The sequence below is a fragment of the Azospirillum sp. BE72 genome, from assembly GCF_031455875.1.
GTDB lineage: Bacteria > Pseudomonadota > Alphaproteobacteria > Azospirillales > Azospirillaceae > Azospirillum.
The window spans coordinates 1,010,911-1,122,867 of sequence record NZ_JAVDTO010000002.1 but is presented as its reverse complement, the minus strand read 5'-3'; the positions used below and the strand labels follow the sequence as shown (position 1 = coordinate 1,122,867).

Below are 111,957 nucleotides of genomic sequence, written 5' to 3'. Positions count from 1 at the left end.
ACGCTGCCGATCGTTCCGGGCCAGGACCCGGTCGCCATCGCCAAGCGCGCCATCGAGACCGGCCGTCTCGAAGGCTACGACGTCGTCATGCTCGACACCGCCGGCCGCCTCGCCATCGACGAGGAGCTGATGGCGGAGGTCGCGGCCGTCCGCGACGCGACCAAGCCGGCGGAAACGCTGCTGGTCGCCGATGCGATGACCGGCCAGGACGCCGTCACCGTCGCCACCAATTTCAACGACAAGGTCGGCATCACCGGCATCGTGCTGACCCGCGTCGACGGCGACGCGCGCGGCGGTGCGGCCCTGTCGATGCGCCAGATCACCGGCAAGCCGATCAAGCTGCTGGGCGTCGGCGAGAAGATCGACGCGCTGGAGCCCTTCCACCCCGACCGGATCGCCGGCCGAATCCTCGGCATGGGCGACGTGGTGTCGCTGGTGGAGAAGGCCGTCGAGACCATCGACAAGGACGAGGCCGAAAAGCTCGCCCGCAAGATGGAGAAGGGCCAGGGCTTCGACCTCGACGACATGGCGATGCAGCTGAAGCAGCTCCGCAAGATGGGCGGCATGTCCGGCCTGATGGGAATGCTGCCGGGCATCGGCAAGATCAAGGACCAGCTGAAGGACGCCAACGTCGACGACGGGATGATCAAGCGCCAGGAGGCGATCATCTCCTCGATGACCAAGGCGGAACGCAAGAACCCCGACATCATCAAGGCTTCGCGTCGCAAGCGCATCGCCGCCGGTTCCGGCACCTCGGTGCAGGAGGTCAACAAGCTGCTGAAGCAGTTCGAGACCATGCGCGGAATGATGAAGCAGGTGCAGAAGCTTGGGAAGAAGGGGATGCTGCGCGGCGGCCTGGGCAATTTGCTGCCGAAGGGACTCGGCGGCTTTGGCGGGAAGGGTCCCTTCGGGTGACCTGACCGCCTTTCGAAATCACCTGATACCTGCTTTGACTTGAGAAGAGAAAGTTTCGACCAATGGCTCTGAAGATTCGTCTGGCTCGCGGTGGTGCGAAGAAGCGTCCGTTCTACTCGATCGTCATCGCGGACGCCCGCAGCCCGCGCGACGGCCGCTTCATCGAGAAGATCGGCACCTACAACCCGATGCTGCCGCGCGAGCATGAGCAGCGCATCATCCTGAACGCCGAGCGCGCCAAGCATTGGCTGTCGGTCGGCGCCCAGCCGACGGACCGCGTGGTGCACTTCCTGGCCAATGCCGGCCTGGTCGAGAAGCCCGCCGTCCGCGAGACCCCGAAGAAGTCGGCTCCGAAGGCCAAGGCGCAGGAGCGCCTGAAGGCCGAGGCCGCCGCTGCCGCGGCTGCCGCCGAGGGCTGACAAGAGTGAGGGTGGGCCTGATGGCCCGCAAGGTTGAGGTCGTGACGACGTGCCGGGTGCTCCTACGATGACCGCCAAGATCTGTGTCGGCCAGTTCGCGGGATCGCACGGCGTGCGGGGGCTGGTGAAGCTGCGCAGCTTCACCGCCGAACCCGCCGACATCATGGCCTATGGCCCGCTGTCGGATGAAGCCGGCGCCCGCCGCTTCACGGTGACGCTCCAAGGCATGGTCAAGGACAACTTCCTGGCCAAGGTCGACGGGGTGACGAGCCGGGAACAGGCGCAGGCGCTGGCCGGTGTGCGGCTCTACGTGGACCGCAACGCCCTGCCGTCGACGGAGGACGAGGACGAGTTCTACCACGCCGACCTGATCGGCCTGCGTGTGGAGCTCACCGACGGAACCGTCTACGGCACGGTGAAGGCGATCTACGATTTCGGAGCCGGCGACGTGCTCGAAGTCAGGACCGCCGGCGGGCCGCTGGAGATGCTTCCCTTCTCCAAGGCCTGCGTGCCGGTGGTGGATGTCCGGGGCGGACGCATCGTCGTCGATCTTCCGGCCGTGATCGAAGCCCGCGAGGGCTCCGAGGACGAGACGGAGGACGGGGGTGAAGACGAAAGCGGGAGCGGGGCGCCGTGAATCACGGTGCCGAAGGCCCGCGGGTCTGGACCGCCAAGGTTCTGACGCTGTTCCCGGAAATGTTTCCGGGGCCGCTCGGCCACTCGCTGGCCGGCAAGGCGCTGGAAAATGGAGTCTGGGCGCTGGAATCGGTGGACATTCGCTCGTTCGCGCGCGATAAACACCGCTCCGTCGACGACACCCCCTTCGGCGGAGGGGCCGGCATGGTCATGCGGCCCGACGTGCTGGACGCGGCTTTGACTGCGACGGCGGGACCTGTGGGGGCACCGGGACGCGGCCGGGCGATCTATCTGTCGCCTCGCGGACGGGTGCTGAACCAGGAACTGGTCAAGGAGCTGGCGGCCACTCCGGTGGTGACGCTGCTCTGCGGCCGGTACGAAGGGGTGGACCAGCGGGTCCTCGATGCGCACGGCCTCGAAGAGGTCAGCCTCGGGGATTTCGTGCTGTCCGGCGGTGAACTCGCCGCGCTGGGCCTGATGGATGCCGTGGTGCGCTTGCTCCCCGGCGTCATGGGCAACGTGGAGACGGCGGGGGAAGAGAGTTTCGAACGGGGGTTGCTCGAATACCCCCACTACACCCGGCCGGCGGTCTGGACCGACGGACAGGGTGTGGAGCGCGCGGTGCCGGAGGTTCTGCTCTCCGGTCACCACGGAAAGGTCAAGGCCTGGCGGCTGGCCGAGGCGGAGAAGATCACGGAGGCCCGACGGCCGGACCTGTGGTCGCTCTACCAGGCAAGCCGCCCGGCAGTAACTGTTACGAACAAGGGTCGGCGGCAGGCTCGCCGGCGCGACCCGAAACCGGAGTGACGGTCCGCCGCGAGGCGCGCCGATAGAAAAGGGGTAGTGCTATGAACCTGTTGCAGCAGCTCGAGCAGGAGCAGATCGAGAAGGCCCTCGGCGGCAAGACGATCCCGGAGTTCTCCTCGGGCGATACCGTCCGCGTGAACGTGAAGGTCGTCGAAGGCACGCGCGAGCGCGTCCAGGCCTATGAGGGTGTCGTCATCGCCCGCAAGAACGCCGGCGTGAACAGCTCCTTCACCGTTCGCAAGATCAGCTACGGCGAGGGCGTGGAGCGCGTGTTCCCGCTGTACTCCCCGCGCATCGACTCGATCGAGCTGGTCCGCAAGGGCGCCGTCCGTCGCGCCAAGCTGTACTATCTGCGCGATCTGCGCGGCAAGGCCGCCCGCATCGCCGAGCGCACCACCGGCCGCGGCATGGTCAACGGCCGCCGGGCTGCCGAGTAAGGCGCCTTCCGGTTCGTTCCAGGTTCATAGGTTCGGCGCCCGGCCATGCGGCTGGGCGTCTTCGTCCCGTCACCATCAGCAAAGCTTAAGGAGTAGGCGCCATGAAGCGCACGTTCCAGCCCTCCAAAATCGTGCGTAAGCGTCGCCACGGCTTCCGCCACCGCATGTCGACCGTCGGCGGCCGCAAGGTCATCGCCCGCCGCCGCGCCCGCGGCCGCAAGGTCCTGAGCGCCTGATCCCCGCGATGGCGGCGCCGGACCATAAGGTCGGGCGCCTGATGCGGCGGCCGGAATTTCTGGCCGTGGCCGGGACACGGCGCAAGCATGTGGCTCCCGGCCTGATCCTCCAGGTGCGCCGGCACGACGACAAGCAGCGGCCCGCCGATGGCGGTCCGCCGATCCGTCTCGGACTGACGGCGAGCCGCAAGGTCGGCAACGCGGTGGTGCGCAATCGCGCCCGCCGCCGTTTGCGTGAGGCCGCGCGGCAGATACTGCCCATCCACGCCGCACCGGGCCACGACTTCGTCCTGGTCGCGCGCGGCGACACGGCCGAGCGGCCGTGGACCGACCTGCTCGGCGACCTGACGGCCGGGCTGAAACGCCTCGGCCTGTGGCGCGAGGCGGAAGGCTAGGGGGCCCGCGACGTCATGTTTCGCATCGCCGGCCTCAGCCCACTCGCGCATCTTCTCCGCGCGCTCGTCTATCTCTATCGCTGGACCTTGTCGCCCTTCGTGGGCTGGCATTGCCGTTTCCAGCCGACCTGCTCCTGCTACGCCATCGAATCGCTGGAAAAGCACGGCGCCATCCGGGGGGGATGGCTGACGGTGCGCCGGCTTGGGCGTTGCCATCCCTGGGGCGGGTCCGGCTGGGATCCCGTGCCCGATCCCATGCCGCCGGGGGCATCGCCGCCCCATCGCTGCGGCTTGCCGGAAAAAGGGCATGCGGCGGTTGCCCAGCCCGGCGAAAACCCGTAACAAGGCCGCGCACACGCCGACCTTCTTCAAAGGCCCCACGGCAACCGGGACGCCATGACCGACCAACGCAACCTCATCATCGCGATTGCCCTGTCGATCGCCATCCTTCTGGGCTTCCAGTATTTCTACGAAAAGCCGCGGGTGGAGCAGCAGAAGCAACTCGCCGCCCAGCAGGCCGCCCAGACGGAGCAGTCAGTGCCGGTGCCGGCCCCCGGCGTGCCCGCCCAGCAGCCCCCCGCCATGGCTGAGGTCGCGAAGGAGCGCCCCGTCCTGCTCGCCGAGCAGCTGGCGGCCGGCACCCGCGTGAAGATCGACACGCCGGCCCTGCACGGCTCCGTCAACCTCGTCGGCGGCCGCATCGACGACCTGACGCTGGCCCAGTACCACGAGACCCCGGACCCCAAGAGCCCGGAGATCGTGCTGCTGGCCCCGGCCGGCACGCCCGCCGCCTATTATGCCGAATTCGGCTGGGTTCCGCAGGGCGCCGGCATCGCCGCGCCGACCGCGACGACCCGCTGGACCGCCGACGGCACCGCGCTGACCCCGGAGAAGCCGCTGACCCTGACCTGGGACAACGGCCAGGGCCTGGTGTTCGAGCGCAAGATCGCCGTCGACCCGGACTTCATGTTCACGGTGACGCAGACGGTCCGCAACACCGGCGCCAACCCGGTCACCCTGCTGCCCTACAGCCTGGTGTCGCGCACCGGCACGCCGCAGACCTCGGGCTACTACATCCTGCATGAAGGCCCGCTGGGCGTCTTCAACGGCACGCTGACCGAGCGGTCCTACGACGACCTGCGCAAGAAGGGCACCGAGCCGATCGAGACCACCGGCGGCTGGCTCGGCATCACCGACAAGTACTGGCTGGTGTCGGTGATCCCCGACCCGGCGCAGAAGGTCACCGCGCGCTTCGTCCACAGCACCGTCGCCAATGCCGACCGTTATCAGGCCGACTTCATGGGCGACGCGGTCACCGTGGCGCCTGGCGCCTCGGCCGAGACCACCGGCCGCCTGTTCGCCGGTGCCAAGCAGGTGAAGCTGCTGGACGCTTACTCCGAGAAACTGAACATCAAGAATTTCGATCTGGCGATCGACTTCGGCTGGTTCTACTTCCTGACCAAGCCCTTCTTCTACGCGCTCGACTTCTTCGGGCAGGTGCTGGGCAACTTCGGCCTCGCCATCCTGCTGCTGACCGTCTGCGTCAAGGCCGTCTTCTTCCCGCTCGCCAACAAGTCCTATCAGGCGATGAGCAAGATGAAGGCCCTGCAGCCGAAGATGCAGGAGCTGCGTGAGAAGTTCAGCGACGATCAGGCGCGCATGAACCAGGAACTGATGGCCATGTACAAGCGCGAGAAGGTCTCGCCTGTGTCGGGCTGTCTGCCGATCCTGATCCAGATCCCGGTGTTCTTCGCGCTCTACAAGGTCCTGTTCGTGACCATCGAGATGCGGCACGCGCCCTTCTTCGGCTGGATCCACGACCTGTCCTCGCCCGATCCGACGACCATCTTCAACCTGTTCGGCCTGATCCCCTGGGATCCTCCCGCCATGCTGCATCTCGGTGCCTGGCCGCTGATCATGGGCGTCACCATGTGGCTGCAGCAGAAGATGAACCCGGCCCCGCCGGACCCGATCCAGCAGAAGGTGTTCCAGTTCCTGCCCATCGTCTTCACCTTCATGCTTGCCGGCTTCCCGGCCGGTCTGGTGATCTACTGGGCCTGGAACAACCTGCTGTCCGTCGCCCAGCAGTGGACCATCATGCGCCGCATGGGCGTGAAGGTCTGATCATCGGATCTTCGTCCCCTCTGCCTATCGTCTGAGACCTGCCGCCGGCAAAGACCCTTGACGGGACTTTGCCGGCGGTATGTTTTTGAGCCCGTACCAACGAAAGCGCCCGCCATGACCACCCCCGACACGCCGACCCCCAACACCCCCAGCATCGTTTCCGGCTTCGACGAGGCCGCGCTGGAGGCAGGGCGGCTGCTGTTCGCCAAGGAGTGCGACTTCGTCTGGGGCGCCAACGCGCTGAACCAGCTGCCGGAGGCCGATCTGCCGGAGGTCGCCTTCGCCGGGCGGTCGAATGTCGGCAAGTCGAGCCTGGTGAACGCGCTGACCGGGCGCAAGACGCTGGCCCGCACCTCCAACACGCCGGGGCGCACGCAGCAGCTCAACTTCTTCAACCTCGGCAACCGGCTGAAGCTGGTGGACATGCCCGGTTACGGCTATGCCAAGGAATCGAAGGAGAAGGTGGAGGCGTGGAACGACATGGTCCGCCGCTTCCTGCGCGGGCGGGTGACGCTGCGCCGGGCGCTGGTGCTGATCGATTCGCGCCATGGGCTGAAGCCCAACGACCACGAGATCATGGAGATGCTGGACCGCACGGCGGTGCCCTATGTCGTCGTGCTGACCAAGGCGGACAAGGTGAAGCCGGCGGAGTTGGACAAGATCCGTCGCGACACCCAGGCGGGGCTGAAGAAGCACCCCGCCGCCTTCCCCGACCTCCACGTCACCAGTTCCGAGAAGGGCACCGGCATCGCCGAACTGCGCGCCAGCCTCGCCGCGCTCGCCCTGGCCGTGGACTGAGGGGCGGCGGCGATGGGTGGCTTTTCCCCCGCGCTGCTCTTCCTGATGCAGGCCCTGCTGCTGATCGCGGGGCCGTTCCTGCTGTGGCGGCTCGGCGGCGGGCGCCACGTCGCCCCGATGGTGGTGATCCAGATCCTGTTCGGCGTGGCTCTGGGTCCGTCGCTGCTCGGCCAACTGGTGCCGGAGCTATGGGGCGTGCTGTTCGCGCCGGCCGCCCTGGCGCCGCTGTCGGGCCTCGCGCTGATGGCCGTCGTCTTTTTTGCCTTCCTGACCGGGCTGCACCTCGACCCTGCTGATTTCCGCGGGCGGGGCGGCGCCTTCGCCACGGTGGCGCTGTCCAGCATGATCGTGCCGACACTGATGGGCGGGGCGCTGGGTTGGTGGCTGGCCGGCGCCTTTCCCGAGATGACCGGACCACACGCCACGCCGGGCCTGTTCGCCGCCGGCTTCGGCATCTGCGTCGGCGTCACCGCCTTGCCGGTGCTGGGCGCAATCCTGCGCGAGATGGATTTGCTGGGCGATCGGGTCGGGCGGCTGGCGCTGGGCTATGCGGCGGTGAACGATGCGCTGCTGTGGCTGCTGATCACCGCGGTGCTGGCCTGGGCCTCGGCGGACGGTGCGTCGGCGGGTGCGCCGGGCGGCGGTGGCTGGGCGGTCGCCTGGGTGGGAATGCTGGGCTTCGCCTATGTCGGGGTGACCGTTCTGGTCGTGCGTCCGCTGTTGGACCGCCTGCTGGAGCGGGTGGCGCCCGATGGGCGGATGGGAGACACGGCGGTGGTGGTGACCTGCGCGGCACTGCTCTCCTCGGCCGCGGTGACCGAGCTGATCGGGCTGCATTACATCCTGGGCGCCTTCGTCGCCGGAACCGCCATGCCGCGCCGCTACGCCGCCGCAATCCTCGACCGGCTGGAGCATTTCTCGACACTGATCCTGCTGCCCTTCTTCTTCACGCTGACCGGACTGAAGGTGACCCTGACGCTGGACGATCCGGCGCAGTGGACGGTCTTCGCACTTGCGACCCTGGCGACGCTCGTCGGCAAGATGGCCGGCACGACCTTGCCCGCGCGCCTGACCGGGGAGAGTTGGCCGGACGCCCTTCGGCTGGGCACGCTGATGCCCTGCAAGGGGCTGATGGAGGTGATCGTGCTGACCGTCCTGCTGGAGGCGGGGGTGCTGTCCGGCGCCTGCTTCTCGGCCATGGTGCTGATGGCGGTGGCGGTGACCGCGCTGACCCAGCCGATGACCCGGCTGGCCGGATGGTGGCGCCCGGCCGGCGCGGCATCGGCCGCAGCCGCAGGCGGCCGGCACGGGGGTATGTGACCGTTAAATTGACCCCTAGGCAACTGGCCGGCCTTTCCGTTAAAGAAGCCCAACCGTCCACCCCGACAAAGGGCATCCTCCCGTGCAGACTCCCACCCGTGACGAGTGGCTCGCCAAGGCCCGTACCCTGTCCGAAGCGCTGCCCTACATGCGACGCTATGCCGGGAGCACCTTCGTCATCAAGTACGGCGGCCACGCCATGGGCGACGCCAGCCTGGCGGAGCTGTTCGCGCGCGACATCGTCCTGTTGAAGCAGGTCGGCATCAACCCGGTGGTCGTCCACGGCGGCGGCCCGCAGATCGGCCAGATGCTGGAGCGTCTGAAGATCAAGTCCAGCTTCATCGACGGCCTGCGCGTCACCGACAAGGAGACGGTCGAAGTGGTCGAGATGGTGCTGGCCGGCTCCATCAACAAGCAGATCGTCGCCGCCATCAACGGCGCCGGCGGCCGCGCCGTCGGCCTGTCGGGCAAGGACAGCAACCTGATCACCGCCCGCCGGCTGGAGCGGGTGCAGCGCGACCCCGACAGCAACATCGAGCGGGTGCTGGACCTCGGCTTCGTCGGCGAGCCGTACAAGGTCAACCCGCAGATCCTGCACGCGCTCGCCCAGTCGGACATCATCCCGGTGATCGCGCCGGTCGGTTTCGACGTCAATGGCGACACCTACAACATCAACGCCGACACCGCGGCCGGTGCGGTCGCGGCGGCGGTGAAGGCGGCACGCTTCTTCCTGCTGACCGACGTCGCCGGCGTCCTCGACAAGGAGAAGAAGCTGATCGAGAAGATGTCGCTGGAGGATGCCCACAAGGCCATCGCCGACGGCACCGCGTCCGGCGGCATGATCCCGAAGATCGAAACCTGCATCGGCGCGGTGGAGCAGGGCGTCGACGCCGCTGTTATCCTGGATGGCCGCGTGCCGCATGCGCTGCTGCTGGAAATCTTCACCGAAGGCGGCGCCGGCACCCTGATCGGCAAGGCCTGACGCTGCAATAGGGGGGCCGATGACCGACCTGCGCAAGGACCTGCTCCGCCAGATGAAGGCCATCCGCGACCGGATGGACCCGAAGCTGGTGGAGCGCGCCAAGTTGGCGGCGTTGGGCAAGGTCCCCTACGACAGCGACGCCGCCAAGGAAGCGGTCGGCCATTTCCTGGATGCCAAGCGGGATGGCGGTGCCTTCCGCCGCAAGCTGGAACAGGCGCTGAAGGCGGAGGGGGAGACGCTGGACCTCGACACCGAGGGGAAGGCGCCGCCGCCCATGAAGCCGCGGCGCGGCGGCCGGATGACGTAAGCGCTCCACCTGCCGTCTCGAACCCACGCAAGGAGCACAGCCTTGCTGCATGTCTTCGTCAATGACGGTGGTCTGCTGCGCTGGGCCAGGGAGGCCGCGGACGAGGTGGGGCCGCTGCCCGAGGCCACCGTCTGGCTGGATCTGATCAACCCGACCGCCGAGGACTTGGCGCGGGCGGAGTCGCTGATCGGCACCAGCCTGCCCACCCGCGAGCAGATGGCGGAGATCGAGGAGTCGAGCCGCCTGCGCGTCGCCGGTGGCGCCCTGACCATGACCGTCACCGCCCTGGTCTGGGCCGACACCGACGAGCCGCGCATCGCCACCGTCAGCTTCGTGCTGGCCGGGCGCCGGCTGGTCACCATCCACGACATCGATCCGCAGGCCCTGCTGGCCTTCCGCCGCCGCGCCACCCATGGGCAGGTGTCCGCCTCCCGAGGCGAACTGGTTCTGGCGGCGCTGGTGGACGGGATGGTCGACCGCACCTCCGCCGTGCTGCGGCGGACCGGGGTAGAGTTGGACGTGCTCAACCGCCGCTTCTTCCGCGGACGCAAGCTGCGCTCGCGCGGCGAAACGCTGGACGATGCCCAGACGCTGAAGCGCATCGGCCATGCCGGGCATCTGATCGGCAAGGCGCGCATCAGCCTGGCCAGCCTGTCGCGCATGACCGATTTCCTGGCGCGCGGCGACGGCTGGAACCCTGGCAAGGCGACGCGGCGCTGGGCCAAGACGACGCTGCAGGATCTGCGCGGGCTCGACCAGTATGCCCGTTTCCTGTCGGGAAAGGTCGCTCTGGCGCTGGACACGGCGCTGGGACAAATCAACGTGGAGCAGAACGAGATCGTCAAAATCGTCTCGGTCCTGACCGTCCTGCTGTTTCCGCCGACCCTGGTCGCCAGCATCGGCGGCATGAACTTCGAAGAGATGCCGGGGACCGACTCGCTTTTCGGCTATCCCAGCGCCCTGGGGCTGATGCTGCTGTCGGCGCTGCTGCCGATGATCTATGTCCGTCTGAAACGCTGGATGTGACGCGGCATCCAGACAGTACGACTTGCGGATCGTCCGCGGTTCTTTCCTTTTGACAGGGTCCGTCCGTCCCGGCAGGATGGGCGCATTCCAGGGGGGTCCCGACAGGGGGCTGAGATACCAACGGCCGGACGGCGCCAAGCGTCTTCGGCAGCGTGGTGACCCTTCGAACCTGATCCGGGTCATACCGGCGAAGGGAGGGACCTCGTGACGGGCCGCAAAGGCCCGTCCGGCCGTAGCGACGCCCGCCATATCAGGGAACGGCCCGCACGAAGACACCGAACCTCCGTCCGCAGTCCCGGGTTTGTCCGCCCAACTCCGACGGAGAAACCCAATGCCTAAGGACTTCAACGAAGCCGCCATCCGCATTTCGACCGGCCCGCTGCCGTCGTCGCGGAAAATCCATCTGCCGGGCACGCGCTTTCCCGACCTGCGCGTCGCCATGCGCGAGATCGCGCTGTCGGGCGGCGAACCGCCGCTGACCGTCTATGATTCCTCCGGCCCCTACACCGACGAGGCCGTGGCGATCGATGTGCGGGCCGGTCTGGCCAAGCACCGCCGCGACTGGATCCTGGCCCGCGGCGATGTGGAGACCACGGACAACGGCGTGCTGCGCGCCAAGGGCGGCGGTGCCGTCACGCAAATGGCCTATGCCCGCGCCGGCATCGTCACCGCCGAGATGGAATACATCGCCGTCCGCGAGAATATCGGCCGCGCCGGGGCGCTGGACTCAGTTCGCGACGGCGAGGATTTCGGGGCCGGGATTCCCGACTTCATCACCCCGGAATTCGTCCGTGACGAAGTGGCGCGCGGGCGGGCGATCATCCCCTCCAACGTCAACCACCCCGAATCGGAGCCGATGATCATCGGCCGGAACTTCCTGACCAAGATCAACGCCAACATCGGCAACTCCGCCGTGACCTCCTCGATCGAGGAGGAGGTGGAGAAGATGGTCTGGTCGATCCGCTGGGGGGCCGACACCGTGATGGATCTCTCCACCGGTGCCGACATCCACCAGACCCGCGAATGGATCCTGCGCAACTCCCCGGTGCCCATCGGAACGGTGCCGATCTATCAGGCGCTGGAAAAGGTGAAGGGCAGGGCCGAGGACCTGACCTGGGAATTGTTCCGCGACACGTTGATCGAACAGGCGGAGCAGGGCGTCGATTACTTCACCATCCATGCCGGCCTGCGGCTGGCCCATATTCCGCTGACCGCCAAGCGGGTGACCGGCATCGTTTCGCGCGGCGGCTCGATCATCGCCAAATGGTGTCTGGCGCATCACCGCGAGAGCTTCCTCTACGACCATTTCGCCGACATCGTCGAGATCTGCCGCGCCTATGACGTGGCGCTGTCGATGGGCGACGGGTTGCGGCCGGGTAGCCAGGCCGACGCCAACGACGCCGCCCAGTTCGCCGAGTTGGAGACATTGGGTGAGCTGACGAAGATCGCCTGGGCGCGCGACGTGCAGGTGATGATCGAAGGGCCGGGCCATGTGCCGATGCACAAGATCAAGCACAATGTGGAGAAGCAGTTGGCCCTGTGCGGCGAGGCGCCCTTCTACACGCTGGGGCCGTTGGTGACCGACATCGCGCCGGGATACGACCACATCACCAGCGCCATCGGTGCGGCGATGATCGGCTGGTTCGGGACGGCGATGCTCTGCTACGTCACGCCGAAGGAGCATCTGGGTCTGCCCGACCGGGACGACGTGAAGGCCGGCGTCATCGCCTACAAGATCGCCGCCCATGCCGCCGATCTCGCCAAGGGTCATCCGGCGGCCCGGCTGCGCGACGACGCCATGTCGCGCGCTCGCTTCTCGTTCCGTTGGCGCGACCAGTTCGCCCTGTCGCTCGATCCCGAGACGGCGATGGCCTACCATGACGAGACCCTGCCGGCCGAAGGGGCCAAGACCGCGCATTTCTGTTCGATGTGCGGGCCGAAATTCTGTTCGATGAAGATCACGCAGGAAATCCGCGATGCTGCGGAGTCCGGCATGGCCGAGATGTCGCAGAAGTTCCGCGAGTCGGGCGGGGAGATTTATCAGCCCGCGGCGGAGTGAGGGAGTGGAGGGGGCGGGTCGCCCCCTCCGTCACCCCGCGTACCTGATCTCCAGCACCTCCACCTGCTCCATCCCCGCCGGTGTGCGCACGTCCACCAGATCGCCTTCCCGCGCCTTCAGCAGCGCGCGGGCGATGGGGGAGATCCAGCTGACATGGCCGCGGTCGGGATCGACCTCGTCGGCGCCGACTATGGTGATGGTGTTCTCGGATCCGTCCTCGCGGGCATAGGTGACGGTGGCGCCGAAGAAGACCTGTTCGCGGTTCTTCTGGTCTTGCGGATTGACCACCACCGCCGATTCCAACCGCTTGTTCAGGAAACGGATGCGACGGTCGAGCTCGCGCAGGCGTTTCTTGCCATAGAGATAATCGCCGTTCTCCGACCGGTCGCCGTTGCCGGCGGCCCAGGAAACCACCTCCACCACTTTCGGCCGCTCCACCCGCAGCAGGTGGCGCAGTTCCTCCTGCATGCGCTGGAAGCCGGGCGGCGTCATGTAGTTCTTGAAGCCCTGCGGCAGCGGTGCCGGGTCGTCGAGTTCGTCGTCGTCCGGCGTGTCGTTCTCGCGGGTGAAGGCTTTGCTCATGGTCCGACCTGTCCTGTGGCAGGAAGATAACGTCCGGGAAAAGGAAAAGGCGCCTTGCGGCGCCTTTTCCCGTTCCAGAGGTTTCAACGGGCCGTTCGGCTTACCGCTTCCACCAGCCGCGGCGCGGCTTGCCGGAGGCATCGCCGTTGTCGCCGGCCGCAGCAGGAGCCGCAGCAGGTTCCGAAACGGCTGCCGGAGCGGCGGCGGGAGCGGCTTCGGCCGGAGCTTCGGCCGCGGCCTTGCGCTTGCGCGACGCCTTCTTGGCCGGAGCCGTGTCGGTCGCGACCTCAGCCGGTGCTTCCGCAGCGGCGGCCTTGCGCTTGCGGCCCTTGGCCGGCGCTTCGGCGACCGCAGGCGCGGCAGCGGGAGCGGCCTCCACCGGAGCCTCGGCAGCGGCCTTGCGCTTGCGCGACGCCTTCTTGGCCGGTGCTTCGACGACCACCGGAGCGGCTTCGGCCGGTGCTTCGGCAGCGGCCTTGCGCTTGCGGGACGCCTTCTTGGCCGGTGCTTCGGCAACCGCCGGAGCGGCTTCGGCCGGAGCTTCGGCAGCGGCCTTGCGCTTGCGGGACGCCTTCTTGGCCGGAGCCTTCCCGGCGGCGGCTTCGGCCGGGGCCGGAGCGGTCACCGGCGGCTCGGTCGCAGGCACCGGAACCGGAGCCTCTTCCGCGACCTGTGCGGGAGCGCTCTCGCCGGCCAGGATCCAGTCGAGGTCGGACGACTCGGCCGGAGCCTGGACAGGAGCGGCTTCGGCCGGAGCGGCAGCCGACTGGTCGGCAGCGGTCTCCTCGCCGCCCTCCAGCCCTTCCGCACCTTCGCGGCGGGACCGGCGGCGACCACCGCGCTTGCCGCGGCGACGCTTCTTGCGGCCATCGGCGTTGCGATCGCCGGCGTCGGCGCCGGCCTCCTCGTCGCCCTCGCCCTCGCCCTCTCCGTCGCCCTCGCCCTCGTCCTCATCCGAGTCGTCGTCTTCGGTCGGCTCGGAGATGGCAGCGCCGGGGATGGCCTCGGCGGCAACCGGCAGGCCGGTCTCGGCGGCCTCGTCGCCCGTCTCGTCGGACTCCTCGGCATCTTCGCCCGCACCGGTGGTGTCGCCTTCGACGCGGCCTTCCTCGCGGTCACGGCCACGGCCACGGCGGCGGCGGCGGCGGCGGCGGCGATCCTCGCCATTGCCGTCGCCATTGGCTCCGTTGGTCTCGGCGCGCTCGCCGGTCTCCTCGGCCTGGGCGGTCTCGACGTCGGCCTCCTCCTCGACCGGCTCGACGACCGGCTCGGCGGCGAGCGCACGATCGGTCTCGGCCATGACGCGGTCGGCGCTGACCAGCGGACCGTCTTCGTCGGGCAGGCGGGCCTTGTTGCGCTCCAGACGGTGGTCCGGGGCGATCAGGCCGTCGTCGGCCTGGACCATGACGTGGAAGCTGTGACGCTCCTCGATCTTGGCCAGCTCACCGCGCTTCTGGTTGAGGATGTAGAGCGCGATGGAGGTCGGGACGTAGATGGTGATCTCCGCCGACCGCTTGCGGATGCCCTCTTCCTCGATGGCACGCAGGACGTGCAGTGAGGCGGATTCGACCGAACGGACGACGCCGGTGCCCGAGCAGTGCGGGCAGCGCTCGAAGTTGGTCTCCAGCAACGACGGGCGCAGACGCTGGCGCGACAGCTCCAGGAGGCCGAAGGCGGAGATGCGGCCGAGCTGGATGCGTGCCCGGTCGTTCTTCATCGCCTCCTTCATGCGGCGCTCGACGGCGGCGTTGTTCCGCGGCTCCTCCATGTCGATGAAGTCGATGACGATCAGGCCGGCCAGATCGCGCAGACGCAGCTGGCGCGCCACCTCGTCGGCGGCCTCCAGGTTGGTCTTGTAGGCGGTTTCCTCGATGTTGCGCTCGCGGGTCGACTTGCCGGAGTTGACGTCGATGGAGACCAGCGCCTCGGTCGGGTTGATGACGATGTAGCCGCCGGAGCGCAGCTGCACCACCGGGCTGTGGATGGCGTCGATCTGGGTTTCCACCTGATAGCGGTGGAACAACGGGATCTGGCTGTCGCGGTACAGCTGGACGCGCTGGGAATGGCCCGGCATCAGCATGTCCATGAACTCGCGCGCCGTGCGGAAGCCGGCCTCGCCCTCGACCCAGATCTCGTCGATGTCGTTGGAGTACAGATCGCGGATCGACCGCTTGATCAGGTTCGCCTCTTCATAGATGAGGCAGGGCGCCGACGACTTCAGCGTCTGTTCGCGGATGTCGTCCCACAGGCGCAGCAGATATTCCAGGTCGCGCTTGATCTCGGGCTTGGAACGCTCCAGACCGGCGGTGCGCAGGATGACCGCCATGCCGTCGGGAATGTCCAGGTCGGACAGGATTTCCTTCAGGCGCTTGCGATCGGCCGGGTTGGTGATCTTGCGGGAAATCCCGCCGCCGCGGCCGGTGTTGGGCATCAGGACGCAGTAGCGGCCGGGCAGCGACAGGTAGGTGGTCAGGGCGGCGCCCTTGTTGCCGCGCTCCTCCTTCGTCACCTGCACCAGCATGACCTGCCGGCGCTTCACCACTTCCTGGATCTTGTAGGAGCGCAGCGGGCGCGAGCGGCGGCGCTGGGTCTCGACCTCTTCATCCTCGTCGCCGCCGACCATGTCGGGGGCGTCGGCGGACTGGGCGGCGTCCTGGGCGGCGGCCTCGGACGGAGCGGCCTGCTCCTCGCCGCCATTGCCTTCGTCCTCGCCGTCCTCACCGTCGTCGCCGGCATCCTCGTCGGACGCCTCCGGCGCGATGGGGGAGGGCATCGGCGACCATTCCTCGACCACCTGTTCGGGGCGGATCGGCTCGCCCATCACGGCACCGTCGGCGGCGGCCTCGGCGCGGGCTTCCGCCTGCTCCTCCAGCCGGCGCTCTTCGGCCAGCAGGGCTTCGCGGTCGGCGACGGGGATGCGGTAATAGTCGGGGTGGATTTCGGAGAAGGCGAGGAAGCCGTGGCGGTTGCCGCCATATTCCACGAAGGCAGCCTGGAGCGAAGGCTCGACCCGCGTCACTTTCGCGAGGTAGATGTTGCCCTTCAGCTGCTTGCGGCTGGCAATCTCGAAGTCGAGTTCTTCCAGCCGGTTACCATTGACCACGGCGACCCGGGTTTCCTCCGGGTGCGTGGCGTCCACCAGCATGCGCTTGGCCATATACGGTCCTCAACGGCGCGACCCAGGGAACCCGCGCGACCGGTCGGGCCGCCTGGACGCAGCGTCTGTTGTGGGCGAAGCATACGGCACGACGGACCGGAACCGCCGAACGGCGCTGACGAGAGCAGCCAGGACGGCCCGGTCGACACGCGCCGGGCTGCCGCCTTGCGGCCACAGCCAGCTTCGAGGTTTCGTCCTCTCACCGCCAATCCGAACGCGCCACCCCGCGACGTCCCTCCGGCGCAAATGGCCGGACAGGCGGTGTCGGAGGCGACGCCGCAGCCCCTTGGACGGCCCCGTGACCGGCGATCGGCTGACCTCCGGATCGATGGAATCGAGTACCGGGGATCAGCGAATCGGCGCTCACCTTGGGAGTCCGACCCGAATCTGGCGAATTGCGGTCTGTCGCAAAGATACCATAGACAAGCGATCCCTCTTGCACAACGCGGAAATGCGCCGATTCGGCGAACAACTTCGCCCTGGGGAAGCGTAAGCGTGACTTTCTCCCGGAACTGCGAGTCGGGCTGCTGTCGGGGTGGCCGCGGCGGCCGGGCCGCGGGGCACTGTTGCAGGAACGGCACCCCGGTCCGGAATTGGGAGCGGCTGTGACGTTCCGCGTTGAGGGCGTTGAATTGGCTGGGCTATAGCTGATCGTCCGCCCGCCGTCCGCCACCGGGGAGACACGATGCAACGGCCGCCCAGCCTGCCGCCCGCCGCCATGCCCGACCGCCTGCCGGCTGCCGCCCATCCCAAGTGCGGGGGCGGGCGCGGCGCCGTGACGCGGGGGCTTGCGCGTGCGCTGGGCGTGGTGCTGCCGGTCCTGCTGGCCCTGCTGCTTCTCACCGGTCTTCCCGCCGTGGCGCAGACCACGGCGGCGCTGCCGTCCCCGCCGCCGCGCACCGCGGTGGTCGATGCCCGGCTGGGCATCCATCCCGACAAGACCCGTTTCGTGCTGGAGGTGAGCGACCCGGTGTCCTTCAGCGTGTCGCTGGCCACCGACCCCTACCGCATCATCGTCGACTTGCCCGATCTGGTCTGGCCGGGCGGATCGCTGCCGGTGGAGGGCAAGGGGGTGGTCGCGCGCTACCATCATTCGGCAGGCGGACCGCGCGGCACGCGCCTGACCTTCGAGACCGTCGGTCCGGCCAAGCTGCGGGAGGGCTACATGATCCCGCCGCGCGACGGCCGTCAGCCGCGCCTCGTCCTCGACCTGGAAAAGACGACGGTGGCGGAGTTCCGGCAACTCGCGGCGGCATCTGGTGCCAAGACGGGCGCGGGCATGGCGTCGGGCAAGGGTCAGCTGACGATGGGTGCGGTGGTGGCGTCGGCGATGGCCGTTCCGATGCCTGTTCCTGCTCCGGCGCCATCCCCTCAGGACGATCCGCCCGCCAGCGGAATCGTTTCCACCGCGCCGCCCTTCGTGCCGCTGCCGCCGATCCCGCCGGCGCAGCTGATTCCGGCCGCGTTGCCGTCCGCCCCGCCGCTGCCGGACGGCAAGCCGTCCACCGTGGCGGAAAAGCCGCTGATCGTGCTCGACCCCGGCCATGGCGGCCAGGATCCTGGCGCCGTCGGCGTCGGCGGCATCTATGAGAAGGACATCACGCTCGCCGCCGCCAGGGAGGTGAAGCGCCAACTGGAGGCGACCGGCCGGTACCGTGTCAGGCTGACCCGCGACGCCGACGTGTTCATCCGCCTGCGCGACCGCGTCGCCATCGGGCGCGAGGCCGGGGCCGACCTGTTCATCTCGCTGCATGCCGACAGCATCAGCAGCGGCGACATGCGGGGCCTGTCGATCTACACCCTGTCGGACAAGGCGTCGGACCGCGAGGCGGAGATGCTGGCCGCCAAGGAAAACCGGGCCGATGCGCTGGTCGGGCTCGACCTGACGGGCGAGAACCCGCTGGTCGCCAACATCCTGATCGATCTGGCCCAACGCGATACGAAGAACCATTCCAAGCGTTTCGCGACGCTGGCCCTGCAGAGTCTGGGACGCGAGGTGCCGCTGATTCCCAGCAAGCCGCACCGGCAGGCCGGCTTCGCCGTGCTGACGGCGCCCGACGTGCCGTCGGTGCTGGTCGAGATGGGCTATCTGTCGAACCGCAAGGATGCCGGACTGCTGGCCTCCGCCGCGCACCGCGAACGGCTGGGCCGCGGGCTGGCCCGCACCATCGACGCCTATTTCCGCTGGCTGCACGGCGCCCAGCGGAGCTGAGCTTGCGGGGCCGAGCTTGCGGGGCTGGGGCTTGGCCGGGCGGCTTACCCCCTCCGCGCGGGCGCTTTTTCGCGGGTGCCCTCTGCGCGTCACATTTTCCTGACATGACGGGAACGGGGGCGGCACTTCGCATCGCGGCGGTGTAGGATGCGCCGCCCAGTCAGACGCGCCTTGCGCTCCGCATCCCGGAAACGGGACGGTGCCAGTCGCGCCGTTCGTCGTATCTTGCAGGATCGGTCATGCGCCTTCTTCTGTCCTTGCTGATGGCCTTCGTGATGCTGGCTCTTGCCGGTGCCGGGGGGCTGGTCTTCCTGTTGGACCACTACGACCAGGACCTGCCCGACTACACCAAGCTGGCCAACTACGAGCCGCCGGTGACCACGCGCATCTATGCGGGCGACGGGCGGCTGATGGCGGAATTCGCGTCGGAACGCCGCATCTTCGTGCCGATCGACGCCATGCCGCGCCAGGTCATCAACGCCTTCATGGCGGCCGAGGACAAGAATTTCTACGCCCACCAGGGCGTCGACCCGCTCGGCATCCTGCGCGCGATCCTGACCAACATCGAGAATTTCGGCCGCGACCGCCGCCCGGTCGGCGCCAGCACGATCACGCAGCAGGTCGCCAAGAACATGCTGCTGACCAACGAGGTGTCCTTCGCCCGCAAGATCAAGGAGGCGATCCTGGCGGTCCGCATCGAGCGGGCCTTCACCAAGGACCGCATCATGGAGCTGTACCTCAACGAGATCTTCCTGGGGAACCGCTCCTACGGCGTGGCGGCGGCGGCGCTGAACTATTTCAACAAGGCGCTGGACGAGCTGAGCATCGAGGAGGTCGCCTTCCTGGCGGCCTTGCCGAAGGCGCCCTCCAACTACAATCCCGACCGCCAGCACGATGCTGCCGTCGCCCGCCGCAACTGGGTGATCGGCCGCATGTCGGAGGACGGCTACGTCACGCCGGACGAGGCGAAGGCTGCCCAGTCCCGGCCGCTGCTGACCCGCAAGCGCGACGAGCAGGAGGTGGTGACCGCCGAGTATTTCGCCGAGGAGATCCGGCGCGAGCTGGTGAAGCTCTATGGCGAGCAGGCGCTGTATGAGGGCGGCCTGTCGGTGCGCGCCTCGATGAACCCGCAGCTGCAGGCGGCGGCGACCAAGTCGCTGCGCGACGGGCTGGTCGCCTATGACCGCCGCCATGGCTGGCGCGGGCCGGTGGCGAAGATGGAGAGTTTCGACAACTGGCCGAAGAAGCTGACCGCCATGCCGCCGCCCGCGGGCTCCGAGGGCTGGAAACTTGCCGTCGTGCTGAAGGACGATCAGGCGGACGGGCTGGACATCGGTCTGGCCGACGGCAGCCGCGGCCGCATCCCGCTGTCGGAACTGCGCTGGGCCCGCGCGGCGAAGGAGGGCGAGGCCGTGGGGCCGGCGATCCGCAAGCCGTCGGACGTCGCCAAGCTGGGCGACATCCTGCTGGTCGAGGCGATCAGCGGCCCGGCGCCCAAGGACGAGGACGAGAAGCCGGCCAAGAAGGGGGCCCAGGCGGCGGCGAAGGAACTGCCGCCGGGCAGCTTCGCCCTGCGCCAGATCCCGCAGGTGCAGGGCGGCCTCGTTGCGCTCGATCCCCACACCGGGCGCGTGCTGGCGATGGTCGGCGGCTTCTCTCCCGCCATGAGCGTGTTCAACCGCGCAACCCAGGCGCTGCGCCAGCCCGGTTCCTCCTTCAAGCCCTTCGTCTATCTGACGGCGCTGAACCAGGGCTTCACCCCGTCGTCGCTGGTGATGGACGCGCCCTTCGCCTTCGATCCGGGCGGTGGGCAGCCGGTCTGGCGGCCGGAGAACTACAGCCACGAATTCTACGGCCCGACTCCCTTGCGCGTCGGCATCGAGAAGTCGCGCAACGTCATGACCGTCCGCCTCGCCCAGCAGATCGGCATGGACAAGGTCAAGGCCCTGGTCGAGAAGTTCGGCATCGTCGACAACCTGCAGCCCTACCTGCCGATGTCGCTGGGCGCCGGCGAAACCACGGTCCTGCGGCTCGCCACCGCCTACGCCATGCTGGACAATGGCGGCAAGCGGGTGGTGCCGACCTTCATCGACCGCGTCCAGGACCGCAACGGCAAGACCGTGTTCCGCCACGACAACCGTGCCTGCGAAGGCTGCACCAACGTTGCCTGGAAGGAAGGCATGGCCGTCCCCGCGGTGCCAGACACCCGCGAGCAGGTGAACGACCCGCGCACCACCTACCAGATCGTCTCGATCTTGGAAGGCGTGGTCCAGCGCGGCACGGCCGCGTCGCTGAAGTCGCTGGGCAAGCCGCTGGCCGGCAAGACCGGCACCACCAACGACAGCCACGATGCTTGGTTCGTCGGCTTCTCGCCCGATCTGGTGGTCGGCACCTATATCGGCTTCGACCAGCCGCGCTCGCTGGGCAGCCGCGAGACCGGCGGCTCCGCTGCGGTCCCGGTGTTCAAGGAGGTCATGCAGGTGGCGTTGAAGGACAAGCCGGCGACACCCTTCCGCGTCCCGCCCGGCCTGCGCCTCGTCCGCGTGAACCCGGCCAACGGCCAGCTGGCTCAGCCCGGCGACAGCCGCGCCATCTGGGAAGCTTTCCTCCCCGGCACCGAACCCAATCCGGACCAGCCGCAGCTGGTGCTGGACGGTTCGGTCCAGGGGGCCGGCGCGATGATGGGGGATCCGAACGCGGGCTTCGACGGCGCCCAGCCGGGCGTCCAGGCGCCGCCGGCCGCGGCGACGCTGGGGACCGGCGGGCTTTACTGAGCGAAAAGGAAAGGGGGGGCGTCCTTGCGGGCGCCCCCCTTCGTCAATGGGTGGAGGCCGCTCCCGCCACCGTCCCTACCACCGTCCCCGCCGCCGTCAGCGAGGCGATGGCGTCCACCGGACAGCTGCCGAGCGGGCGCAATTCCGGTTCCAGCGCCGCGAACATCGCGCGCACGCCGTCCTCGTTGACGTGCAGGGCGTCCATGAACAGCTCGTCCTTGTCCACCGCGCGGCGGGCGTCGATCACGGTCACGCCGGACGGCAGGCGGCTCTTCATCTCGGCGAAGAAAGCATCGAAATTCTTCAGCTTGCCGGCATAAGTCGGGAAGTAGGGGGTGATGACCACCGCCACCCGGGTGCCCTGCGCCTGGGCGCTACGGATGATGCGGTCCAGTGCCTGCCAGTTGGCGTCGGCGGCGGTCATCACCTCTTCCGGCGCGGCGGCGAGCTGGGCCTTCATCGGTTCGGGGATGGCGCCGACCAGCGTGCGGTCGGCGGCGGGCTTCAGCAGGCCGGCGATCAGCCGCATGGTCTGGTTGTTGTTGAAGGTCATCAGGTTGAAGGCGTGGTTGGCCATCCACAGTTCCCGGTTTTCCTGCCGGACGAAGGCGTCGATGCGCGGCGAGTAGTAGGCCAGCAGCGGCAGGTCGGCGAGGTCGTGCGGATTGTCGACCAGACCGGTCGGCTCCAGGATCAGCAGGCGCGGTGCGCCGTGCCGCTCAACGTAATCCTCCCACAGCAGGGCCGACAGCACGGTCGGCGCACCGCCCATGCCCAGGTTCAGCGCCCGGCCGCAGGTCATGTCCTGCAGGGTGGAGACCGGGAAATGGTTGTCCGCCCGCGAGTTGCCCAGCACCAGCACGTCGGCCGACCCGCGGGTGGGGCGGGCGGCCTGACCGGGGGCGGAGGCGAGGGCCGCCTTGACCATCAGGGCGCCCGGCGTCTCGTCCGTCGGCCCGTCCGGCTGCCTGTCGGGCTTGGCCGCCGGCAAATCCTGCGGCTCGACCGGACGGTAGATCGCCATGAAGCGGTCGCTGGAGCGTAGAAGCAGGTCGCCCAACGCCGAAGCCAGGACCCGGTCCATCGCCGTGACGGTGGCGAGGATCAGCGCGATGCAAGCCAGAAGGCGGTACATGGGAGGGTCTCCGTCCGGTCTTTAGAACTGGAAGTAGATGAAGGCGTGGTTGGCGAAGCTGCCGAACAGCAGCATCACCAGGATCAGGGCGGAGCAGGCCATCGACCGCGCCACCACGTTGGTCCCGGCATAGCGGCGGCCCGCGCCGCGTTCGATCAGCGCATCGACCATCAGCACGATCAGGCCGGCGACGGCGACGCGCAGCAGCGAACTGGCCTGGAGGTTGCCCTGCTGCAGCCCGAAATCGCCGTGGGCGATGATGCCGAGGATGGTCCAGACCGTCTGCAGACTGTCCGCACGGAAGGGCAGCCAGGTCAGGGTCACCACGATGAAGACGAGCCCGATCATCACCAGCCGCCCGGCGGCCAGCATCGGACCGCTGAGGCGCACCGGGCTGGCGGCGGCCAGCCGGCGCGCGCCGTCCTCCACCAGCATCAGCCCGCCATGCAGCGCCCCCCACAGGACGAAGGTCCAGTTGGCGCCGTGCCACAGGCCGGAGATCAGCATGGTGATGACGACGTTGCGGATGCGCAGCCAGCGCGTGCGGCTGCCGCCCATCGGCACATAGACGTAGTCGCGGAACCAGGTGGACAACGAGATGTGCCAGCGCCGCCAGAAGTCGCGCATCCCGGTGGCGAAGTAGGGCCGGGCGAAATTCTGGCACATGGTGTAGCCGAAGATCTGCGCCAGACCGATGGCGATCAGCGAATAGCCGGCGAAGTCGCCGTAGATCTGCAGCGAGAAGCAGAACAGGCCGATCACATGCTGGAGCGCGTTGAAGAACTCCGGCTGGTGGAAGCGGGCATCGACCACCACCGCCGCATTGTCGGCCAGCCCGATCTTCAGGAAATAGCCCCAGATCACCTTTTCCAGGCCGGCGAAGCGCTCCTCGAACGGGATGTCGCGCGGGCGCTGCTGGATTTGCGGCAGCAGGTCGCGCGCGCGGACGATCGGGCCGGCCACCAGCTGCGGGAAGAAGGCGACGAAGGTGGCATAGCGCATCAGCGACCGTTCCGGCTGCTTCACCTCGCCGGTGTAGAGATCGATGCCGTAGCTGAGATTCTGGAAGGTGTAGAAGGAGATGCCGACCGGAAGCAGGATGTCGAGCGTCCGCCGTCCGACGTCGATGCCAAGTGACGCGAGCGCGATCTCCGCGCTGTCCGCGAAGAAGTTGTAGTATTTGAAAAAGAACAGCATGCCCAGGTTGGCGCCCAGGCTGATGAACAGGTACAGCTTCTTGGTCTGGCGGTCGGGCGAATCGGCGATCTTCAAACCGCAGTAGAAGTCGATGAAGGTGCTGAGCGCCAGCAGCGCGCAGAACCGGTAATCCCAATAGCCGTAGAAGATGTAACTGGCCACCAGCAGGAAGGGCGTGAAGGCGCGCGTGCGCGCCAGCGCCATGAAACCGGCGCTGAACACGGTGATGAACAGCAGGAAGTTCAGGCTGGTGAAGCTCATCGTGCCCCCGGCAGAGATGCTCGCGCGTCCGCGCAACCGCGCAAGAAAGGCGAAGTTCGGAGCCGAAGATAACCACGATTTCGGGGATTTCCCGCCGCCGCGGTAGGGTTGTGCCCCCGGATATGGGACGTACTCTGAAATGAGCCGGGCGGATGATTCCAAACGGTTAGGACCGCCAAGCCGGGACTGGGCCATACACGAAAGTGGCAAGCCCTCGCCGATGGCGGAGCCCGGTTGGGACTATCCCCGCCTGCTTCGCGGTCATTAAGGGGGTGCAAGCCGGGGAACGAGCCGCTACATATGCAGCCGACAAACCCTTCAACTCTGGCTGACGAGGAGGCACCGCCATGCGGGCCGAGATCGAAGCGGCCGCCGGCGAGATCAGAGAATCGCTGGCGCTGCTGAGGAGGCATCTTTGACTGGGACAATGCACTGCGGCGTCTCGACGAACTGAACAACCTCGCCGAGGACCCCAAGCTTTGGGACGATCCCTCGCGAGCCCAGACCATCATGCGCGAGCGTACCCAGCTGGAGGCTTCGGTTTCCGGCTACCGGTCGCTGGAGCGCGACCTGTCCGACAGCCTGGAACTGATCGAGATGGGCGAGGCGGAGGGTGACGCCACCGTCGTCGCCGATGCGGAGGCACAGCTCTACGGTCTGCGCGACCGCGCCAACAAACTGCAGATCGAAAGTCTGCTGTCGGGCGAGGCCGATGCCAACGACTGCTTCGTCGAGGTGAATGCCGGTGCCGGCGGCACGGAGGCCCAGGACTGGGCGCTGATGCTGATGCGCATGTACACCCGCTGGGCGGAACAGCACGGCTACAAGGCCGAATGGCTGGACGAGACGCCGGGCGAAGAGGCCGGGATCAAGTCCGCCACCGTGCAGATCAAGGGTCACAACGCCTATGGTTGGCTGAAGACCGAGGCCGGCGTGCACCGTCTGGTGCGCATCAGCCCGTTCGACAGTCAGGCGCGGCGCCAGACCAGCTTCGCCGCCGTCTCGGTGTCTCCGGTGATCGACGACAAGATCGACATCGAGATCAACGAGAAGGACTGCCGCATCGACACCTACCGTGCGTCGGGCGCCGGCGGCCAGCACATCAACAAGACCGACTCGGCGGTGCGCATCACGCACATCCCGACGAACATCGTGGTGAGCTGCCAGCAGGAGCGCTCGCAGCACAAGAACCGCGCCAAGGCGTGGGACATGCTGCGTGCCCGCCTGTACGAGCGGGAGTTGAAGATCCGCGAGGATGCCGCGGCTGCGCTGGAAGCGACCAAGACCGACATCGGCTGGGGCCACCAGATCCGCTCCTATGTCCTGCATCCCTACCAGATGGTGAAGGATCTGCGGACGGACGTGGAGACCTCGCAGAGCCAAGCGGTGCTGGACGGTGCGCTCGATCCCTTCCTGGAGGCGGCGCTCGCCTCCCGGATCAAGGGGCAGAGCGACGACGCGCACGCCGCAGGCGGCTGACGGGATGGAACGCAGGAAAGGGCGGTCGCTTGCGGCCGCCCTTTTCGATTCGGTGCCTTTTCGGAATTGCCGATCTGGAATGGAAGGCTAGGCTCGGCTGTTTCAACAGGCAGCCACTCCAACGATCAGGAGCACCCGATCCATGACCAGACGTCTTCTCCCGGCGCTCGGCAGCGCCATACTGTGCGGCACCCTGCTGCTGGCGACCCCGGCCTTTGCCGCCTGCGAAACGGACAATCTGCCGGACGAGATGCGTCTGGCCTTCATCTCCGGCGCGCAGGAGGCGCTGAACGAGCACGGCTTCAATGCCGGGCCGGTTGACGGCAAGATGGGATCGCGCACCCGCACGGCGATCCGCTCCTACCAGCGTGCCGCGAAGCTGCCGGTGGACGGCTGCGCCACCCAGGGGCTTCTCGATCACCTGAACTTCAGCCAGCCGAAGATCTACGGTCCGAACAAGCCTCGCTGACCTGGCTTTATGACTTCAGGCCAGCATGTCGAGCAGCCGCCGGCTGTTCTCCTGCGTCGCTTGCAGGACCTTTGCGTTCGCGGCGAAATCCACCTGGGCGGAGGTCAGGTCGAGGACCACCGCCGGGTCAAGGTTGCCTGCGGCGATCTGCGCCGAGGCCGCTTCGGTGCGGGCCTGGGCGTCCTGCACGCCGTCGAGCGCGCTGGCCTGTGGCCGGTAGGGCGTGGCGGAGGTGGCCGATCCGATATCCATGGCAGGCTGTCCGGCTGGTTGAGCGGGCAGGATAGGGCAGCGGGGGTTTAGGGTTGGTGAATGGGCAAAAGGCATTGCAAAGTTAGACCCCCACCTATCCTCCCCCGCTGAGCGGGGGAGGATAGGTGGGCGCAATACCATTTCAGATATCACCCCTCCGCAAGCCAGTCCGCCAGCCGCCCCAGAAAGGCCGCGGCCTCCACCGGATCGCGCAGGCTCCAGGTCGCCGCGGTCTCGGCCGCGCCGTCCATCACCCGGATGCCGATCCCGCGCCCTGCCAGCGCGCGGAAGGCGTCCTCGTCGGTCTCGTCGTCGCCGAGATAGATCGGCACGGTGCCGTCCCCCTCCAGCCCGAGCGTCTCCAGCAGGGCGAGGACGGCGCGGCCCTTGTCCCAGGGAAGGTTGGGGCGAAGCTCGAACAGCTCCTTGCCGCCGGTCACGCGCAGCCGCGCCTGCTCCTGCGCCACGGCGCGGACGGTGCCCGCCACCACGGGCTTTTCGGGCGGAGCGACCTGGCGGGTGTGGATGGCGATGGCGAAGCGCTTGCGCTCCACCAGTGCGCCGGAGATCCCGCCCAGGCGGTCGTGCAGAATCCGTTCGGCGGCGTCGAGGTCGGGGACATACTCGACCCCGACCTGCCGGCGCAGGGCCGGTCCGCGCAGGTCGAAACCGTGGCTGCCCGCATAGACCAGATCGTCCAGGGCCACCATCGCCGCCAGATCGTCCAGGTCGCGGCCGCTGACGAAGGCGACCGGGCACAGGGCCGACAGCCGCCGCACCACCGCGCGCGCCTCCTCCGGCATCACCGCCAGTTCCGGCCGTGGCGCGATGGCGGCGAGCGTGCCGTCGTAATCGAGGAACAGGGCTGGGATGCGGTCGCCGATGGCCGCGGTGAAGGCGTCGAATTCCGAGAATGCTGAGGGTGGGACGTGGGTCAAGGGACAAACCTCGCGCCGCTGCCTGAGGGATGCGGCGGCAGACCAGGGGCCGGCGCGCCACTGCTGTGGTAACGGCCGGAACCGATGAGTGGCTTGTGCTCCGGCAAAAGGACCGGCTGAATGTGGCCGATCTGCAACACGCCCCTCTAAAAGCTTCGGCCCCGCGCAGGGGCCGGCTTTGGGGGTTGCGGTGCCCCCGGGTTCTGTTAGTGTTGCAGTGCAGCAAGCGATTGCTGCTTCGCCCTTCTTGGGCGTTTCCTCCCTAAACTCAAGGCCGCTGTATTCAGCGGCCTTTTTCTTGCCAGAAAGCCCCCTGGTAAGGCAACCCCTGACAAAAGTCATAGCGCTGCGATTTGCTTGGGAAATCGACCGGCGAATGGTGGGTGTCATGGGCTTTTTTGAAGCGCAGGGTGAACTCCTGCCTCCCACCGCTTTATCGTGCGGGACATCGCTGGGCTCCAGAAAACCATTTGAACGCAATGCATTGCAGAATGCGGCGCCCGTGCATGCGATGATGGAGACACCGGCGTCCAAGGGCGCGGCGGGTTGGGAGAGGGGCCGAAGCGGCACCGCGGGACGTTGCCGGGGCTGAGAATTTTCCCTGCTTTTTTCTGCAGGTTGCCGTCTTTGCTGCGGTACGGGGGGTGAAAAACCGCCGCAGGCGCACGGAAGCACTGCACCCGCGTCGCGAACTGTCGTATAGAATTTGACGACACGCCCATCCGCCGCAATCCACAGGAGCCGTTCCCATGGACATCGCCATCATGGTCCTCGCCGTCGTCTTTTTCTTCTGGCAGACCATTTCCGACTGAGTCGGCTTCGACGCGACCGGCTGAACAGCTCGGCGAGCGAAAAGTCGGCAATCGAAAAAAGGGCGGTCCCGGCGGGCCGCCTTTTTTCATGTGGCTCGGAAAAATGGGTTCGAACCCGACTGCCGCCTCAGTCAGCGGCGATGGGCGGCTCCAGCCGGGAATGGGCCGAGGCGATCAGTTGCAGCGTCTCCATGATCGAGCCGATGGCCTCATGCAGATCGGCCTGCTCGTCGCCGGGCAGCGTGGCAAGCACCGCCTCCAACTCCACCGCTGCGTCCTGCAGGCTGGCGCAGGCATGTTCCAGGTGGCGGCTGGTGCCCTGGCCAACGCCGGGATCATTTGCAAAATGCAAACGCGCCGCCGGTTTCCCGGCCCGCGTCGCGTTCCGGTTTGCAAAATGCAAATGGACGCCGTTCCCCGTGGCCCGCGTCCCCAATTTCTTCCGCATCATGGGCGTATCCCCGTTCGGTCTGAACGGGGAATGCGCAAGTCCCGTGCCACTGCGTGACCGTTGGTTGCGGCCAATCTCGCAAAAATGGCCCCGCAAAAATGGCCCCGCAAAAATGGAGAGTCCTATTCCGGCCACAGGCGGGCAGCGCCGCGCATGCCGCTTTCCCCGCCATGGCGGGCGACGGCCATCCGGGTCCGCGGCGCAGCGGCCAATGCCCAGCTGCCCCAGCGCCGCGTCACCGATCCGCACAGGCCGGGCAGGGCGGACAGGCCGCCGCCGACCACCACCATGTCGGGATCCAGCAGGTTCAGAACCGGGGCCAGCGCGCGGGCCAGCGCATCGGCATGGCGTGTCAGCGTCGCGGCTGCGGCCGGATCACCCGCCAGGGCGCGGGCGGCGATCTCTTGTGGGTCCGCCGCATTGCCGGTGCCATCGTCCCCGGTCAGATGCCGGTGCAGGCGCGATAGTCCGGCTCCGCACAGCACGGTCTCCAGGCATCCGGTCTTGCCGCAGCCGCAGGGCACCGGCGGGCCGTCGGCCTCCTCGCGCCAGGGTAGGGGGGCATGGCCCCATTCGCCGGCCAGCCCGTTGGCGCCCGGCAGGATGCGCCCATCCACCACGATGCCGCCGCCGACGCCGGTGCCCAGGATGACCCCGAATACCACCGCCGACCCGACCGCGGCGCCGTCCGTCGCCTCCGACAGGGTGAAGCAGTTGGCGTCGTTGGCGATCCGCACCGGGCGGCCGATCCGCCGCGCGGCGTCTTCGGCGAAGGGACGGCCGGCGAGCCAGGGCAGGTTCACCGCGCGCACCATGCCGGCGGCGGGATCGACGATGCCGGGCAGGCTGATGCCGACGCCGCCCGTGCCGAACGGGTCGAGTGCCGCCACAGTCTCCGCCAGGGCGTCGAGCGTGGCGTCGTAATCGCGGGGGGTGGGGCGGCGGTGGCGGGCCAGTTCCGCGCCGTCCGCGCCGAGCGCCACTGCGGCGATCTTGGTGCCGCCCAAATCGATTCCGACTCGCATGCCTGTCGCCGTCCAGATGGGGATTCAGCCGAGGATTTCGGGGGCAACCCTATACCCCTCCCCCGTCCGGCGGACCAGCGGCGCGTTCGTGCCGGAAGGGTCAGTCCACCCACCCCGGAAGAGAGGGGGCTACCGCCCTTTGCTCTGTCGGGGCTTGGGGGGCGCATCACTAGAGTCACACAAGCGCTTCCTTCACTGATCGGCGTCTTGAGATGTCCATGGACCGTTCTGCCCCGAAACACACTTCGCGCGCCCGGCGCGCCGCTCCGGGCCACCACGATCCCGTTCACGATTCCGCCGGTGCCGCGGCATCGGCTGCCGAAATCCGTGATGGACTGGTATTGGCCTTCCTGGCCCGCAAGAGGCTTCTGGTGCTGGTCGGCGATGCCGGGTCGGGCCGTCCCGCCCTGTTCCGGCAACTGGTGGAGCATGTGGAGGCCGATGGCGCCATGGCGCTGCCGGTCACGGCCTCGGTCGGTGCCGAGGTGGAGGATCTGGTCGCCGCCGCCGGCGCCGGGGCGCTGCCCGATCTGGCGCCGGGCGGGGATGGCGAGGGCGATTTCGACGCGCTGATCGCCGCGCTGGAAGAGCGGCTGGAATTGGCCGGATCCGGCTTGCTGGCGGTCGACAACGCCACCGTGCTCGCCCCGCCGGTGCTGGCCGATCTGGTCGACCTGACGCGGGCCGAGACGCCGGCCGGCCGATTCCTCCAGGTTCTCCTCTGTGGAACGCCCGAGCTGGAAGGGACGCTGGCGCGCGCCGGGCTGGCCGATGAGCTGCGCGACATGGGCGTGATCTACCGGATGGCGCCGGGCGGCGGTCTGCCCGACGAGTTGCCGTCGATGTCCGCTGTGCAGACCGCGCCGCGTCCGGCGCCGATGCTGGCGGTTCCGCCCCAGGTGCAGGAGGCCGATCCGGGCTGGGTGGATCGCCGCAGCCCGCATCAGGCCCCGCAGCCGGCCCCGGCCCAGCCCGCCGCCACGCCGGCGAACGATTGGCCGAGGGACGGTTGGGCGGGAGACGGCAATTCGGGAGACTATGACTGGAGCGACCGCGGTCCCGACCCGATGGCCGCAAGGGGAATGCAGGCCGGAGCCATACCGGCGGACGCCATGCCCGTCGGGGCCATGCGGGCGCCGCGCCGGACCGGGCTTTATGCCGGTGCGGCACTGACCACGCTGGTGCTGCTGGGTGCCGCCGGTGCGGCCATCGCCACCGCCGTTCCCGGCGCCTCCCCCGACCGCGCTCTGGCGATGATCGAGGAGGGCTGGAGCCGGGCGCGCGATGCGGTGGAGCGTACGGTGCAGGGGCTGATCGGCAACGATGTTCCGCCTGCCGGCGGTCAGCATGCTGCCGCAGACCTGCCGCCGGTTGCACCATCCGCGCCGCCGCCGTCCGCCCAGCCGTCCGCCCAGCCGTCCGTGGCGCCCGGTGTCCAGGCCGGGCAAGGCAATGCCGCGCTCCCGGCCGCACCGCCGCCGGCCGGCACCCTGACGGTGACGAAGCAGGCCGCAGCCCAGCCGTCGCCGTCCGCTCCGGCTCAAACCGCTCCGGTGCAGACGGCAGCCTTGCCGCCGGCCCAATCCCAGGTGCCGGCCGCCGCACCCGTCGCTGCCGCCCCGGCAGTGCCCGCCGCGGGCAATGCAGAAGCGGCACCGGGTGCCGCCTCGCTGCCGCCGCTGGAAGAGCCTTCCGCCACGCCGATTCCACCGGTGCCGCAGTCGGCTGTCCCCGATGCGGAGATCGCGCAGCGCGTGCGCATGATGGTCGATCAGGCCCGCCGCCAGATCGCCGGCAAGCGCCTGACCACCCCGCCCGGCGACAATGCCTATGAGACGGTTCAGCGCATCCGCCAGATCGCACCGGCGTCGCCGGAGGCGACCGAACTGCTGACCACCATGGAGGACACCTATCGCCGCTGGGCGATGTTGGCCGAGCGGGACGGCGACTGGTCGGAAACCAAGCGCTTCTACGAACGGGCGCAGATGCTTTCGCCCAACAGCCCGGACCTTGTGGAACGGATCCGGGCGGCGAGCGAGCAGCGCGCCTATACCGGTCCGGCCATGGGCGGTTCCGGAACGGCGGGCGGAAGCACGGCTGTGCCGGTGAAGGCCACACCGGGCCTGCAGGATCGCGAATCGGTGCTGGCCCTGCTGCGCAATCCGGCGGAGCTGTCGCGCACGCTGCAGGGCGGCGCCAGCCCCGACAGCCGGCTCGACAGCGGCAAGACCCTGCTGATGGTCGCGGCCGAACAGGGACTGACCGACGCGGTGCGCGTTCTGCTGGACCGGCGCGCCCGCAGCGACCTGCGCACCTCCGATGGGGCCACCGCCGTGATGTATGCCGCCTGGGGCGGCCATGACGCGGTCGTCCGGGCGCTGGCCGACGGCGGGGCGGACCTCGACACCACCAACAGCGACGGCAAGACGGCGTTGATGGCCGCCGCCGCCCGTGGTCACCAGGAGGTGGCGCGCACGCTGATCCAGCGCGGGGTGATGGTGGACCGCACCACCGCCTATGGCTGGTCGGCGCTGATGTATGCCGCCAACAACGGGCACGAGGCGGTGGCCAAGCTGCTGCTCGACCACGGCGCCAACCCGTACCGCATGGATGCCAACGGCAACTCCGCCCTGACGCTGGGCGCGCTGCAGGGACATGTCCAGGTGGTGGAGGCCCTCAAGCCGCGCTGATCAATTTCGCTCACACATGACACGGTCACTGGTCGAGGCGGACGGAGCCGCGCCACATCCCGGCGCTCTGTCCGCCATTGGCATACTGGAACACGCCAGGCCCATCCGGCTGGCCGTTGCTGAAACGCCCGGCGAAGCGGCTGCCGTCGGTGAAGGTCATCACGCCATAGCCGGACATCAGGTCGCCGGACCATTCGCCTTCATAGGTTTGTCCGTTGGCGAAGTGATAGACGCCCGCCCCTTGGCGGATCGGCCGCCCGAGACCCGATCCCGATGACGGCTGCGCCCACGTCCCCTCATAGCGGTCGCCGGCCGAGAAGCCATAGCTCCAATAGCGGCTGTCGGGTCGGCTGCGCGCCCGCTCCGCCGCCGTGCGGGCATCGCCCAGCGCGCGCATCGCCTGCTGCTGCGCCGCCACGGCCGGGCCGTCGGGTTCCGCGGATGCGGTGCCGGGCGGGGGAGTGGGGAAGCTGCGCGTCTCTTCCGTCCGGATCGGATCGGAACTGCCGGTGGCCGGCGGCTCGGCGGCGGGATCGCCCAAGGACGGGCCGGCCTCCACGGTCCCGCGGGAACGGGCGGCCAGCGGCGACGGGTCGGCCCAGCGGGCGGCCAGGGTCCCGGCGGTGACGTAGCCGTTCCGCCCGGCCGAATCCCGCACGCGCAGCCAACTGCCTTCCGGCACCGCTTCCAGCACCGTCACCACGGTGCCGGCCGGCAGCTGCGCGATGCCGCGGGCACCCACCGCCGGGCGGTCGAACAGCACGCCGGACTTGGCCATCTCATACTCGCCCGGCGGCAGGCTGGGGGTGGTCACCGCCGGAAGCTCTTTTGGCGGCGGTTCCTTCTTCGCCTGGGTGGACTGATCCTGGGGCGGCGCGTCGGGAAATGGGGCGGCCGGCGGTTTCGGCGCTGCTGCAACGGCCGGCACCAGGACCAGCGTGGTGCCCAGCCGGTCCTGCAGCCAGGGCAGCTGGCGACCTTCGCTGCGTTCGGCGACGGAGCGCGCCACCTCGGCCAGCGAATCGCGGAAGGTGACGCCGGGCTTGGTCATCTCGCGGGCCAGCGCGGTGGTGAAGGGGGCCGCCCCCCTGGCAGATTGAGCCGGCACCGGCGGCACACCGGGACGGTGGGCATAGACGACGAAAAGGCCGTCCGCTTCCATCGGCGTTCCCAGCGCGCCGCCGCCGACCCGCTGGGCCAGCGCGTCGGCCGTGCCCGGGTCGATCACCACCACCGCCTTGCGCCCGCTGTCCCGCAGGTCACCCAGCACCGTGTCGAGGTCCAGCGCCGTGCGCGGCAAATCCTCCGCCCCCGCAGGCGCGGCGTCGGCGGGCAGCAGATATTCCCGCTCCCCGAGCCCGACGGCGAGGCCGGTGTAGTAGACGAAGCCCAGATCGGCGCCGGACAATGCCTCGCGGAATCGCTCCAGTGCCGACTCCATCGCCACCCGCCCGACATTTTCGGCCCGGGTCACCGCAAAGCCGGCCTTGCGCAGCGCGGACACCATTGCCCCCGCATTGGCGGCGGCCTGTTCCGACCGGCTGTCGAGCCCGCTGTAGCGTCCGTTGTCGATGACCAGCGCCACCCGCTTTCCGCTGTCGGCCGCGGTCGCGCCGAAGGGCAGGGCAGCCAGCAGCGCCGCGGTGAGGACGGTCCCCGCAAGGGTCCGTCTCCATGGCCGGGTGGTGGGGAATGCGGCGCTGCGCGGCCGGGCAATCATGGTCAAGGCGTTCCGTCCTCCGTCTTCGCGGCGGCCTCCCGCAGGGCACGACCATTTGTGCCGCCGCCCTGCCGGGCTGCGTACCGCCGCCGGGAGCATAGCCTTTTCCGCCGCTCCGGGGCCCCGCTCTTTCGGGGCGTCGGGCGATGGCCGCATTACCCCGCGCGGAGGACTGCCCCGTGCCTCGGCGGCGTTGCGGGTCCTGATGCAACTCGCCGGACAAGCTCGCCGCAGGCGCGAGGTATCGCTTTCCCTTCGCCGCGAAGCCGCCTATATGACGCTCCTTCGCAGACAACGAGGTTCGCCATGCCGCCCGCAAAGCCGTCCGCCGTCCGGATGTCCGACACCGAAATCGCCCGCGTGCAGATGTACCTGCGCAAGACGCTGGGCAATCAGAAGATCGTGATCGAGCCGCCGGCCAAGGCCGGTCAGTCGGCCGAGGTGACGGTGGATGGCGAGTTCTTCGGCACGCTGAACCGTGACGAGGACGAGGGCGAGATCTCCTATGCCCTGAACGTCGTCATCCTGGAAGAGGATCTGCCGGAGCCGCCGGCCATCCCGCGCCGCTGATCGCCGGCCTCTTCCCCGACGTTCTCCTGACGCCCTAGCGGCTGTGAGCGCGAAGCTCCGCCGCCAGGGCGGCCAGCAGGGTCTGCCCGCCCGACAAGGTCAGCCCGCGCACCAGCACGATCGCCTTGTGCCCGCCGCGCCGGTGCATGACCAGCCGCACGTTGCGGCTGCCGGCGGCCTTGAGCTCGGCCTTGACCGCGTCGTTGGGCGCCACGTCGCCGGCGACCAGCTTCAATTCCGCCTTGTGCCCGTAATCGTGCGCCGGATCGATCCAGGCGACGAACAGCGGCTTGCCGCCGACCATCGGATAGAGCGCCAGATCCCGGATCGTCTCATGCGGATGGATGCGGGCACCGTCCACCGTCAGTCCGCGCGCCGTCACGCCCAGCCGCACCGCGCGACGCTGCACCGTCTCCGTCAGCGTCACCACCCACAGCAGTAGCACCGGCGCCGCACAGAAGACGGCAAGCCACTGCAGCATGTCGGACAACTGCTCCGGCGCTAACCCGGCTCCGGCGACGAAGCCCGTCGCCAGCAGCCCGGCGATCAGCAGATAGCGTGTGCGGATCACCGGGGTCAGCACCGGTCTCGCCACGAAGACGGCACCGGCCGCGCCGTCCTCGCGGGTGATTTCCAGGCTGGGCGGTGGCTTGGCGGCTGGCATATCGGCTGGATCGGAGCAGGGAAAGGGGCGTGATCCTGTTCCGGCGGCATGTCGGCCGTCCAGTTCTTTCGCGTATCGTCCGGATCGGGTGTGTACCCGTGGAGCGTGCCGAAGGCGGGGTTGCTGTTCGCCGCTGCCTTGAAAATGGCGGGGGGCATGGTACTCTCTGGGACAGGAGGTGACGCGAGCCGCTTTCCTGAATGGCGGGACCGGTTTCCCGGCCCCGCCACGTCTGGCCTTTACCGATCCTGGTCCGTGTTGAAGCCCGCTTGGAACTCGAACTTCAGCTTGAACCAGAAGCGGCCGAGCCACTTCAGGAATTTTCTCACTCGCGTCACCTCCTCTCGGTTGCCGGCTGCGCATGGCGCGCGTCCGGTGGCGCGAGAATTCAGGGCATGCAATCGCATGCCAATCGCGGATCCTTGGCGAACTTGTCGTCAGGTTGCGGTTCGGCTCTGCTGCCTTAGCCACGCTCGGTTCAGCGCCGCTGGTGCTGCAACCGGGGCGGTGGTAGCGTGCACGTAGGCGTTTCCAGACCGACCCGCTCAGCCTGACCTGCCGCGAAGGATCGTCGTCCGTGACCTTCCCAAATCCGCTCGATGCCCAGGAGAAAGCCGCTCTCCTGCAAGGCTCGGAAATGTCCGTCGCGCCTGTGGTGGTGGAGGCGCGCAAGCTGTCGCTGGTCTATCCCACCGCCGACAAGCCGGTCATGGCATTGAGCGAGGTCGACCTGACCATCGCCAAAGGTGATTTCGTCTCGCTGATCGGTCCCAGCGGCTGCGGCAAGACCACGTTGCTGCGCGTGATCGCCGATCTGGAGCGGCCGACCTCCGGCCATATCGCCATCGAAGGCATGACGCCGGAGCAGGCGCGGCTGAAGCGGCTCTACGGCTATGTCTTCCAGGCCCCGGCGCTGTACCCGTGGCGCACGGTGGAGCGCAACGTGATGCTGCCGCTGGAAATCATGGGACTGTCCAAGGCCGAGCGGCAGCAGCGCGCCCGTGAACAGTTGGAGCGCGTTGGTCTGTCGGGGTTCGAGCGCAAGTTCCCCTGGCAGCTGTCCGGCGGCATGCAGCAGCGCGTCTCCATCGCCCGCGCTTTGGCCCTGCAGCCCGACCTGCTGCTGATGGACGAGCCGTTCGGTGCGCTGGACGAGATCACGCGCGACCATCTGAACCTGCATCTGACCCAGCTGTGGCGGGCGACCGGCAAGACCTGCGTCTTCGTCACCCATTCGATTGCCGAGGCGGTGTTCCTGTCCACCCGCATCGTGGTGATGAGCCCGCGGCCCGGCCGTATCCTGGACGTCATCGACTGCAACACCCTGCCGCGCGAGCGGACGCTGGACATCCGCGAGTCGCCGGAATTCGCCGCCATCGCCCACCGCGTGCGAGAGGGGCTGAAGGAAGGGCACAGCTACGATGATTAGCCGCGTGCTTCCCGTGACCGTGATGACGCTGCTCTTGCTGGCGGCGTGGTACATCGGGGCGGCGTGGCTGAACTGGCCGCAGGCGGCGGAGACGCTGGCCCGTGCCGGCAAGCCCGCCGGTTTCGTGGACGTGCTGACCCAGGCCTATGCGATGAAGCGGCCGATCCTGCCCACCCCCGATCAGGTGGCGGTGGAGTTGTGGACTTCCCTGACCGGCTATGCGCCGACCAGCCCGCGCAACCTGCTGTTCCACACCTGGGTGACGGCGGAAGCGGCGCTGACCGGGCTGGCGATGGGGCTGCTGCTGGGCATCCTGCTGGCCGCCGGAATCGTCTATACCCGGACGCTGGAGGCCAGCCTGCTGCCCTGGGTGATCGCATCGCAGACCATCCCGATCCTGGCCATCGCACCGATGATCGTCGTCATCCTCGGCAACATCGGGCTGACCGGGCTGCTGCCGAAGGCGGTGATCTGCATGTATCTGTGCTTCTTCCCGATCACGGTCGGCATGGTGAAGGGGCTGCGGTCGGCCGATCCGCTGTGGCTCGACCTGATGCGGACCTATTCGGCGAGCGGGATGCGCGCCTTCTGGTCGCTACGGCTGCCGGCTTCCATGCCGTTCCTGTTCGCCAGCCTCAAGGTGTCGGTCGCCATCAGCGTGGTCGGCGCCATCGTGGGCGAGCTTCCCACCGGCGGGCAGGCCGGGTTGGGGGCACGGCTGCTATCGGGATCCTATTACGGCCAGACCGTGCAGATCTGGGCGGCGCTGATCATGGCCTCGCTGCTGTCGGTGGCGCTGATCGCCGTCGTGCGCGGGCTGGAACTGGCCCTGCTGGGCCGGGCGGGGGTACGATGAGCACGCGCGCCGCCGATCCCTACCGCACCAGCCTGCGCACCGCCGCGGATTGGGGGCTGGTCGCCATAGCCGTGTTGACATTGGCCGCAGTCGCCCTGCCGGTGGGCGCGTTGGGCGGTGCCCCTGTCGGCTGGTTCGGCGGGCCGATGGGTGGGACGATGGCGCCGCTGTTCCTGATCGGGGTGGTGCTGGCGGTCGTCGCCGGCCGGTCCGCGCCGAAAGGGGTCTGGGGCGCCTGGGTCGAGTTGGGCGGCGTGGCGTTGGCGTGGTTGCTGCCGCTGCATCTGCTGAACGAGGGGATGGACCTGTCGGCCGGCTGGGGGCTGTGGCTGTTCCTGGTTGCGGCGACGCTGCTGCTGTGGCGGGTGATGGGGGTGCTGGCCGGCGTGCCGGGCTGGACCCGCTCGGTCGTCGTGCCCGGCCTGTTCGGGCTTGGCCTGCTGGTGGGGTGGGAGGTGCTGGTGCGCGGCTTTCAGGTGCCGGCCATCCTGCTGCCGCCGCCCAGCCGCATCGCGTCGGCGCTGGCCGTTCATGCGCCGGTGCTTTGGGACGATTTCCGGCAGACCGTGCTGACCTCCGTCCTGCGCGGCTATGTCATCGGCTGCGGCGCGGGGTTCCTGGTGGCAATCCTTGCCGACCGCGTGCCCTTTCTTGCCCGCGGGCTTCTGCCGCTCGGCAATCTCGCCAGTGCCATTCCGGTGGTCGGTATCGCGCCGATCATGGTGATGTGGTTCGGGTTCGACTGGCAGTCGAAGGCGGCGGTGATCGTCGTCATGACCTTCTTCCCGATGATGATCAACACGCTGGCGGGACTCGGCAATTCGGAGCGCATCCAGCTCGACCTGATGCGCAGCTACGGCGCCGGCTATGGCCGGACGCTGGTCAAGCTGCGTCTGCCGAATGCGCTTCCCTTTCTGTTCAACGGCTTGAAGATCAACTCCACCCTGGCGCTGATCGGTGCCATCGTGGCGGAGTTCTTCGGCACGCCGGTGGTCGGCATGGGTTTCCGCATCTCCACCGAGGTGGCGCGGATGAACCTGGACATCGTGTGGGCCACCATCGCGGTGGCGGCGCTGACCGGCTCCGGCCTCTATGGCGGCTTGGCGTTGCTGGAACGGGCGACGACGGCCTGGCATCCGTCGATGCGGCGGCGCTGACCGGCCCTGCGCAACCCCGCTGGCACGGCCATTGCTTTCGTCCCGCCATTCCGGCTGGCAGGGGAGGTGGGCATGGCCGACATCGTCGTTCTCAAGCATGTCCGCCTGACGCGGGCGCTTCTGGCAATCGAAATGGCTGCGGTGTCGCTGGACGGCGAACTGGCGGCTTTGCGCACCGCAGGCCAAGCGGGGCTGCTCGGCGACCATGCCGAGGAGGCCACGCTTCTGCGCACCTATGTCCGCACCTTGCGCGTCCTGTTGCAGGCGATGACCCCCGACGAGGTGGACGAGGCGGGGCTCGGCGAGCGCCATGCGCTGGCGGAGGCCGCGGTCGGCCGCTGTGCCGCGGCGTTGCGGGCGCTGGATTTGCCGGCGGGTTCCGGCCCGGTCAGCGGCATCGCCTGACGACTCGCTGTCGCGAAGCCGACAGCGCCTTGATGGCTTCCGGCCACTGCCATACTGCCGTATGGCTGGGATGCGGGGTGCCTTTCTCCTCTCCGCCGCCGGAACGCCGCGCTATAGTGGCAGGCCCAACGAACAGTCGGACCCCACCGACAATGGTGCAGGCATAAAAGGGCGCGATGAGGCTTCTCGTTTCCGATCTGACCCACCGCTATGACGATCTGACTGTCCTGGACGGCATCGACCTGACTCTGGCGGAGGGTGAAATCCTGGCCGTCATCGGCCCAAGCGGCTGTGGGAAATCGACGCTGCTCGGCATCGCCGGCGGCATCGTCGCCCCGACCTCCGGCAGCATCCGGGTGGAGGGGGAGGTGCCGGATGGTTGCCTGAACCCCATCACCTTCATCTTCCAGGATTTCGCCCTGCTGCCCTGGCGCACGGTGGAAGACAACATCGCCCTGGTGCTGGAGCATCACCCGCTCTCCACCGCCGAGCGGCGCGAGCGCATCGACAGCGGCCTGCGGCGCATGGGGCTGTCGGAGTTCCGCAAGGCTTTGCCCAAGCAGCTGTCCGGCGGCATGCGTCAGCGGGTCGGCATCGCCCGCGCGCTGGCCGTGCGCCCGGCGATGCTTCTGCTGGACGAGCCGCTGTCGGCACTGGACGCCCAGACGCGCGAGCTGCTGATGGACGATTTCCTGGAGCTGTGGCGGCGGGAGAAGACCACGGCCCTCTACGTCACCCACAATCTGGACGAGGCGCTGCGGCTGGCCGACCGTGTCTGCGTGCTGAGCCGCCGCCCCGGCCGCATCCGCGAACTGGTCACCATCGAGGAGCCGCGGGAGCGCCGGCAGGAGCCATCGGCCCAGGCCCATCTGGCCGAAGTGCGCGACCGCCTGTGGCACCTGATGAAGGCCGAAGCCCAGATGGCCGACCGGGAGATCGCCCGTGCCTGACAGCCTGAACCCGACTGCCGCGCCCATCACACCCGCAATGGGTCAGCCCGTCCGCTTCCGCGGCGGCGGCTTCACTGTGAAACGGCATCCGTGGGCGGCGCTGGCGGCCTTCGCCGTGTTGATCGCGGTTTGGGAGGGGGCGAGCCGTCTCGGCCTCGCCAGCCCGCTGTTCCTGCCGCCGCCGAGTGCGGTCGCCCATGCCCTGTCCGGCATGGTGACGGATGGATCGCTGTGGCTGAACCTGAAGGCGTCGCTGGCGCGCATCGCCGTCGGTTGGGTGCTGGGCACGGCAGGCGGCATGCTGGTCGGCTTTGCCATGGGCATCTTCTCCACCGCCCGCGCGGTCGGCGTGCCGCTGGTGTCGGCCTTCTTCCCGATCCCCAAGATCGCGCTGCTGCCGCTGTTCATTCTGTGGTTCGGCATCGGCGAACCGTCGAAGTTCGCCACCATCGGCTTTGGCGTCTTCTTCCCCACCGTCATCGCCACCTACAGCGCCATCGATTCGGTGCCGCGCAACCTGATCCGCATGGCGCAGAGCTTCGGCCTGCCCTGGCGGTCGATCCTGCGCTCCATCGTCCTGCCGGGTGCTCTGCCGGGCATCCTGGCCGGCTTCCGCATCACCGCTTCCATCGCGCTGATCCTGGTGGTCGCGGCGGAGATGATCGGCGCCGAATACGGCATCGGCGCCTTCGTGCTGATGGCCGGCAACCTGATGCAGACCGACACGCTGCTGGCCGGCGTGCTGGTCCTGTCGCTGCTGGGACTCGCCATCGGCACCGTGCTGTCGCAGCTTGAGCGGCGCCTGCTGAACTGGCGCTGACCGCTTCATCCAAAGAAACCTGAACATTCTTCGGGAGGAATTCCGTCCATGACCGCCGCCATGACCGTGGCCCGCCTCACCCGGCGCGCCCTGCTCGCCTCCGCCGGCGCGGCTTTCGCCGCCGGCACCCTGATGTCCGCCGCGCTGGCGCAGCCGCTGGAGAAGGCGACGGTGGGCGTGCTGGCGCTGTCCTCCTCCGGGCCGATCTTCATCGCCAAGGCGAAGGGCTATTTCGAGAAGGAAGGGCTGGACGTCGAGCTGAAGATGTTCACTTCGGCCCAGCAGGTCCCGGTCGCGGTGACCTCGGGCGACGCCGATTTCGGCGTCACCGGCCTGACCGCCGGCTTCTACAATCTCGCCTCCAAGGGGGCGGTCACCATCATTGCGGCGCAGAGCCGCGACGAGCCGGGCTTCCCGCTCAGTGCCTATGTGGCGACCAACGCCGCCTATGACGCCGGGCTGAAGGCGCCGGCCGACTTGAAGGGCAAGCGCATCGCCATCACCACCGTCGGCTCGACCTTCCACTACATGATCGGGCTGCTGGCGCAGAAGCACGGCTTCACGGTCAAGGACGTGACCATGGTGCCGTTGCAGGACGTGCCGAAGATGGTCGCCGCCTTCAAGGGCGGGCAGGTCGACGCCGTCATCGCGCCGTCCACCGTGTCGCGGCAGCTGGTGGCCGACGGCGCCGGCAAGATCCTGGGCTGGGTCGGCGACGAGACCCCCTGGCAGCTCGGCGCCCTGTTCACCGCGCCGAAGACGATGAAGGACCGCCGCCCGCTGGTGGAGAAGTTCGTCCGCGCCTACAAGACGGCGCTGGCCGAATACCATGCCGCCTTCAACGGCAAGGACGCCTCGGGCGCTCTGGTGAAGGGCCCCGGCTATGACGAGTTGCTGACCATCATTGCCGACGCCACCAAGCAGAAGCCGGAAATCGTCGCCGCCGGCCTGCCCTATGTCGATCCGCAGGCCCGTTTGCTGGTGGACGACATCGTCAATCAGGTGAAGTTCTGGCAGTCCGAGGGGCAGGTCGACAAGGCCCTGGACCCTAAATCGGTGATGGACCTCAGCGTCGCCGGGAAGTGAGGAACGGGGGAAGGGCGGTCACACCGCCAGATAGGCCGCCCTCACCCCGTCATCCGCCAGCAAATCCGTCATCGTGCCGGTCCAGCGCAGGCGCCCGGTCTCGATGACACAGGCGCGGTCGGCAACGGCGGAGGCGAAGGACAGGCTCTGTTCGGACAGCAGGACGGACAGCCCCTCCGCCTTCAGCCGCCGCACCGCGTCGGCCATCTGCCTGACGATCAGCGGCGCCAATCCCTCCGAAGGCTCGTCCAGCAGAAGCAGCGACGGGTTGCCCATCAGCGTGCGGGCGAGCGTCAGCATCTGCTGCTCGCCGCCGCTCATCCGGGTGCCGCGGCGGCCGCGCATCTCCGCGAGGTTGGGGAACAGCGTGAACAGCTTCTCCGGCGTCCAGGCGGGAGCGTCGGGGCGGGGCGGCTGGCGGCCGACCTCCAGGTTCTCCTCCACCGTCAAATCGGCGAAGATGCGGCGGTCCTCCGGCACATAGCCGACTCCGAGCCGGGCGATGCGGTGGGCGGGCAGGGCCGACAGGTCGTGGCCATTGAAACGCAGGGTCGCGGCGCGGCGCTCCACCAGCCCCATGATCGCCTTCAGGGTGGTGGTCTTGCCGGCGCCGTTGCGGCCCATCAGCGCCACCACCTCGCCGCGCCCGACCGTCAGGGCGATGCCGTCGAGGATGTGGGCGCGACCGTACCAGGCCTGCAGGCCGTCCACCGTCAGCAGAGCTTCGCTCACGCCTCGCCTCCCAGATAGACGGATTGCACGCGAGGGTTCGCGCGCACCTGATCCGGCGAGCCTTCCGCGATGAGGCGGCCGCGGTCGAGCACCAGCACGCGCGTGGCGTGGCCGAAGACGGCGTCCATGTCATGTTCGGTGAACAGCACGGCGAGGCCGCGCTCGCGCACCAGCTCGGCCGTCAGCGCCATCAGGGCGAGCCGTTCGGCAGGCGCCATGCCGGCGGTCGGCTCGTCCATCAGCAGGACGGTGGGCTCGCTCGCCAGCGCCATCGCCAGCTCGACCCGCTTCACGTCGCCATAAGCCAGCACGCCGCAGGGTCGGTCGGCTTGGGAACCCATGCCAACCCGCTCCAGCAGGGCCAGCGCCGGTTCGCGGAACTGGGCGGCGGCCGGGCGCCACAGGCCGAACAGCCGACGGGCGCGCGACAGCAGCACCATCTGCACATTCTCCGCCACCGTCATCGAGGCGAAGGTCGCGGTGATCTGGAAGGTGCGCCCGACGCCCAGCGCCCAGATGCGCCGCGGCGGTAGCCCGACCAGTTCCATCCCGTCAAGCGTGACCGAGCCCGAGTCGGGCCGCAGCTGACCGTTCAGCAGGTTGAAGCAGGTGCTCTTGCCGGCCCCGTTCGGGCCGATCAGCGCCAGCAGGTCGCCGGAGCGCAGGGTGAAGGACACGCCGCCCACCGCCTGCACCCCGCCGAAGGAGCGCTGCAGGTCACGCACCACCAGCTCGCTCATGGGCAGCTCGCTCATCTCCGCCTCCCGAAGCCGGACAGGAAGCCGACGATCCCCTGGGGGAAGACCAGCACCAGCGCGACGATGATCAGGCCCAGCGCCAGCCGCCACCAGTCGGTCATGCTCATCACCTTGGCTTCCAGCAGGTGGAAGGCCACCGCGCCGGCCAGCGGCCCGGCGACAGTCTGGATGCCGCCCATCAGCACCATCACCAGCGCGTCGACCGATTGCGGCACCGCCAGCAGGGTGGGGAAGACGCTGCCCTTGGCGAAGGCATAGAGCCCGCCGGCCAGACCTGCAGCAGTGCCGGCCAGCACGAAGGCCATCCATTGGAAGCGGCGCACGTCGATGCCCACCGACTCGGCGCGAAGGCTCGAGTCGCGCCCAGCCCGCAACGCATAGCCGAAGGGGGCGAATGCCGCCCGGCGCAGCAGCCACAGCGCCCCGCCGCACAAGCCCAGCGTCAGCCAGTAATAGGCGGCCTTGCCTGCCGCCCAGGCCGACGGCCAGACTCCGAGAATGCCGTTGTCGCCGCCGGTCACCGCATACCATTGGAAGGCGATCGACCAGACGATCTGGGCGAAGGCCAGCGTCAGCATGGCGAAATAAAGCCCCGACCGCCGCACGCAGAACCAGCCCGCCACCAGAGCCCCCAGCCCGGCCAGCAGCGGCGCACCGGCCAGCGCCAACGGCATCGGCGCGCCCATGTGCTTGACCAGCAGGGCCGAGCCGTAGGCGCCCAGCCCGAACCACGCCGCATGGCCGAAGGATACCAGCCCGCCCAACCCGATCAGCAGATGCAGGCTGGCGGCGAAAAGGGCGAGGATGACGACCTCGGTCAGCAGGATCAGCGCGTAGTCACCGGCGACCAGCGGTGCCGCGGCCATGACTGCCAGCAAAGCCAGCGTCCAAACGCCGGCATGGCGACCGGCCGACAGCGGAACGGTGACGGCGGCGGGTGCCGTCGGCGGCGTCTCCTCCGCCCGGCCGAGCAGGCCGTGCGGGCGCAGAACCAGCACCACCGCCATGAACAGGAAGACCAGCACCAGCGTGATCTGTGGGAAGACCAGGATGCCGAAGGCCTGCAACTGTCCGATCAGAAGTGAGGCGAGGAAGGCGCCGGGCAGGCTGCCCATACCGCCGACCACGACGACGACGAAGGCCTCCACCACGATCGCCATGTCCATATGCAGGGTCACCGCCTCGCGCGGGACCTGCAGCGCGCCGCCCAGCCCGGCCAGCGCGCAGCCGAGGAAGAGCACTCCGGTGAACAGCCGCGCCGGATCGACGCCCAGCGCGCTTGTCGTCTCGCGGTCCTGTGTCGCCGCGCGCACCAGCGTGCCCCAGCGGGTGCGGTTGAACAGCAGCCACAACAGCCCGAGAATCAGCGGCCCGAGGCCGATCAGCACGAGGTCGTAGAGTGGAAAGGGCTGGCCCAGGATGTCGACTGAGCCCCTCAGCCCCGGTGCCCGGCGGCCCAGCAGATCCTCCGGCCCCCAGGTCCAGGCGGTCAGGTCCTGCACCACCAGCACGACACCGAAGGTGCCCAGCAGCTGGAACAGCTCCGGCGAGCGGTAGAGCCGGCGCAGCAGGCCGATTTCCATGACGGCGCCGAGCGCGCCCATCATCAGCGCGGCGGCGGCGACCGATCCCCAGAAGCCGGCCGGTGTGCTGCCGAACCGCTCGATCAGCGACCAGCCGGCATAGGCGCCGACCATGTAGAAGGAGCCGTGCGCGAAATTCACGATCCGCGTCACGCCGAACACGATGGTCAGCCCCGACGACACCAGGAACAGCGTCGCCGTGGTCGCGAGCCCACTGAGGGCCTGGACGAGGAGGAAGGACATGGGGGATTGCTTTAATGCGGGCTCTTGCCCCCACCCTAACCCTCCCCCGCTGGGCGGGGGAGGGGACAAGCGCTTGGGCGGGAGAGTGGCGGCAGTCCCTCCCCCGCCCAGCTCTCGCACAAAGCTATGCTTTGTGCTGACGCGGCAGGCGGACCGTAGGTCCGCTGAGAGCGGGGGAGGTTAGGTGGGGGCAATTTGCCGGCGCCTACTCCGCCGGCCGCATCTTGCGCACGGCCTCGTCCGGCGGCAGGTAGTTGGCGCCGTCGGCGTAACGCCAGTCCTTCATGGTGCCGCGGCCGTCCTTGACGGTGGTGGTGCCGACATAGGCGCCCATCGTCGCCTGATGGTCGGACGCGCGGAAGGTCACCGGGCCGAAGGGGCTGTCGATGGTCAGGCCGGACAGCGCATCGACGATCGGCTCTGCGTTGGCCGACCCGGCCTTGGTGATCGCGGCGGCGATCGCCTTCATGGTCGTGTAACCGACGACCGAACCCTGCTTGGGGGACTCCTTGAACCGCGCGGTATAGGCGGCGGCGAAGGCCTTGTGGGCGGGGGTGTCGATCTGGTCCCAGGGATAGCCGGTCACGATCCAGCCTTCGGGCGCCTCGTCCTTCATCGGCTCCAGATATTCCGGTTCGCCGGTCAGCAGGCTGACGACCTTGCGGTTGCGGAAAAGGCCGCGGCCCTCACCCTCGCGCACCAGCTTGGCGAGATCGGCGCCGAAGGTGACGTTGAAGATCGCCTCCGGGTTGGCGGCGGCCAGCGCCTGCACGGTCGGGCCCGCCTCCAGCTTACCCTGGGCCGGCCACTGCTCCGCCACGAATTCCACGTCCGGGCGCTTTTCCTTCAGCAGCTGCTTGAACCATGCCACCGCCGACTGGCCGTATTCGTAGTTGGGGGCGACGGTGGCCCAGCGCTTGGCCGGCAGCTTTGCCGCCTCCTCCACCAGCATCGCCGCCTGCATGTAGGTGCTGGGGCGCAGGCGGAAGGTGTAGCGGTTGCCCTTCGACCAGGTGATGGCGTCGGTCAGCGGCTCCGCCGCGACGAAGGGCATCTTGTTGCGCGCGGCGAAATCGGCGACGGCCAGCCCGATGTGGGAGAAATAGGTCCCGGCCAGCACGTCCACCGCCTCGTTCGTCACCAGTTCCTGCGCGACGCGCACCGCGTCGTCGGGCTTGCCGGCGTCGTCGCGGGAGACGACCTGCAACTCGCAGCAGCCGATCACGCCGCCCTGGGCGTTGATCTCCTCCAGCGCAAGCTGCCAGCCCTGGCGGTAGGGAATGGTGAAGGCGGGCAGGCCGGTGTAGCTGTTGATCTCGCCCACCCGCACCGGCGCGCCGGAGAACGTTACCGGCTCTTTCGCCGACTGCGCCGCAGCGGGAGCGGCCGTCAGGCCGATGCCGGCCAGCGTGGAGGCGATGGTTGCGAAGGACACGGCGGCGAACAGAGCGGCCGGGAGAAAGGGCTTCGCCAGCGGCGAGGCGGTCGGGCAGCGGTGCTTCATCCTGCGGGGACCCCGGTTCATGAGAGACCAGCGGCGTGTCCGGGTCGCGGTGCGACGCAACACACCGCGTTCATAGCAAACCCCGCGCAAAAGTCACCGACTGATCGGGTGTTTTTCCGCGTCCATGCCCGATTCGCAGTCCGGCGGACGCCGCCCGCGTCACATCAGCCGGACCAGCAGCGCCATGAACTGCACCCTTTCCTCCTCGGACAGAGGTTCCAGCGTGCGTTCGTGGGCGGCGGCGGCATTCGCCATCAGGTCGATGACCAGCGCCTGCCCGATCCGCGTCAGGCTGACGCTGGTGCGGCGGCGGTCCTGCGTGTCGGGGTGGCGTTCGACCAAATTGCGCTCCACCAGCCGCAGGATCACGCCCTGGGTGGTCGCCGGATCCATATAGGTCAGCCGACCGAGCTGGTTCTGCGACAGCGCACCCTCGGCATACAGGGTGGCCAGCGCCGCCCATTGGGTGGGCGTCAGCAGCGAATCGCCGATCAGATCGATGAAGATGGCCGAGGCGCGTTGGTGCGCACGCCGGAGGCGGTGGTGAACCTGGCCGGCCAACTGGTAGTCGTCGGGAGGCAGTCGTCCGAAGTCGTCCATGGCAACGGGCCCGTGGTTCGCGCCCGCCTTCGGTCCGGGGCGAAGGCTGGGGCGGGGGCACGGACCGCCGCTCCCGGCTGCGTGGGCAGGGATGGCGCGGCGTTTGCCGCCTGTCGCCATCCAATGCGTCCATTATGCGTTCCTCATGGAAAGCGTAGGGAAGACAACGACCGCAGAGCAACCTTCGCGGATGCGTCATAGAGCCACAGCGATGCATCCGTCATGACGCGAGCAACAAAAGAAGGTCCAAGAGTCCGAAAGGAAGCCATGCGACAATGACGCCGCAAGTTCAGGCGATTGCGATGCCGGAATAAGGTCGTTGCCGGGGCTGTCCGTGCCGGCGGCCTATCCTTGTCGGCAGCTCGTCTTACCCGAGGCTTCTCTTTCTCAGGGCTTCCGCTTGGGCGGATAGCTGTCGGGCGGAGCGGTCTTCTCGTCGGGGCTTTCCGCGCCCTCACCCGTGGGGGGCGTCACGCCGCCCGGCGTGTAGGGCGGGGTGGTGGCGTCGGGCGGCCGCTTGGTGGGACGCGGCGGGGGCGGGGTGTCGAGTCGGCGTGTCATGAGGCACCTTTCCTGATCAGGAATCGCCATGAACAACCGCGAGGGCGACCGGCCGGTTCCAAACATGCGACCCCCGGTATGACCAGTCCAGCCGTCACCGGCTATGACCTTCATCTTAGGACGATTTGAAAAAGGCGCCGGAATCAAGCCGGTCACTGCCGAGGCTGTTCTCTGCCGACTGCGAGCTTTTGTTGCGGCCACACCACAGGACGATGCAAAAGCGGAGTGGCGCGGGCTTCACTGTTGCATGGCAAGCACGCCTTGTTGTGTCTTTGCCGAGGATGTGTCCGCATCCGGTCCCGACAGGGGCCGGCTGCCGGGTGCTCCCACGAAGGAGCCGGAATCCCGGCCCAGTGAGCCGACCGAACCCAGCCAAGCGCGGTGACTCCATGAAGACCAGCACCCTTTCCCTTCTCGCCCTCGCTCTTGCGTCGACCGGGCTGACGTCGCTTCCCGCCGCCGCCCAGGACGACCTGCAGCGTGGCGAAACCGTGCTGGAGCGTCGCCGGCCGGAGCTTGAGCAGCTCGGCCTGCGCGCGGGCTCCTTCCTGTTCCTGCCGCGGGTCGAGGCCGGTGCGACCTACGACACCAACGTCTACGCCACCCGCGACAACCACCAGGACGACATCATCTGGACCGTCCGTCCCCGGATCGACATCAAGTCCGACTTCGCCGCCCACGCGCTGAACTTCTCGGCCTCCGCCGATGCCGGCCGCTACCGCGAGAATTCTAGCGAGAACTATACCGACTATGCCCTGCAGGCGGCCGGCCGGTTCGACGTGAACAAGGGCGGCGCGCTGGACGGCCAGCTGTTCCATCGCCGCAACCACGAAGGCCGCGGCGACATCAACAGCCTGTCCGGCTATTCGGAGCCGGTGGTCTACCGCACCAGCGGCGGCGAGGCCGGCTACACCCAGCGCTTCAACCGCCTGCGCGCCCGCCTGTCCGGCTCCGCCCAGTACAGCGAGTATGACGATGTCGGCCTGATCGGCGGCGGCATCGCGCGCCAGGAAGACCGCGACCGCTGGGAATACGGCACGGTCGGCCGCGTCGGCTACGAGTTCATCGAGGGCTACGAGGCCTTCGTCCAGGGCACCTATTCCTGGACCCGTCACAAGAACGACCGCGACGCTTTCGGCCTCGACCGCGACTCGGACGGCTACGAGGTGGTCGGCGGTCTCGCCACCGAGCTGACCGGGCTGATCACCGGCGAGGTCTTCGCCGGCTATCTGGTCCGCAACTACAAGGACTCGCGGCTGGAGGACTTCAGCGGCCTGTCCTTCGGCGGGCGCCTGAACTGGGCGGTCACGCAGCTGACCGCCGTCAGCGCCACCGCCAGCCGCCAGGTGCGCGAGACCACGGCCAGCCCGGGCTTCGGCACCGCGTCCAGCTACACCCGCACCGTCCTCGCCCTGGGCGTCGACCACGAATTGCTGCGCACCCTGGTGCTGAACGGCCGCCTGCAGTACCGCCAGGACGATTTCAACGGCAACGACCGCAACGACAAGGTCTATACGGCCGGCGTCGGCGGCACCTACCAGATGAACCGCTACCTGTTCATGACCGGCGGCTACACCTATGAAAAGCGCAGCTCCAACGTGAGCGCCGCCGAATACAGCGACAACCTGATCTACCTGCGTCTCGGCGCGCAGATGTAATCCGGCGGTTCTAGGCCCGCCGACCGGGGAAGTCCGGCCGAAGGGCCTAAAGGTTTCGCTGAACAGTACAGGGCGTCCGTCCTATGACGGGCGCCCTTTTCTTATGCCTGTTTTTGTTATCGTGGACGATGTACTGGAGAGATCCGAACGCGGTAATTCCTCTCCACTTTTTCCCAAGCGCTTGCGAGTTGCTAGTCTCCACCCGAATTCAGGTGCGTGACCAAAGGGCGCCGCCGCAAGGCGACCGGCGAATGGGACGGGTTCTCGAAGCCGTACCATCGTGCCGGACCGGGCGCTGCGGCAGGCACCCACCAGCCAGGGAAAGGGTTTAGGGATGAATCGACGTCATGTGATCCGTGCGCTGGGCCAGGGGATCGGATTGACCGCGCTCGCTGTCGCCATGGTCGGCTGCGCCGGCAACGATGCGCCGTTGGAAACCGCCAATGTCGGCCAGATCAGCGAATACCGTCTGGGTGCCGGCGACGCGCTGCGCGTCATCGTCTTCGGCGAGGAGCAGCTTTCCGGCGAGTTCCGCGTCGACGGCACCGGCAAGGTCGCCATGCCGCTGATCGGCGAGGTCTCGGCCAAGGATCGCAGCACCCGCGATCTGGAAAAGGAGATCTCCACCCGTCTGTCCGCCGGCTATGTGAAGGACCCGAAGGTCAGCGTCGAAGTGCTGAACCACCGTCCCTTCTTCATCCTGGGCGAAGTGCGCAATCCCGGCCAATACCAGTATGTCAACGGCATGACCGCCCTGTCGGCGGTGGCGATGGCCGGCGGCTACACCTATCGCGCCAAGGAGGATTACGTCCTGATCACCCGCGGCGCCGATCCCAAGAAGGAAATCCGCCGGGCGCCGATCACCACCTCGGTGATGCCGGACGACGTGGTCCGCGTGCCGGAGCGCTATTTCTGAGCCCAGGATTACAGCCTGGGAAATTCGAGCCCAGGCATCGCCAGGGCGACCAACGGAAAGCCCGGCCGGGAGATGTCCCGGCCGGGCTTTCCGCTATGCGGTGATTGCCGGCGGTGGCGATCAGGTGTCCAGCGTATCGCCGCCCTTCTTCTGTCCCGACGGCATGCGCTGGTTTGGGGGAACCACCGGATCGCGCGAGATGCCGTGCGGCGGGGTGGTGCCGGCGGCCTCGTCGTCGGTGCCGAGCGGTGCGGCGGCGGGGTCGGTGGCCGGGACCTTGTCGCCGGTCAACCCGCGGTCGATGTCCGCGCGCATCCGGTTGGCCTCCGCGCTGGGCGTGGTGGGCGTGTCACGGCCCGACTCGGGACGCTGGGGCTTGGTCATGGTCGGCCTTTCGCACAAGCTGTGAGGGGCATTCTGTCGCCTCCTCCAACCGCCGCTGCCTGCCGAGGGTTCCCCGGTGCGACGATCTGCAACCCTGCGGCCGATTTCAGGGGAAGCGGCAAGAAGGCATTCATCCTGAAGTTCCGCACGGAAGACGGAGCGCAGCGGAGGATGACCTTGGGGGCATGGCCGGTGCTGACGGTCGATGATGCCCGGCGGAAGGCCAAGGGAGCGTTGGGAGCCGCCAGTGAGGGCAGGGACCCAGCTGCGGAGAAGCAGGAGCGGAAGGCTGCCCCGACCTATGACGAGGTGGTGGAGCGAGCGGCGCAGAAGGAAGTGAAGTTACCTGCCGGGTTGACCGACGTCCGTATTCACCATCTGCCTCACACGTTCGTCAGCATGTTGGTTTCCAGCGGCGTGCCGCTCTGCGTCGCTGGCCGTCTGGCCGGTCACACGCGCCACGACCCAACGCTACGCCCACCTTGCCAACGATCGACTTCGGCAAGCTACCTCGCGCCTGGGTATGATGGTGCAGGGGTTCGTGACCGGGCAGACTGTCGAGCTGTGCTCCATCCCAAGACGAGGCAGGATTAATCGGGGCGATTTCACGCATATGGGTGCGAATCGCACATCTTCGATCTCTGAGCGTTGATGCAGTCACTGCGGTTTAGGATCGTTGGGAAAACATGGAGCATCCTTGCAGGCGCAAGGGAGACTTGCCGGCGCCGACGGTGTGGGCCATCAGCGTGGGTCCATCCCTACGGGCGTAGGGGAGCCGATGGCGTTGCCGTTCTCCGGGTCCCGCATGAGGGTCCATCCCTACGGGCGTAGGGGAGCCGCCTTATCGACAGCCTGTCGTGAAAGGGGTCGGGGTCCATCCCTACGGGCGTAGGGGAGCCGTTCGGCGAAGGAGGTCATGGCGGCCGCTCGGGGGTCCATCCCTACGGGCGTAGGGGAGCGCTTCCAATCGCTATCGACGGCGATCTCGATGCCGGGTCCATCCCTACGGGCGTAGGGGAGCCCAACAGGCCTTGCCGGGCCTGACCGATGGACGAGGTCCATCCCTACGGGCGTAGGGGAGCCGGCGTCACGGCCTCGCGGGCGCGGGTCAGCAGGGGTCCATCCCTACGGGCGTAGGGGAGCCCAACAGGCCTTGCCGGGCCTGACCGATGGACGAGGTCCATCCCTACGGGCGTAGGGGAGCCCTTTGCCGGGCTTGCGAGACGGACGCCTGCAGGGGTCCATCCCTACGGGCGTAGGGGAGCCGCGGCGCCGCAGGAGAACCAAGCGACCACGCGGGGTCCATCCCTACGGGCGTAGGGGAGCCGCATTCCGAGCAGCACGCTCGGCATAGGACGAGGGTCCATCCCTACGGGCGTAGGGGAGCCACTCAGGTGGTTTCAGCGCCCGTGACGGGATGCGGTCCATCCCTACGGGCGTAGGGGAGCCGCCTTCCGGAGGCTTTGGCATTATGCACGATGGGGTCCATCCCTACGGGCGTAGGGGAGCCGCGCCACTCGGGCGGCGCCGCGCTGTGGTGACGGGTCCATCCCTACGGGCGTAGGGGAGCCAGCGCGACGTTGGCGTCGACCAAGCTCGAGAAGGGTCCATCCCTACGGGCGTAGGGGAGCCGGATGTCGGAGAAGCCTCCGAACGCCGCTTCAAGGTCCATCCCTACGGGCGTAGGGGAGCCTGCCGCAACCAGCTATGCCCCAACGGCGGGGGGGGGTCCATCCCTACGGGCGTAGGGGAGCCCGGAGGGTCCGCAGAAGCTCCGTCAGCGACACGGGTCCATCCCTACGGGCGTAGGGGAGCCAGGATGTCGATTTGGCGGCGCACCGCTTGGATGGGTCCATCCCTACGGGCGTAGGGGAGCCCAGATGGTGGCGCTCATCGACAGGCTATCCGGGGGTCCATCCCTACGGGCGTAGGGGAGCCGCCGCGGGCGTCCGGCGGGCAACCTGGGGGCGGGGTCCATCCCTACGGGCGTAGGGGAGCCTTCTGGGACGGGCTGGAGGCGCTGCAGAAGGAGGGTCCATCCCTACGGGCGTAGGGGAGCCTCTGCCTGTTAAGCTACTGACAGCATTCACAACATAAAAGAACCTCGCGTGCACTGGCTTCCAATCCGATCACGCTATGCGAGCATAATGGCGGCAATCACTCCCCATGTCATCTGGAATGCGGGTTGGAACGCTCTCCGTCGGATCGAGTTGCACATGAGGAGCGGCGGATACTGCCAAGAAATGGCAGCATTTCGCCCGAATCATTCAGTTGACCAGAGGGCCGCCGGACGCACGCCGATCATATTCATATCGTGCGGAAGTCGTCCGTCTCCTCTCCGCCAGGCAACCCACGCTTGGCCAGCACGATGCCGTCATGTTCGACCAGGGTCACGGGTGGGCAGCCCAAGGTTCGGATCGCCTGATTGCCGGCGCTTTGGCGGTCGCGCCACGTCATCACCAAACTGCCCTGTTCGAGCGCGCCATGCCAGTCGACCAGCACAGCCCAGATGCGCTCGCGAACCGGTTTGGTCAGGTTGGGAGAGGTGTAGACGCCGGGTGCGATCTCCAGCATCGCCGAGGCGAGGAAACCGCGGAAGCGGTCGGGAACGTCACGGGTCACCACCACGGTCAGGGTCATCGGCGAACAGCTCCTTGATGCGGTCGATCATCGATGGGATCAGCTCCTTCTCGCGGAACATCCGTCCGGCCAGCTTCCGCACATGGGCTTCAATGCTGCGGCTGGGCTCTCTTTCAGCGTTGCGGACGGCGGCGAAGGCGAGGGGGATGGTCGCCGCGTCCCGGAACAGGTCGGCGATATCCAGTGTGAAGGCGTTGGCCGAATCCTCGTGGATGAAGCCCAGCGGCGCCAGGGTGGAGGTTGCCGCAACCGCGATTGCCGCCGCGGCCTCGACCGCCGAAGCGGCGTGGTTGATCGCCTGGTTGGGCAGGTCGGCACCTTGTGGATTGGCCCGGTCATAGCGCCGGCCGCGCCACGTGATGCCGAATTCCTCCGACAGGCGGCGGTAGAGCGCCTTCATCCGCTCCCCCTCGATCCCACGCAGAACCGCGATGTCGCGGTGGGGCAGAACCTCGCCCAGCCTCCAGGCGTAAAGCCGGCGGGCGATGAACAGGCGCGACCCTTCGGCATCAGCCCACAGCCGCGCCTGCCGGCGGGCCAACCGGCTGTCGTCGGCTCCGCCGGGCAGCGACGCGTAGAGGCGGGTGCCGTCCTCTCCCACCGCCAGCAATCCGGTGCCATGCCGGGCGGCCAACCGCAGGGCATCGTGGCTGACCGTGGTGCCGGGACCGAGCAGGATCAGCGACAGCCCCTGATAGGGCAGGGCATAGTCGCCCGGCGGCAGGTCGGTAGTTCCCGCGGTGCGGAAGCGCAGCGTCCCGTCTTCCACATAAAGCCGGCCGTGGGCCAGCCCGATCAGGCCATGCCGGTCGACATGGGGAACCCGCGCCGTCTCCAGCCCCAGCCGGCCCTTCAGCATGGTGCCTTCCGCAGCATCAGCATGCCGAAGCCGAAGGCGCGATGCCGGCCGACTCCGCGGGCCAGGAGACGGGTGAAGGCATCGGCTTCCGTCACGCGCAACACGCCCTCCATCGTGGCAGTGGGGTGGCGGCTCAACTCGGAGGAGGGGCGGCCAGGCTCACCCCGGGTCCCGGACTTGCGCATCAGGTCTTCAAGCCGGAATGTGGCGATGCGCAGGCTTTCCAACTCCACTCCACCCGTGCGATCCAGCGCGGCACGGAACCAGTCGAGATAGACGGCGTCGCGGTCCGGCTTCGCGTCGGGATGCCCGTCCGCCGCTTCCCATTTGTCGAGGGCGGCGAGATAGGCGTCGAGTTCGGCGCCGGACCTTTTGCCGCCCGCCGGCGTCCGGCCCAGCCGCACCGTGGGGCATACCCTCACGGAGAAGGCCAGCCGCATGCCGGCCGGCAGCATTGGCATCGGCTTGGTTGCCGCGGCTTCCCAATCGATCAGATCATCGACATCCGGCAGGGCGAAGGGATCGCGCGCCTCGCGCAATGCCGCCAGATTCCGGTCGGCATAGGCGTAGACCGACAGCCGTTCCCCGGTGTCCCCCGCGATGGAGAAGGGCTTGGGCGCCTGCTCCCCGAACACGGCGGACAGGATGCCATGCACCAGATAGCCCTGGTCCCCTGACAGCGCGCGGTGCCGCTTGGCGAAGGCGGCGATCCGGCGGCTTGGCAGCGGCAGGTAAAGGAGATGAAGCGGGGCGGTCATGGCGCGGCTTCCTCCCCCGCTGACAGGATGCGCGATAGGACGGGGGGCCAGCCTGTCAGGCGCTGGCGGCGCACCCGCCGCGTGCCGCCATGAAGCTGATTGGCCCAATCCCGGCTGTCGAACACCACGTCCTCGTCATAGCCATCCGGCACGGCCGGGGACCTCAGGACCGCCGGGATGGGAAGCCGGGCCGGCCATTCCGTCAGCAGCGCAGCCTCGCTGCGGCTGCGGCCTGTGATCTCCAGCCGCCGGGCGGCAACGGGGGGCAACTGCATCCCCTCCGCCAAAGCGGCCAGCGGATCGGAGGCAGCCACTGTACCGGCGAAGGGCGGCAGCGACGGCAGGCAGGTCTTGCGGCCGATAAACAGCGGACGGGCCGGAGACGCCAGCGCCGTTGCGACCGCTGCGATGTCCGGCTGACCGTCCTCCCCGCCTATCGGATGCAGCCCGACCGCGACCAGCACCACGGCGTCGGCGCGATACCAGCGCTGGCGGATGTGGGTTCCTGTCGCGGCGGATCCGCCTTCGCGCTGTTCCGGGACGCCGCGGGTGGTCCAGCCGGCCCCGTCCAGAAAGGGTTGGCCGAGGTCGACCGTCTGGAAATCGCGCACCGCTTCTCCCTCGCGCAGCAGGACGCAGGCGATCGACAGGCGCGCTTGCAGCCCTTGCAGCAGGCCGGTGTCGCCATGGGTCCAGCCCAGTGCGTTGCCGATCAGCCCGGCAATCTGCGAGCGGCCGGGGAACTGGCCGGTCCGTCCGATCTCGTCGATCTGCGGAATGCCGAACGCCATCAGCGGCGAGTCGAGGAGGAGGATGGCGTGCTCCTCCCCGCCGGGAGGGGGGACGGTCATTCCGCCCTCCCGTCGGCCGCCACGCTGCCGGCGGCCCAGCCGGCGAGGTCGCCCAGGGCTACGCGTGGAGCCAACGCCGTGCTGCCATCGAGGATCGATGCGACCCGCCGCTCGTCGCCCGCACCATACATGGCGTCGAGCGCCGCGACATGCGTGGCCAGCCGCTCAACCGCCGTCGCCGCCACATCGCCGCCGCGCAGCGGCACCGGATTGAGGAAGGCGTTGGCAAGGCTGCGCGGCGTCCGCCGGCCCATTTCCGCCAGGACCAGGACGGACCAAGCATGCGGCGCGGTCGATCCCAGCTTCGCCCCCGGCGATACGGTGGCCACGGTGTGGATCAGCCGTTCGATCACCTGTCCGGCCAGGGCCGCGTCATCGCCCAGGTTGGAGACCAGCAGCGGCAGGTCGATGGCAACATAGCCGTAGAACAGGCCGCTGGTCAGTTCGGTCGTGTTGATGTGGCCGCTGCCGGTATCGCCGCTTTCCTGCGCCAGATCGTCAACGGCGGAGAAATAGTCGTTCTCCAACTCCTGCGCATGGACGGTGAAGGCGTGGGCGACGTGGATCGCCGCATCGCAGCGCGCCAGATGATCGGAGGTCACCATGCGGCCGAACAGGGCAGCGTCGATCCCGGCGCCCTTGTTCAATGCCGCGAGGTTAGCCTTGCCGGCCTTCGCCCAATCGGTCACCGCGCGGACCGGGTCGGCCTCCGCCGCCGGATCGCGCAGCAGGGTGCGGGCTGTCTCCCGCAGATAGGCCACCTCCGGCTCGCCCAGCACGATGACCTGCTTGGTTTCCAGCACCTCAACGAGGGTGGCGGGGTCGGCCTCGGTGTCGGTCCCGGCGGCAGCCTTGCCCTTCTTCTCCTTCTTCGCCTTGGGGCTTTCGCCCAGCAGAAGCGCCTGGATGGCGCCGACCACGGCGACCACCTGCTCGGCCGGGAAGCCTTCGCCGATCAGCGGCAGGGCGACACGCTCACTGAAAATGCGGCGCGAACGCAGCGAAAGGCCGGGGTCGAAGCTCTTCAGCTCCCATTCATGGTCGGCGCGCCGCCAGTGGCGCTTCAGGCATTGGCTGGAAATGCGGGTGCGGATGCTGCCGCCGAAGGGCAGCCGCTTGGCGGCCCCGGCATCGTCGCGGTTGAGGAGCGCGGCGGCGTAGGGGGTCAGCGTATGGATTTGCAGGAAACGGGGGTTGGTCATCGTCGGAAATCCCGGGCAAGAATGGTCAGGCGCCGGCTTCGGGCTGCTTGGCGGCGCGGTGAAGAATGCGGACGTAATCGCGGGCGATGCGGTCGGCCGCCGCCTCGTAGCCCGGCGACAGGCCGAGGCGCTTGAGGGCGAGCTGGCCGAACTCGGTCCAATCCACCTCCTCCCCCTTGGCCCGCAGGAAGCGGCAGGCGGTGGCGAAATGGTCGGGGAAGCCGTCCGCATCGGCGCGCAGCAGCTGGGTCAACCGGGTTTCGGAAAAGCCCGCCTCCGCCAGCGCTTCGCCGGCGCGACGGCCCTGCCGGTGCGGGCCCGGCGCCATCAGCGCCATGCCGTGCAGGACCAGCGCCCACCCCGCCCCCACCCGGTCGGCAGACCGTCCGGACAGGAGCGCGTCCGCCCGGTCTGCACCCAGCCCGTCGTAGAGCGCCCGCCAGACGTCTACGCCAGCGGGTGTACCGGCCGGCAGGCGGCGCAGCCGGGCGACGAGGCCGCTGTCGAAGCACTTGCCGTGGTCGTCCGGGTCGGCGAAGCGGCGGGCCAGTGCGGCCAGCGCCTCGGCCATAGTTGGCGCCGTCGGTGGCGCTTTGCCGTCCACCGCAGTGTCAGGCGGCGGCATCGGTTGGGTGGTCGTCATCGTCCGTCTCCTTTTCGGACTCATCGCCAGGCTGGGCAGGCAGCGGCAGATGTTCGTTCAGCATGGCGTGGAAGAGGTTCATCGCCGCCGCCCGCGCGGGGCCGACGCGCGCCGCATCCTCCGGCAGGCGATCCAGTTCACGGTGGAAGAGGGCAATTGCCGCCCCGCGCAGGGCGCGATGCCATGCGACGCGCAGATCCCCGCTCTCCGCCGAGGTCACTTCCGCTTCCAGCTGCCTCCACAGGTGATGGAAGAAGAACCCGTCGATCTGCCGATCCAGCGCCTCGCGCGCCGGGATGATGCGCTTGTCGTCGGTGGACAGCTTCGCCTCGGCACCGTTGCGGCGGTATTCCAGCGCCAGCGCCAAGCCAAGTCCCAGCGCAGCCTGCGCGCGCGCCGCGTCGCCGATCATTCGGGCGGACAGCGTGTTGAGGCGCTCCACCGGCGAGGTGCGATGGCGCTGGAACAGCGCGGCGGTCTGTGTGGACAGTGGAATGACCCGGCGCTCCAGCCCTTCGGTCTTGCCCTGGCCGCGGACCACCACGGTGGCATGCAGAACCATGCGCGGATCGTCGCCCGGCAGCGGCGCCATGGCGGTCGGAAGCGCGATGCCGCTGCCGTTCGTCAGCAGTCTGGTCAGCCGGCGGTAGTCGAAAGCTCCGCTTTGGAAGGTGACCGCCTTGCCGGCCTCACGGTCGATGGGCGTCCATGGATCGCCGAGGTTGCCCATCCGGTTCTTGGCATCCAGGCGGGCAGCGTCGGTGGGGCGGCCGAGCGCCACGATGCGGCCGTCCCGCTCGACCAGCCGCACCCGCCGGCAGATCTCGATGAAGTGGGGTTCCAGGCCGCTCAAGGGGCGGCTGGTCTTGCCGTCCCATGGCTCCAGCCACAGCAGCGCTGCACCGCCGGGGGTATAGACGCCTTCGAAATCCCCCTCGTCGAAGATGCGGGCGCGGTCGCGCAGCAGAACCCGCAGCGACCGGCGGAGGCGGGCGCCCCAGCGCATCGACACCGGCGCGAGCTCCATCATCGGTCGGCTGGAGTGTCCGCCGTTCATCCGCGCGATGCCGTATCCCCCTCGTCCGAGATATCCCATTCCGGTCTGCAACGAGATCAGCGCATAGATCCAATGATGCGGCTTTGCACTTACTACCCGTGCCGGTTTGAGGGAGAACGCCCGGCCGGCGACCAGGGTGTCGATCCCGTCAGCGGTGTCGGCCAGCGGGGTGAAGCGGTCGAACGATCCCTCCGGCGCCGGCGGTTGCAGGAAGGCGGGAGCCGCCGCGCCGGCGACGACCAGCGACCAGGCCTCATCCGGGGCCAATGCCGACAGCAGGACGCGCCATGTGTCCTCGTCGTCCGGCGGATCGGCGTCGGGGTCCGGATCGGCATGGACCAGGGCGAGCACGGCGAGCTGGACCAGGAACTGATAGAAAGGTTGCTGCTGATGGGCGGCGAGATCGCCAATGTCCTCCACCCGGTCGACGCACAATTCGGCGAGCAGGCCGGGCAGCGTGTGGAAGACAGGACCATCCATTCCGGCCGCCGGCAACAGCGGCTCGGTCAACAGGCAATAGCTGGGCATGGCCGGACCTCTTGCGGGCGGCTGTGACGTGATGGGTTTGTTTGTATGCAGCTTATGGATGCTCGCAGGCTGTTGCGGGCATCGGTTTGGTTTCATTAGCGTCAGGCAATCTTAATGCCGAGGCTAAGCTGGCAATATCTCCAATTCAAGGGAAAATCGCGTGCACTTGCTCTACCTACACGGTTTCCATTGAGCCATGACTGCTGAAAGGGAGCGGTTGCGATCTGCCTCTGCATCTTAGGGGCGGTTGGCCTCGTGGGCACGAGGGAGCGTCTAGGGTCGTGAGGCTTGCGCTACCTACACGGGGTCCATCCCGAAACTTTCGGGGAGAGCGGATGCCCGGATTCAGGCACGTTCAATCTCGCCTTATACTCAGCCGGTTGCAACCACCCGCAACCCCAGCCGATCATAGACGAACCCCACACCGGCGAATCGGAAGGTCACTTCCCCCGGCGCCGAGCTGGCCAGTTCCTGGATCTCAGAGCCGATCCAATCGTTGGGCAGCATCCAGCCGGGCAGCTTGATCGTCGATACGGCTCCGCCGAATGGCCCCATCGTCGCTTCCGGCAGGCGGATGAGCGCATCGCGCAGGCCGAGTCGGGTTGCTGCCTCTTCCCCCAGAGCTTTCGGCATCGCCCGCAACGGCTTGGTCCAACTGATGATGTGATTGGCCGCCAGCGTCCGTTTGACCTGGGCGTCGCCGGTCGAGCCCTGATGCGCCTTCGGCCAGTCTCCGCCGAGGCGGTCGGCCAGTTCGCCAAGCAACTCCGGATGGGTCGCCGCCTCCACCAGCATCCGGTTGTCGTCGGGGACGGTCAGGTGAGGACGGGCTTCCAGCGTGATGCGAGTGGCGGCGAGTGCGGTCAAGCTGTCGTAGACCTTGCCGAACCCCATGCCGAATCGGCCCGGCCGGTCCAGCGCCTCCCCCAACTCCGCTACGGTTGGGGCCAGGACGATGGCCCGCGGCTCTTCGAAGCCGGCCGGCCGGGCCCGCTGCGGGTGGCGGTGTAGCCGTCCCAGCCGTTGCAGCAGCACGTCGGCCGGGCACAGGTCGGTGATCAGCAGGTCGGCGTCGATGTCCAGGCTTTGCTCCACCGTCTGGGTGGCGACCAGCACCACCGGCGTGGTGGCGCCGCTCCCGAACCGCTCTTCGACCGCCCGGTCGAGCAGGCGGCGGTCTTCGGCGGCATAGCGGGCATGGTGGGGACAGCGTTGGTGGTTGACGGTGAAGAGAAGCGGGCTGCCGCCAAGCTCCTCCTCCAACGCCTGCTGAACGGCCATTGCCCGATTGACGGTGTTGACGATGATCAACACCCGGGCGCCGCGGCCCGCGGCCGACAGTGCCAGCCGCGCGATCGCTGCGAGGTCGGCGGTATCCGCCATCAGCTCCACCGAAACGCACCTGCGGCGCGGCTTCGGCAGTGTGTCGGCGTCTTCGACCGGCAGGCCGCTCAGCATCGGGTAGGGCTTGTGAAGCGCAACGTCGGGGACCGCCACAGGCGAGGTCCAGGACCGCGGCCCCGTGCTTGCCGCCAGCCGCGCCCTTGCGTCCTCCCCCAAGGTGGCCGACATCAGCAGCGTGTGGGCGCCGGCGGCGGCACGGAACCGCAGCACGTTCTCCAGCAGCCGGATCATGTAGGCGTCGGACGCATGGACCTCGTCCACCACCAGCAGGCTGCGCATCAGCGAAGCGGCGCGCAGGCGGCAGTCCTTCACGTCCAACCCCGCGAGCAACACCTGGTCGATGGTGCCGACCACCACCGCGCCGGCCAGATAGCGGCTGGGATGCTCCGCCGCCCAACCGCGGTCGCGCATCGTCCCAGCCTCGTCATCCGGCCACGTCACCTTGAAGCCGGGCAGGGCGGTTCCGTCGACGTCGTCCACCCGCAGATAGCCGGGCACGGCCAGGACCACCGGCGGCGCCTGTGTCCCAAGCAGTCGATCCAAAGCCTTCCGGATGCGTTCCCTGATCTGTACCGCGGAGACACGGGTCGGCAGGGCGAAATACATCCCGTCGACCATCCCCGCCCGGAACAGCCGCAGGAAATGCAGCAGGGCCGCCTCCGTCTTGCCCGATCCGGTTTCCGCCTCCAGGATCGCCAGAGAACCTGCCCGGGTCGGCAGCGCAGCCGACAAGACCGCCGCCTGGGCGAATTGCGGAGCGGAGAAGGACGGGAACAGCGCCGCGAACGACCAGTCCAGCGCCTCCGCTGCCGCCCTGGATCGCTCAGGCCGCAAAAAGCGGTCGCCGACGATCCGCCGGGCAGTCCGTAGCGCGAAAGCGATCCGCGATTCGTCCGGCCCCGGTCCTTCGGGATAGGTGAAAACACGCTCGTCGGAGCCGAGCCGGTCGGCCAGAGCCACCAGGCCGGCGAAGCCGTGCCAGAACGGATGTTTGGCGGGAAGCGGCTGGCAGGTCTCGCGGTGCTGCGGAAACCAGCCGAGTGTCGCCCGCACCAGTTCCGTCAGCGCCGCCAGCGGCGCATAGCCGCCGGCCGGCTGCCAGAGCTTCGGATTTCCCCTTGCCACCGACGGCGAGGTCTCCGGCGGTCCGCCGTGATGCGACAGGATGGCGAGGAGCGTATCGTTGTTGCCGTCGTTTTCGCACCAACCGTCCATGACGTCATACAGATTGGCTAAAGCCCCCTGGATGATCCTGTCATGCAGCGCGCCAATCACGCAGGCGATATGCCCCTCGACCGCGGCGGTCCCCTTCGGCAGCGCCTTGTTCTGGAAACCGTGGTTGACCTTGCCCAGGTCGTGAAGGGCGGCCAGTACGCACAGTCGCGCCACCTGGGCATCGTCCAGTGTCTCCATATTGCCGAGCCGCGCCAGCCCCCGCCGGATGTTGGGGACCTCCAGCAAGGCGAGAAAAACAGCGCCGACATCGGCGCAATGATCGGCCAGTCCCAGCGACGACAAGACACCTCCGTCTTCCGCCCGCCGCAGCTTTCCCCAAGGGCGAGGCACAGGAAACATGTTGGTCATGTGATCTCCGAATGAACATGAGGTGTTTTGAGACTCTTGGCTGTAGCGGGTGGTTGCCCACAGGCGTGGGGGAGAGCGCCTGTGTATCGCCCTCGTTGTCGGTGAGTATGGGTCCATCCCCACGGGCGTGGGGGAGCCGCGCGCTCAAACGGCGTCGGCTCCGGCGGCATGGGTCCATCCCCACGGGCGTGGGGGAGCCCCGCCGTTGGCCGCCACGCTGTACATGCTCTCGGGTCCATCCCCACGGGCGTGGGGGAGCCGGCGGCAATCAGCGGCAGGGCGATGTCGTCCGGGGTCCATCCCCACGGGCGTGGGGGAGCCCGGTGGTGAGGGGTCCAGCGTGCCCAGCGCGTGGGTCCATCCCCACGGGCGTGGGGGAGCCTGCGAACAGGCGGGCAAGGTCACATGCCGCGAGGGTCCATCCCCACGGGCGTGGGGGAGCCCGATCAGGCCGGGAACGAAGGTCCGCCGCATCGGGTCCATCCCCACGGGCGTGGGGGAGCCTCTTAGGACGCAACTCCCCCTGTTGCGACGAAGGGTCCATCCCCACGGGCGTGGGGGAGCCTCTAATCATCAAGTTATTGACAGCATTCACTATGTGCAAGATTCACGCGTGTGCTGGGCGCTATATTTGTCGCGCTGCGCGTGTATGATGGCGTCGTTGACGCGCTATGTCATTCCAAAATGATGGCGGGCTGGTAGGCCACCAACCTTATGTCATCCCCTGGTGCAGCAGAACCTTGAGGGATTTCACATGTTTGTGGGGGATGAAGGTTAAGCGCCGCATCAGCAACGCGGACCCATTAGGCCAGAGGGTCGAGTGAGCGACCTGATGCTGTCAAAAGATGTCAGCATGTCTTGAGAATTAGCTACAGAGATGGGGCCCGCTACCGGGTATGCGTCCCATCCAACTCGATAGCCCCGTGGGGGCAGGAGTCCCGGTCGGCGGGATGGGACCCGCCGACCGAATCTGTCCGTTCCGATGGTGGCCGGGGGAGCGGCGTCCGGGCCAGCAGCGCCCGCTGCGCCTCCATGAGGAAGGGCGTCCCGCAGGGAAGGGGGCCGGGGTCGGACCGTGCGTCCAGCCAGCGTCGGAGGAATGTGAGCATGCGGGGTGCCTTTTGAGGAGTGTGCCCTATCATGCCACCCCTCCTGTGTTGAGCAACCGTCCCAAAAGGGCCGGCCGAAGTCGACCGGCCCTGCCCAGAATTTCCGCGGTGTTTCGCTGATCGCCGCACCGTCTCAGAAGGAGTCCGTTCTTGGGATTTGTTGCGTTATAACATTTCGAACCTGCGAGGCCGATCACCGCGCCGGCCGGCACCGGGCCAAGCCCAAGGCGCCGGATAGCGGCCAGCGCACCCCCTTTGATGGCCGGTGGGCACCATCGCTGCGGTCGACGCAGGCAACCGCCAAAGGAAGCTGGCGGGTTGGCCCGGACATGCCCCGCTCCTTCATGAGCGCATCGACGCGAGCCATCAGCCGAAGCCGGCGCTCGTAGCGCGCGACCTTGAGCTGGTCCTCCACCATCCCGACGACTTCAGCCGCCGGCCCGGCGATGAAGCTCCCCAGGTCGCGGGCCGCGTCCACGACCTTTCCGCCGAACTCGGCAGAAGCTTTCACCGCTTTGGCCCATCCGCCCGATGGATCGACCATCCTGCGGCCCCATCCGAATCACAAGGAGCCGGATGATACCGCCGGTCGTGGCCGAGTGCAGCACAATGGCGCGGACACGCCATGTCCGAAACCCGGACACAGTGCGGACACAAAAGCACAGGCCCCGGCAGATAGCCCGGGGCCTTGTCGTAAGTGCCTGATATTCAATCGGAAACTGGTGCCGGATACAGGAATCGAACCCGTGACCTTCTGATTACAAATCAGCTGCTCTACCAGCTGAGCTAATCCGGCGCACCCGACGCTTGCGGGACGCACACCTTAGCGTCCCTTATCCGCGTAAACAAGCACTTGCCCATGACGGCGATCGTGACCCCGGTCACTCGCGCAGGCGGGCGACCTCGTAGAGGGCGACGGCGGCGGCGTTGGATACGTTCAGGCTGCCGACAGGGCCGCCCGTGGGCAGCCGGGCTATGGTGTCGCAGCGATCCATGGTCAGGCGGCGCAGACCGCTGCCCTCCGCCCCCATCACCAGCACCGTCTTGCCGGTCATATCCAGCTTCGCCAGCGTCGAGCCACCCGACTCGGCGAGCCCCACCGCCCAGAAGCCGTTCTGCTGCAGATCGGTCAGTGCGCGGGCCAGGTTGGTAACGCGCACCAGCGGCACCGCCTCCAGGGCGCCCGACGCGCTCTTCGCCAGTACGCCGGTGGTCTCCGGCGCGTGACGTTCGGTCACCACCACCGCGCGGGCTCCGAAGGCGGCGGCGGAGCGCAGGATGGCGCCGACATTGTGCGGGTCGGTCACCTGATCAAGCGCGACGATCACCGCCGAGGGCTCATCCGCCAATTCGTTGCAGAGATCCTCGATTCCCAACTCCGGCAGGGGGGAGGTGTCGATCACCATGCCCTGGTGGACGGCGCCGGCCGGCAGCATGCGGTCCAACTCCGTCCGATCGACGATCGACGCCTCGGGCCGTTGCAGCCCCTGAGCGCGCGCGGCGGCGAAGGCGGGCTCCAGCGCCGCCCGGCCGGATTCTGTGGCCAGCAGCCGGTGGATGCGCCGCTCGGGGTTGGTCCAGGCCGCGGCGACCGGATGCTGGCCATAGAGAAGGACCCCGCGCGCCGGTGGCGGGCGGTTGCCCTTCGGACCGCCGCGGCGGGTGCGCGCACCCTCGTCCGCCTGCTCCTGCCGCGGAGCGGTTGCCCGCGGGCCACCCGCGGCGTGGACGGAATGCTTGTCGGATTGGCGGCCGGAACCCGGATGTTTTGAGCGCGTCATGGTACCCACGAAGGAGGGGAGGGGGCCGCCGGAAACAGCGGCCGAATTTTTTCTGGTGTGAACCGCTTAACCCGTGTTGACAAGGTCTGAAAAATTCGCATATTGCCGAACTCCGCGGCGGGCACTGCCAGGCTGCGGATTGGAAGGGTGGCCGAGTGGTTAAAGGCAGCAGACTGTAAATCTGCCCGCGTACGCGTACGCTGGTTCGAATCCAGCCCCTTCCACCACTACTTTCCACGGCTTGTCCGTGATCGCGTTTGCCCCGGACGGTCGCGCCGGCGGGATGCTTAGGCGGGTGTAGCTCAATGGTAGAGCAGAAGCCTTCCAAGCTTACGACGGGGGTTCGATTCCCCTCACCCGCTCCAATCCCGCGTGCGCCACGGAAAACCGATCTCGGCCGGGCCATTGTGTGCGTCCGGAACGTCGGGAACGAAAGACCAAAGCGATGGCGAAGGCAAAGTTTGAGCGGAACAAGCCGCACTGCAACGTTGGCACGATCGGCCACGTCGACCACGGCAAGACGTCGCTGACGGCGGCGATCACGAAGGTGCTGGCGGAGTCCGGCGGCGCCACCTTCACCGCTTACGACCAGATCGACAAGGCGCCGGAAGAGAAGGCGCGCGGCATCACGATCTCGACCGCCCACGTGGAGTACGAGACGACCAACCGCCACTACGCGCACGTCGACTGCCCGGGCCACGCCGACTACGTGAAGAACATGATCACGGGCGCCGCCCAGATGGACGGCGCGATCCTGGTCGTGTCGGCCGCCGACGGCCCGATGCCGCAGACCCGCGAGCACATCCTGCTGGCGCGCCAGGTCGGCGTTCCGGCGCTGGTCGTGTTCATGAACAAGGTCGACATGGTCGACGATCCGGAGCTGCTGGAGCTGGTCGAGCTGGAAGTTCGCGAGCTGCTGTCCTCCTACCAGTTCCCGGGCGACGACATTCCGATCACCAAGGGTTCGGCTCTGTGCGCCCTGGAAGACCGTCAGCCGGAGATCGGCCGCGACGCCGTTCTGGCGCTGATGAAGACGGTCGACGAGTACATCCCGCAGCCGGAGCGTCCGAAGGACCGTCCGTTCCTGATGCCGATCGAAGACGTGTTCTCGATCTCGGGCCGCGGCACCGTGGTGACCGGCCGCGTCGAGCGCGGCATCGTGAAGGTTGGTGACGAAGTCGAGATCGTCGGCCTGAAGGCGACGGTGAAGACGACGGTGACCGGCGTCGAGATGTTCCGCAAGCTGCTCGACTCGGGCGAGGCGGGCGACAACATCGGTGCGCTGCTGCGCGGCACCAAGCGCGAGGACGTCGAGCGCGGTCAGGTTCTGGCCAAGCCGGGTTCGATCACCCCGCACACCAAGTTCAAGGCCGAAGCCTACATCCTGACGAAGGAAGAGGGCGGCCGTCACACCCCGTTCTTCACCAACTACCGTCCGCAGTTCTACTTCCGTACGACGGACGTGACGGGCATGGTCTCGCTGCCGGAAGGCGTCGAGATGGTGATGCCGGGTGACAACGTCGCCATGGAAGTGGCCCTGATCGCCCCGATCGCCATGGACGAAGGCCTGCGCTTCGCCATCCGCGAAGGCGGCCGCACCGTCGGCGCCGGCGTCGTTGCCAAGATCGTCGAGTGATGCTATAAGCCTGCCTCCCCCGTCGGGCTCCGGCTCGGCGGGGGAGTTTTATCTGCGTAAAGAGTACGGTCGGGCTTCCGCAAAGCCGTTCTAAAAAGTTATTCCGAAAGTCAGGTCGAAAGGCCTTGACACCGCCGCCGAAAGAATGCTTTAAGCGGCGTCCCACGCCGAAGGGTGTGGCCGGACGGAGATAGGAGTGTAGCTCAATTGGTAGAGCACCGGTCTCCAAAACCGGGGGTTGGGGGTTCGAGCCCCTCCACTCCTGCCATCCCGTCCCAATAACGGCCGTCTCAACGACGGTTAGGGTAAAAGCGGCGCCCTTCACAGTCGCTTCGGAGCTCGCACGGTTCGCACGATGGCTAAAGTCAATCCCGCAGAATTCGCGCGCGAGGTCCGCCGCGAGGTAGCCAGGGTCACCTGGCCGACCCGCAAGGAAACCGGCATCACGACCGCCATGGTCTTCGTCATGGTCGTGCTGGCCGCCCTGTTCTTCCTCGTCGTCGATCAGGTGCTGGCGGTTGCCGTTCGCTTGATCCTTGGGCTGGGAGGCTAAGACATGGCTGCGCGCTGGTACGTCGTTCACGTCTATTCTGGTTTCGAAAAGAAGGTCGCCCAGGCCATCCGCGAAAAAGCGGCCCAGAAGGGTCTGGAAGACAAGTTCGAGGAAATCCTGGTCCCGACCGAAGAGGTCGTTGAGGTTCGCCGGGGTTCCAAGATCAACACGGAACGCAAGTTCTTCCCCGGCTACGTCCTCGTCAAGATGGACCTGACCGACGAATCCTGGTCGCTGGTGAAGAACACGCCGAAGGTCACGGACTTCCTGGGTGGTGGCGGCAAGCCGCAGCCGATTTCCCAGCGCGAGGCCGAGCGGATCATCCATCAGGTGCAGGAAGGCTTTGAGCGCCCCAAGCCCTCGATCACCTTCGAGGTGGGCGAGCAGGTTCGAGTGAGCGACGGCCCCTTCACCTCGTTCAATGGCGTCGTCGAGGAAGTCGACGAAGAGAAGTCCCGCCTCAAGGTGGCGGTTTCGATCTTCGGCCGCTCCACGCCGGTCGAGTTGGAATACACGCAGGTCGAAAAGATCTGAGCGCAAGGTTCCAAAGTGTTTTCGTGTCGGAGCTGCCGGTGCTTGCATCGGTGGCTCCATTCTGTTGCGGGAGGCTCGCCATGGCCGAACCGCAAAACCCCGCGACGCCGCGCCGGGCCAACCGGTCGAGAGCGTGACGCGTCGTCCCAGGAGGTTGTGAGATGGCGAAGAAAATCGTCGGTTACATCAAGCTGCAGGTCCCGGCCGGCAAGGCCAACCCGTCGCCGCCCATCGGCCCGGCGCTGGGTCAGCGCGGCCTGAACATCATGGAGTTCTGCAAGGCGTTCAACGCCAAGACGGCGGACCTGGAAGTCGGCATGCCGATTCCCGTGGTCATCACCGCCTACGGCGACCGCACCTTCACCTTCGTGACCAAGACCCCGCCGGTGAGCTACTTCCTCAAGAAGGCTTCGGGCAAGGACAAGGGTTCGACCACCCCCGGCAAGGGCGGCTTCGTCGGCCAGGTCACGACCTCGCAGATCCGCGAGATCGCCCAGAAGAAGATGGTCGACCTGAACGCGCACGACGTCGACGCCGCCGCGACGATGATCGCCGGTTCCGCCCGCTCGATGGGCCTCGAAGTGGTGGAGGGCTGATCCTATGGCGAAGCTGGGCAAGCGTCTGACCGACGCCTACAAGAACGTCGACCGCGACTCCTTCTACTCGCTGGAACAGGCCGTCACCCTGGTGAAGGGCGCCGCTAAGGCCAAGTTCGACGAGACCATCGAGATCGCGATGAACCTCGGCATCGATCCGCGCCACGCCGACCAGATGGTCCGCGGCGTCGTGAACCTGCCGAACGGCACCGGCAAGACCGTCCGCGTGGCGGTGTTCGCCCGTGGCGCCAAGGTCGATGAAGCTCTGGCCGCCGGCGCCGACGTGGTCGGCGGCGACGATCTGGCCGAACAGATCCTGGCCGGCAATATCAACTTCGATCGCTGCATCGCCTCGCCCGACATGATGGGCGTGGTCGGCAAGCTCGGCAAGGTTCTCGGCCCGCGCGGCCTGATGCCGAACCCGAAGCTGGGCACCGTGACCCCCGACGTCGCCGGCGCCGTCAAGGCCGCCAAGGCCGGCGCGGTGGAGTTCCGTGCGGAGAAGACCGGCATCATCCACGCCGGCGTCGGCAAGGTCAGCTTCTCGGAAGAGGCGCTGGTCCAGAACATCCGCGCCTTCGTCGATGCCATCACCCGTGCCAAGCCGACCGGCGCCAAGGGCCAGTACCTGCTGAAGGTCTCGCTCTCGTCGACGATGGGCCCGGGCCTGAAGCTCGACCTCGCCAGCGTGTCGGCTCCGGCCGGCGCTGCGGCGTAATCGACCGTCTTTCGCCGCCGGTGCCCCAGGGTGCCGGCGGCGACCGGGTGGATGATCCAAGGGGGCATGCCCCGGCGGAACGCCCACCCACCCCTGTCCGAGACCGCAGGTGTCCACCCCTTCTCAGGAAGGTGAGGGCTTAAAATTCACCGGCGCAGACAGGAGTTGAACCCGTTGACCATTCCGGATCCCGTCAAGGCGGGCCACCGGTTCAGGAACGGCTTGAACTTCTGGGACAGGTTCGCCGGACCTCCGGCCCGCAAGGGCAGGGGGTCCATGTACACCTCTGTGCAAGGAGGCGATCCGTGGATCGTACACAAAAAGAAGCGACGATCGCGGCTCTGCAATCGAAGCTCCAGGACACGGGCCTGGTGGTGGTCACCCACCATCTGGGCCTGACGGTGAAGGAAGTCACCGACCTGCGTGCGAAGGTTCGGGCTGCTGGCGCCAGCTTCAAAGTGACGAAGAACCGGCTCGCCCGTCGTTCCCTTCAGGGGACGCAGTTCGAAGGTCTGGACGGTCTCTTCAAGGGACCGACGGCGATCGCCTTCTCGAAGGATCCCGTTGCGGCCGCCAAGGTGGTGGCCGACTACGCGAAGACCAACGAGAAGCTCAAGATCGTCGGCGCCAGCCTCGGCACCCAGATTCTGGACGCGGAGGGGGTCAAGGCCCTCGCCTCGCTCCCGTCGCTGGACGAACTGCGTGGCCGCCTCGTGGGCATGATCCAGACCCCGGCGACCCGTATCGCCGGTGTTCTCCAGGCTCCGGGCGGCCAGGTCGCCCGCGTGCTTGCTGCCTACGCGAAGAAGGACGACGAGGCGGCGGCCTAACCGGGCCTAGTCACTCGTTTTTTCCATCCCCAGAACTCAAGTCGTTTGGAGTAGTAACATGGCTGATCTGCAGAAGCTCGTCGACGATCTGTCGGCCCTGACCGTCCTGGAAGCCGCCGAGCTGTCGAAGCTCCTCGAAGAGAAGTGGGGCGTTTCCGCCGCCGCTCCGGTGGCCGTCGCCGCTGCCGGCCCGGCCGCTGCCGCTGCCGCTCCGGCCGAAGAGCAGACCGAGTTCACGGTGATCCTCGCCGATGCCGGCGACAAGAAGATCAACGTGATTAAGGAAGTCCGTGCGATCACCGGCCTGGGCCTGAAGGAAGCCAAGGACCTGGTCGAGGGCGCTCCGAAGCCGGTCAAGGAAGGCGCCACGAAGGACGAGGCCGCCAAGATCAAGAAGCAGCTTGAAGAAGCCGGCGCCAAGGTCGATATTAAGTAAGACCTTGTTGCGTTACGGATCATACAGTTCCACGCCGGACGGCGGCCGGTCCCCCAGGGGACCGGCCGCTGCACGGCGTTTTCTGCCTTCCGCCGGACCGGGCTCGCCCGGCCCGGCTCTTTCCGTCCCCATCTTGGGGATGGCCCGCGCGGGCGCCCTTGGGACCGGTCGACACCAGTCGGCTTGATCCCGCGGTCGGTTGAACGGTCGGTATAACGCGCATCACGTACAGACGTTTGGGGACATCCATGGCCAAATCCTTTACGGGTCGTAAACGTGTTCGGAAGAGCTTCGGGCGCATCCCGGAAGTCACCCAGATGCCCAACCTCATCGAGGTGCAGCGCAGCTCCTACGATCACTTCCTGCAAATGGACGTCGCCCCGGAAAAGCGGGCGAACCTGGGCCTGCAGGAAGTCTTCAAGTCGGTCTTCCCGATCAAGGACTTCTCCGACCGCGCGGTGCTGGATTTCGTCAAGTACGAGCTTGAGCAGCCGAAATACGACGTCGAGGAGTGCCAGCAGCGCGGCATGACCTTCGCCGCCCCGCTGAAGGTCACCCTGCGCCTGTCCGTGTTCGACGTCGAGGAAGATACCGGCCTCCGGTCCATCCGCGACATCAAGGAGCAGGACGTCTACATGGGCGACATGCCCCTGATGACGGCCAACGGCACCTTCATCATCAACGGCACCGAGCGCGTCATCGTCTCCCAGATGCACCGCAGCCCGGGCGTCTTCTTCGACCATGACAAGGGCAAGACCCACGCGTCGGGCAAGTATCTGTTCGCCGCGCGCGTCATCCCATACCGCGGTTCCTGGCTCGACTTCGAGTTCGATGCCAAGGATCTCGTCTATGTGCGCATCGACCGCCGCCGCAAGCTGCCGGCCACCACGCTGCTGTTCGCACTGGACAGCGCGGAGACCGAGGCTCTGCGCGCCGAGCGCAAGGCGAACCGCAAGGACCTGCTGCCCTACGAGGCGCAGGGCATGGCGAAAGAAGAGATCCTCAACTACTTCTACGACACCATCACCTACAGCCGCTCCGCCGGCGGTTGGAAGACCCCGTTCAGCGCCGAGCGCATGAAGGGCGTCAAGCTGGCGTCCGACCTCGTCGATGCCGCCACCGGCGCCATCGTCGCCGAGGCCGGCACCAAGATGACTCCGCGCGTCATCAAGAAGCTGGTCGAGGCCGGCCTGACCGAGCAGCAGGTCTCCACCGAGGAGCTGACCGGCCGCTACCTCGCCGTCGACATCATCAACGAACGCACGGGCGAAGTCCTGTTCGAAGCCGGTGACGAGCTGTCGGCGAGCGACCTGGAGAAGCTGGAGAAGACCGGCGTCGACGAGCTGCCGGTGCTGGCGATCGACCATCTGAACGTCGGCGCCTACATCCGCAACACGATGAACGCGGACCGCAACGCCAGCCGCGAAGACGCGCTGATCGACATCTACCGCGTCATGCGTCCGGGCGAGCCGCCGACCTTGGAGTCGGCCGAGGCGCTGTTCTCCGGCCTGTTCTTCGACAGCGAGCGTTACGACCTCTCGGCCGTTGGCCGCGTCAAGATGAACGCGCGCCTGAACTTCCAGACCGACGACCAGATGCGTGTTCTCCGCAAGGAGGACATCCTGGAGATCCTGAAGGTTCTCGTGAACCTGAAGGATGGCCGCGGCGAGATCGACGACATCGACCATCTCGGCAACCGCCGCGTCCGCTCGGTCGGCGAGCTGATGGAGAACCAGTACCGCGTCGGCCTGCTGCGCATGGAACGTGCGATCCGCGAGCGCATGAGCTCGGTCGAGATCGACACGGTGATGCCGCACGACCTGATCAACGCCAAGCCGGCCGCCGCCGCCGTGCGCGAGTTCTTCGGTTCGTCGCAGCTGTCGCAGTTCATGGACCAGACCAACCCGCTGTCCGAGATCACGCACAAGCGTCGTCTCTCGGCTCTCGGCCCGGGCGGTCTGACCCGCGAGCGCGCCGGCTTCGAGGTGCGCGACGTGCACCCGACGCACTACGGCCGCATCTGCCCGATTGAGACCCCCGAAGGCCCGAACATCGGTCTGATCAACTCGCTGGCGACCTACGCCCGCGTGAACCAGTACGGCTTCATCGAAAGCCCCTACCGTAAGGTCATCGACGGCAAGGTCACCAACGAGGTGGTCTATCTGTCGGCGATGGAGGAGGGCCGCTACGTCGTCGCCCAGGCGAACGCCGAGCTCAACCCCGACAACAGCTTCGCCGCCGATCTGGTGTCCTGCCGCCAGGGCGGTGAATACCTGATGTTCCGGCCGGAAGCGATCGACCTGATCGACGTCTCGCCGAAGCAGCTGGTGTCCGTCGCCGCGGCGCTGATCCCGTTCCTGGAGAACGACGACGCCAACCGCGCGCTGATGGGCTCGAACATGCAGCGTCAGGCGGTGCCGCTGGTGAAGGCGGACGCGCCGCTGGTCGGCACGGGCATGGAGGCGACAGTCGCCCGCGACAGCGGCGTGACCATCGTCGCCAAGCGCTCGGGCATCGTCGACCAGGTCGACGCCACCCGCATCGTCGTCCGTGCCACCGACAGCTCGGACAGCACGGCGCCGGGTGTCGACATCTACAACCTGCTGAAGTTCCAGCGTTCCAACCAGAACACCTGCATCACCCAGCGTCCGCTGGTGAAGGTGGGCGACCGGGTGAACGCCGGCGACATCGTGGCCGACGGCCCGTCGACCGATCTCGGCGAGTTGGCGCTCGGTCGGAACGTGCTCGTCGCGTTCATGCCGTGGAACGGCTACAACTTCGAGGACTCGATCCTCATCAACGAGCGCATCGTCAAGGACGACGTCTTCACCTCGATCCATATCGAGGAATTCGAGGTCATGGCCCGCGACACCAAGCTGGGCCAGGAGGAAATCACCCGCGACATTCCGAACGTGGGTGAGGAAGCTCTGAAGAACCTCGACGAGGCCGGCATCGTCTACATCGGCGCCGAGGTCCGTCCGGGCGACATCCTGGTCGGCAAGGTGACGCCGAAGGGCGAAAGCCCGATGACGCCGGAAGAGAAGCTGCTGCGCGCCATCTTCGGCGAGAAGGCTTCCGATGTCCGCGATACCTCGCTGCGCCTGCCCCCGGGTGTGGTCGGCACCATCGTCGAGGTCCGCGTGTTCAGCCGCCGCGGCGTCGACAAGGACGAGCGCGCCCTGGCGATCGAACGCGCCGAGATCGAGAAGCTGGCCAAGGACCGCGACGACGAGCGTGGCATCCTGGAGCGCAGCTTCTACACCCGCCTGAAGGAAGTGCTGATCGGCCAGACCGCGCAGTCCGGCCCGAAGGGCATGAAGGGTGGCACCGTCCTGACCGACGAGGTGCTGGCCGGCCTGTCGAAGGGCCTGTGGCGCCAGATCGCCATCGCCGACGAGCAGGTGATGGAGACCGTCGAAAACCTGGCCAAGGTGTTCGACGACTCGATCAAGGCCCTGCAGGACCGCTTCGAGAACAAGGTCGACAAGCTGCAGCGCGGTGACGAGCTGCCGCCGGGCGTCATGAAGATGGTCAAGGTCTTCGTCGCGGTGAAGCGCAAGCTGCAGCCGGGCGACAAGATGGCCGGCCGTCACGGCAACAAGGGTGTGGTCTCGCGCATCATCCCGCAGGAGGACATGCCCTACCTGGAGGACGGCACGCCCGTCGATCTGGTGCTGAACCCGCTGGGCGTGCCGTCGCGCATGAACGTCGGTCAGATCCTGGAAACTCACCTCGGGTGGGCCGCCTCGGGTCTCGGCAAGCAGATCGGCCGTGCGGTCGACCAGTACCGTCTGGCGATCCGCCAAAAGGCGGAAGGCGCTCCCCAGCTGGAGGCCCTGCGCAGCACGCTGAAGTCGGCGTACGGCGAGGTGACCTACAACGAGGACATCGCCGACATGACCGACGGCGAACTGCTGGAGTTGGGCGGCAACCTGCGCAAGGGCGTGCCCTTCGCGACGCCGGTCTTCGACGGTGCCCGCGAGGAGGACATCTGCGTCCATCTGGAACGCGCGGGCTTCGACCGCTCGGGCCAGTCGACGCTGGTGGACGGCCGCACCGGCGAGACCTTCGACCGCAAGGTTACCGTCGGCTACATCTACATGCTGAAGCTGCACCACCTGGTGGACGACAAGATCCACGCCCGGTCCATCGGTCCCTACTCGCTGGTCACGCAGCAGCCGCTGGGCGGCAAGGCCCAGTTCGGCGGTCAGCGCTTCGGTGAGATGGAGGTCTGGGCGCTGGAAGCCTACGGCGCCGCCTACACGCTGCAGGAAATGCTGACGGTGAAGTCGGACGACGTGTCCGGCCGCACCAAGGTCTACGAAGCCATCGTCCGCGGCGACGACAACTTCGAGGCCGGCATTCCGGAGTCGTTCAACGTGCTGGTCAAGGAGCTGCGCTCGCTCGGCCTGAACGTCGAACTGAACCAGCGGTCCTACTGAGCCGATTTGACGTGACCAAACCCCGGAGCGGTGCCGATGCGCCGCTCCGGGGTCATGCACTGCCCTTAACCGACAACGCGGCGATGCCAGCGGGAGACGGTCATGAATGAGTTGATGAACATTTTCGGCCAGGTCCAGGGGCCGCAGAGCTTCGATCAGATCCGCATCCAGATCGCGAGCCCCGAGCGGATCCGGTCCTGGTCCTACGGCGAGATCAAGAAGCCGGAAACCATCAACTATCGCACCTTCAAGCCGGAGCGCGACGGCCTGTTCTGCGCCCGCATCTTCGGCCCGATCAAGGATTACGAGTGCTTGTGCGGCAAGTACAAGCGCATGAAGTATCGCGGCATCATCTGCGAGAAGTGCGGCGTCGAGGTCACGCTGTCGAAGGTCCGGCGCGAGCGCATGGGCCATATCGAACTGGCGTCCCCCGTCGCGCACATCTGGTTCCTGAAGTCGCTGCCGAGCCGCATCGGCCTGCTGCTCGACATGACGCTCAAGGATCTGGAGCGCATCCTCTATTTCGAGAACTACGTCGTCATCGAGCCGGGCCTCACCCCGCTGAAGCTGCATTCGCTGCTGAACGAGGAAGAGTTCCTGAACGCCCAGGACGAGTATGGCGAGGACGCCTTCACCGCCTCGATCGGTGCCGAAGCGCTGCGCATCATGCTGTCCGCGCTCGACCTCGACGAGGAGAAGAAGCGCTGCCGTGAGGATCTGCGCGACACCAACTCCGAAGCCAAGCGTAAGAAGCTGGTCAAGCGCCTGAAGCTGATCGACGCCTTCCTGGCCTCGCAGTCGCGGCCCGAGTGGATGATCCTGGAAGTCATTCCGGTGATCCCGCCCGAACTGCGTCCGCTGGTCCCGCTGGACGGCGGTCGCTTCGCCACGTCCGATCTGAACGACCTGTACCGCCGCGTCATCAACCGCAACAACCGTCTGAAGCGGCTGATCGAGCTGAAGGCGCCGGACATCATCGTCCGCAACGAGAAGCGGATGCTGCAGGAGGCCGTCGACGCTCTGTTCGACAACGGCCGCCGTGGCCGCGTCATCACCGGCGCCAACAAGCGTCCGCTGAAGTCGCTGTCCGACATGCTGAAGGGCAAGCAGGGCCGCTTCCGTCAGAACCTGCTCGGCAAGCGCGTCGACTACTCGGGCCGTTCGGTCATCGTGGTCGGTCCCGAGCTGAAGCTGCACCAGTGCGGCCTGCCCAAGAAGATGGCGCTGGAGCTGTTCAAGCCCTTCATCTACGCCAAGCTGGAGCTGTACGGTCTCGCCTCCACCATCAAGGCCGCCAAGCGGATGGTGGAGAAGGAGCGTCCCGAGGTGTGGGACATCCTGGAAGAAGTCATCCGCGAGCATCCGGTGATGCTGAACCGTGCGCCGACGCTGCACCGTCTCGGCATCCAGGCGTTCGAGCCGACGCTGATCGAAGGCAAGGCGATCCAACTGCACCCGCTGGTCTGCACCGCCTTCAACGCCGACTTCGACGGCGACCAGATGGCCGTACACGTTCCGCTGAGCCTCGAAGCCCAGCTGGAAGCGCGCGTCCTGATGATGTCGACCAACAACATCCTGTCGCCCGCCAACGGCAAGCCGATCATCGTGCCCAGCCAAGACATCGTGCTGGGCATCTACTACATCTCGATGGACCGCCCGAGCGAGAAGGGCGAGGGCATGGTGTTCGCCACCGTCTCGGAGATCGAGCAGGCGCTGAACGCCAAGGTCCTGTCGATCCATGCGAAGATCAAGGCGCGCTACGTCGGTGTGGACGACGAAGGCAACGAGCTGATCAGCATCGTCGAGACGACTCCGGGCCGCATGCTGCTGTCGGAGCTGCTGCCGCGTCACCCGAAGGTGCCCTTCTCGCTGATCAACCGCGTCCTGACCAAGAAGGACGTCGGCAACGTCATCGACGCCGTTTATCGCCACTGCGGCCAGAAGGAGACGGTGATCTTCGCCGATCGCCTGATGAAGCTCGGCTTCGGCCACGCCTGCCGCGCGGGCATCTCCTTCGGCAAGGACGACATGGTCATCCCCGTCGCCAAGGAGAAGCTGGTCAACGAGTCGAAGGAGCGGGTGAAGGAGTTCGAGCAGCAGTATCTCGACGGCCTGATCACCCAGGGCGAGAAGTACAACAAGGTCGTTGACGTCTGGTCGGAGTGCACCGAAAAGGTGGCTTCCGAGATGATGAAGGCGATCTCGACCACCGAAGCCGGCAAGCCGGTCAACTCGGTGTACATGATGGCCCACTCCGGCGCGCGCGGTTCCGCCGCGCAGATTCGCCAGCTGGCCGGCATGCGCGGCCTGATGGCCAAGCCGTCGGGCGAGATCATCGAGACGCCGATCATCTCGAACTTCAAGGAAGGCCTGACCGTGCTGGAGTACTTCAACTCCACCCACGGCGCCCGCAAGGGTCTGGCCGACACCGCCTTGAAGACGGCGAACTCCGGTTACCTGACCCGCCGCCTGGTCGACGTGGCGCAGGACGCCATCATCGTCGAGCATGATTGCGGCACCGAGCGTGGCATCACCGTCAAGGCGGTGATCGACGGCGGTGAAGTGATCAGCCCGCTGGGCGACCGCATCCTCGGCCGCACGGTGGTCGGCGACGTGATCGATCCGCTGAACGGTGAGCTGCTTGTCGAAGACGGCGGCCTGATCGACGAGCCGACGGTCGACCGCATCGAGCGGTCGGGCATCGACTCGGTCAAGATCCGCTCGGTCCTGACCTGCGAGACCCGCGACGGCGTCTGCGCCAAGTGCTACGGCCGTGATCTGGCTCGCGGCACGCTGGTCAACACCGGTGAGGCGGTCGGCGTCATCGCGGCGCAGTCGATCGGCGAGCCGGGCACCCAGCTGACGATGCGCACCTTCCACATCGGTGGTGCGGCGCAGCGCGGTGCCGAGCAGAGCCAGATCGAGGCGGCGTTCGACGGCGTGGTGCGGATCAACAACCGCAACATCGTCATGAACTCGTCGGGCATCCCGGTCGTCATGGGCCGCAGCACGGAAGTGATCCTGCTCGACGATCAGGGCCGCGAACGGGCGCGCCACCGCGTGCCGTACGGTGCCAAGCTGCTGGCGGACGAGGGTGTCAAGGTCGAACGCGGCGCCAAGCTGGCCGAGTGGGACCCCTACACCCTGCCGATCATCACGGAGCGTGCCGGTACCGCCCGCTACATCGACCTCGTGGAAGGCATCTCCATGCGCGAGGTGATGGACGAGGCGACGGGCATCAGCTCCAAGGTGGTGGTCGACTGGCGCCAGCAGCCGCGCGGTGCCGATCTGAAGCCGCGCATCGCGCTGGTGGACGAGCGGGGTGACCTGATCACCCTGCCGAACGGCCTGGAAGCCCGCTACTTCATGTCGGTGGACGCCATCCTGTCGGTGGAGAACGGTGCCGAGGTCCGGGCCGGCGACGTGCTGGCGCGTATCCCGCGCGAGTCGTCCAAGACCCGCGACATCACCGGCGGTCTGCCGCGCGTGGCCGAGCTGTTCGAGGCGCGTCGTCCGAAGGACTTCGCCATCATCTCGGAGATGAGCGGCCGCGTCGAATTCGGTAAGGACTACAAGACCAAGCGCCGCATCGTCGTCCGCAACGACGAGACCGGTGACGAGAAGGAGTACCTGATCCCGAAGGGCAAGCACATCTCCGTGCAGGAAGGCGATTACGTCGAGCGCGGCGATCTGCTGATGGACGGCAACCCGGTGCCGCACGACATCCTGGCAGTGATGGGTGTGGAGGCCTTGGCCGACTACCTGATCAACGAGATCCAGGACGTCTATCGACTGCAGGGCGTGAAGATCAACGACAAGCACATCGAGGTGATCGTTCGCCAGATGCTGCAGAAGGTCGAGATCACCGACGCCGGCGAGACCACCTTCCTGGTGGGCGAGCAGGTCGACCGTCAGGAGTTCGACGAGGAGAACGAGAAGACGGTCGCCGAGGGGCTGCAGCCGGCCCACGGACACCCGGTTCTCCAGGGCATCACCAAGGCCAGCCTGCAGACGCGGTCCTTCATCTCGGCCGCGTCGTTCCAGGAAACCACCCGCGTCCTCACGGAAGCGGCCGTCGGCGGCAAGGTCGACAACCTGGAAGGCTTGAAGGAGAACGTCATCGTCGGCCGTCTGATCCCGGCCGGCACGGGCTCCGTGGTGAACCGCCTGAAGCTGATCGCCGCCGAGCGTGACCGCGAAGCGGCCCTGGAAGCCGGCGCTCCGGAGGAAACTCCGGCCCTGCCGACCCCGGGTGAGGAAAGCTCCGCGGCCTGATCCATCGGTTGGTTTGAGTAGGGGAGGGGGCGCGTTCCGTAAGGGACGCGCCCTTTTTCTTTGGGCACCACCCCCACCAGAAGGTGCATCCCGAGGGTGAAAGACCGTCCTTGACTCTGTCCATGCCATTCCCTAAAGTCCGCGAACTTCAAAGGGCGCCGGGGCTCTCCGTGCGTCCGCTTGAATCCACCGATCCCGCCGATCGGAGTCCTCCGGTCGGCTTTCGCTCATTCAGCCCGCTCGGAACGGCAACGTTTCGCAGGCGGGCTTTTGCTTCGTCCGGCTCGTCCGGCCGAGTGATCTTGAAGGGATGAAGGGCAGATATGCCGACGATCAACCAGTTGATCCGTAAGCCGCGCGAGCCGTTGGCCGCGCGCAACAAGGTTCCCGCGATGGAGGCCTGCCCGCAGAAGCGTGGCGTCTGCACTCGCGTTTACACCACCACCCCGAAGAAGCCGAACTCGGCGCTCCGTAAGGTTGCCCGCGTTCGTCTGACGAACGGCTTCGAGGTGACGAGCTACATCCCTGGTGAGGGTCACAACCTCCAGGAACACTCGGTGGTCATGATCCGCGGCGGTCGTGTGAAGGATCTTCCCGGCGTTCGCTACCACATCATTCGCGGCACGCTGGATACCCAGGGCGTCAAGGATCGTAAGCAGCGCCGTTCGAAGTACGGCGCGAAGCGTCCGAAGTAAGGAGAACTCACGATGTCCCGTCGTCATCGCGCCGAGAAGCGTGAAGTCCTGCCGGACGCCAAGTATGGCGACCGCGTTCTGACCAAGTTCATGAACTGCCTGATGTTTGACGGCAAGAAGTCGTCGGCTGAAAGCATCGTCTACGGCGCGCTCGGCCGCATCGAGGTCAAGACCAAGAACGATCCCGTTCAGGTCTTCCACGACGCCCTCGCCAACGTGAAGCCGCACCTGGAAGTCCGCAGCCGCCGCGTCGGTGGTGCGACCTATCAGGTTCCGGTCGAGGTCCGTTCGGACCGCGCCCAGGCCTTGGCCATTCGTTGGTTGATCAGCGCCGCCCGCGCCCGCTCGGAAAACACCATGACCGAGCGTCTGTCGGGTGAGTTGCTCGATGCAGCCAGCCAGCGCGGCACCGCCGTGAAGAAGCGCGAAGATACGCACCGCATGGCGGAAGCCAACAAGGCGTTCTCGCACTACCGCTGGTAAGGTTCACGCCTGTCCTGGTGATTTTGCATGCCCCGTTCGCACGCCCTCGACCGTTACCGCAACATCGGCATCATGGCTCACATCGATGCCGGCAAGACGACGACGACCGAGCGCATCCTGTTCTACACCGGCAAGTCCTATCGCATGGGTGAAGTCAATGACGGCACCGCCGTCATGGACTGGATGGAGCAGGAGCAGGAGCGGGGCATCACCATCACTTCGGCGGCCACGACCTGTGTCTGGCGCGACCACCGCATCAACATCATCGATACGCCCGGCCACGTGGATTTCACCATCGAGGTCGAGCGGTCGTTGCGTGTCCTGGATGGCGCCGTCGCCATCTTTGATGCGGTTGCGGGGGTCGAGCCCCAGACGGAAACCGTGTGGCGGCAGGCCGACAAATACGGCGTGCCGCGCATGGCCTTCGTCAACAAGATGGACCGCGTAGGGGCCGATTTCCCCAACTGCGTCGCCATGATGGCAGACCGGCTGGGTGTCAAGCCGCTGGTCCTGCAGCTTCCCATCGGTCTGGAAGCGAGCTTTTCCGGCATCGTCGATCTGGTTGCCATGCGCGCCACGATCTGGAAGGCCGAGACGCTCGGCGCCGAATTCGAACACACGAACATTCCCGAGGATCTGGCAGAAGCGGCAGCAAGCGCCCGTCAGGCGCTGCTGGAGGCTGTGCTCGACCTCGACGAGGCGGCGATGGCCGCCTATCTGGAGCGCGGCGAGGAGCCTGCGCCCGACGCCCTGCGCGCGCTGATCCGCAAGGGCACGATTGCCGGCGCCCTGGTGCCGGTGCTCTGCGGTTCAGCCTTCCGCAACAAGGGCATCCAGCCGATGCTCGACGCGGTGGTCGATTACCTGCCCGCCCCGAACGACATCGGTGCGGTCAAGGGCCAAACCGTCAGCGGCGAGCGCGACGAAGAGCGTCCGGCCAACGACAGTGCTCCCTTCTCCGGCCTGGCCTTCAAGGTGATGAACGACCCTTATGTCGGGACGCTCACCTTCTGCCGCATCTATTCCGGCACAGCCACCGTCGGCGATTGGATGCTCAACCCGGTCAAGGGCGAACGCGAGAAGATCGGCCGCATGCTGCTGATGCACGCCAATAGCCGCGAGGACATCGAGCGCGCCCATACCGGCGACATCGTAGCCTTCGCCGGATTGGAATACACGGCGACCGGCGACACGCTGTGCGATCCTGCCAAGCCGATCGTGCTGGAACGCTTGGACGTCCCCGAACCGGTGATCGAAATCGTGGTCGAGCCGCGGACCGAGGCTGACCAGGAGAAGATGGCGGCCGCGCTGAACAGGCTGGGCCATGAAGACCCGTCGATGCGCGTATCCCTCGACCGCGAGAGCGGGCAGACCGTCATCCGCGGCATGGGCGAACTGCACCTCGACATCGTCGTTGACCGGATGAAGCGCGAATTCCGCGTCGACGCGTCCGTCGGCGCGCCGAAGGTGGCCTACCGTGAGACGGTGCTGCGTACGGCTGAGGTTGACCACACCCACGCCCGTCAGACCGGAGACCGTGCGCAGTTCGCGCGGGTGACGCTGAAGGTGGAGGCGCTGGGCCGCGGCGCAGGCTTCGTGTTCGAGAACCGTGCGGCAGACTTGCCGCGGGATTTCGTCGCCGGTGTGCAGCGCGGGCTGGAAGCGACCAAGGACAGTGGCGTGGTCGCCGGGTATCCGGTCGTCGACGTCAAGGTGACCCTTGTCGGCGGTGAAGCCCACGATGTGGATTCCTCCCCGCTGGCCTTCGAGTTGGCGGCGCGGACCGCCTTCCGCGAGGCGATGACAAAAGCCGCTCCGGCGCTGTTGGAGCCGCTGATGCGGGTCGAAATCATCACGCCGGACGACTATATGGGCGACGTCATCGGTGACCTGAACGGTCGCCGCGGACAAATCACCGGCATGGACCAGCGCGGCAACGCGCGAATCGTCACGGGACTGGTTCCCTTGGCGGCCATGTTCGGCTATGTGAATTCCCTGCGCTCCATGAGTCAGGGCCGCGCGCAGTACAGCATGCAGTTCGACCATTATGAGCCGGTGCCACAGGCCATCGCGGACGGCGTCCGCGCCAAGGTGGCCTGAAGACCGCTGGAACGATTGAGAAACGGAGAGACCAACCCATGGCCAAGGCAAAGTTCGAGCGGAACAAGCCGCACTGCAACGTTGGCACGATCGGCCACGTCGACCACGGCAAGACGTCGCTGACGGCGGCGATCACGAAGGTGCTGGCGGAGTCCGGCGGCGCCACCTTCACCGCTTACGACCAGATCGACAAGGCGCCGGAAGAGAAGGCGCGCGGCATCACGATCTCGACCGCCCACGTCGAGTACGAGACGACCAACCGCCACTACGCGCACGTCGACTGCCCGGGCCACGCCGACTATGTGAAGAACATGATCACGGGCGCCGCCCAGATGGACGGCGCGATCCTTGTCGTGTCGGCCGCCGACGGCCCGATGCCGCAGACCCGCGAGCACATCCTGCTGGCGCGCCAGGTCGGCGTTCCGGCGCTGGTCGTGTTCATGAACAAGGTCGACATGGTCGACGATCCGGAGCTGCTGGAGCTGGTCGAGCTGGAAGTTCGCGAGCTGCTGTCCTCCTACCAGTTCCCGGGCGACGACATTCCGATCACCAAGGGCTCGGCGCTGTGCGCGCTGGAGGACCGTCAGCCGGAGATCGGCCGCGACGCCGTTCTGGCGCTGATGAAGACGGTCGACGAGTACATCCCGCAGCCGGAGCGTCCGAAGGACCGTCCGTTCCTGATGCCGATCGAAGACGTGTTCTCGATCTCGGGCCGCGGCACCGTGGTGACTGGCCGCGTCGAGCGCGGCATCGTGAAGGTTGGTGACGAAGTCGAGATCGTCGGCCTGAAGGCGACGGTGAAGACGACGGTGACCGGCGTCGAAATGTTCCGCAAGCTGCTCGACTCGGGCGAGGCCGGCGACAACATCGGCGCGCTGCTGCGCGGCACCAAGCGCGAGGACGTCGAGCGCGGCCAGGTTCTGGCCAAGCCGGGTTCGATCACCCCGCACACCAAGTTCAAGGCCGAAGCCTACATCCTGACGAAGGAAGAGGGCGGCCGTCACACCCCGTTCTTCACCAACTACCGTCCGCAGTTCTACTTCCGTACGACGGACGTGACGGGCATGGTCTCGCTGCCGGAAGGCGTGGAGATGGTGATGCCGGGTGACAACGTCGCGATGGAAGTGGCTCTGATCGCCCCGATCGCCATGGACGAAGGCCTGCGCTTCGCCATCCGCGAAGGCGGCCGCACCGTCGGCGCCGGCGTCGTTGCCAAGATCGTCGAGTGATGACCCATCCGGCATCCGCCGCAAGGTGGTCGCCGGAGAGGGAAGGGTAGGGCAGCGGGAGCGGTCCCGCCGCCGGTTGTAAGAGACGGGTCGTTTTCCCCGCGTAAGCAGGAAGGGCGACCCGCCCGGTTCTAGCCATCGGGCGTCGGTGTTCGGAGCCGTCCGCCTGTCGATCCAGCTTCCTCCGATCCGGGGGCGATTCAGGATTGACACGCGGGCGCCGAACGCCTAGAGATTACGCCCTCTGGATTTTGGGTTGGTGGTAGGCAGCTTCGGCCTAGACGCAGCCCGAGACGAACGGCACGGCGCGCCTCCACGGGGGCGCGCCGACTGCTGAACGGAACATCCCCTTCGCGCATAGGCCGCAGGGGATGTTCTTTTTCGTATCGGCCCGTTGCATCGGTCACAGTGTCGCCCGTCGGCCCCGCTTGGGAGGTTCGGCGCGCGGCCTTGCGCTGTCGGCGAAGCCCCAAAGCAGCTCGTGGAGTTCCGGTGACGCGTCCGCGTCATCGCTAGAAGGTGCAAGGGACGTTTGGACATGGACAGCCAGAACATCCGCATCCGTCTTAAGGCGTTCGATCATCGCGTGCTCGACCAGTCGACCAGCGAGATCGTCAACACCGCCAAGCGGACCGGCGCGCGCGTGCGGGGCCCGATCCCCCTGCCGACGCACATCGAAAAGTTCACCGTGAACCGCTCGCCGCACATCGACAAGAAGTCGCGTGAGCAGTTCGAGATCCGTACCCACAAGCGCCTGCTCGACATCGTCGATCCGACGCCGCAGACCGTGGATGCGCTGATGAAGCTCGACCTCGCCGCCGGCGTCGATGTCGAGATCAAGCTCTGATTTTGGTTGGTAAGGGACCTCTCCATTCACGGACGTCCCTGGTCAGGAGATAAAGAACAATGCGATCCGGTTTGATCGCGCAGAAGGTCGGCATGACCCGCGTCTTCACCGACGACGGTCAACATGTTCCGGTCACTGTGCTGAAAGTCGACAGCTGCCAGGTCGTCGCCGTTCGCACCGAGGAAAAGGATGGCTACACCGCCGTCCAGCTCGGCGCGGGCGCCATCAAGGTCAAGAACGTCAACAAGCCTGAGCGTGGGCATTTCGCCAAGGCGCGTGTGGAACCGAAGCGCAAGCTGGTCGAGTTCCGCGTCGATGCCGATGCCCTTATCGAAGTCGGCGCCGAGCTGTCGGTCGCCCATTTCGTCGCCGGCCAGTACGTCGACGTCACCGGCACCTCCATCGGCAAGGGCTTTGCCGGTGCGATGAAGCGCTGGAACTTCGGTGGTCTGCGCGCCACGCACGGCGTGTCGGTGTCTCACCGTTCGCACGGTTCGACGGGTAACCGTCAGGACCCCGGCAAGGTCTTCAAGAACAAGAAGATGGCCGGTCATCTCGGTGACGAGCGGGTTACGGTCCTGAACCTTCAGGTCGTCGCCGTCGACGAAGCTCGTGGTCTGATCATGCTCAAGGGTGCCGTCCCCGGCGCCGAGGGCGGTTGGCTGCGCATCCGTGACGCCGTCAAGAAGAAGGCTCCGGAAGGCCTGCCCTTCCCGGCCGGCATCAAGTCTGCTCCGGCGGCGGAAGCCCCGGCCGAGACGCAGGAGTGAGCGCCATGAAGGCCACGATCAAGAACCTGAACAACGAAGCCGTCGGCGAGATCGAGCTGTCGGACGCCGTGTTCGGCCTGCCGACCCGCACCGACCTGCTGGCCCGCATGGTGAACTGGCAGCTGGCCAAGCGCCGCTCCGGCAACCACAAGACCAAGGGCATCAGCGAGATCAGCGGCACGACCAAGAAGCCCTATTCGCAGAAGGGCACCGGTCGCGCTCGCCAAGGCTCCATCCGTTCGCCGCAGTTCCGCGGCGGTGCGACCATCTTCGGGCCGGTGGTGCGTTCGCACGCCCACGACCTGACGAAGAAGGTCCGGAAGCTGGCGCTCAAGACTGCCCTCTCGGCCAAGGCCGCCGAGGGCAAGCTGATCGTTCTCGAGGCTGCCGCTGCCGAGACGCACAAGACCAAGGAGCTGGCCGCCCGTCTGGCCACCCTCGGCCTGACGTCCGCGCTGATCATCGATGGTTCGAACCTGGACGAGAACTTCGCCAAGGCTTCGCGCAACATCCCGCTGATCGACGTGCTGCCGGAGCAGGGCGCCAACGTCTACGACATTCTCCGCCGCGACACGCTGGTCCTGACCCGCAACGCGGTCGAGCAACTGGAGGCTCGCCTGAAATGAGCAAGCAGTCGAAACCTGCGGTGAGCCAGGAGCGGATGTACGACCTGATCCTCGCTCCCGTCATCACCGAGAAGTCGACGTTGGTGTCGGAGCACAACCAGGTCACGTTCCGCGTGCCGCTCACGGCCTCCAAGCCGGAGATCAAGGCCGCCGTTGAAGGTCTCTTCAACGTCAAGGTGACCGCGGTCAACACCCTGGTTTCCAAGGGCAAGACCAAGCGGTTCCGCGGCACCATCGGCCGTCGCTCGGACTTCAAGAAGGCCGTCGTCACCCTCGCCGAGGGTAACAAGATCGACGTGACCACGGGCATCTGAGCGGGAGTGTGATCCGATGGCTCTGAAGCAATACCGCCCGATTACGCCGTCGCTCCGCCAGCTGGTCATCGTTGACCGCTCGGAGCTGTGGAAGGGCAAGCCGGTCAAGACCCTCACCGAGGGCCTGACCAAGTCTGGTGGCCGCAACAACACCGGCCGCATCACTGCGCGCCGGATGGGTGGCGGTCATAAGCGCACCTATCGTCTGGTGGACTTCAAGCGTCGCAAGTTCGACGTTCCGGCCACCGTCGAGCGGCTCGAATATGATCCGAACCGCACGGCCTTCATCGCGCTGATCAAGTACCAGGATGGGACGCTGTCCTACATCCTGGCGCCGCAGCGCCTGAAGGTCGGCGACACGGTGATCTCGGGCGAGCGCGTCGACGTGAAGCCCGGCAACGCCATGCCGCTGAAGAACATCCCCGTCGGTTCGATCGTGCACAACGTCGAGCTGAAGGCCGGCAAGGGTGGTCAGGTGGCTCGTTCCGCCGGCACCTACCTGCAGCTGGTCGGCCGCGACGGCGGCTACGCCCAGCTGAAGCTGCCGTCCGGCGAGCTGCGCATGGTTCGTGGCGAGTGCATGGCCACCCTCGGTGCCGTGTCCAACCCGGACCAGATGAACACCAACCTGGGCAAGGCCGGCCGCAACCGCTGGCTGGGCAAGCGTCCGTCGGTCCGTGGCGTCGCCATGAACCCGATCGACCACCCGCACGGTGGTGGTGAGGGTCGTACCTCGGGCGGCCGTCATCCGGTCACGCCGTGGGGCAAGCCGACCAAGGGCAAGAAGACTCGTCACAACAAGAAGACGGATGGCCTGATCCTGCGCCGCCGTCATTCGAAGTAAGGAGGTCGAACGATGGCACGCTCCGTTTGGAAGGGCCCGTTCGTCGACGGCTATCTGCTGAAGAAGGCGGACAAGAGCCGGGCTTCGGGCCGCAACGAGATCATCAAGATCTGGTCGCGTCGTTCGACCATCCTGCCGCAGTTCGTCGGTCTGACGTTCGGCGTCTACAACGGCCACAAGTTCCTGCCGGTTCTGGTTACCGAGCACATGATCGGTCACAAGTTCGGCGAGTTCGCTCCGACGCGGACCTTCTATGGCCACGCGGCGGACAAGAAGGCGAAGAGGAAGTAAGCCATGGGCAAGTCTGCCAATCCCAGCCGGATCGCGGAGAACGAGGCTCTGGCCCGCAATCCGATGATCCGCACCAGCCCGCGGAAGCTCAACCTCGTCGCCCAGCTGATCCGGAACATGGATGCCAGCCGCGCCGTGGCCGAGCTGACCTTCTCCAAGCGCCGCATCGCCGGCGAGGTGAAGAAGGTTCTGCAGGCCGCAATCGCGAACGCCGAGAACAACCACCAGCTCGACGTCGACCGTCTGTACGTGTCGTCGGCGACGGTCGGTCGCGCTCTGGTGATGAAGCGCTTCCACGCCCGTGCCCGCGGTCGCGGCGCCCGGGTCGAGAAGCTGTTCAGCAACCTGACGATCATCGTTCGCGAGCGTGACGCCGCCGTTGCCGAGGGGGCCGAGTAATGGGTCAGAAAATCAATCCGATCGGGCTGCGCCTCGGCATCAACCGGACCTGGGACAGCCGTTGGTTCGCCAAGCGCGACTACGCCAACCTGCTGCACCAGGACCTGAAGCTGCGTGGCTATCTGCAGGGTCGCCTGCAGCAGGCCGGTTGCTCGCGCGTCGTCATCGAACGTCCGGCCAAGAAGGCCCGCATCACCATCCACTCGGCCCGTCCGGGTGTGGTGATCGGCAAGAAGGGCGCGGACATCGAGAAGCTGCGTCAAGAGCTGTCGAAGATGACCGGCAGCGAGGTGAGCCTGAACATCGTCGAGATCCGCAAGCCGGAGATCGACGCTCGCCTCATCGCCGAGAACATCGCCAGCCAGCTGGAGCGCCGCGTGGCATTTCGTCGCGCCATGAAGCGCGCCGTGCAGTCCGCCATGCGTCTGGGCGCCCAGGGCATCCGGATCAACTGCTCCGGCCGTCTCGGCGGTGCGGAAATCGCCCGCATGGAGTGGTACCGCGAGGGCCGCGTTCCGCTGCACACCCTGCGCGCCGACATCGACTACGGTGTGGGCACCGCCAAGACCACCTACGGCACCTGCGGTGTCAAGGTGTGGGTGTTCAAGGGCGAGGTCATGGCTCACGACCCGATGGCGCAGGACAAGCGCATGGGTTCCGAGCCGGTGTCGACCGACGGCGAGCCGCGCCGCGATCGTCACGATCGCCGCGACCGTCGCGAGCGCTCCGAGCGCTCCGAACGCGAGTAAAGGGGCCGAGCGATGCTTTCTCCCAAGCGCACGAAATTCCGTAAGGCCCACAAGGGCCGCATCCACGGCAACGCCAAGGGCGGCACCGCCCTGAATTTCGGCTCCTACGGCCTGAAGGCCCTGGAGCCGGAGCGCATCACCGCCCGCCAGATCGAAGCGGCCCGCCGCGCGATCACCCGTGCGATGAAGCGTCAGGGCCGCGTCTGGATCCGCATTTTCCCGGACCTCCCCGTCTCCACCAAGCCCGCCGAAGTCCGCATGGGTTCCGGTAAGGGTTCGCCGGAGTACTGGGCGGCTCGCGTGAAGCCGGGTCGCATCCTGTTTGAACTGGACGGCGTGCCGGCAGATGTGGCAAAAACCGCCTTCGCTCTGGCGGCCGCGAAGCTGCCGATCAAGGTGAAGCTGGTGACCCGCCTGGGCGGTGTCGAGGAGACCGCGGCATGAAGGCCGTAGACATTCGTACGAAGAGCGCGGATGAGCTGAACGATCAGCTCCTCCAGCTCAAGAAGGAACAGTTCAACCTGCGTTTCCAGAAGGCTTCCGGCCAGCTGGAGAACACTGCGCGGGTGAACACGGTGCGCCGCGACATCGCCCGCATCAAGACCATCCTCGGCGAGCGTGCCCGCTCCGCCGACGCCGGCAAGTAAGGGGGATCATCCATGCCTCGCCGCGTTCTGCAGGGCACGGTGGTCAGCGACAAGTGCGACAAGACCGTTACGGTTCTTGTCGAGCGCCGTGTCATGCACCCCGTGTACAAGAAGTTCATTCGTCAGTCGAAGAAGTACGCCGCCCACGACGAGGGCAACCTGTTCAAGGTCGGCGATACCGTTTCGATCATCGAATGTCGCCCGATCTCGAAGTCCAAGCGTTGGACGGTCGTGACGGAGTCCGCCGCCGACAGCGGCGCCGCGTGATAACGAAAGGTCGTAAACAATGATCCAGATGCAAACCAACCTGGAAGTCGCCGATAACAGCGGGGCGCGCCGGGTGCAGTGCATCAAGGTGCTTGGCGGGTCCAAGCGGAAGGTCGCGACCGTGGGCGACGTCATCGTCGTCTCGGTCAAGGAGGCCATTCCGAAGGGCCGCGTCAAGAAGGGCGACGTGCATCGCGCCGTCATCGTCCGCACCGCGAAGGAACTGCGTCGGGAGGACGGGTCGGCGATCCGTTTCGACCGCAACGCCGCCGTGCTGATCAACAAGCAGGGCGAGCCGATCGGCACCCGTATTTTCGGGCCGGTCACTCGTGAGCTTCGCGGTAAGAAGTTCATGAAGATCATCTCGCTGGCGCCGGAGGTGCTGTAATGGCCGCCAAGATCAAGACCAAGGACAAGGTCGTTGTCCTGACCGGCCGTGACAAGGGCAAGACCGGCGAGGTGTTGAAGGTTTTCCCGAAGGAGAACCGTGCCGTTGTGCAGGGCGTGAACGTGGTGAAGAAGCACCAGCGTGCCAGCGCCCGCTCGCAGGGTGGCATCATCGAGATGGAGGCGCCGATCAACGTCTCCAACCTCGCTCACGTCGACCCCAAGGATGGCAAGCCGACCCGCGTCGGTTTCAAGATCCTTGAGGATGGCCGCAAGGTGCGTGTCGCCAAGCGGTCCGGCGAAGTCATTGACCTGTGAGGGCCCGGGCATGACCGCACGTCTGAAAGAAGTTTACGACTCCAAGATCCGCGCCGCTCTGAAGTCGGAATTCGGCTACAAGAACGACCTGGAAGTTCCGCGGATCGAGAAGATCGTGGTCAACATGGGTGTCGGCGAGGCTGTCGCCGACTCCAAGAAGATCCAGCTCGCCGTGGCCGAGATGGCCGCCATCACCGGTCAGAAGCCGGTGGTGACCAAGTCGCGCAAGTCGATCGCCCAGTTCAAGCTGCGCGAAGGCATGGCGATCGGCTGCAAGGTCACGCTCCGCAGCGACCGCATGTACGAGTTCCTGGATCGCCTGGTGACGATTGCGTTGCCGCGCGTCCGTGACTTCCGCGGTATCCCGGGTGACAGCTTCGATGGCCGTGGCAACTACGCCATGGGCGTCAAGGAGCAGATCATTTTCCCGGAGATCGATTACGACAAGATCGATCAGATCCGCGGCATGGACATCATCATCGTCACTACGGCGAAGACCGACCAGGAAGCCAAGGCTCTCCTGAAGGGCTTCGACATGCCGTTCGTGAGCTGAGGCTGGAGCACGACCATGGCTAAGACCAGTGCCATCGAAAAGAACAAGCGTCGCGCCAAGCTGGCCAAGCAGTACGCGAACAAGCGTGCGCGCCTGAAGGCAATCGCGAACGACAAAACCCTCCCGCCGGAAGAGCAATTCGCTGCCCGCCTCAAGCTGGCCGAACTGCCGCGCAACTCCTCGAAGGTGCGCGTCCGGAACCGCTGCGAAATGACCGGGCGTCCGCGCGCGTTCTATCGCAAGTTCAAGCTGTCCCGCGTCACGCTCCGCGAACTGGCCTCTACCGGCCAGATCCCGGGCATGACGAAGTCGAGCTGGTAAGGAGGGTCCGAGAATGTCTTTGAGCGATCCGCTCGGCGATATGCTGACCCGCATCCGCAACGGTCAGCACGCCCGCATGTCCGTTGTGGTTTCCCCGGCGTCTAAGCTGCGCGTCAACGTCCTGGAAGTTCTGAAGCGTGAAGGCTTCATCCGCGGCTGGTCCGAGGAAGAACTGCGTCCGGGCGTCAAGAACCTGAAGATCGAGCTGAAGTACCACGAAGGCGAGCCTGTCATTAAGCAGATCGCCCGTGTGTCGAAGCCCGGCCGTCGCGTCTACTCGAAGATCGCCGACCTGCCCCGTGTCTACAACGGGCTCGGTCTGTCGATCCTGTCGACCCCGCGCGGTGTGATGTCGGACAATGAGGCCCGCGCCGCCAACGTCGGCGGTGAAGTCCTCTGCCGCGTGTTCTAAGGGGGATTGGCAGATGTCGCGCATTGGCAAGCATCCCGTGCCGGTCCCGGCTGGCGTCGACGTAAAGGTCGACGGTCAGCAGGTGACGGCCAAGGGCAAGCTGGGGCAACTCAGCCTGACCCTGATCGACGACATCACCGCCTCGCTGGAAGACGGCAAGGTGGTGGTGAAGCCGGCAAACGACAGCAAGCGCGCCCGCGTCATGTGGGCGACCTCGCGCACCCTGATCAACAACATGGTCACCGGTGTCAGCCAGGGCTACACGATCAACCTCGAGATCAACGGCGTCGGTTACCGCGCGGCCGTGCAGGGCAAGGAGCTGGTCATGCAGCTCGGCTTCTCGCACGACGTGAAGTACCCGATTCCGGAAGGCATCACGATCAAGTGCGACAAGCCGACGGCCATTTCGGTCAGTGGCTACGACAAGCACAAGGTCGGCCAGGTGGCTGCCGAGATCCGCGGCTGGAAGAAGCCGGAGCCCTACAAGGGCAAGGGCATCAAGTACGAGACCGAAACCGTCCTGCGCAAGGAAGGTAAGAAGAAGTAACCGCCATGCTGAAGCCAAAGCAACTCCACGAGCGCCGCAAGCAGCGCGTGCGCGCGCAGATTGCCAAGAAGGCCGGCGGGCGTGTTCGCCTCTCGGTCTTCCGGTCGAATCTGCACATCTACGCCCAGATCATCGACGACGAAAACGGCAAGACGCTCGCGTCCGCCTCGTCGCTCGAGAAGGAGCTGCGCGAGCAGCTCAAGCACGGCGGCAACGTCGATGCTGCCAAGCGCATCGGCGAGTTGATCGCCGAGCGCGCCAAGGCCGCTGGGATTACCGAGGTCGTCTTCGATCGCGGTGGGTATATTTACCATGGCCGGGTCAAGGCCCTGGCCGACGCCGCCCGCGAGGGCGGGCTGTCGTTCTAAGGAGGCCCGGATATGGCACGTGAACGTGGGGAGCGGGATAACCGCGACCGGCAGCCGCGCGAGCGGGAAGAAAGCGAGCTGATCGAGAAGCTCGTCGGTATCAACCGCGTCGCCAAGGTGGTCAAGGGTGGTCGTCGCTTCGGCTTCGCCGCTCTGGTCGTCGTTGGCGACGGCAAGGGCCGCGTCGGCGTCGGCTCGGGCAAGGCCCGTGAAGTGCCGGAAGCGATCCGCAAGGCGACCGATCAGGCCAAGCGCGGCATGATCCGTGTTCCGCTGCGCGAGGGCCGTACGCTGCATCACGACACCAACGGTCACTTCGGTGCCGGCAAGGTCGTGCTGCGGGCGGCTCCGGCCGGTACCGGCATCATCGCCGGCGGTCCGATGCGCGCGATCTTCGAGGCTCTCGGCGTTGCTGACGTCGTGACCAAGTCGATCGGCACGTCGAACCCGCACAACATGATCAAGGCGACCTTCGACGCCCTGACCCAGGTCACCAGCCCGCGTTCCGTCGCGGCGCGTCGCGGTCGTCGCGTGAGCGACATCCTCGGCCGTCGCGAGGCCGGCGCCGGACAGGAGGCCTGATCATGGCGGAGAAGAAGACCGTCGTCGTGACCCAGATCGGCAGCCCGATCGGCCGCAAGCACGACCAGCGCGAGACGCTGGTCGGTCTGGGTCTCAACAAGCTGCACCGGACCCGCGAGCTGGAGGACACTCCGGCCGTGCGGGGCATGATCGCCAAGGTCGCGCACCTGGTCCGCGTCGAGAACGAGGGCTGAGATCATGACCAAGCTTAACGACCTGCGTGACAACGCCGGTGCCCGCAAGGCGCGCATGCGCGTCGGCCGTGGTATCGGTTCCGGCAAGGGCAAGACCGCTGGCCGCGGCGTGAAGGGTCAGACCTCGCGCACCGGTGTGGCGATCAACGGCTTCGAAGGCGGGCAGATGCCTCTGCACCGCCGCCTGCCGAAGCGCGGTTTCCGGAACATCTTCGCCAAGGAGTACTCGGTGGTTAACCTGGGCATGGTCCAGAAGGCCATCGACCTGGGCAAGCTGAATGCTTCCGAAACCATCGATGCCGCGGCGCTCAACGCTGCCGGTGTCACCGGCAAGGTGAAGAAGGACGGTGTCCGTCTGCTGGGCAATGGCGAGCTGACCTCGAAGGTTTCCTTCACGGTCGCCGGCGCGTCCAAGTCGGCGATCGAGGCCGTCGAGAAGGCGGGTGGCAGCGTCACGCTGACCGCGCCCGCCGCCGAAGCCGCCGAGTAAGGTTCCGCGTAAAGCCCGTGCTTGCGCACGGGCTTTTGTGGCACTACAAAAAGCGAAGTCGCGAGGGGCGGCCTGCGTCATGCAGTGCCGCCCCGTTCGCGCTTACGGGACAGGGATTGGACCATGGCATCAGCGGCCGAGCAGCTTGCCGCCAACATCAATTTCGGGGCTTTCTCCAAGGCGACCGAGCTGAAAAAGCGGATTTGGTTCACCTTGGCGGCCCTGATCGTCTACCGGCTGGGCACCTACATCCCGCTGCCGGGCATCGACCCGACGATTCTCAGCGACGTCTTCAAGCAGCAGGGCGGCGGCATCCTCGGCATGTTCGACATGCTGGCCGGCGGCGCGCTCAGCCGCATGACCATCTTCGCGCTCAACATCATGCCGTACATCTCGGCGTCCATCATCGTGCAGTTGCTGACCGCCGTGTCGCCGCAGATGGAGGCCATGAAGAAGGAAGGCGAGGCCGGGCGCAAGAAGCTGAACCAGTACACCCGATTCGGCACGGTGGCGCTTGCCACGGTGCAGGCCTATGGCCTTGCGGTTGGTCTTGAGGCGATGCGCGGCTCCAGCGGGGCGGCGGTCATCGATCCAGGACTGTTCTTCCGCGTCGCCACGGTCATCACGCTGGTTGGCGGCACCATGTTCCTGATGTGGCTGGGCGAGCAGATCACCGCCCGCGGCATCGGCAACGGCATTTCGCTCATCATCTTCGCCGGCATCGTCGCGGAACTGCCGCGCGCTCTGGTCAACACGCTGGAACTCGGCCGCCAGGGTGCCTTGTCCACCCTGTTCATCATCCTGATGCTGGTGATGTCGGTCGGCGTGGTGTTCTTCATCGTCTTCATGGAACGCGCCCAGCGTCGCCTGTTGGTGCAGTATCCCAAGCGCCAGGTCGGCAACCGCGTGTTCGGCGGCGAAGCGTCGCACCTGCCGCTGAAGATGAACACGGCCGGCGTCATCCCGCCGATCTTCGCGTCGTCGCTGCTGCTGCTGCCGCTGACTGCGGTGGGCTTCGCCGGCGGCGAGGGGCCGGAGTGGTTGCAGGCGGTGTCGCGCTATCTGGCGCACGGCACGCCGCTGTACATGCTGCTCTACGCCTCGCTGATCGTGTTCTTCTGCTTCTTCTACACGGCCATCGTCTTCAATCCGGCGGAAACGGCCGAGAACCTGCGGAAGTATGGCGGCTTCATCCCGGGCATCCGTCCGGGCAAGAACACCGCCGATCATATCGACTATGTGCTGAGCCGGCTGACGGTCATCGGCTCCGCCTACCTTGTGGCGGTTTGTCTCCTCCCCGAAATCCTGATATCCCAGCACTCGGTTCCGTTTTATTTTGGCGGCACCAGCCTGCTGATCGTGGTCACCGTCACGATGGACACGGTTGCGCAGATTCATTCCCATCTGCTGGCTCACCAGTATGAGGGATTGATCAAGAAATCGAAGCTTCGGGGGAGAAAGTAATGAACCTCATACTGCTCGGTCCGCCGGGCGCCGGGAAGGGGACCCAGGCGCGCCGTCTGGAAGACACGCGTGGCTTGGTGCAGTTGTCCACGGGCGACATGCTCCGTGCCATGGTGGCGGAAGGTGGGCCGCTCGGGCAGCAGGCGAAGGAGATCATGGCCGCCGGCAAGCTGATGCCGGACGAGCTGATGGTCAGCATGATCGCCGAACGCATTTCCAAGCCCGACGTCAAGAACGGCTTCATTCTCGATGGCTTCCCGCGCACCGTGGCCCAGGCCGAGGCGCTGGACAAGATGTTGGAGGAGAAGGGCCTGAAGCTCGATCATGTGATCGAGATGCGGGTCGTCGACGATGTCCTGGTGGAGCGCATCACCGGCCGCTACACCTGCGCCAAGTGCGGCAAGGGCTATCACGACAGCTTTGAGAAGCCGAAGGTCGACGGCGTCTGCGACGTCTGCGGCAGCACCGAGTTCAAGCGGCGCGCCGACGACAATGCGGAGACGGTGACGACCCGTCTTGCCCAGTACCACCAGCAGACCGCGCCGATCCTGCCCTATTACCAGGGGTGCGGCGTGTTGAAGGCGGTGGACGGCATGGCCGACATCGATGAGGTGACGAAGGAGATCGAAGCGGTCCTCGCAGGCTGAGGATCCCGTCTGGTCCAATGACAAAGGCCGCAGTCTCCGGTGGGAGGCTGCGGCCTTTGTCGTTCTTTGGTACTGGTCGGCGGAGCGGCGGCGTCAGGCGGTGGGTGTGCCGGGGGAGGGCGGGGCATCGGCCTGGAGTGGCGCCGGGGTCGTCGGCTCCTCGGTCATGGTGCGGTAGCGGGCCAGGATCCAGCCGAGATGGGCGGTAACGGCATTGGCGGCGGCATCGGGGTCGCGGCGGGCGATGGCCTGATGAATGGCGCGGTGATGCTCGATCATCAGCGCTTCGTGGTTCTCCATGAAGGGCTCGGTGTGCTTCATCTCGACCATGTTGCCGAGGATGTCGCGGATGGTGGACAGCAGGTGCAGATAGACCGGACTTCCGGACGCCTGGGCAACGGCGACGTGGAAGTCCATGTCGTCCGCCGCGCGGCCGCCATCCCGGTTGGTCTCGCCCATCGCCTGCAGGATGCGGCCGATGGTGTCGATCTGTTCCTGCGTCGCCCGTTCGGCGGCACGGCGGGCCGCCCAGCCTTCCAACGCCATGCGGATCTCGACGAGGTCGCACAGGTTCTGGTGGGTGCTGCGCACCATGGTGGTCAATGCGCCGTCCATCACCCCGGCCGACGACACCACGCGGGTGCCGCCGCCCTGGACGGCGGTCAGAAATCCCTGGGTCTTCAGCTTCTGCAGGGCCGCCCGCACGGACACGCGGCTGACATGCAGCTGTTCGGCGAGTTGGCGCTCGCCCGGCAGACGCTCCCCCGGCACCAACTCGCCGCGCGCAATGCGGTCGAGAAGCTGTTGAGCCACCCACTCCGAAATGCGCTGCGAGGAGGAGGGGACGTGAGCGCTGTCGTCGGTGCCGGGCACGGGTGGTTTCCCTTCGGTCGGAAAGCGGTTTATTGGCAGTTGGTAATACCGGTAGCCGTCTCGGCCGGCCTGGTCAATGGTCGACAGGCCGCCTGCGGCGCCTTGCCCGCGGGATGAAAAGACATGGCGGGCCGGTTCACCGATTGCACAGCGCCGCCTGATATCAGCGGCTGCCGCGCCGGGCCATCAGGATGCCCATCAGGATCACGGCGGCGCCCACCGCCTGCAGGGTTCCCAGCGGTTCGTTCAGCAGCACCCAAGCCAGGATCGCGGCGGCGGCCGGCTGCAGCAGCAGGCTGACGGACGAGAAGGAGGTCGGGAGATGGGCCAGGGCGTAGGCAATCAGGCTCTGCCCGCCGGCATGGCTGAACAGCGCCAGCCCGGCCAGCACCAGCCATCCGGCGGCGGTCGCCGGCAGCATCGCCTCGCCGTCGTAAAGACCGAGCGGCAGAAGCACGGCCGCGGTGATGACGCCGCTCCAAGTCATGATGGTGGCGGTGGAGAACTCGGCGCGCAGATGTCCGACCGACAGGATGTAGCCGGCATAGAAGACGGCGGTCAGCAGACCCAGCGCGTCGCCGAACAGATGGTCGGCGCTCAGCTGGAAGCTCTGCCCCATCAGCACGATGGCACCGGCCAGCGCCAGCAGCATGCCCAGAACGAAGCGGCCGGTGATGCGCTCCTTGAACAGGAACCAGGCGGCCGGCGCGACGAACAGCGGCGCGAAGTTGGCCAGCAGCGTGGCGTTGGCGACGGAGGTGTAGCGGATGGAGGTGTGCCAGACCGCAAGGTCGCCGGCAAAGCAGAGGCCGGCCAGGGACAGCCGGCCGTAATCGGCGAGCGAGGAGGGGCGCCGGCTGGCTCGGCCGGTGGGCTGTCGCGATTCTCCGACCATCCACAGCGCCAGCACCGGGGTCGCCAGGGCCATGCGCCAGAAGCCGGTGGCAACCGGCCCGACATCGGACAGGCGGACGAAGATCGGGGCGAATGCGATGCCGAGGGCGCCCAGCAGCAAGGCGATCAGGGCGACGCGTTGCGTCCGGGATGCATGGTCGATGGGGATGGCACTGGCGTCTGGCATGGGATCGCTTATATCCGCCGATGATTTGGCAGGCCAGCAGGACGCGCGTCATGGCTGCCGTGCGCGTCCGGGTTTCGCCTTTACGGTGTCGGCCGAGCGTGTCTGCCCAGTGTGTCGGTCCGGTGCGTCAGCGTGGGCGGATGCGGCGCAGCGATACCGACTCGTCGTCTTCCGATCCGAAATCGTCATAGTGGATCGGGCAGCGGCCATCCTTGCGCGGCTTGTCCTTCACCGTCGCGGGGTACCACTCGCCCTTCCATTCCACCTCCACCCGCATGCCGGGCTGGCACAGCGAGGCGCCGGCCGGGTAGCTGCCGGTGTTGTTGGACGCCGCCGGGGACTGGACCGGAGATTGGGCGGCGCCCGGCGGCATCGGGCTCAGCCTCGGCGCGGCTGCGGGGACCGGCGCGGGCTTCTCCTGGTCGCAGAAGGCGGTGCACACCGTCCGGGCGATCACCTGACCGCCGCAGCTGCCGCCGAAACAGTCGCGATAGTCGGCCTCGCACCGCGCTTCACAGCTGCTGTTGCCGCAGGAGTAGGAGCGGTCGAAGTCGCTGACCGACTTCTTGATCGGCTTCTTCTCCGCCTGCTGGCGGTTGACGTAGGCCTGATACTCGTAAAGCGCCCGCGACCGCGCCTCGTTCACGCAGGCCTGTTGGTTCAGGCCGCAGTTCTGGCGGCAGAAATTGCGGTTCTGCTGGCACTGGTTGACGCACAGCCGCCCCTCCGCCGAACTGGGCGGGATCAGGCTGTACTGAGTCTCATAGACGGGACCGCAGGCGGTGAGCAGCGCCATCACGGCAAGGCAGAGGGTGAGCAGGCGAAGCATGCAGGGTGTCTTCCGGGTGGGTTCGCGCGGAAAGGGAAGGGCAGCGTAACAGCTTGCCGATCGGGCTACCACCATCGGCCGCGCTTCCGCCCGGCGTGGCGGTTGCGTTAGTGTGGCGTATGGTTGCTTCCACCCCTCATGATTCCCCGCTCTCCGCCGGCCAGTTCCAGGATGGGCCGCCCGAACACCGGCAGCCGGTCACCGCGCCTGCGCCCGCGCCGCGACTCGCCACCCCGCTGCTGGGTGCCGGTGATCCGCCGCCGGCGACCACGCTGAACCCCGACGCGGGCGGGCCGCTGCTGCTGGTGTGCGACCATGCGTCCCGTGCGATTCCCAAGGCGCTGGGCGACCTCGGCCTGCCGGAGGAGCAGCTCTGCCGCCACATTGCCTACGACATTGGCGCGGCGGAGGTGACGCGGCGGCTGGCTGCGAGGTTCGGCGCCACGGCGGTGCTGTCCGGCTTTTCCCGGCTGGTCATCGACCCGAACCGGGCGCTGGAGGATCCGACCGCGATCCCGGTGGTCAGCGACGACGTGGTGATCCCCGGCAACCGCGCCCTGGATGCCGACGAGCAGGCCCGGCGGGTGGAGGCGCTGTTCCATCCCTACCATGCGGCGGTGGCGGCGGCGCTTTCGGTCATCCGCGGTCGCGGGCAGGTGCCGGTGGTGGTGTCGGTCCACAGCTTCACCCCCGCCATGCGCGGGGTGGCGCGGCCCTGGCACATCGGCGTGCTGTGGGACAACGACCCGCGCCTGCCGGTGCCGCTGATCGAGGCGCTGACGGCCGACGGGCGCTGGTGCGTCGGCGACAACCAGCCCTATTCCGGCCGCGGCACCCTGGGCGGCACGGTGGAGACCCACGCGACGCCCGCCGGCTATCCCAACGTCCTGCTGGAGGTGCGGCAGGACCTGATCGCGACGCCGGAAGGTGCCGATCTGTGGGCTCAGATGATCGGGGACGCGCTGGAGCCGCTGCTGGACCTGCCGTCGCTGGCCATCATCCAACATTATCCGCGGGCCTGAACACGAGATGGAAGCCTCCGTGACCGAACCGTCCTTCACCATGGGCCTGGAAGAAGAATATCTGCTGGTGGACCGCGGAACGCGCGACATCGTGCAGAGCCCGCCGGACGACATGCTGGAGGCCTGTCAGGAGCAGGCGCCGGGCCGCATCCATCCGGAATTCCTGCGCTGCCAGATCGAGGTCGGCACGCCGGTTTGCAAAACGCTGGCCGAGGCGCGGGCCGAACTGGCGGCCTTGCGCGCCACGGTGGCCGGGGTGGCCGACCGCTACGGGTTGGCGCCGATCGCCGCCTCCACCCATCCCTTCGCCGCGTGGGAGCCGCAAAAGCACACCAACCGCGACCGCTACAACATGCTGGCCCGTGATCTGGGTGCGCCGGCCCGCCGGCTGATGATCTGCGGCATGCATGTCCATATCGGGATCGAGGACGACGACCTGCGCATCGACCTGATGAACCAGGTCCGCTATTTCCTGCCGCATCTGCTGGCGCTGTCGACCTCCTCGCCCTTCTGGCGCGGGCGCGACATGGAGCGCCGGTCCTACCGGCTGAGCGTGTGGCACGAGTTGCCGCGCACCGGCATGCCCGACGGTTTCCAGAGCTACGGCGAGTATCAGAGCCACGTCGCGGTCCTGGTGAATGCCGGGGTGATCGAGGATGCCAGCAAGCTGTGGTGGGACATCCGGCCGTCCTCGCGCTTTCCCACGCTGGAGATGCGCATCACCGACATCTGCACCCGGCTGGACGATGCGGTCACGGTGGCGGCGCTCTACCGCTGCCTGCTGCGCATGCTGTGGCGGCTGAAGCTGCGCAACGTCACCTGGCGGCCCTACAAGAACCTGCTGATCGAGGAGAACCGCTGGCGTGCTCAGCGTTACGGCTTGGACAGCGGTCTGGTCGATTTCGGCCAGGGCCGCATCGTGCCCTATGCCGACCTGCTGGACGAGATCATCGAGCTGACCCGCGAGGACGCCGAGCATTTCGGCTGCACCGCCGAGGTCGAGCGGGCGCGCGAGATCGTCAAGCGCGGCACCAGCGCCCACCGCCAGATCGCGATCTTCCAGGCGGCGCTCGCCGACGGTGCCGGCGAAGACGAGGCGCTGCGCCGGGTGGTGGACTGGCTGGTGGAGGAGACGATGGTGGGAGTGGCGGCCGGCGGGCAGACCGCTTGACTCCTTCCCCATGCGTTGCCCCTGCCAACCGGCTTGACGCGCGCGTCATGTCTCCATACGCTTCCGCACCGTCGATGCCGCTGGAATGCGGGTTGAACAGGGCTGGCAAAATAAAAAGCTGACAAGCAGAGAGGGCCGCTCGACCATTGGCGGCCCTCTTTCCAATCCAAGGGGAGGGAGGAGCATGGCCGGCGCCAAGTTCCTGAAGTTCGATACGCAGAGTCTTCATGCGGGGCAGCGGCCCGATCCGGCGACCGGGGCGCGGGCGGTTCCGATCCACCTGACCTCCTCCTACGTCTTCAGCGACGTCGATCAGGCGGCGGCCCTGTTCAACCTGGAACGGCCGGGCCACATCTATTCGCGCATCTCCAACCCCACCGTCGCGGTGCTGGAAGAGCGCTTGGCGACGCTGGAAGGCGGGGTGGGCGCCGTCTGCACCGCAAGCGGTCAGGCCGCCATGACCCTGGCGATCATGACGCTGATGGGAGCGGGTGGGCACATCGTCGCCTCCTCCTCCATCTATGGCGGCAGCCGCAACCTGCTGGCCTACACGCTGCCGCGCTTCGGCATCACCACCACCTTCGTCCATCCGCGCGACCTCGACGGCATCCGCGCGGCGATCCGTGCGGAAACTCGGCTGGTCTTCGGCGAGGTGCTGGGCAATCCGGGGCTGGAGGTGCTGGACGTGCCGAAGGTCGCGGCCATCGCGCACGAGGCCGGCATCCCGCTGATGATCGATTCGACCTTCACCACCCCCTATCTCTGCCGCCCGTTCGAGCATGGCGCCGACATCGTCATGCATTCCTGCACCAAGTGGCTGAGCGGGCACGGCACCGCCATCGGCGGCGTGGTGATCGACGGCGGCCGGTTCGATTGGGAGGCGTCCGGCAAGTTCCCGACCCTGACCGAGCCCTATGCCGGCTATCACGGCATCGATTTCGCCGAGGAATACGGCCCGGCGGCCTTCATCGCCCGCGCCCGTGCCGAGGGCCTGCGCGATTTCGGCGCCTGCATGAGCCCGATGAATGCCTTCCAGATCCTGCAGGGCGTGGAAACGCTGCCGCTGCGGATGAAGTGCCACATCCACAACGCCCGCAAGGTCGTCTGCTTCCTGGAAGGGGAGCTGAATGCCGAGAAGGGCGCCGTCGCCTGGGTTTCCTACCCGGAACTGGTGGACCATCCCGACCATGCGCTGGCCTCCCGGCTGCTGCCGCACGGTGCCGGCTCGATCATCTCCTTCGGCATCCGCGGGAGCGGGCAAGGCGGCGGGGAGGGCGGCAGCCGCGAGGCGGGGCGCCGCTTCATCGAATCGCTGACCCTGTTCTCGCACCTCGCCAACGTCGGCGACGCCAAGTCGCTGGTCATCCATCCCGCCAGCACCACCCACGCCCAGCTGGATGCGGAGGCGCTCGCCGCCGCCGGGGTGGGGGAGGACATGATCCGCCTGTCCATCGGGCTGGAGGATTGCGAAGACCTGATCGACGACCTGAAGCAGGCGCTGCGCGCCGCCACCAAGGGCTGAGGGCCGCGCCATGCAGCTGACCGTCAACGGAACCCCCGTCTTCGTCCACACCGGCGGCCGGGAGATCGATCCCGCGCGTCCCGCAATCGTGCTGATCCACGGCGCCGGCATGGACCACAGCGTGTGGAGCCTGCAAAGCCGCTATCTCGCCCACCATGGCCGCTCGGTCCTGGCGGTCGATCTGCCGGGCCATGGCCGCTCCGGCGGGGAACCGCTGGGCAGCATCGCCGCCATCGCCGACTGGGTGATCGCGCTGCTGGATGCCGCCGGGCTGGAGCGCGCGGCGCTGATCGGCCATTCCATGGGCGCGCTGGTGGCGCTGGATGCCGCCGCCCGCCATGGCACGCGGGTGGAGGCGGTGGCGCTGCTGGGCGTGGCTGAACGCATGCCGGTGCATCCGGACCTGCTGGCCGCCGCGCATGCCGGCGAACAGTCGGCCATCGAGATGGTGATCGGCTGGGGCCATGGGCCGCGCGGCCATGGCGGCGCCCAGGGCGGCAGCTGCCCGACACCGGGCCTCGCGCTGATCCCCGGCGGTCGCCGGCTGATGGCATCGGTCCGGCCGGGCGTTCTGGGGGTCGATCTCGCGGCCTGCAACGAATACGGGCAGGGGGCGGATGCCGCGGCGTCGGCCGCCTGTCCCGCCCTGTTCCTGCTGGGTGCGCTGGACAAGATGACTCCGGCCAAAGCAGGGCGTGCTCTGGCCGCGCGCGTCAAGTCCTCGCAGGTCGTCGTCCTGCCCCAGACTGGGCATATGGTGATGACCGAAGCGCCGGACGCCGTGCTGGACGCGCTGACCTCTTTCCTGTCCTTGCGCCGGGGGTGATGGTTTCACCCGCGAAATCATCAGGGTCGAACCCGATTTTTTCTGACATAACCCGTTAATCGTCTGCTGCCTACTCTGACCGGCAGGATCGGATTGCCGTCCCGGATCGTGAACGGCGGCAAGCCGGCCCAACCAATCATTGCCGGTTCAGAGGTGCCATCTTGCAGGCAGGCGAACGGTCGGTCGACGCCCAGAGCCGCATGTCGGACGGAGCGGTCGCGGTGCTGTCGATGGACGGTCGCGTTCTCCGGAGCGGCCAGGCGGCGGCGGAGGTGCTGGGTCACCCTCCCCAGGCGCTCATCGGCGCCACGCTGGACCTGCACATTCATCCCGAGGATCTGCAGGAGGCGCAGCAACGGCTTCGGATCAGGGCCGCCGCCCCGGCCGGCAGCAGCGGCCGCTCGATCTTCCGCTTCCGCCATGCCGATGGCGGCTGGCACTGGCTGGAGGTGACCGCTCGCAACGAACTGGCTGATCCGGAAATCGGTGGGCTGGTCCTGACCGTCCGCGACGTCAGCGACGCCATCGCCCTGTCGGAGCGGCTGCGCGCCAGCGAGGCGCGTTATCGCACGCTGGCGGAAGCGGCGCCGGTCGGCATCCTTCAGGCCGATGCGGCCGGTCAGGTGCTGTTCGCCAATGCCCGCCTTTCCGCCATCACCGGGCTGGAGTCCGACCGGCTGCTCGGCGACGGCTGGCTTGGGGCCGTCCATCCCGACGACCGGGCGCGGGTTGCCACGGAGTGGCGGAGCGAGGTTGGATGGGACCCGGCGCCGACTGATTTCCGCTTCCACGATCCGGAGGGGGAGGGCTCCGACCGCCGGGTGCTGTGCCAGCGCATCCTGATGGAGGATGGCGGGACCATCGCCACCATCACCGATGTCAGCGAATATCTGCACACCGCCAACGCCCTGCGCCTGTCCGAAGCGCGCAACGAGGCGATCCTCGACACGGTCGCCGAAGCCATCCTCACCGTGGACGAGGCCGGCATGCTGCTCGGCTTCAACCGCGCGGCGGAGGCGATGTTCGGTGTTCCGGCCGGGGACCTGCTGTGGCGGCCCCTCGACCGGCTGATCCCGCTGGCCTATCTGCGGGAGGAGGGCGGCGTCCGGCTGGAATTCGCGCCGGGCCAGACAACGGCCCTGGTTGCCCGCGACCGCGCCGCCGAGGCGGAACGCGCCGACGGAACCCGGTTTCCGGTGGAACTGTCGGTCAGCGCCAGCGAAGTGGAGGGACGCCGGATCTATACCGCCATCCTGCGCGATGTGACCGAACGGCGCCGGGCGGAGGCCGAACTGCTGGCCGCCAAGGAAGCGGCCGAGGCAGCCGACCGTGCCAAATCGACCTTCATCGCCACCATGAGCCATGAACTGCGCACCCCGCTGAACGCGGTGATCGGCTTCTCCCAACTGCTGGAGGCGCGGTCGGACGCGCCGTCGGCCGGTGGTCAGGGGCAACAGCGCGATTGCGTCGTCGCCATCAGGAAAGCCGGCGAGCAGCTGCTGGCCATCATCGACGATATTCTCGACATGGCACGTGTCGAGGCCGGCGGGCTGTCGCTGGCCGAGGAGCCGGTCGACCTGTGGGCGCTCGCCGCCCAGGCGGTGGCCGACCTGGAGTTCCAGGCCGACCGCCAGGGCGTGACGGTGGAGGTCGCTGCCGACGGCGATCTGCCGCCGATGCGGGGCGACTCGCGTCGCCTGCGTCAGGCGCTGTGCAACCTGCTGTCCAACGCCATCAAGTTCAGCCATCCGCAGGGCGTGGTTACGCTGACCATGGCGCCTGCCGCAGACGGCTGGGTGGAGTTGGCTGTGCGCGACCATGGCATCGGCATGCGGGCGGACGAGATTGCGACCGCCCTGACCCCCTTCGCTCAGGTCGAACAGAGCGCCACCCGCCAATACGAGGGGATCGGCCTCGGCCTGCCGCTCGCCTTGCGTCTGGTGGAGGCGCATGGCGGCACCCTGACGCTGCACAGCGAACCCGGTCGGGGCTGCACCGCAGCCGTCCGTCTGCCGACGTCGCGCGTCATGACCATCGAGGACATGCTGGCGAGCATGATGTGATCGCCGCGACACCCGTTCTGGCCCGATGCGCCGGGATGTGCCAAAAGCTGTCGCCATCCTTGCCCGTGACGGCGGGCGGCTTTGCAGAGGTGGGTGTGCGATGGCGGGTCCGGACAAGACGATGGGGGTGCCGAAGGAAGCCGTGGTGCTGGTCAGCGGCGGCCTCGATTCGACGACGGTGCTCGCCATCGCCAAGGCCGAGGGCTATCGCGTCAACGCCCTGAGCTTCCGCTACGGACAGCGCCATTCGGTGGAGTTGGAGGCGGCACGGCGCGTGGTCGCGGCGATGGGGGTGGAGCGGCATGTGATCGCCGACATCGATCTGCGCGCCTTCGGCGGCTCCGCCCTGACCGACAGCATCGACGTGCCCAAGCACGGCAGCGCCGCAGACCTGGAGGCCGATCTGGGGCAGGGCATTCCCGTCACCTATGTGCCAGCGCGCAACACCGTCTTCCTGTCCTTCGCGCTGGCCTGGGCGGAAACGCTGGGAGCGTCCGACCTGTTCATCGGCGTCAACGCGCTGGATTATTCCGGCTATCCCGACTGCCGCCCGGAATACATCGCGGCCTTCGAAACCCTGGCCAACCTCGCCACCAAGGCCGGGGTGGAGGGGAAGAGCCGCTTCAAAATCCATGCGCCGCTGATGACGCTGGACAAGGCTGCGATCGTCCGCCGCGGGTTGGAGCTTGGGGTGGACTACAGCCTCACCCATTCCTGCTACGATCCGACGCCGGAAGGGCTGTCCTGCGGCGCTTGCGACAGCTGCTTGTTGCGGCTGAAGGGCTTTGCCGAAGCCGGAATGAGCGACCCGATCCGTTACGCTGCCGCAACGGCACCGTAACGGAAAAGGTCGTTTCGCAAGCGGCCGTTATTTCTCAGGCATCACTTCCAGGGCATTTCGGTCCACAAGCTGCGGAACTCGCCGTCCAGCTGCTTCAGCTCGGCGGCGAAGGCGTCCGCGCCGATGATGCGGAGGGGCTGGAAGGTCTCGCGTGCTTTGGCCTGGAATTCCGGGTCCATCGCCGCCTTGGTGATCGCCTCGATCAGGGTGCCGCGGATGTCCGGCGGCAGACCCTTCGGGGCGCCGATGCCGCGCATGGACACCATGTCGATGGCATAGCCCTGTTCGCGGAAGGTCGGCAGGTCCGGCGCCATGTCCCAGCGCGCCCGGCTCATCACCCCCAGCATGCGCACGGGATCGCCTCCGGCGACCCCGCGCAGCCCCTCGCCAAGATTCTGGTCGCTGATCCTGATGTGGGAGCCCAGCATCGCGCGGTAATTCTCGGCGCTGCCGGCGAACGGCACATGGGTCAGCTTCACCCCGGCCTGCCGTTCCAGCAACAGCATGGCGAGATGGTCGTCGGAGCCGATGCCGGTGGAGCCGACGGTGAGTGCGCCAGGATTCCCCTTCGCGAATTCCACCACGTCGGCGACCGACCGGAACGGGCTGTCGGCACGGACGGTCATCACGCCCGGATCGTCGACGATGTTCACCAGCGGGTCCAGCCGGTCCAGCCCATAGCGCGCCTGCCGCTCGATCGGGATGGTGATCAGGTTGGGCGTGTTGATGAAGCCGATCGTGTAACCGTCCGGCGCCGCATCGGCGATGGCGGCGAAGCCGATCTCGCCGCCGGCCCCCGGCCGGTTCAGGACGACGATGCGCCCGCCGCCCAGATAGCGCTCGATATGGGGTGCCAGCATTCGCGCGGTGACGTCGGTGGAGCCGCCGGCACCATAGGCGACGATCATGGTGATCGGCTTCTCGGGATAGGCGGCCTGCACCGTCGCGGGGGAGCCCGCAAGCCACAGCATCAGGGTCGCGAACGCCGCAACCAGGAAAGACGCTGCACGGCCGCCGGCCATGCGCGGGGGGAGAATCGCTGCTGTCATCGTTCGTCGTCCGATCCTTCGGGCTCCGCTCCCGGTCAAACCGGAGTTACCCGTTCATTGCGCGTGTATGTAGAAGGTCAGTACATACCATAAAGGGTGATATGCCGCAAATCTGATGAAAAATGTCTTGAGTTTTCTCGGGAAATTCTCTCCCTAACGGCTGAGACCGGCAAGAACGCTCTCGACTGGGAGGTATCGTCCGGAGATAATGCAACCGGCGGGGATGGCGTCGGTGGCCGGATTGGCGGCTTTTCGCCTTGTCCCCAGGAGCGCGGGCCGCATTCCCCGATGAAGCGGAAGCGGCGCCGGCCCTTCCGCCATCGCATGGCTGAGAGAGCGGACACATCCATCCAATGACACATACCCTGAGATCGCCCCGGTCGGCCGCATCCCGGCTAAGATCGCCCCAGGATCTTGCGGCCGGGCTGCTGCTCAGCGTCCTCGCCCTCGGCGGGCTCTGGCTGGCGCGCGGCTGGGAGGCGGGGTCGCTGGCCATGATGCAGGCCGGGTTCTTCCCGCGGCTCGTCTGCTACTTCCTGCTGGCGGTTGGGCTGGCGACCATGCTGCGCGGACTGACGGCGCAGCGGCCGGCGACGCTGGCCTGGGCGTGGAGGCCGTCGATCGCCATCACCATCGCCGTGATCGCCTTCGCGGCTCTGCTCGACAGGCTGGGTCTGGTGCTCGCCATCCTGGCGCTGATCGGCATCGGCGGATTGGCCGGGCGGCCGCTGCGTCCCGGCCCCTTCACGGCCCTGTGGGCCACGCTGGCCACCAGTTGCATCGCCATCTTTTCCTGGGGACTGGGCCTGCCGCTCCAGATCTGGCCATGATGGACGTCCTCGCCAATCTCTGGCTCGGGCTGGGTGTGTCGGTCGAGCCGATGAACCTGGTCTATTGCTTCCTCGGCGCCTTGATCGGCACGCTGATCGGCGTGCTGCCCGGTCTGGGGCCGACGGCGACGGTGGCCCTGCTGTTGCCGATCACCTTCTATCTGCCGCCGGTGGGGGCGCTGATCATGCTGGCCGGCATCTTCTATGGCGCCCAGTATGGCGGATCGACCACAGCCATCCTGGTGAAGCTGCCCGGCGAATCCTCCTCGGTCATGACCTGCCTGGACGGCAACGCCATGGCGCGGCAGGGTCGCGGCGGTGTCGCGCTGGCCACGGCGGCGCTTTCGTCGCTGTTTGCGGGCTGCGCCACCACCCTGGTCATCGCGCTGGCCGGTCCGCCTCTGGCCGGGATGGCGCTGGCCTTCGGTCCGTCGGAATATGTGGCGCTGATGCTGGTCGGCCTGATCGGCGCGGTGACGCTGGCCCATGGGTCGGTGGTGAAGGCGGTGGCGATGATCCTGGTCGGGCTGCTGCTGTCGATGGTCGGGACTGATGTCAATTCCGGCCAGATGCGCTTCACCTTCGACATTCCGCAACTCTATGACGGACTGGACTTCGTGCCACTGGCGATGGGGCTGTTCGGCCTTGCCGACATCATCATCAACCTGGAAGAGACGGAAGGCCGCGGTATAGATCCGTCCCCGGTCCACCGGCTGTGGCCGTCGCTGCAGGACTTCAAGGATGCCTGGCCGGCGGCGGTGCGCGGCACGGCGTTGGGCGCCTTGCTGGGAATCCTGCCGGGTGGCGGGGCGACGCTCAGCGCCTTTTCCTCCTACGCGCTGGAAAAGAAGGTGGCGCGCGATCCCTCCGCCTTCGGCAAGGGCGCCATCCAGGGCGTCGCCGGACCGGAGGCCGCGAACAATGCCGGCGCCCAGGCCAGCTTCATTCCGATGCTGAGCCTCGGCATCCCGTCGAACGCGGTGATGGCGCTGATGGTCGGCGCCATGATGATCCACGGCATCACGCCGGGACCGCAGATCATGACCAAGCAGCCGGACCTGTTCTGGGGCATGATCGCCAGCATGCTGGTCGGGAACGTCATGCTGGTGGTGCTGAACCTGCCGCTGATCGGGCTTTGGGTCCGGCTTCTACGCGTGCCCTATGCCTATCTGTTCCCGGCCATCCTGGTCTTCTGCTGCATCGGCACCTACAGCCTGAAGAACGACGTGTTCGACGTGCTGCTGATGGCCGGATTCGGCGTGTTCGGCTATGTGCTGAAGAAGCTGGAGTGCGAGCCGGCGCCGCTGCTGCTTGGCTTCGTCCTCGGTCCCTTGCTGGAGGAGAACCTCAGCCGCGCCATGCTGCTGTCCCAGGGCGACCTGACCGTCTTCGTCACCCGCCCGATCAGCGCCGGCCTGATGGCGGTGGCCGTTGGATTGCTGGCACTCATCCTACTGCCGGCCTTCCGCCGCCAGCGCGAGGTGGCTTTCAAGGAATAGGGCTGGCCTTACCCGGAACCGGGTCCTGGGGCGTTACACCGCGGGATTCGGTTCTTGCCGAATAAGATAAAATTTTATATAAATGCTCTTGTACTTGTTCGGGATGATGGGAGCGCATCATGGCCGCCAATGCTTGGTTCGGACGTCGACTCACCGGCGGCGCTATGCGCGCGGTGATCCGCGAGCATCGCCGGGCCAACGCCCGCAAACGTGCGCTGACCCGTGACGTTGCCCGCCTGATGCTCGTCGCCTCCGTCCTCGTGCTCGGCGTGCTGGCGGTGGAGATCGGGCGCAAGGCCGTCACCATCATCAGCCACGGCGCTGCCCAGAACTCGGTCGAACTCACCGGGTGACCAGGGCGGCTGACCGGGGCGGCTGAGCGGCCCGTTCAGGGCAGGACCACCACATAGCGTTTGGTCGTGGTCGCGACCACGGTCCAACTGCCTTGGAACCCCGGTTCGATGACGAAGCGGTCCCCCGCCTTCAAGGTCCAGGACCGGCCATCGTCATGGGCGACGACGCTTTCGCCCTCCAGGATTTCGCAATACTCCCACTCGTCATAGACGATGCGCCAGGAACCCGGCGTCGACCGCCATGTTCCGGCGAACCGCTTGCCGTCGGCCGATTCGTAATCGTTCCAGGTGGTGAAGACGGGGGCACCGGACAGGATGCGGTCAGCCGCCGGGCCGCCGGTTTCGGGGGTGGTGCCGTCCAGGTCGGGCAAGGGAAGCAGGGTCATCGCTGAGACTCCTCACCAGTCCGACAATAGCGCGGGCAGGTCGCGCATGGATTCCAGCCTGCGGTAATGCTCGTCCGGAACCTCGGCTTCCTCATGGGCCCAGGTGATGGCATAGGGGATGTGGACGGCATGGGCGCCGGTCGCCAGCACCGGCAGGATATCCGACCGCACCGAGTTGCCGACCATCAGGAAACGCGCCGGGTCGATGCCGTGGCGGTCCATCACCCGCCGGTAGGTCGCCGGGTCCTTCTCGCTGACGATCTCCACCGCATGAAACAGCTCCGACAGGCCGGAGCGGGCGATCTTGCTTTCCTGGTCGAACAGGTCGCCCTTGGTGATCAGGACCAGCCGGTAGCGGGACGCCAGCGCCTCCACCACCTCCGCCACGCCGGGCAGCAGTTCCACCGGGTGGTCCAGCATCGCCTTGCCGAAGTCGATCAGGCTCTGCAGGTCGCGGGCGGCGACCTTGCCGTCGGTGACCGCGATCGCCGTCTCCAACATCGACAGGACGAAGCCCTTGATGCCGTAGCCATAGACCCGGAGATTGGCCCGCTCCGCCTCCAGCAGGCGGCGGTCGAGATCGGTCGGGTCGGCGGCATGGGCCAACAGGGTGCGGAAACGGTCCTGCGTCATCGAAAACAAGGATTCATTGTGCCACAGCGTGTCGTCGCCATCGAACCCGATGGTGTCGAAGGTCTGGCCGCCGGGGATATGGATGCCGCTCATATGCCTGTCCGCAGGTTCGCTCGATTGATCCGTAAGTAAAACAATACATGACCCAAGTCGGCCGGTCTTGTCCAGGGTAGGAAGGTGCGGGGGTCCATTATTGTCCGTCTACCAAACCGTAAGTATCCGGAATGACGATTTTGCCACAGATCGGTGACATTCCATGGCGAGTTCTTCGCTGCCTGCAAAGCGGGCATGTTGCCGCCGGGGGTGGCAACATGGCTCAAAGGAGCGTAATTATATTTCCACACAAGGAGGACGTGATCGCCGACCGGCGGACCCTCCATAACAAGACATCTCAGGAATCTCTATCATGGCAACCCTTCTGCATTCGGCCGAGACCGGCCACGCCACCTCCACCTTCGGTCATATCGTCGAGGTCGCCTCGAACCTGCTGGGCCTGTGGCGCCAGCGCGTCGTGACCCGCCGCGAACTGGGCTATCTGGACGACCGTATGCTCCAGGACATCGGCTTCAGCCGTCTGGATGCCGAGCGTGAGATGTCGAAGCCGTTCTGGCGCGAATGAGCGCCTGCACGCCGGCCGGCGAACGCACCGGAAAAGGCCGCTTCCGTTGATCGGAAGCGGCCTTTTTCTTTGTCCGTTGTTCTGGCTGCCCAACAGATGGGCTGCTCAAAAAATAGCCGGCAGGAAAAGAAAAGCCCGCCCCCGGATCGATCCGGCAGGCGGGCTTTTTCTTGGACCGACTTGGGGAAGGGCAGAGCGCTGCCCCGCCTCCTCAGATGCAGTAATGCTTGAGCGGCTCGAAGCCGTTGAAGCAGACGGCCGAGTAGGTCGTGGTGTAGGCGCCGGTGGCGTGGATGCGCACGCGGTCGCCCGACTTCAGTCCCATCGGCATCTTGTAGTCGGCACGCTCATACAGCACGTCGGCGCTGTCGCAGGTCGGGCCGGCCAGGATCACGGCCTCGCGGTCCTCGTTCTGCTCGTCGCCCAGGACCTCGATCGGATACTGGATCGCCTCGTCCATAGTCTCGGCCAGACCGCCGAACTTGCCGATGTCCAGATAGACCCAGCGCTTGGGATCCTCGGCCGACTTGCGCGACACCAGGACCACTTCGCTCTCGATGATGCCGGCGCTGCCGACCATGCCGCGGCCCGGCTCCACGATGGTTTCCGGCAGGTGGTTGCCGAAGTGATTGCGCAGCGAGTCGAAGATCGCCTGGCCGTAGGCGGTGCATTCCGGCACGTCGGTGCGGTAGCGGGTGGGGAAGCCGCCGCCCAGGTTGATCATGCCGAGGTCGACGCCCAGCACCTCAAGCTCGCGGAACAGCTGCGCCACCTGGAAGATGGCATGGTCCCACTGCATCAGGTCCTTCTGCTGCGAGCCGACATGGAAGGACACGCCATAGGGCTGCACGTCCATGTCGCGGGCCTTCAGCAGCAGCTCGCGCGCCAT

111 protein-coding genes, 4 tRNA genes, 2 CRISPR repeat arrays and 1 riboswitch (2 of these 118 cut by a window edge) are annotated in these 111,957 nt (G+C 67.2%); of the genes, 80 read left to right on the top strand and 35 right to left on the bottom strand.

Annotated elements, in window-relative coordinates; genetic code table 11:
- From ffh to thiC, 15 genes are all read left to right on the top strand, one after another.
- Window positions 1-915 carry the 3' portion of a signal recognition particle protein gene (gene ffh / locus J2Y49_RS11390; protein ID WP_310114989.1) on the top strand. Its footprint begins 471 nt before the window's first position, so 915 of the gene's 1,386 nt are visible here — the last part of the coding sequence; the start codon falls outside the window, past its left edge; it ends in the stop codon at window positions 913-915.
- 62 nt (window positions 916-977) lie between these two features.
- Complete coding sequence (gene rpsP / locus J2Y49_RS11385; RefSeq protein ID WP_063633821.1) at window positions 978-1,334, top strand: 30S ribosomal protein S16; 357 nt, start codon at window positions 978-980, stop codon at window positions 1,332-1,334.
- Window positions 1,335-1,401: 67 nt separating this feature from the next.
- The gene (rimM, locus tag J2Y49_RS11380) at window positions 1,402-1,971 is read left to right on the top strand and encodes a ribosome maturation factor RimM (protein WP_310114940.1); all 570 of its coding nucleotides are present in this window, start codon (window positions 1,402-1,404) and stop codon (window positions 1,969-1,971) included.
- Window positions 1,972-2,030: 59 nt separating this feature from the next.
- The gene (gene trmD / locus J2Y49_RS11375) at window positions 2,031-2,777 is read left to right on the top strand and encodes a tRNA (guanosine(37)-N1)-methyltransferase TrmD (RefSeq protein ID WP_409017832.1); all 747 of its coding nucleotides are present in this window, start codon (window positions 2,031-2,033) and stop codon (window positions 2,775-2,777) included.
- Window positions 2,778-2,818: 41 nt separating this feature from the next.
- Window positions 2,819-3,214: a 50S ribosomal protein L19 gene (rplS, locus tag J2Y49_RS11370; protein WP_109150133.1), complete on the top strand. Its 396-nt coding sequence runs from the start codon at window positions 2,819-2,821 to the stop codon at window positions 3,212-3,214.
- 101 nt (window positions 3,215-3,315) lie between these two features.
- The gene (gene rpmH, locus J2Y49_RS11365) at window positions 3,316-3,450 is read left to right on the top strand and encodes a 50S ribosomal protein L34 (protein ID WP_098740538.1); all 135 of its coding nucleotides are present in this window, start codon (window positions 3,316-3,318) and stop codon (window positions 3,448-3,450) included.
- Between the two features lie 8 nt (window positions 3,451-3,458).
- Entirely contained in the window at window positions 3,459-3,845 is a 387-nt protein-coding gene (gene rnpA / locus J2Y49_RS11360) for a ribonuclease P protein component (RefSeq protein WP_310114938.1), read from the top strand.
- Between the two features lie 15 nt (window positions 3,846-3,860).
- Complete coding sequence (gene yidD / locus J2Y49_RS11355) at window positions 3,861-4,187, top strand: membrane protein insertion efficiency factor YidD (protein ID WP_310114937.1); 327 nt, start codon at window positions 3,861-3,863, stop codon at window positions 4,185-4,187.
- 54 nt (window positions 4,188-4,241) lie between these two features.
- Window positions 4,242-5,969: a membrane protein insertase YidC gene (yidC, locus tag J2Y49_RS11350; protein ID WP_149225549.1), complete on the top strand. Its 1,728-nt coding sequence runs from the start codon at window positions 4,242-4,244 to the stop codon at window positions 5,967-5,969.
- Window positions 5,970-6,083: 114 nt separating this feature from the next.
- A complete protein-coding gene (yihA, locus tag J2Y49_RS11345; protein WP_310114936.1) occupies window positions 6,084-6,767 on the top strand; it encodes a ribosome biogenesis GTP-binding protein YihA/YsxC in 684 nt (227 codons plus the stop codon).
- A gap of 12 nt (window positions 6,768-6,779) precedes the next feature.
- On the top strand, window positions 6,780-8,087 hold the full coding sequence (locus J2Y49_RS11340) for a cation:proton antiporter (protein ID WP_310114935.1): 1,308 nt from the start codon (window positions 6,780-6,782) through the stop codon (window positions 8,085-8,087).
- A gap of 82 nt (window positions 8,088-8,169) precedes the next feature.
- The gene (gene argB, locus J2Y49_RS11335) at window positions 8,170-9,069 is read left to right on the top strand and encodes an acetylglutamate kinase (RefSeq protein ID WP_194914345.1); all 900 of its coding nucleotides are present in this window, start codon (window positions 8,170-8,172) and stop codon (window positions 9,067-9,069) included.
- A gap of 19 nt (window positions 9,070-9,088) precedes the next feature.
- Complete coding sequence (locus J2Y49_RS11330; protein ID WP_310114934.1) at window positions 9,089-9,376, top strand: hypothetical protein; 288 nt, start codon at window positions 9,089-9,091, stop codon at window positions 9,374-9,376.
- A 42-nt stretch (window positions 9,377-9,418) separates the two neighbouring features.
- Entirely contained in the window at window positions 9,419-10,402 is a 984-nt protein-coding gene (locus tag J2Y49_RS11325) for a magnesium transporter CorA family protein (RefSeq protein ID WP_310114933.1), read from the top strand.
- 79 nt (window positions 10,403-10,481) lie between these two features.
- Window positions 10,482-10,615: riboswitch (TPP riboswitch) on the top strand.
- Window positions 10,616-10,733: 118 nt separating this feature from the next.
- Window positions 10,734-12,461 carry a phosphomethylpyrimidine synthase ThiC gene (thiC, locus tag J2Y49_RS11320; protein WP_310114932.1) on the top strand — a complete coding sequence of 576 codons (1,728 nt, stop codon included), beginning with the start codon at window positions 10,734-10,736 and terminating at the stop codon, window positions 12,459-12,461.
- Window positions 12,462-12,491: 30 nt separating this feature from the next.
- On the opposite strand, the gene greB is transcribed toward thiC, so the two are convergent.
- Both greB and J2Y49_RS11310 read right to left on the bottom strand, forming a co-directional pair.
- Window positions 12,492-13,043 (bottom strand): transcription elongation factor GreB, encoded by a 552-nt coding sequence (greB, locus tag J2Y49_RS11315; protein ID WP_310114931.1) that lies wholly within the window; start codon window positions 13,041-13,043, stop codon window positions 12,492-12,494.
- A gap of 100 nt (window positions 13,044-13,143) precedes the next feature.
- Window positions 13,144-16,200, bottom strand: coding sequence for a ribonuclease E/G (locus J2Y49_RS11310; RefSeq protein WP_310114930.1), 3,057 nt, complete (start codon window positions 16,198-16,200; stop codon window positions 13,144-13,146).
- A 685-nt stretch (window positions 16,201-16,885) separates the two neighbouring features.
- Here J2Y49_RS11310 and J2Y49_RS11305 point away from each other — a divergent pair.
- Together J2Y49_RS11305 and J2Y49_RS11300 are read left to right on the top strand one after the other, a co-directional pair.
- Window positions 16,886-18,412 carry an N-acetylmuramoyl-L-alanine amidase gene (locus J2Y49_RS11305; protein ID WP_310114929.1) on the top strand — a complete coding sequence of 509 codons (1,527 nt, stop codon included), beginning with the start codon at window positions 16,886-16,888 and terminating at the stop codon, window positions 18,410-18,412.
- Window positions 18,413-18,651: 239 nt separating this feature from the next.
- Entirely contained in the window at window positions 18,652-21,186 is a 2,535-nt protein-coding gene (locus J2Y49_RS11300; protein ID WP_310114928.1) for a penicillin-binding protein 1A, read from the top strand.
- Window positions 21,187-21,229: 43 nt separating this feature from the next.
- Here the strand turns inward: J2Y49_RS11300 and J2Y49_RS11295 are convergent, their stop codons facing one another.
- Both J2Y49_RS11295 and J2Y49_RS11290 read right to left on the bottom strand, forming a co-directional pair.
- The gene (locus J2Y49_RS11295; RefSeq protein ID WP_310114927.1) at window positions 21,230-22,321 is read right to left on the bottom strand and encodes a hypothetical protein; all 1,092 of its coding nucleotides are present in this window, start codon (window positions 22,319-22,321) and stop codon (window positions 21,230-21,232) included.
- 21 nt (window positions 22,322-22,342) lie between these two features.
- Window positions 22,343-23,779, bottom strand: coding sequence for an MBOAT family O-acyltransferase (locus tag J2Y49_RS11290; RefSeq protein ID WP_310114926.1), 1,437 nt, complete (start codon window positions 23,777-23,779; stop codon window positions 22,343-22,345).
- Window positions 23,780-24,126: 347 nt separating this feature from the next.
- Between J2Y49_RS11290 and prfB the strand changes: the two genes are divergently transcribed.
- Window positions 24,127-25,258 (top strand): peptide chain release factor 2 gene (gene prfB / locus J2Y49_RS11285; RefSeq protein WP_149225537.1). Its coding sequence is split into 2 segments (ribosomal slippage): window positions 24,127-24,195 and window positions 24,197-25,258, totalling 1,131 coding nucleotides; the frame shifts between segments, so codons are not numbered across the junction.
- A 142-nt stretch (window positions 25,259-25,400) separates the two neighbouring features.
- Window positions 25,401-25,727: a peptidoglycan-binding domain-containing protein gene (locus J2Y49_RS11280; RefSeq protein WP_310114925.1), complete on the top strand. Its 327-nt coding sequence runs from the start codon at window positions 25,401-25,403 to the stop codon at window positions 25,725-25,727.
- 15 nt (window positions 25,728-25,742) lie between these two features.
- Here the strand turns inward: J2Y49_RS11280 and J2Y49_RS11275 are convergent, their stop codons facing one another.
- From J2Y49_RS11275 to J2Y49_RS11260, 4 genes are all read right to left on the bottom strand, one after another.
- Window positions 25,743-25,979, bottom strand: coding sequence for a hypothetical protein (locus J2Y49_RS11275; protein WP_310114924.1), 237 nt, complete (start codon window positions 25,977-25,979; stop codon window positions 25,743-25,745).
- A 149-nt stretch (window positions 25,980-26,128) separates the two neighbouring features.
- Complete coding sequence (gene otsB / locus J2Y49_RS11270; RefSeq protein ID WP_310114923.1) at window positions 26,129-26,917, bottom strand: trehalose-phosphatase; 789 nt, start codon at window positions 26,915-26,917, stop codon at window positions 26,129-26,131.
- Window positions 26,918-27,856: 939 nt separating this feature from the next.
- Window positions 27,857-28,081 (bottom strand): hypothetical protein, encoded by a 225-nt coding sequence (locus J2Y49_RS11265; RefSeq protein WP_310114922.1) that lies wholly within the window; start codon window positions 28,079-28,081, stop codon window positions 27,857-27,859.
- A gap of 221 nt (window positions 28,082-28,302) precedes the next feature.
- Window positions 28,303-29,205: an ROK family protein gene (locus tag J2Y49_RS11260; RefSeq protein WP_310114921.1), complete on the bottom strand. Its 903-nt coding sequence runs from the start codon at window positions 29,203-29,205 to the stop codon at window positions 28,303-28,305.
- 218 nt (window positions 29,206-29,423) lie between these two features.
- On the opposite strand from J2Y49_RS11260, the gene J2Y49_RS11255 reads away from it, so the two are divergent.
- Window positions 29,424-31,895 (top strand): ankyrin repeat domain-containing protein, encoded by a 2,472-nt coding sequence (locus tag J2Y49_RS11255; RefSeq protein WP_310114920.1) that lies wholly within the window; start codon window positions 29,424-29,426, stop codon window positions 31,893-31,895.
- A gap of 25 nt (window positions 31,896-31,920) precedes the next feature.
- Here J2Y49_RS11255 and J2Y49_RS11250 read toward each other — a convergent pair whose 3' ends face one another.
- Window positions 31,921-33,615: a caspase family protein gene (locus J2Y49_RS11250; RefSeq protein WP_310114988.1), complete on the bottom strand. Its 1,695-nt coding sequence runs from the start codon at window positions 33,613-33,615 to the stop codon at window positions 31,921-31,923.
- A gap of 306 nt (window positions 33,616-33,921) precedes the next feature.
- Here J2Y49_RS11250 and J2Y49_RS11245 point away from each other — a divergent pair, with 306 nt between their 5' ends.
- On the top strand, window positions 33,922-34,185 hold the full coding sequence (locus tag J2Y49_RS11245; protein ID WP_014246850.1) for a DUF3126 family protein: 264 nt from the start codon (window positions 33,922-33,924) through the stop codon (window positions 34,183-34,185).
- Between the two features lie 34 nt (window positions 34,186-34,219).
- On the opposite strand, the gene J2Y49_RS11240 is transcribed toward J2Y49_RS11245, so the two are convergent.
- Window positions 34,220-34,849, bottom strand: coding sequence for a hypothetical protein (locus J2Y49_RS11240; RefSeq protein WP_310114919.1), 630 nt, complete (start codon window positions 34,847-34,849; stop codon window positions 34,220-34,222).
- Window positions 34,850-35,486: 637 nt separating this feature from the next.
- Between J2Y49_RS11240 and J2Y49_RS11235 the strand changes: the two genes are divergently transcribed.
- From J2Y49_RS11235 to J2Y49_RS11205, 7 genes are all read left to right on the top strand, one after another.
- On the top strand, window positions 35,487-36,278 hold the full coding sequence (locus J2Y49_RS11235) for an ABC transporter ATP-binding protein (protein ID WP_310114987.1): 792 nt from the start codon (window positions 35,487-35,489) through the stop codon (window positions 36,276-36,278).
- Complete coding sequence (locus J2Y49_RS11230; protein ID WP_310114918.1) at window positions 36,271-37,134, top strand: ABC transporter permease subunit; 864 nt, start codon at window positions 36,271-36,273, stop codon at window positions 37,132-37,134. The genes J2Y49_RS11235 and J2Y49_RS11230 overlap by 8 nt, the downstream gene beginning before the upstream one ends.
- Complete coding sequence (locus tag J2Y49_RS11225) at window positions 37,131-38,291, top strand: ABC transporter permease (protein ID WP_310114917.1); 1,161 nt, start codon at window positions 37,131-37,133, stop codon at window positions 38,289-38,291. The genes J2Y49_RS11230 and J2Y49_RS11225 overlap by 4 nt, the downstream gene beginning before the upstream one ends.
- Before the next feature lie 72 nt (window positions 38,292-38,363).
- On the top strand, window positions 38,364-38,696 hold the full coding sequence (locus J2Y49_RS11220; protein ID WP_310114916.1) for a hypothetical protein: 333 nt from the start codon (window positions 38,364-38,366) through the stop codon (window positions 38,694-38,696).
- Between the two features lie 176 nt (window positions 38,697-38,872).
- Window positions 38,873-39,646: an ABC transporter ATP-binding protein gene (locus J2Y49_RS11215; RefSeq protein WP_310114915.1), complete on the top strand. Its 774-nt coding sequence runs from the start codon at window positions 38,873-38,875 to the stop codon at window positions 39,644-39,646.
- Entirely contained in the window at window positions 39,639-40,466 is an 828-nt protein-coding gene (locus J2Y49_RS11210) for an ABC transporter permease (protein WP_409017821.1), read from the top strand. Before J2Y49_RS11215 ends, J2Y49_RS11210 begins: the two co-directional genes overlap by 8 nt.
- A gap of 48 nt (window positions 40,467-40,514) precedes the next feature.
- Window positions 40,515-41,552, top strand: a complete 1,038-nt coding sequence (locus tag J2Y49_RS11205; protein WP_310114914.1) for an ABC transporter substrate-binding protein — start codon at window positions 40,515-40,517, stop codon at window positions 41,550-41,552.
- An 18-nt stretch (window positions 41,553-41,570) separates the two neighbouring features.
- Here the strand turns inward: J2Y49_RS11205 and J2Y49_RS11200 are convergent, their stop codons facing one another.
- From J2Y49_RS11200 to J2Y49_RS11175, 6 genes are all read right to left on the bottom strand, one after another.
- Window positions 41,571-42,284 (bottom strand): ABC transporter ATP-binding protein, encoded by a 714-nt coding sequence (locus tag J2Y49_RS11200; protein WP_310114913.1) that lies wholly within the window; start codon window positions 42,282-42,284, stop codon window positions 41,571-41,573.
- The gene (locus J2Y49_RS11195; protein ID WP_409017820.1) at window positions 42,281-43,039 is read right to left on the bottom strand and encodes an ABC transporter ATP-binding protein; all 759 of its coding nucleotides are present in this window, start codon (window positions 43,037-43,039) and stop codon (window positions 42,281-42,283) included. Before J2Y49_RS11195 ends, J2Y49_RS11200 begins: the two co-directional genes overlap by 4 nt.
- Window positions 43,036-44,868 (bottom strand): ABC transporter permease, encoded by a 1,833-nt coding sequence (locus J2Y49_RS11190; RefSeq protein WP_310114912.1) that lies wholly within the window; start codon window positions 44,866-44,868, stop codon window positions 43,036-43,038. Before J2Y49_RS11190 ends, J2Y49_RS11195 begins: the two co-directional genes overlap by 4 nt.
- A 205-nt stretch (window positions 44,869-45,073) precedes the next feature.
- On the bottom strand, window positions 45,074-46,372 hold the full coding sequence (locus tag J2Y49_RS11185; protein ID WP_310114911.1) for an ABC transporter substrate-binding protein: 1,299 nt from the start codon (window positions 46,370-46,372) through the stop codon (window positions 45,074-45,076).
- 159 nt (window positions 46,373-46,531) lie between these two features.
- The gene (locus J2Y49_RS11180; protein ID WP_310114910.1) at window positions 46,532-46,972 is read right to left on the bottom strand and encodes a MarR family transcriptional regulator; all 441 of its coding nucleotides are present in this window, start codon (window positions 46,970-46,972) and stop codon (window positions 46,532-46,534) included.
- A 387-nt stretch (window positions 46,973-47,359) separates the two neighbouring features.
- Window positions 47,360-47,533: a hypothetical protein gene (locus tag J2Y49_RS11175; protein WP_188092443.1), complete on the bottom strand. Its 174-nt coding sequence runs from the start codon at window positions 47,531-47,533 to the stop codon at window positions 47,360-47,362.
- Between the two features lie 389 nt (window positions 47,534-47,922).
- Here J2Y49_RS11175 and J2Y49_RS11170 point away from each other — a divergent pair, with 389 nt between their 5' ends.
- Window positions 47,923-49,191: an outer membrane beta-barrel protein gene (locus J2Y49_RS11170; RefSeq protein WP_310114909.1), complete on the top strand. Its 1,269-nt coding sequence runs from the start codon at window positions 47,923-47,925 to the stop codon at window positions 49,189-49,191.
- Between the two features lie 334 nt (window positions 49,192-49,525).
- Entirely contained in the window at window positions 49,526-50,107 is a 582-nt protein-coding gene (locus J2Y49_RS11165) for a polysaccharide biosynthesis/export family protein (RefSeq protein WP_044549452.1), read from the top strand.
- 120 nt (window positions 50,108-50,227) lie between these two features.
- Here the strand turns inward: J2Y49_RS11165 and J2Y49_RS11160 are convergent, their stop codons facing one another.
- A complete protein-coding gene (locus J2Y49_RS11160; protein WP_014246867.1) occupies window positions 50,228-50,491 on the bottom strand; it encodes a hypothetical protein in 264 nt (87 codons plus the stop codon).
- 21 nt (window positions 50,492-50,512) lie between these two features.
- Between J2Y49_RS11160 and J2Y49_RS32415 the strand changes: the two genes are divergently transcribed.
- Window positions 50,513-51,085: an integrase family protein gene (locus tag J2Y49_RS32415; RefSeq protein ID WP_409017819.1), complete on the top strand. Its 573-nt coding sequence runs from the start codon at window positions 50,513-50,515 to the stop codon at window positions 51,083-51,085.
- 155 nt (window positions 51,086-51,240) lie between these two features.
- Window positions 51,241-52,551: direct repeats of the CRISPR family, unit length 28 nt; unit sequence GGTCCATCCCTACGGGCGTAGGGGAGCC.
- 247 nt (window positions 52,552-52,798) lie between these two features.
- Here the strand turns inward: J2Y49_RS32415 and cas2e are convergent.
- From cas2e to rlmB, 11 genes are all read right to left on the bottom strand, one after another.
- Window positions 52,799-53,131, bottom strand: coding sequence for a type I-E CRISPR-associated endoribonuclease Cas2e (cas2e, locus tag J2Y49_RS11155; protein ID WP_310114908.1), 333 nt, complete (start codon window positions 53,129-53,131; stop codon window positions 52,799-52,801).
- On the bottom strand, window positions 53,103-53,990 hold the full coding sequence (gene cas1e / locus J2Y49_RS11150; RefSeq protein ID WP_310114907.1) for a type I-E CRISPR-associated endonuclease Cas1e: 888 nt from the start codon (window positions 53,988-53,990) through the stop codon (window positions 53,103-53,105). Before cas1e ends, cas2e begins: the two co-directional genes overlap by 29 nt.
- On the bottom strand, window positions 53,984-54,748 hold the full coding sequence (locus J2Y49_RS11145) for a type I-E CRISPR-associated protein Cas6/Cse3/CasE (protein ID WP_310114906.1): 765 nt from the start codon (window positions 54,746-54,748) through the stop codon (window positions 53,984-53,986). Before J2Y49_RS11145 ends, cas1e begins: the two co-directional genes overlap by 7 nt.
- Entirely contained in the window at window positions 54,745-55,599 is an 855-nt protein-coding gene (cas5e, locus tag J2Y49_RS11140) for a type I-E CRISPR-associated protein Cas5/CasD (protein WP_310114904.1), read from the bottom strand. Before cas5e ends, J2Y49_RS11145 begins: the two co-directional genes overlap by 4 nt.
- Window positions 55,596-56,801: a type I-E CRISPR-associated protein Cas7/Cse4/CasC gene (gene cas7e, locus J2Y49_RS11135; protein WP_310114903.1), complete on the bottom strand. Its 1,206-nt coding sequence runs from the start codon at window positions 56,799-56,801 to the stop codon at window positions 55,596-55,598. Before cas7e ends, cas5e begins: the two co-directional genes overlap by 4 nt.
- 25 nt (window positions 56,802-56,826) lie before the next feature.
- Window positions 56,827-57,444, bottom strand: coding sequence for a type I-E CRISPR-associated protein Cse2/CasB (gene casB, locus J2Y49_RS11130; RefSeq protein ID WP_310114902.1), 618 nt, complete (start codon window positions 57,442-57,444; stop codon window positions 56,827-56,829).
- Window positions 57,413-59,029, bottom strand: coding sequence for a hypothetical protein (locus J2Y49_RS11125; RefSeq protein WP_310114901.1), 1,617 nt, complete (start codon window positions 59,027-59,029; stop codon window positions 57,413-57,415). The genes casB and J2Y49_RS11125 overlap by 32 nt, the downstream gene beginning before the upstream one ends.
- Window positions 59,030-59,401: 372 nt before the next feature.
- A complete protein-coding gene (gene cas3 / locus J2Y49_RS11120) occupies window positions 59,402-62,008 on the bottom strand; it encodes a CRISPR-associated helicase Cas3' (protein WP_310114984.1) in 2,607 nt (868 codons plus the stop codon).
- Between the two features lie 118 nt (window positions 62,009-62,126).
- A CRISPR array of direct repeats spans window positions 62,127-62,582; the repeat unit is 29 nt; unit sequence GGGTCCATCCCCACGGGCGTGGGGGAGCC.
- A gap of 737 nt (window positions 62,583-63,319) precedes the next feature.
- Window positions 63,320-63,670 (bottom strand): hypothetical protein, encoded by a 351-nt coding sequence (locus J2Y49_RS11115; protein WP_310114900.1) that lies wholly within the window; start codon window positions 63,668-63,670, stop codon window positions 63,320-63,322.
- A 176-nt stretch (window positions 63,671-63,846) separates the two neighbouring features.
- Window positions 63,847-63,922: transfer RNA gene (locus J2Y49_RS11110), tRNA-Thr, on the bottom strand.
- An 85-nt stretch (window positions 63,923-64,007) separates the two neighbouring features.
- Window positions 64,008-64,907, bottom strand: a complete 900-nt coding sequence (gene rlmB / locus J2Y49_RS11105; protein WP_310114899.1) for a 23S rRNA (guanosine(2251)-2'-O)-methyltransferase RlmB — start codon at window positions 64,905-64,907, stop codon at window positions 64,008-64,010.
- Window positions 64,908-65,048: 141 nt separating this feature from the next.
- On the opposite strand from rlmB, the gene J2Y49_RS11100 reads away from it, so the two are divergent.
- From J2Y49_RS11100 to J2Y49_RS10910, 39 genes are all read left to right on the top strand, one after another.
- A tRNA-Tyr gene (locus tag J2Y49_RS11100) sits at window positions 65,049-65,134 on the top strand.
- A 64-nt stretch (window positions 65,135-65,198) separates the two neighbouring features.
- Window positions 65,199-65,272: transfer RNA gene (locus J2Y49_RS11095), tRNA-Gly, on the top strand.
- Between the two features lie 80 nt (window positions 65,273-65,352).
- Window positions 65,353-66,543 (top strand): elongation factor Tu, encoded by a 1,191-nt coding sequence (tuf, locus tag J2Y49_RS11090; RefSeq protein WP_014246875.1) that lies wholly within the window; start codon window positions 65,353-65,355, stop codon window positions 66,541-66,543.
- 192 nt (window positions 66,544-66,735) lie between these two features.
- A tRNA-Trp gene (locus J2Y49_RS11085) sits at window positions 66,736-66,811 on the top strand.
- A gap of 87 nt (window positions 66,812-66,898) precedes the next feature.
- Entirely contained in the window at window positions 66,899-67,096 is a 198-nt protein-coding gene (secE, locus tag J2Y49_RS11080; protein WP_014246876.1) for a preprotein translocase subunit SecE, read from the top strand.
- Window positions 67,097-67,099: 3 nt separating this feature from the next.
- Window positions 67,100-67,630, top strand: coding sequence for a transcription termination/antitermination protein NusG (gene nusG, locus J2Y49_RS11075; protein WP_014246877.1), 531 nt, complete (start codon window positions 67,100-67,102; stop codon window positions 67,628-67,630).
- 161 nt (window positions 67,631-67,791) lie between these two features.
- Complete coding sequence (rplK, locus tag J2Y49_RS11070; RefSeq protein WP_014246878.1) at window positions 67,792-68,226, top strand: 50S ribosomal protein L11; 435 nt, start codon at window positions 67,792-67,794, stop codon at window positions 68,224-68,226.
- Between the two features lie 4 nt (window positions 68,227-68,230).
- The gene (rplA, locus tag J2Y49_RS11065; protein ID WP_149225502.1) at window positions 68,231-68,944 is read left to right on the top strand and encodes a 50S ribosomal protein L1; all 714 of its coding nucleotides are present in this window, start codon (window positions 68,231-68,233) and stop codon (window positions 68,942-68,944) included.
- Window positions 68,945-69,249: 305 nt separating this feature from the next.
- Window positions 69,250-69,774, top strand: a complete 525-nt coding sequence (gene rplJ, locus J2Y49_RS11060) for a 50S ribosomal protein L10 (protein WP_014246881.1) — start codon at window positions 69,250-69,252, stop codon at window positions 69,772-69,774.
- Between the two features lie 58 nt (window positions 69,775-69,832).
- Window positions 69,833-70,210, top strand: coding sequence for a 50S ribosomal protein L7/L12 (gene rplL / locus J2Y49_RS11055; RefSeq protein ID WP_014246882.1), 378 nt, complete (start codon window positions 69,833-69,835; stop codon window positions 70,208-70,210).
- A gap of 248 nt (window positions 70,211-70,458) precedes the next feature.
- Window positions 70,459-74,652 (top strand): DNA-directed RNA polymerase subunit beta, encoded by a 4,194-nt coding sequence (rpoB, locus tag J2Y49_RS11050; RefSeq protein ID WP_310114898.1) that lies wholly within the window; start codon window positions 70,459-70,461, stop codon window positions 74,650-74,652.
- Between the two features lie 102 nt (window positions 74,653-74,754).
- Window positions 74,755-78,927 (top strand): DNA-directed RNA polymerase subunit beta', encoded by a 4,173-nt coding sequence (rpoC, locus tag J2Y49_RS11045; protein WP_310114897.1) that lies wholly within the window; start codon window positions 74,755-74,757, stop codon window positions 78,925-78,927.
- Window positions 78,928-79,250: 323 nt separating this feature from the next.
- Window positions 79,251-79,622: a 30S ribosomal protein S12 gene (gene rpsL / locus J2Y49_RS11040; RefSeq protein WP_012973201.1), complete on the top strand. Its 372-nt coding sequence runs from the start codon at window positions 79,251-79,253 to the stop codon at window positions 79,620-79,622.
- A gap of 12 nt (window positions 79,623-79,634) precedes the next feature.
- On the top strand, window positions 79,635-80,105 hold the full coding sequence (gene rpsG, locus J2Y49_RS11035) for a 30S ribosomal protein S7 (protein WP_098740496.1): 471 nt from the start codon (window positions 79,635-79,637) through the stop codon (window positions 80,103-80,105).
- A gap of 27 nt (window positions 80,106-80,132) precedes the next feature.
- On the top strand, window positions 80,133-82,205 hold the full coding sequence (gene fusA / locus J2Y49_RS11030) for an elongation factor G (RefSeq protein ID WP_310114896.1): 2,073 nt from the start codon (window positions 80,133-80,135) through the stop codon (window positions 82,203-82,205).
- Between the two features lie 38 nt (window positions 82,206-82,243).
- The gene (tuf, locus tag J2Y49_RS11025; protein ID WP_014246875.1) at window positions 82,244-83,434 is read left to right on the top strand and encodes an elongation factor Tu; all 1,191 of its coding nucleotides are present in this window, start codon (window positions 82,244-82,246) and stop codon (window positions 83,432-83,434) included.
- A 538-nt stretch (window positions 83,435-83,972) separates the two neighbouring features.
- A complete protein-coding gene (gene rpsJ, locus J2Y49_RS11020) occupies window positions 83,973-84,281 on the top strand; it encodes a 30S ribosomal protein S10 (RefSeq protein ID WP_012973204.1) in 309 nt (102 codons plus the stop codon).
- A 59-nt stretch (window positions 84,282-84,340) separates the two neighbouring features.
- Window positions 84,341-85,051 (top strand): 50S ribosomal protein L3, encoded by a 711-nt coding sequence (gene rplC, locus J2Y49_RS11015; protein ID WP_310114895.1) that lies wholly within the window; start codon window positions 84,341-84,343, stop codon window positions 85,049-85,051.
- A gap of 5 nt (window positions 85,052-85,056) precedes the next feature.
- The gene (gene rplD, locus J2Y49_RS11010) at window positions 85,057-85,677 is read left to right on the top strand and encodes a 50S ribosomal protein L4 (protein WP_044549482.1); all 621 of its coding nucleotides are present in this window, start codon (window positions 85,057-85,059) and stop codon (window positions 85,675-85,677) included.
- Window positions 85,674-85,991: a 50S ribosomal protein L23 gene (locus J2Y49_RS11005; protein WP_012973207.1), complete on the top strand. Its 318-nt coding sequence runs from the start codon at window positions 85,674-85,676 to the stop codon at window positions 85,989-85,991. Before rplD ends, J2Y49_RS11005 begins: the two co-directional genes overlap by 4 nt.
- 16 nt (window positions 85,992-86,007) lie before the next feature.
- A complete protein-coding gene (gene rplB, locus J2Y49_RS11000; RefSeq protein ID WP_012973208.1) occupies window positions 86,008-86,835 on the top strand; it encodes a 50S ribosomal protein L2 in 828 nt (275 codons plus the stop codon).
- Between the two features lie 12 nt (window positions 86,836-86,847).
- Window positions 86,848-87,126 (top strand): 30S ribosomal protein S19, encoded by a 279-nt coding sequence (gene rpsS / locus J2Y49_RS10995; protein WP_012973209.1) that lies wholly within the window; start codon window positions 86,848-86,850, stop codon window positions 87,124-87,126.
- 3 nt (window positions 87,127-87,129) lie between these two features.
- A complete protein-coding gene (gene rplV / locus J2Y49_RS10990; RefSeq protein WP_014246892.1) occupies window positions 87,130-87,525 on the top strand; it encodes a 50S ribosomal protein L22 in 396 nt (131 codons plus the stop codon).
- Window positions 87,525-88,274 (top strand): 30S ribosomal protein S3, encoded by a 750-nt coding sequence (rpsC, locus tag J2Y49_RS10985; protein WP_014246893.1) that lies wholly within the window; start codon window positions 87,525-87,527, stop codon window positions 88,272-88,274. Before rplV ends, rpsC begins: the two co-directional genes overlap by 1 nt.
- Window positions 88,275-88,286: 12 nt before the next feature.
- Window positions 88,287-88,718 (top strand): 50S ribosomal protein L16, encoded by a 432-nt coding sequence (gene rplP / locus J2Y49_RS10980; RefSeq protein WP_012973212.1) that lies wholly within the window; start codon window positions 88,287-88,289, stop codon window positions 88,716-88,718.
- Window positions 88,715-88,921, top strand: a complete 207-nt coding sequence (gene rpmC, locus J2Y49_RS10975) for a 50S ribosomal protein L29 (protein ID WP_012973213.1) — start codon at window positions 88,715-88,717, stop codon at window positions 88,919-88,921. The genes rplP and rpmC overlap by 4 nt, the downstream gene beginning before the upstream one ends.
- Window positions 88,922-88,933: 12 nt before the next feature.
- Window positions 88,934-89,188, top strand: coding sequence for a 30S ribosomal protein S17 (rpsQ, locus tag J2Y49_RS10970; protein WP_014246895.1), 255 nt, complete (start codon window positions 88,934-88,936; stop codon window positions 89,186-89,188).
- A gap of 19 nt (window positions 89,189-89,207) precedes the next feature.
- Window positions 89,208-89,576 carry a 50S ribosomal protein L14 gene (gene rplN / locus J2Y49_RS10965; RefSeq protein WP_012973215.1) on the top strand — a complete coding sequence of 123 codons (369 nt, stop codon included), beginning with the start codon at window positions 89,208-89,210 and terminating at the stop codon, window positions 89,574-89,576.
- Window positions 89,576-89,893 (top strand): 50S ribosomal protein L24, encoded by a 318-nt coding sequence (rplX, locus tag J2Y49_RS10960; RefSeq protein WP_014246896.1) that lies wholly within the window; start codon window positions 89,576-89,578, stop codon window positions 89,891-89,893. The genes rplN and rplX overlap by 1 nt, the downstream gene beginning before the upstream one ends.
- A 10-nt stretch (window positions 89,894-89,903) precedes the next feature.
- Entirely contained in the window at window positions 89,904-90,446 is a 543-nt protein-coding gene (rplE, locus tag J2Y49_RS10955) for a 50S ribosomal protein L5 (protein ID WP_310114894.1), read from the top strand.
- Window positions 90,447-90,461: 15 nt separating this feature from the next.
- Window positions 90,462-90,767: a 30S ribosomal protein S14 gene (gene rpsN, locus J2Y49_RS10950; protein WP_149197556.1), complete on the top strand. Its 306-nt coding sequence runs from the start codon at window positions 90,462-90,464 to the stop codon at window positions 90,765-90,767.
- Window positions 90,768-90,780: 13 nt separating this feature from the next.
- Window positions 90,781-91,179 (top strand): 30S ribosomal protein S8, encoded by a 399-nt coding sequence (rpsH, locus tag J2Y49_RS10945; RefSeq protein WP_042694090.1) that lies wholly within the window; start codon window positions 90,781-90,783, stop codon window positions 91,177-91,179.
- 13 nt (window positions 91,180-91,192) lie between these two features.
- Entirely contained in the window at window positions 91,193-91,726 is a 534-nt protein-coding gene (gene rplF, locus J2Y49_RS10940; RefSeq protein ID WP_149225497.1) for a 50S ribosomal protein L6, read from the top strand.
- A gap of 5 nt (window positions 91,727-91,731) precedes the next feature.
- Window positions 91,732-92,094: a 50S ribosomal protein L18 gene (gene rplR, locus J2Y49_RS10935; protein ID WP_014246901.1), complete on the top strand. Its 363-nt coding sequence runs from the start codon at window positions 91,732-91,734 to the stop codon at window positions 92,092-92,094.
- Between the two features lie 12 nt (window positions 92,095-92,106).
- The gene (rpsE, locus tag J2Y49_RS10930; RefSeq protein ID WP_014246902.1) at window positions 92,107-92,676 is read left to right on the top strand and encodes a 30S ribosomal protein S5; all 570 of its coding nucleotides are present in this window, start codon (window positions 92,107-92,109) and stop codon (window positions 92,674-92,676) included.
- Window positions 92,677-92,678: 2 nt separating this feature from the next.
- Window positions 92,679-92,870, top strand: coding sequence for a 50S ribosomal protein L30 (gene rpmD, locus J2Y49_RS10925; protein WP_014246903.1), 192 nt, complete (start codon window positions 92,679-92,681; stop codon window positions 92,868-92,870).
- Window positions 92,871-92,874: 4 nt separating this feature from the next.
- Window positions 92,875-93,360: a 50S ribosomal protein L15 gene (gene rplO / locus J2Y49_RS10920; protein WP_310114891.1), complete on the top strand. Its 486-nt coding sequence runs from the start codon at window positions 92,875-92,877 to the stop codon at window positions 93,358-93,360.
- A gap of 123 nt (window positions 93,361-93,483) precedes the next feature.
- Entirely contained in the window at window positions 93,484-94,824 is a 1,341-nt protein-coding gene (gene secY / locus J2Y49_RS10915; protein WP_014246905.1) for a preprotein translocase subunit SecY, read from the top strand.
- On the top strand, window positions 94,824-95,471 hold the full coding sequence (locus J2Y49_RS10910; RefSeq protein ID WP_310114887.1) for an adenylate kinase: 648 nt from the start codon (window positions 94,824-94,826) through the stop codon (window positions 95,469-95,471). Before secY ends, J2Y49_RS10910 begins: the two co-directional genes overlap by 1 nt.
- A 93-nt stretch (window positions 95,472-95,564) precedes the next feature.
- Here J2Y49_RS10910 and J2Y49_RS10905 read toward each other — a convergent pair whose 3' ends face one another.
- The 3 genes from J2Y49_RS10905 to J2Y49_RS10895 all read right to left on the bottom strand — a co-directional run bounded on the left by J2Y49_RS10905 (window position 95,565) and on the right by J2Y49_RS10895 (window position 98,254).
- Window positions 95,565-96,344, bottom strand: coding sequence for a FadR/GntR family transcriptional regulator (locus J2Y49_RS10905; protein WP_310114885.1), 780 nt, complete (start codon window positions 96,342-96,344; stop codon window positions 95,565-95,567).
- A gap of 163 nt (window positions 96,345-96,507) precedes the next feature.
- Window positions 96,508-97,425, bottom strand: a complete 918-nt coding sequence (locus J2Y49_RS10900) for a DMT family transporter (RefSeq protein ID WP_310114883.1) — start codon at window positions 97,423-97,425, stop codon at window positions 96,508-96,510.
- 127 nt (window positions 97,426-97,552) lie between these two features.
- Complete coding sequence (locus J2Y49_RS10895; RefSeq protein WP_310114881.1) at window positions 97,553-98,254, bottom strand: hypothetical protein; 702 nt, start codon at window positions 98,252-98,254, stop codon at window positions 97,553-97,555.
- 119 nt (window positions 98,255-98,373) lie between these two features.
- Between J2Y49_RS10895 and J2Y49_RS10890 the strand changes: the two genes are divergently transcribed.
- The 6 genes from J2Y49_RS10890 to queC all read left to right on the top strand — a co-directional run bounded on the left by J2Y49_RS10890 (window position 98,374) and on the right by queC (window position 105,699).
- The gene (locus J2Y49_RS10890) at window positions 98,374-99,276 is read left to right on the top strand and encodes an N-formylglutamate amidohydrolase (RefSeq protein WP_310114880.1); all 903 of its coding nucleotides are present in this window, start codon (window positions 98,374-98,376) and stop codon (window positions 99,274-99,276) included.
- A gap of 19 nt (window positions 99,277-99,295) precedes the next feature.
- Window positions 99,296-100,447, top strand: coding sequence for a carboxylate-amine ligase (locus tag J2Y49_RS10885; RefSeq protein WP_310114879.1), 1,152 nt, complete (start codon window positions 99,296-99,298; stop codon window positions 100,445-100,447).
- 184 nt (window positions 100,448-100,631) lie between these two features.
- Window positions 100,632-101,969, top strand: a complete 1,338-nt coding sequence (locus J2Y49_RS10880; RefSeq protein ID WP_310114878.1) for an O-acetylhomoserine aminocarboxypropyltransferase — start codon at window positions 100,632-100,634, stop codon at window positions 101,967-101,969.
- Between the two features lie 10 nt (window positions 101,970-101,979).
- Entirely contained in the window at window positions 101,980-102,795 is an 816-nt protein-coding gene (locus tag J2Y49_RS10875; RefSeq protein ID WP_310114877.1) for an alpha/beta hydrolase, read from the top strand.
- A gap of 161 nt (window positions 102,796-102,956) precedes the next feature.
- A complete protein-coding gene (locus tag J2Y49_RS10870) occupies window positions 102,957-104,858 on the top strand; it encodes a PAS domain S-box protein (protein WP_310114876.1) in 1,902 nt (633 codons plus the stop codon).
- Between the two features lie 100 nt (window positions 104,859-104,958).
- A complete protein-coding gene (queC, locus tag J2Y49_RS10865) occupies window positions 104,959-105,699 on the top strand; it encodes a 7-cyano-7-deazaguanine synthase QueC (RefSeq protein WP_310114874.1) in 741 nt (246 codons plus the stop codon).
- 41 nt (window positions 105,700-105,740) lie between these two features.
- Here the strand turns inward: queC and J2Y49_RS10860 are convergent, their stop codons facing one another.
- A complete protein-coding gene (locus J2Y49_RS10860) occupies window positions 105,741-106,748 on the bottom strand; it encodes a tripartite tricarboxylate transporter substrate binding protein (RefSeq protein ID WP_310114872.1) in 1,008 nt (335 codons plus the stop codon).
- A gap of 353 nt (window positions 106,749-107,101) precedes the next feature.
- Here J2Y49_RS10860 and J2Y49_RS10855 point away from each other — a divergent pair, with 353 nt between their 5' ends.
- From J2Y49_RS10855 to J2Y49_RS10845, 3 genes are all read left to right on the top strand, one after another.
- Window positions 107,102-107,578, top strand: a complete 477-nt coding sequence (locus tag J2Y49_RS10855; RefSeq protein ID WP_310114870.1) for a tripartite tricarboxylate transporter TctB family protein — start codon at window positions 107,102-107,104, stop codon at window positions 107,576-107,578.
- Complete coding sequence (locus J2Y49_RS10850) at window positions 107,575-109,077, top strand: tripartite tricarboxylate transporter permease (protein WP_310114869.1); 1,503 nt, start codon at window positions 107,575-107,577, stop codon at window positions 109,075-109,077. The genes J2Y49_RS10855 and J2Y49_RS10850 overlap by 4 nt, the downstream gene beginning before the upstream one ends.
- Before the next feature lie 119 nt (window positions 109,078-109,196).
- On the top strand, window positions 109,197-109,430 hold the full coding sequence (locus J2Y49_RS10845) for a hypothetical protein (protein ID WP_310114868.1): 234 nt from the start codon (window positions 109,197-109,199) through the stop codon (window positions 109,428-109,430).
- Between the two features lie 35 nt (window positions 109,431-109,465).
- On the opposite strand, the gene J2Y49_RS10840 is transcribed toward J2Y49_RS10845, so the two are convergent.
- Both J2Y49_RS10840 and J2Y49_RS10835 read right to left on the bottom strand, forming a co-directional pair.
- A complete protein-coding gene (locus tag J2Y49_RS10840; RefSeq protein WP_310114867.1) occupies window positions 109,466-109,816 on the bottom strand; it encodes a cupin domain-containing protein in 351 nt (116 codons plus the stop codon).
- 12 nt (window positions 109,817-109,828) lie between these two features.
- Entirely contained in the window at window positions 109,829-110,542 is a 714-nt protein-coding gene (locus J2Y49_RS10835) for an HAD family hydrolase (RefSeq protein WP_310114866.1), read from the bottom strand.
- A gap of 313 nt (window positions 110,543-110,855) precedes the next feature.
- Between J2Y49_RS10835 and J2Y49_RS10830 the strand changes: the two genes are divergently transcribed.
- Window positions 110,856-111,068, top strand: a complete 213-nt coding sequence (locus J2Y49_RS10830) for a DUF1127 domain-containing protein (RefSeq protein ID WP_310114864.1) — start codon at window positions 110,856-110,858, stop codon at window positions 111,066-111,068.
- 211 nt (window positions 111,069-111,279) lie between these two features.
- Here the strand turns inward: J2Y49_RS10830 and J2Y49_RS10825 are convergent, their stop codons facing one another.
- On the bottom strand, window positions 111,280-111,957 hold the 3' portion of the coding sequence (locus J2Y49_RS10825) for a type III PLP-dependent enzyme (RefSeq protein WP_310114863.1). Its footprint extends 459 nt past the window's final position; the window shows 678 of its 1,137 coding nt (coding positions 460-1,137); the start codon falls outside the window, past its right edge — the gene reads right to left on this strand; its stop codon occupies window positions 111,280-111,282.

Coding starts and splice junctions, on each gene's coding strand:
- J2Y49_RS11215 (WP_310114915.1), top strand. CDS start 38,873: ATGAGGCTTCTCGTTTCCGATCTGACCCACCGCTATGACGATCTGACT.
- J2Y49_RS11165 (WP_044549452.1), top strand. CDS start 49,526: ATGAATCGACGTCATGTGATCCGTGCGCTGGGCCAGGGGATCGGATTG.
- rplE (WP_310114894.1), top strand. CDS start 89,904: ATGACCGCACGTCTGAAAGAAGTTTACGACTCCAAGATCCGCGCCGCT.
- casB (WP_310114902.1), bottom strand. CDS start 57,444: ATGACGACCACCCAACCGATGCCGCCGCCTGACACTGCGGTGGACGGC.
- J2Y49_RS11245 (WP_014246850.1), top strand. CDS start 33,922: ATGCCGCCCGCAAAGCCGTCCGCCGTCCGGATGTCCGACACCGAAATC.
- J2Y49_RS11295 (WP_310114927.1), bottom strand. CDS start 22,321: ATGTACCGCCTTCTGGCTTGCATCGCGCTGATCCTCGCCACCGTCACG.
- J2Y49_RS11275 (WP_310114924.1), bottom strand. CDS start 25,979: ATGGATATCGGATCGGCCACCTCCGCCACGCCCTACCGGCCACAGGCC.
- rpsH (WP_042694090.1), top strand. CDS start 90,781: ATGTCTTTGAGCGATCCGCTCGGCGATATGCTGACCCGCATCCGCAAC.
- J2Y49_RS10840 (WP_310114867.1), bottom strand. CDS start 109,816: ATGACCCTGCTTCCCTTGCCCGACCTGGACGGCACCACCCCCGAAACC.
- cas5e (WP_310114904.1), bottom strand. CDS start 55,599: ATGACCGTCCCCCCTCCCGGCGGGGAGGAGCACGCCATCCTCCTCCTC.
- queC (WP_310114874.1), top strand. CDS start 104,959: ATGGCGGGTCCGGACAAGACGATGGGGGTGCCGAAGGAAGCCGTGGTG.
- J2Y49_RS11115 (WP_310114900.1), bottom strand. CDS start 63,670: ATGGTCGATCCATCGGGCGGATGGGCCAAAGCGGTGAAAGCTTCTGCC.
- fusA (WP_310114896.1), top strand. CDS start 80,133: ATGCCCCGTTCGCACGCCCTCGACCGTTACCGCAACATCGGCATCATG.
- rpoC (WP_310114897.1), top strand. CDS start 74,755: ATGAATGAGTTGATGAACATTTTCGGCCAGGTCCAGGGGCCGCAGAGC.
- J2Y49_RS11205 (WP_310114914.1), top strand. CDS start 40,515: ATGACCGCCGCCATGACCGTGGCCCGCCTCACCCGGCGCGCCCTGCTC.
- J2Y49_RS10855 (WP_310114870.1), top strand. CDS start 107,102: ATGACACATACCCTGAGATCGCCCCGGTCGGCCGCATCCCGGCTAAGA.
- J2Y49_RS10860 (WP_310114872.1), bottom strand. CDS start 106,748: ATGACAGCAGCGATTCTCCCCCCGCGCATGGCCGGCGGCCGTGCAGCG.
- J2Y49_RS10845 (WP_310114868.1), top strand. CDS start 109,197: ATGGCCGCCAATGCTTGGTTCGGACGTCGACTCACCGGCGGCGCTATG.
- J2Y49_RS11235 (WP_310114987.1), top strand. CDS start 35,487: ATGTCCGTCGCGCCTGTGGTGGTGGAGGCGCGCAAGCTGTCGCTGGTC.
- J2Y49_RS11005 (WP_012973207.1), top strand. CDS start 85,674: ATGAGCAAGCAGTCGAAACCTGCGGTGAGCCAGGAGCGGATGTACGAC.
- J2Y49_RS11250 (WP_310114988.1), bottom strand. CDS start 33,615: ATGATTGCCCGGCCGCGCAGCGCCGCATTCCCCACCACCCGGCCATGG.
- cas3 (WP_310114984.1), bottom strand. CDS start 62,008: ATGTTTCCTGTGCCTCGCCCTTGGGGAAAGCTGCGGCGGGCGGAAGAC.
- greB (WP_310114931.1), bottom strand. CDS start 13,043: ATGAGCAAAGCCTTCACCCGCGAGAACGACACGCCGGACGACGACGAA.
- secY (WP_014246905.1), top strand. CDS start 93,484: ATGGCATCAGCGGCCGAGCAGCTTGCCGCCAACATCAATTTCGGGGCT.
- yidC (WP_149225549.1), top strand. CDS start 4,242: ATGACCGACCAACGCAACCTCATCATCGCGATTGCCCTGTCGATCGCC.
- J2Y49_RS10890 (WP_310114880.1), top strand. CDS start 98,374: ATGGTTGCTTCCACCCCTCATGATTCCCCGCTCTCCGCCGGCCAGTTC.
- J2Y49_RS11225 (WP_310114917.1), top strand. CDS start 37,131: ATGAGCACGCGCGCCGCCGATCCCTACCGCACCAGCCTGCGCACCGCC.
- yidD (WP_310114937.1), top strand. CDS start 3,861: ATGTTTCGCATCGCCGGCCTCAGCCCACTCGCGCATCTTCTCCGCGCG.
- rplB (WP_012973208.1), top strand. CDS start 86,008: ATGGCTCTGAAGCAATACCGCCCGATTACGCCGTCGCTCCGCCAGCTG.
- rplO (WP_310114891.1), top strand. CDS start 92,875: ATGACCAAGCTTAACGACCTGCGTGACAACGCCGGTGCCCGCAAGGCG.
- J2Y49_RS11340 (WP_310114935.1), top strand. CDS start 6,780: ATGGGTGGCTTTTCCCCCGCGCTGCTCTTCCTGATGCAGGCCCTGCTG.
- J2Y49_RS11195 (WP_409017820.1), bottom strand. CDS start 43,039: ATGAGCGAGCTGCCCATGAGCGAGCTGGTGGTGCGTGACCTGCAGCGC.
- rplV (WP_014246892.1), top strand. CDS start 87,130: ATGGGCAAGTCTGCCAATCCCAGCCGGATCGCGGAGAACGAGGCTCTG.
- rplD (WP_044549482.1), top strand. CDS start 85,057: ATGAAGGCCACGATCAAGAACCTGAACAACGAAGCCGTCGGCGAGATC.
- rplK (WP_014246878.1), top strand. CDS start 67,792: ATGGCGAAGAAAATCGTCGGTTACATCAAGCTGCAGGTCCCGGCCGGC.
- J2Y49_RS10880 (WP_310114878.1), top strand. CDS start 100,632: ATGGCCGGCGCCAAGTTCCTGAAGTTCGATACGCAGAGTCTTCATGCG.
- cas2e (WP_310114908.1), bottom strand. CDS start 53,131: ATGACCCTGACCGTGGTGGTGACCCGTGACGTTCCCGACCGCTTCCGC.
- rplS (WP_109150133.1), top strand. CDS start 2,819: ATGAACCTGTTGCAGCAGCTCGAGCAGGAGCAGATCGAGAAGGCCCTC.
- rplR (WP_014246901.1), top strand. CDS start 91,732: ATGCTGAAGCCAAAGCAACTCCACGAGCGCCGCAAGCAGCGCGTGCGC.
- rpsP (WP_063633821.1), top strand. CDS start 978: ATGGCTCTGAAGATTCGTCTGGCTCGCGGTGGTGCGAAGAAGCGTCCG.
- rlmB (WP_310114899.1), bottom strand. CDS start 64,907: ATGACGCGCTCAAAACATCCGGGTTCCGGCCGCCAATCCGACAAGCAT.
- J2Y49_RS11255 (WP_310114920.1), top strand. CDS start 29,424: ATGGACCGTTCTGCCCCGAAACACACTTCGCGCGCCCGGCGCGCCGCT.
- rpoB (WP_310114898.1), top strand. CDS start 70,459: ATGGCCAAATCCTTTACGGGTCGTAAACGTGTTCGGAAGAGCTTCGGG.
- J2Y49_RS10830 (WP_310114864.1), top strand. CDS start 110,856: ATGGCAACCCTTCTGCATTCGGCCGAGACCGGCCACGCCACCTCCACC.
- cas7e (WP_310114903.1), bottom strand. CDS start 56,801: ATGACCAACCCCCGTTTCCTGCAAATCCATACGCTGACCCCCTACGCC.
- J2Y49_RS10900 (WP_310114883.1), bottom strand. CDS start 97,425: ATGCCAGACGCCAGTGCCATCCCCATCGACCATGCATCCCGGACGCAA.
- rplX (WP_014246896.1), top strand. CDS start 89,576: ATGGCCGCCAAGATCAAGACCAAGGACAAGGTCGTTGTCCTGACCGGC.
- J2Y49_RS11300 (WP_310114928.1), top strand. CDS start 18,652: ATGCGCCTTCTTCTGTCCTTGCTGATGGCCTTCGTGATGCTGGCTCTT.
- tuf (WP_014246875.1), top strand. CDS start 65,353: ATGGCGAAGGCAAAGTTTGAGCGGAACAAGCCGCACTGCAACGTTGGC.
- J2Y49_RS11125 (WP_310114901.1), bottom strand. CDS start 59,029: ATGCCCAGCTATTGCCTGTTGACCGAGCCGCTGTTGCCGGCGGCCGGA.
- rplC (WP_310114895.1), top strand. CDS start 84,341: ATGCGATCCGGTTTGATCGCGCAGAAGGTCGGCATGACCCGCGTCTTC.
- yihA (WP_310114936.1), top strand. CDS start 6,084: ATGACCACCCCCGACACGCCGACCCCCAACACCCCCAGCATCGTTTCC.
- rplA (WP_149225502.1), top strand. CDS start 68,231: ATGGCGAAGCTGGGCAAGCGTCTGACCGACGCCTACAAGAACGTCGAC.
- J2Y49_RS10835 (WP_310114866.1), bottom strand. CDS start 110,542: ATGAGCGGCATCCATATCCCCGGCGGCCAGACCTTCGACACCATCGGG.
- J2Y49_RS11260 (WP_310114921.1), bottom strand. CDS start 29,205: ATGCGAGTCGGAATCGATTTGGGCGGCACCAAGATCGCCGCAGTGGCG.
- rnpA (WP_310114938.1), top strand. CDS start 3,459: ATGGCGGCGCCGGACCATAAGGTCGGGCGCCTGATGCGGCGGCCGGAA.
- rplL (WP_014246882.1), top strand. CDS start 69,833: ATGGCTGATCTGCAGAAGCTCGTCGACGATCTGTCGGCCCTGACCGTC.
- J2Y49_RS10910 (WP_310114887.1), top strand. CDS start 94,824: ATGAACCTCATACTGCTCGGTCCGCCGGGCGCCGGGAAGGGGACCCAG.
- J2Y49_RS11170 (WP_310114909.1), top strand. CDS start 47,923: ATGAAGACCAGCACCCTTTCCCTTCTCGCCCTCGCTCTTGCGTCGACC.
- tuf (WP_014246875.1), top strand. CDS start 82,244: ATGGCCAAGGCAAAGTTCGAGCGGAACAAGCCGCACTGCAACGTTGGC.
- J2Y49_RS11330 (WP_310114934.1), top strand. CDS start 9,089: ATGACCGACCTGCGCAAGGACCTGCTCCGCCAGATGAAGGCCATCCGC.
- rpmH (WP_098740538.1), top strand. CDS start 3,316: ATGAAGCGCACGTTCCAGCCCTCCAAAATCGTGCGTAAGCGTCGCCAC.
- J2Y49_RS11190 (WP_310114912.1), bottom strand. CDS start 44,868: ATGTCCTTCCTCCTCGTCCAGGCCCTCAGTGGGCTCGCGACCACGGCG.
- J2Y49_RS11175 (WP_188092443.1), bottom strand. CDS start 47,533: ATGACACGCCGACTCGACACCCCGCCCCCGCCGCGTCCCACCAAGCGG.
- thiC (WP_310114932.1), top strand. CDS start 10,734: ATGCCTAAGGACTTCAACGAAGCCGCCATCCGCATTTCGACCGGCCCG.
- J2Y49_RS11145 (WP_310114906.1), bottom strand. CDS start 54,748: ATGACCGCCCCGCTTCATCTCCTTTACCTGCCGCTGCCAAGCCGCCGG.
- rpsS (WP_012973209.1), top strand. CDS start 86,848: ATGGCACGCTCCGTTTGGAAGGGCCCGTTCGTCGACGGCTATCTGCTG.
- rplP (WP_012973212.1), top strand. CDS start 88,287: ATGCTTTCTCCCAAGCGCACGAAATTCCGTAAGGCCCACAAGGGCCGC.
- J2Y49_RS11305 (WP_310114929.1), top strand. CDS start 16,886: ATGCAACGGCCGCCCAGCCTGCCGCCCGCCGCCATGCCCGACCGCCTG.
- J2Y49_RS10850 (WP_310114869.1), top strand. CDS start 107,575: ATGATGGACGTCCTCGCCAATCTCTGGCTCGGGCTGGGTGTGTCGGTC.
- J2Y49_RS10875 (WP_310114877.1), top strand. CDS start 101,980: ATGCAGCTGACCGTCAACGGAACCCCCGTCTTCGTCCACACCGGCGGC.
- rpsC (WP_014246893.1), top strand. CDS start 87,525: ATGGGTCAGAAAATCAATCCGATCGGGCTGCGCCTCGGCATCAACCGG.
- J2Y49_RS11220 (WP_310114916.1), top strand. CDS start 38,364: ATGGCCGACATCGTCGTTCTCAAGCATGTCCGCCTGACGCGGGCGCTT.
- trmD (WP_409017832.1), top strand. CDS start 2,031: ATGTTTCCGGGGCCGCTCGGCCACTCGCTGGCCGGCAAGGCGCTGGAA.
- J2Y49_RS11280 (WP_310114925.1), top strand. CDS start 25,401: ATGACCAGACGTCTTCTCCCGGCGCTCGGCAGCGCCATACTGTGCGGC.
- rpsL (WP_012973201.1), top strand. CDS start 79,251: ATGCCGACGATCAACCAGTTGATCCGTAAGCCGCGCGAGCCGTTGGCC.
- rpsQ (WP_014246895.1), top strand. CDS start 88,934: ATGCCTCGCCGCGTTCTGCAGGGCACGGTGGTCAGCGACAAGTGCGAC.
- J2Y49_RS10895 (WP_310114881.1), bottom strand. CDS start 98,254: ATGCTTCGCCTGCTCACCCTCTGCCTTGCCGTGATGGCGCTGCTCACC.
- rpmD (WP_014246903.1), top strand. CDS start 92,679: ATGGCGGAGAAGAAGACCGTCGTCGTGACCCAGATCGGCAGCCCGATC.
- rpmC (WP_012973213.1), top strand. CDS start 88,715: ATGAAGGCCGTAGACATTCGTACGAAGAGCGCGGATGAGCTGAACGAT.
- J2Y49_RS11230 (WP_310114918.1), top strand. CDS start 36,271: ATGATTAGCCGCGTGCTTCCCGTGACCGTGATGACGCTGCTCTTGCTG.
- rpsE (WP_014246902.1), top strand. CDS start 92,107: ATGGCACGTGAACGTGGGGAGCGGGATAACCGCGACCGGCAGCCGCGC.
- nusG (WP_014246877.1), top strand. CDS start 67,100: ATGGCTGCGCGCTGGTACGTCGTTCACGTCTATTCTGGTTTCGAAAAG.
- rplN (WP_012973215.1), top strand. CDS start 89,208: ATGATCCAGATGCAAACCAACCTGGAAGTCGCCGATAACAGCGGGGCG.
- J2Y49_RS11180 (WP_310114910.1), bottom strand. CDS start 46,972: ATGGACGACTTCGGACGACTGCCTCCCGACGACTACCAGTTGGCCGGC.
- rpsJ (WP_012973204.1), top strand. CDS start 83,973: ATGGACAGCCAGAACATCCGCATCCGTCTTAAGGCGTTCGATCATCGC.
- J2Y49_RS11310 (WP_310114930.1), bottom strand. CDS start 16,200: ATGGCCAAGCGCATGCTGGTGGACGCCACGCACCCGGAGGAAACCCGG.
- rpsN (WP_149197556.1), top strand. CDS start 90,462: ATGGCTAAGACCAGTGCCATCGAAAAGAACAAGCGTCGCGCCAAGCTG.
- rimM (WP_310114940.1), top strand. CDS start 1,402: ATGACCGCCAAGATCTGTGTCGGCCAGTTCGCGGGATCGCACGGCGTG.
- rplF (WP_149225497.1), top strand. CDS start 91,193: ATGTCGCGCATTGGCAAGCATCCCGTGCCGGTCCCGGCTGGCGTCGAC.
- J2Y49_RS11290 (WP_310114926.1), bottom strand. CDS start 23,779: ATGAGCTTCACCAGCCTGAACTTCCTGCTGTTCATCACCGTGTTCAGC.
- J2Y49_RS11160 (WP_014246867.1), bottom strand. CDS start 50,491: ATGACCAAGCCCCAGCGTCCCGAGTCGGGCCGTGACACGCCCACCACG.
- secE (WP_014246876.1), top strand. CDS start 66,899: ATGGCTAAAGTCAATCCCGCAGAATTCGCGCGCGAGGTCCGCCGCGAG.
- rpsG (WP_098740496.1), top strand. CDS start 79,635: ATGTCCCGTCGTCATCGCGCCGAGAAGCGTGAAGTCCTGCCGGACGCC.
- J2Y49_RS11185 (WP_310114911.1), bottom strand. CDS start 46,372: ATGAAGCACCGCTGCCCGACCGCCTCGCCGCTGGCGAAGCCCTTTCTC.
- J2Y49_RS11240 (WP_310114919.1), bottom strand. CDS start 34,849: ATGCCAGCCGCCAAGCCACCGCCCAGCCTGGAAATCACCCGCGAGGAC.
- cas1e (WP_310114907.1), bottom strand. CDS start 53,990: ATGCTGAAGGGCCGGCTGGGGCTGGAGACGGCGCGGGTTCCCCATGTC.